The sequence below is a fragment of the Paenibacillus sp. FJAT-26967 genome (assembly GCF_001541095.1).
Classification (GTDB): domain Bacteria; phylum Bacillota; class Bacilli; order Paenibacillales; family NBRC-103111; genus Paenibacillus_F.
In genome coordinates, this window is record NZ_LMXH01000003.1 from 230,686 (window position 1) to 346,028 (window position 115,343).

The following is a 115,343-nucleotide window of genomic DNA, read 5'->3' on the forward strand; positions in this document are numbered from 1 at the left end:
TTGAGAGAGAAAATCGAGATAGATCCCTCCAAACCGCGTTATATTCTGACTCTATGGGGAATCGGCTATAAGCTGGGGGACTTTTGAAATGATAGGAGCAGGAGTCTGGGCGCTTATTGTACTGGCAGCCGTATCGGTCCTATTCAATCTTCTGCAGTTTCAATCGAAAAGGAAGAGGGACGCGGGCCTTGTTTACATCTCCGGGAAGGTAAGAACGATTCTGGATTCGCATTCATCCGAGAAAGTGCTTCACCTGACGGATGATCGTGAACTGAAGCTTTTGCTGGCTGAGCTGAATGCCTTACTGGAGGACAATCATGCAATTCACGCGGAGTATGCGAGATCGGAGAATGCAATGAGAAGAATGCTGTCCAATATCTCTCACGATCTCAAGACACCGCTTACCGTTGTACTCGGTTATATCGAGACCATCCGGCAGAACCCTCAGATGGACGATACCGAGAGAAACCGGCTGCTGGCGAATGTTCACGGCAAGGCGCTGGAAGTCGTAGGACTGATGAACAAGTTCTTTGACCTGGCCCGTCTGGAATCCGGGGACAAAGAGCTGCCCCTCACACGGGTTGATCTGGTCGAAGTTTGTTCGAATGCGATCCTGGCTTTCTATGATGTGATTACGGCTAAAGGCATGGAGGTCCGGATCGAATTGCCACAGACGCCGGTTTATGTGGCCGGCAATGAAGAAGCGCTGACGCGTATTCTGAACAATTTGCTCTCTAATGCGGTCCAGTATGGCAGTGATGGGGGCGTTATCGGCTTGAAAGTCCGGCAGGATGAAGAGCGGGCTTACGCGGAGGTCTGGGACAGAGGCAAAGGAATTACCGAGCTGCACAAAGACCGTGTCTTTGAAAGAATGTATACGCTGGAAGATTCACGCAACGTTCTGTATCAGGGAAGCGGGCTCGGGCTGACGATTACCAAACGGCTGGTGCAGATTATGGGCGGTGAAATTACCTTGTACAGCAAGCCTTATGAGAAGACGGTCTTTACCGTCCGGTTATCAAAATTCACGGTTGTCACAGCTTAAGAATTTCGTAAGAAACGAGTAATAAAAAAGAAAATCGCTCCGTTTACACTTAGAGATAAGAAAGCGAGAAGGAAGGGGCAAGGGCAATGAGCGCGATTCTGACAACGACACGGCTGACCAAAGCTTTTGACGGCCATGAAGTCGTATCTAATGTGAACATGACTATTCAGCAAGGTGAGATCTACGGATTTCTCGGATTGAACGGAGCAGGCAAAACAACGGTCATGAGAATGATGATGAATCTGGTTAAACCGACGGAGGGCGAGATCGAGGTTTTCGGAGAGAAGCTGACGGATCACTCTTATGATGTTTTCAAAAGAATGGGCAGTATTATTGAATACCCGGTCTTCTATGATAAGTTGACGGGGAGAGAAAATTTGGAGCTGCACTGCGAATACATGGGCTATCATAACCTTAAGGCGATTGACGAAGCGCTGGATCTGGTTCAATTGAAAGTGAGTGACTCCAAACCGGTCAAAGAATATTCCCTGGGAATGAAACAGCGGCTGGGAATTGCCAGGGCGATCACAACCAAGCCCGAATTGCTGCTGCTGGATGAGCCTATCAACGGCCTTGATCCGGTCGGGATCAAAGAGCTTAGAAAACTATTCAAGCTGCTGAGCAAGGAATATGGCATGACCTTATTGATCTCTTCTCACATTCTAGGCGAAATTGAGCAGTTTGCCGATACGATTGGTGTCATTAGTGAGGGCAGGCTGATTGAGCAAGTTACGATGGAAGAGGTTCATGGCAGAAGCTCCGATTATCTGGAAGTCGTAACGCCGGACTTAACCAAAGCCGTGATGATTCTGGATAGTAAACTGGGACTGCGTAATTACAAAGTAATCGGGGAGAGGATTGTCCGGATTTATGAGCCTGGTGCTGCCGCTTCCGATATTTCGAGAACGCTCCTCATGAACGGTGTGGACATTGATTCGATCAACAAGAAAACAAGTTCTTTGGAAGATTACTTCCTGGAATCCATTCATGGGGGTGGCGTGAGTGCTTAAACTAATGAAGCTGGAACTCAAGAAGCACAAATTCGGCAGGTATTGGTACCCGGCGGCCATTGCCAATGCGGTGATCCTGGCACTCATCGGCTTTATGCTTGTGGTGCAGCGGACGGAGCAAGATCTGGATTTCATGAAGTCATATTCGGGTGTTTTTGATACCGCAGGAACGATGGTGAAGGCAACTTTCATTATTTTCGCTTCGGTGCTTCTGGCCAGACTCGTCATTGGCGAATACAAGAACAGAACCATTACCCTTATGTACACCTATCCGATTAAAAGGAAAAAGGTCTTAACGGCAAAGCTGCTGACTGTAAGTCTCTGGACATTCATGATGATTATCTTGTCACATGTCGTTGTTATCGGTGTCTTCCTCGCAGCAGATGCAATAATCGGAATTGTAAATGAGCCTTTGTCCGGTGATCTGATCCGGGATTTGGCCGTATCCGTACTGTTCAAAGCCGTGACAGCCAGCGGGATCTGCCTGATTCCCCTTCTGCTGGGCATGAAGAAGCAGTCTACTCCTGCCACGATTATTTCCGCAGTGATTCTCGTTTCGATTACAGATTCCAATAACGGCGGTTATTCCCTGAACGCTTTCATTCTTGCCCCGGTTCTTCTCGCAATCGCCGGGATCGTCACCGCTTACTTCTGTATCCGTAATGTCGAGAAAGCAGATGTTCTGTAAAATATTCCCTGACGCTGCTCTTGTACCTTCTGCGAATATTGGTGTATGATGTCCGAAAAGACGAAGGGTGGCTGCTGAGGATTGTTTAGTCTGCAAAAAGAGAAACCGGCAATAAGAAATACGCTGTATATTTTAATGGCTCTGGTGCTTATTGTTTCTGTGGCGACTGTGCTGTTCTACGGGGACCGCTTCCTGCTGGGGACGTATGCTAAATTGAACAACGATGATGTAGGATATATGTATGCTGCGAAGGTTCTATTGGAGGAAGGCACACTCGTCTACAAAAGCTACCCGGATCCGACTCTGTTCATTATGCCTGGTTTGCCGATCATCCTTGCATTCTTCATGCTGATCTTTGGGGATTATGAGACGACGGCTGCGGCTTTCCGGCTGTTTCAGTGCGTGTTACAGACTGCGATGATTTATTTTCTTTTCGTGATCGGACGACATTTATTCAATTCCAAGGTTGCACTGGCTGCCTGCATAATAGCCGCTATATATTTGCCTAATTACTACACAAGCGGTGTTATTTTATCTGAATCTATCTTTCAGTTCTTATTCTTTCTGATCATTTGTATGACTTTGTGGGCATTGAATAAGCCTTCAACAGGCCGCTATATTGTGATCGGGATTTTGATCGCTCTGGCCTGCTATTTTAAACCCCAGATCGTACTCTTCCCATTAATTATCGGAATTACCTGGTTAACCCGTAAATATTCCTGGAAAAAGATGATCTTGTACACGATCACAATCGTGATGACCGTCTGTGTCGTTATGAGCCCCTGGTGGGTGCGGAACTATGTGGACTTCGGCAAGTTTATTCCCTTTACAACTTCCAGCGGGAATCCGATGCTGATGGGAATACTGCCGGGAGGGATCCCGGCCGAATTTTACAACAAATATCCCGAGTATTCACCTGATGTCTATGATGACTCGACGGAGACAGTGGGCAAAATTATCGGGTTTAATTTCGAAACCAGGCCTTTTGAAAGCTTCAAATGGTATGCTTTCGATAAAGTTCTCCTCTCTTTCGAACATGATTTTTATTGGATGGATTTATGGGGGATCACTCAGGAGCCGGCGCGTGTCGGGCACGTCATCCTGACTTTGCTTGGAGCGGCCGGTCTACTGCTTGTCTGGTTCAGGCGCAAGCACGACTTTACTGTCCTGACTCTTACACTGCTGTATTTTATCGGTGTTCACATCCCGTTCGTCGCATTCTCCCGCTACATGTATCCGATTATGTTTATACTGACATTAACGGGTGCCTACCTGCTTGTGTATCTATTCGAGCTTGGCTCCAATCTGACTTCTTCCAGAAGTAAGAAATCAACAGGAACGGGCATGAAGCTGGGAGGCTGACGGACGAAGGTTGACTGGACGAAGGTTGACGAACGCAGATCGGCATTTGACCCGGTTTGAAGGTGCAGGCGGAACGTGCGGCTGCACAGCAAAAGGACACTTCCTACCCGGTACTTATTGGCGGCAGCCAGTAAGTGCGGTCCAGGAAATGTCCTTTTTGTTGTACGCTGGTTCATCGCAGATGGGATAGAGCAAGTGATTGCGGAGCAGGCGAGTGAACTGCAAGTGTTGAAGCCATGTGACTGCAGCACATAAGCCCAGCAGCACACAAGCTCAGCAGCACGTAAGCCCAGCAGCACGTAAGCCCAGCAGCACACAAGCTCAGCAGCGCACAAGTTCAGCAGCACACAAGCTCAGCAGCGCACAAGTTCAGCAGCACACAAGCTCAGCAGCGCACAAGTTCAGCAGCACGTAAGCCCAGCAGCACACAAGCTCAGCAGCGCACAAGTTCAGCAGCACGTAAGCCCAGCAGCACACAAGCTCAGCAGTCTACAAGCCCGGCATTGCCCATAGGCCGACAGGTATCGAAAGCCGGCCTATGCGCTGCGCGTTCTCCAGCCGGTTTGTGCGGCATATCGCTGCCGATACGGATAGCCGATGACTGCCCACCAGCGGCATTGGTATTGCATGCAGAATCTTACGGCTGCACACCGCTAACTTCCACCGTATAGGCCGGATATCGCTTGTCTCCCTGGGAGATTTCACTCTTGCCCTTATACTTACCGGTTACGAGGATGGTTTTACCAGGCTTCCAGGTATATTTACCAGTCAGCTGGATGAAGTAGCCTTCATACTCGGCAAGTGCTGTGCCGCTGCGGACCTGCGAGATCTGGACGGATAGCCGGACGGCTGTGCCCGGCTGCTGCCGGGAGAGTTCCGCTGCGTCGATCTCCTGGTAAGCTCCGGCGGAGTCCGGCGCCGGTACCTCTTCGCCGCTGTCCGAACTGCCCTGGGAACCGTCTTGACTGCCCCCGGGCTCGCTGCTGCCGTCCGCAGGTTCCTGCGGTTCTTCGGTGTGATCCGTAAGGGAGCCGGCATCCAGGCTGTACTTGCCTTTGCTGTAGAGGTACAGCACTTCCCTGCCGGCCCCTTCACCGCTCGGATTGCTGACGCGAAGGACACCAGGGCTTGCAACCGTGTAGCCGTCCGCTTCCATATCCAGGAGGATATGGAGCTGAGAGCCCTTGGTCTGCTCATAGACGGTGTAGCGGGCTTTACGTGTACTTGACTCGCTCTCAACCTGTACAACAGGAAGCTTATTCATACCCAGCTCATCCGCGATCCGGATGTTCGTCACGGACAAGCCCTCGCCGATGTCCGCTTCTGTCCTGGCAAGCGACTGGTCAGACATTAGACGGACGAAGACCAGCTTGCCGCTTTCAGTCAGACCTACTGCCGCATACTCGGCGCCCCATAGTCCTTTCCCTCCGGCTGTGTGCGTGAATTTGGCATTCTCCACAGCTTTATTCAGGATCAATTCGGGACTCGATGTCATCCATTTGAGTTCAAGCTCGCGGATCTCTTTGCTGGTATCGCGGTATTCGCCGAGTTTCTTATACAAATCGGCCGCTTCCTGAAATTTACCGGATGAAGCAAGCTGTTCCGCACGGGCCGTCTGCTTCCGGATTGATGTCTGGATAAAGGTGTTTACTTTGGATGAAGCTCCGGCGATTTCCTTCGTGCCCTGATACAGTTTGGCATAAGTTATGAACGTTTCGATGTCTCCTGCATTCAGCAGCTTCGTTAGCGCGCTTTGAATGTAGACCTCCAGCTTGGGAAGTACCCAAGCCGCTTCGAGGCTGCGCTCCGTATAGAATTGGCGCAGACGCACGCCTTCCTGGATTACCTCATTGAATGGTTTTTCCTTGAACCAATATTCCAGCCGGGCCGTATCGTATTTCTGGAACAAGGCATTCAATTCTTTTTTCTTCGTCTTCTCGTCTTTGTACGCGGAGGCCGGGAGCTGAAGCAGGTAGGTGATCGCTTCATCGTTATCGAACGATTGGGCGCTCATTGCTTCTTGCAGGTTTTTCACCAGCACTTGTCTGGCCTGTGCCAGTGCGGCTGTAAATTGTTCGTCCAATTTGTAAGCGGCGCTCAGCTCGGCAAATTTTTGCTTGGCGTTCTCGTCCTGAGTACTGATTTCGGATTTCTTGGCCTGATAGGTGGCGTAGGCCTGAATCAGGCGGCCGAAATCCTGACTTCCTCCCGCGGTCTGGGACAAGTCCGAAGACAGGGAGTTCATCAGCCGCTTCAGCTCTGTGACCGGACGGAGGGCGGCAAGCGCGGCATCTATCTCCGTTTCCTTGTAGTCGAAGGAACTTATTCCCTGCGCCCGGGAGTACCAGTCTTCGGCTTCTATATCCCGTCCGGCTGCCTGCTCGGCAGCTGCTTTGCCATAGAAGCTGACCTTTTGCCAGACGGCATAGGATTTGTAGCCGGCGAGAAAAATCATGGCCGCTAGGACGAAGGCGGCCGCATTTCTGTAACGTATGGCGCGGCGATACGTAGAACCTAACATAGCCTATCGTCCTTTCTATATGAAGCCCTGAAATTCAGGGTCAAACTCATATTTACGGCGGGCGGTCTCCTGCGTTTTCTGGTGCAGTTCAGCAGCGCGGTCAGGATGCTCGCCGAGAAGGCGGCACAGCCTCAAAAGGCGTTCCCGGGGCAGATCTTCCACGAAATCATAGAGGAGTGAGGAATATTCGAAGACATACTCCTTTACACGCAGAGCGGCGGCAGCCACAAGTGCAAGGGTGGCGCGCCCTTCAATCATCCCGCCGATCTGGATGCGGTGCTTCATGACGTAATCCAGTGTATCTCGCTTAACCAGCTGCGGGCTGACTTTGCAAATTTCGTTCAAATAGTAAACAAAACTCGGCTCGAATTCGTCAGGAATAAGGGAGCTGAGTTCCAGCTCCATATCGCTTCGCAGAATGAACCGGTTCAGGCAGAATGCTTTCAGCACCCGGATGTGATTGCCCGTGATCAGGAAGCCGATTTCGCGGAGCTTCTCATAAGCCTCCTTGAAATTCTCCGATTCAATATCACTCGCGGCATCCTGCACATCGAGCAGCAGACCTTCCCGGATGCCGAAGCTCTCGCGCTGGAGAAGCTTCCGGAGCGTTACAAGCTGGAGCGTCTGTGAATAACGCCTGCGCAGCAGCACGTACAAGACGATCAGGAGGACGCCGCCGGCAATCGCAGCTGCCATTTGTTCGAAGGAGCGTGCCAGGAAGTAGGCGGCCAGCGACCCGGCGGCCATGAGCAGCAAATCCCGCTGGAGATTGCGCCTGAGAATGCCCCGCACAATATCGTGCACGGACAAGAACTTGCGCTGCGAGCCGCACTCGAGGCAGCTTTCATGCCAGAGAACGGAATACGTTCCGCAACGCGAGCACTGTTTTAATCGTTCATAGGTATGGACGGTCTGAGTTGTGGGCCGAAGCAGTACCGGCATTTTATCGGTCATGGCTTCTCACCGTTGTTAAGGCGGTTCATAAATTCGAGGTCAATGTCACTGGAAGACAGAGCTTTCCGCTTCGCTGCGGCCCAGGAAATCCACTGGGAGGCGACAAAGATGACCAGAAGGGCAAGTGGGATAAAGGTCAGCATAAGAGTCTCCTAAACAATATTGTGCGTTACCCGGAATGGCGCCTGGGGTCCGGTCCCCATATAAAGTGGAATTAACTGACTGAAAAAGTTAGAATGTGAAGTAGATATCCAAATATTCTACCACCTTTTACATTTTACTACAAAGAAGCCGGACGGCGTCCATACACCGGGCTCCGCCGTGCAAACTATAAAGCTTTGGAGGAAGAAAACCGTGATGAACGTTAGAAAAATGACCCTTGGGGCCCTGGCCCTGCTTCTCGTGCTGCTGACGATTCCTGTCGCTGCTATAGCCGCACCGGCAGCTACCGATACGAAGATCGATGCGGTGCTCACGACAGACGTCAGTACTTCTATGAACGAAAGCGACGTCAATAAAGTTAGTTATGAAGCGATGAAAATGTTTGTTGATATGGCATCGGTGCAGGGAGATAAGATCGGTGTCGTGGCTTATACCGACCAGATTCTCAGGGAGAAGGCTCTGCTGAAGATAAGCAGCGCAGAGGACAAACAGAACCTCAAAACCTTCATTGACCAGCTGACCCGGGGGCCTTATACGGATATCGCGGTCGGCCTGGATGAAGCTGTAAAGGTACTGGAGTCAGGCTCCGAGAAGGATCATGTCCCGATGATCGTCCTTCTGACAGACGGCAATAACTCACTGAATCCGTCCAAGACCCAAGATCAGTCGGATAAGGTGCTTAGTGCCGCGATCCAGAAGGCCAAAGACAAGGGTTACCCGGTGTACACCATCGGGCTCAATGCCGACGGCAAGCTCAACAAGGATAAGCTGCAGAAGATTTCCGATGAAACGGGCGGCAAGCTGTTTGTGACCAGTACAGCGGATAAACTGCCCCAGATTCTGAGCGAGATCTACGCCAGTCATTTGAAGCTTAGAGTTGTTCCGCTTAACGGATTTACGGCAAACGGACAGTTTCAGGATGTGAAAGTGAATATCCCCAACGGCAGTGTGCTTGAAGCGAATATTTCGATCATGTCGTCCCAGCCTGTAGAGGTGAAGCTTATTGATCCGGCAAGCAAGGAGCAGAACATTCCATCGGATAAAATCGTCTATACCTCGTCGAGCGCGTATTCGCTCATTAAAATTCTGAATCCGGCTCAGGGCGACTGGACGCTCAAAGTCAAAGGCGTTCCGCAGGAAAAGATTGATATTAATCTGGTTTATAATTATGATTTGCAGGTTGTCATGGACCCTCTCGCGTCCAAAACATATAAGGCCGGTGATGGAGTCTCCATTAAAGCACATCTGGAATCCGGCGGTCAGAAGGCAGCGGACGCAGAGCTGTATAAGGATGCCAAAGCGGCGCTGGTTGTGACCGACACCGATACGAATAAGACGTCGGAGGTTCCTCTTAAGATTTCGGATAAGGGGATCGAAGGGGCCTGGAAGGTTGCGGACGCTCATTCTTACGAACTGAAGGTTAAGGTGGAGAACACAAACTTCTCGCGTGAATCTAGGCCGGTGAAGCTGAATGCCAAAGGCGGAAGTACGGCGGCTCCGGCTCCGGGCGGCGACCAGGGCAAAGAAGGGACGAATTGGGTCAAAACCGGTTCGTGGATAGCCGGATTGCTTGTTCTGGTGATTGGAGCGCTGTTCGCACTTGCCTACTGGAAGAAAGCGAACAAAGGATTTTTCGGGCAAGTGGTCCTGGAAATCAAGGACGAGGAGACGGGAGAGCGCACGAATCCTCAGTACAAGAAGCTGAATGCGTTTAAGGGGAAGGTGCAGCTGCACCAGCTGCTGTCGCTGGCTCCAGAGTTTGCCGAGACCAAAGGCATTGTATTCAAACCGGGTCCCGGTGATACCCTTGTCATGTATAATCAGTCGGGCTGCACGATAGAGAAGGGCGGCCGGGTCTTTGATGCTTCGCAGGGCAAGGAAGTCAAGAAGAACGACCGGATCCGGATTACACTTCAGAACGTGAACAAGTCCATATCATTGGAGTATTTAAAATAAAATTAAAAATATAAGAACCATGGGGGGCTTATTCCATGAAAGCGACAGTCAGGGAACATATTCAACAGCTTGACGTTTCACTCGGAGGCGGCATCATCAGTGACAAAATCCGTGTCGATACCATCGATAACCCGATGCTCGTCATCGGGCTCGGGGGTACCGGAATCGACGCGCTTCTGCGTCTGAAATATCAGATTAACCGCAGATTCAAACTGCCGGAAGACCCTTTTACCAAGAAAAAGAAGGAAAAGCCGAATAATGTAGAATTTCTTGCCCTCGAAACCAATGAACATGACCGCAATAAGAAATACAAGGGGATCGGGCTTGACCCGTTGACTGAATTCGTCCTGTTGTCCAATCCGGAAATCGGCAGCGTTCTTCAGAACCGCAGTATTCTGGAGCCTTACATCAAGGAATGGCTTTCCCCGGAGCTGACGATTACAGACGGTATCAACGGTGCATCGGGTGTCCGCCAAGCGGGCCGTCTGCTGCTGTTCACCAAGATCGTCCAAGTTGTACAAACGATTGAACGCAAAATCAAAACGCTCTCGGTCGGCACGAACAAGAAGCTGATGGTGTTCATACTGACCGGATTGTCCGGCGGTACGGGAAGCGGCTGCTTCCTCGATATTTCGTACATCGTACGAGGTATTATGGAACGTGACTACGGCTCTGCCGGCGTCGATAAAGTCAGCCTGCTCGGCTATCTGTTCACCCCGGACGTGAACTTGGCGAACAAGAGTCTGACGGAGCATTCCCGGGAGTATATCAAGAAGAACGGATATGCCGCGCTGAAGGAACTCGACTACTGGATGAACGTAGACGAGCGTACGGAGCGCTTCAAGCAGCAGTATGCGAATATCCTGACGGTCAATTCGCCTATGCCTCCCTATAATCTGGCCCATCTGATATCGGCCACGAATTTGGAAGGCAAACTGCTAGACAACGCTTATGATTATTGCATGAACGTAACGGCAGAGAACATTACGAACTTCATGGCAAGCGAAGATAAGCAGTCAGGCGAAGAATTCGCAATCCATGACTATATCAGCAACATCCGTACGAATATCAACCAGATGCCTAAGGCGTACGCAGCCAACTATCAGTACAACATTCTGGGCGCTTCGTCTGCGGTGCTGCCCATTGAAGAAATGACGACTTATCTGGCCTATAAGGTTTTCCAGCGGATGGATAAAATGTTCGAAGCCGGTCCTTCCCAGGAAGAAGTCGAGAAGCTGGCGCACAAGCTGGCTATTGATCCCGACTCTCTCCACCGGGAATTCGACAAGCGCGTGCCGGAGCCGCTGCCGGGCTATCAGAACAGCGAACGGCTGAGCTACGCGAATGTAGTCAAGCAGCAGGTTGTGAACATCGATACCGAACTGGAGCAGAGTTTCCTCTCCCGGGCGCGCGAAGAGTACATCAAATCACGCAAGCAGCTGCCGGGTCAGGTGAAAGAAGCATTCTCCGAGCAAGTGACCAAGATTTTCCGGAATCCGGAGCAGGGGCCGTTCTATGTGTCCCGTATTATTTTGCAGGACAAAGGATTCTGCTTGCTGAAGCTGATCTCTTCTTATATTGAAGCGCTCAAGGAAAGCATTTACCGTGTGCCGCGTGATATTCAGTCCGCCGAAGAAAATTCAGAGCAGAAAATGACCGAAGCGCGCAGTGCGTTCATTTCCAAAGACCGCAAAAAAGATGCCTATATCGAAGCCAAAATTCAGGAATATTTGCTGCACGCCGACCGTGAGCGGATGGAGCAGATGGTGGAATTCTACGAGGATTTATATAACCTGATCAATCAGGAGAATTCGCGCATTTATACGGTGTTTACCGAGCTGCTTGGCGAGCTTAACAAGATTTTCGAGAAGAACGGCGACATTCTGACCCGCGGTGACGAAGAGATCGACCACAAAGGGAACCGGACTTATTACTGGAACGTAGTCAGTGTACCGGACATCGCCAAGCTGATCGGACAAGTGACGGAGGAAAGAAATGCCGATGAGCTGATCCGCGATTTCACGAATGAGCTGCTTGCCAAATCGAATCAGTGGATTAAAGAGCAGGAAGTGGATGTCATCGGTTCGGTTTCCGAGTTCCTGACCGATCATTTCGGAGAGCTGATTACGAAGTCGATGGAAGAATACCTCGTTATCAAATACGGACATGAAGACTCCATTGAGAAGCTAGTGGAGGGGCGTATTGCGAATCGCCTGTATGAAGAGGCGAAGCCGGTGTTCCATCTGACGAACAGTTCCGGTCACTTCAACTTTCCTTCTTGGGGCTTCGTGTCCGTACCTGTAGGGGCGCCGAATATTTTCAAGGGAATCCGGAACTTCCAGGATAATGCGATTGCGAACTCCCGTTTTACGATCAAAGAAAGCCAAGTGAAGAACCGGATTTTCTGGCTGAACACACAGAACGGGATTCCGCTTTTCCTGTACACGCCTCTGCGGGTCTACGAGGAAAGCTACGAAAGAACCATTCTGGAGCCGGAAGGCATCGGTCGTCACCTTGTGCAGACAGACCGGGTAAACTGGACGTACCTGCCTTCGCCGATTCCTGAGAAATCATGGGGCGAGACGTATGATAACGGCCGCGTCAAATCGTACAACGCGCAAGTCCGCGGATTGTTCGACCGTGCGGCGTCGTACGGAGCAGTCCGTCTGAAGGGCGAAGACAGCGGAACGATTAACCGCTACGAAAGCATATGGACGAAGCCGTTCGATGTGGAGAAGCATATTGCGTCTTACAATTTGCAGCTGAATACGCAGCGTCCTAACTTCGGAGAACTGCAGCGCTGCGTGAACGAGCTCAGAACGATCGTTCAGAATGGCCTCGAGATCGAGCGCACGAAGGACATATTCGGCAGTGTGAACGAGGAGATGGCGAAGGAGAATCTGATCCGCTCCCCGGAGCTGCTGAAGCAGGTAAGAGACGAGGTACGCAAATACGACAGTATTGTGCGTAAAATCGAGGAATTGGAACTGGCGCTGAGCTCATACAAAGATGAAGAGAAGTTCATTGCCCAGTTCATCGAAGCGATGTATACGTCCACGATTGCCAAGAAAGGCGCCCTGTACGTGTACGACCATGACGGGGATGAAGATCCGTGGGAAGCGTTTGTGAATCTGATGCAGACCAATAAATTCGTCGAGTATGAGATTTACAGCAAAATGCGCGAGCTGGACGCGAAGAAGCAAGCCATGCTGCAGCGCAAAGCTTCGAAACGGAGCCAGCAGATGATTGCTTCCGAAGATATTGAAGCGCTTGTGGAAACACTCCGCTCGATGAGTGTCTCTTACCAGGAGACAAAATCGGCGCTTGACTATGACCGTTCGGAGTATGAGAACGGGGAAGAACTGTACCAGTTCTATAAGCAGGTAGCGGGCAAAGTGAACGATATGGTGAAAAGCCTCCGGTAAGGCGGCATAAGAGAAAAAGATACGGCAGAGGGTGTAGACAGCAGCGGGACGGCTCAGATATATTTGACCGTCTCGCTCTGCCGTATCGTCCTTAGAAAGGAGTATGAAGAATCATGCGGGAGAAGTTGGTGGCGTTCGCAAACGAATATGCCGCGGCAACAGACAGCACGGGACTTATCGGAGATGAACAGCGCAGCATTCACCATCCGCTCGTTTTTCTGTTCCTGGGCGATACGTCGGCGGAAGCCCTTCATGAAATGGTGGAAATCAACCGCCGTAAGTGGGATAACAGCGCGGGTGTGGTTTACCTTCATATAGGATCGAAGCCGGTAGAGAAAGATTTGGGAGACAACGTATACGTCTGGACCCTTCCTGAAGTGCCGGAGAATGCTAGAACGGTAAGACCGGATACTCAGCGCTGTTTCCATAAGGACAAAGAGAAACTGCTGGAGCTTAATGTGCTGCTGCGCAGGATGAACAGCCGGATTTCGGAATACGGCCGGGTGTACTCGAATTTACAGAGGTTGAACGTAGCCGTCGTTACACGGCTGGATGACCCGGGCAGCGTACTGGTGCCGGAGTTAACCGCTTTGATGGAAACGATCTTCGGCGAGCATTTCCGTTCGGTGATCGTGGATCTGTACGGCCTGCTGGAGGAGAAGCAGGTTGGCGAAGAGTTTGCGCTGAGGGCCTCCCTCAGCTTCAGCTTCCTGCGGGAGCTCGATGTTCTCCAGAGCCGGGATTACCACTATTCCGGCCCGCTCCAGGTGACGGGCGAAGGCATTACCTTACCGGCTGAGCACGGACCCGCTCCTTTGTTTGATACCGTTTATCTGCTGAGCGACAAAGATGAACGGGGGATTTTCACCGAAAGCGGGATCCGCAGCAGCTGCGAAACGATCGCTTCACTGAACCTGCTCAAGTACCGGAATGTCCGGGACGAGAAGGATTCCTTGAAGCAGGGCGCCTATAACCATCAGCATTTCAAGCAGAATGTAGCGCCGCCGGGCGAAGAAGGCGGCGGCTACGCATCTGCCGGATATGCGAGGGTCAGCCGGCCGAATCAGGCGATCGCTCTGACCGTGCTGTATCACCTGTACCGCCATGTGCGCGGGCGGATGGAGGAACAGTGCGCGGGCGGGGCGCGCGCACTGCCGGACTTGCTGCGGATGGAGCCGCAACTGTGGGACCGCGCGATAGACGCGGTACTGCCGGAGCGGGAGAAGGCAGCCGATGAGATGTACGGCTTGATGCATGAGCCGGTTTCATACGGCGAGCTGAAGTCGATGACGCTGAAGGAGGCTGAGTCGGCTCTCTACGGCAGCGCAGCGGGCTTGTTCTTTGACATGAACGTCAAGGACAAAGCGGTGCAAGCGTTCGCCGATCAGAATTTCGCGAAGAGGCTGGAGAGGCTTCTGCTGGAGCGCGTAGTAGCCGAGCCGGCGTACGGGTATTGCGCCGTCAGAACGTGGCTGTCTGACGAGAGCAGTTCCGGCCTGCTTGGCGAGCTGCGCCAGCATTTGAGAGATGCGGCAGCGCGTGCCGACGCTGTGCGGGGCGAGCTGGAAAGCTTTTACGGGGAAAGAGTGGACCGTCAGCCCTTCTCCAAAGGCTCTCTCTTCGGATTTAAGTCGGATAAAGCTTCGGTGAAGAACTTTATCCGTTATTTACTCGATGAAGTGTACGGGATGAAGCGGGATCTGCTTTTCCTGGAATTGAAGCAGAAGCTCATGTCGATGTATCTGGATGTTCTGGAAGATATGCGCGAACGCGCCAAGCTGGCCGTCGACAAGATGGACCGTCTGGAGAAGCTGCTGCTGGATACGAGCCGCAGCGGAATCTCGGCTGCCCGTGATTATCTGGGACGTAACATCAACGAATATTATGAGCACGTCGTGAAGCAGATTGCGGGAGAGATGGAAGGGCGCCGGGAGGCGCGGTTTTATTACGACGACCGCTTCCTCGGCAATGTGTCTGTCCAGATCGATGAAGATACCGCGCAATGGCTGGAGAAGCTGATGGGAATGGCGCGCAGGGATGTGCTCGTCCACCCGCTGTTCCATCAATCGTTCGAGGATGAACTGCTGCAGCGGGCTAATGTCGCCGCAAGCTATGACAACCAGGATGTATTGTCGAAGGAAGACCTCTTCCGCGACCTTTACGTTACACTGGAGAATGAAGCGGCGATCCGCACGGATGTGTACCATTCTACCCACCGGAACCGTCACGAAGAGAAATACTTTTTCGGAGATGCGGGGAGTGAATTTATCCAGTACGCGTTCGCTGTGGACGGGGGGAGCCGGACTTACAAACTCGGCTGTGTTCATGAGAACAAGCCCGGAGGGATCGAGAAGCTGCGTTTGATGGGCGGCTTCCGGCTGGATGATCTGATGGTTTACCGCAACGGCCGGCGTTATTATGAGACGTATCTGGAGAACGGTTACTTGTTTCACGGAATGAGCATGCCGGAGAATACCTAAACGGTAAGTAATTTTATAACTATAGAAGAATTGAGTAAAAGGGGGGAGAACGGTGAAACAGAGAAAATGGAGTCCGCTGCTGACGCTGTTCAGTGTAATTGGAGGGTTCGTCGGTTTTTTTGTCGGCGAGTATATGCTGAACCGGTGGGGTGGCAGCCTGCACGAAATCGTGCTGATGGGCTTGTACTTCGGCCAATTCGCCTTGTTCGTCGGCTTGTTCTGCCTGGTGGCCGAGATGATTTCGCCCGAGCTGAACGGAAGAAACTGGCGGCTGCGCTATGCCGGTGACGGCTGGAAATTTCTTGTGCCCGCTACACTGGTCATGCTGTTCGTGGCCGGGGCTTTGTTCCAGCTCTTATACGGGCTGCAGTTTGTCGGCAAGCAGGCTCCGAGAGATTATGTGCTTGTTCTCGATAAGTCTGAAAGCATGGTTCAGAACGACCCCGGCAAGCAGAGCCTGGAGGCTGCCAAATCACTCATCGGGAGGATGAACGGCGGCAACCGGGTGGCATTGTTTACTTTTAATGAGGATACTCAGCTGGTGTCTCCGCTTACCAGCCTCAAGTCATCCGGGGCAAGAGAAGATCTTCAATCCCGGCTGGACAAGTTCGGAGAGCCGGTCGGTATGACGGATATCGGCAAAGCTTTGACTACCGTCATGGATGAGCTCAAGAAAGAAGGCGCCGCGAGCAGCAAAGCTGCCGTCATTCTGATCTCCGACGGCTACAGCGATGTGAACACGGCCCAGGTGCTGGCTCCTTACCTGGAAGCGGGCATTCCGGTGCATACGGTCGGAATCGACGACTCTCAGGTGGAAGGCATCGAGCTGCTCCAGCGTATTGCGGGCGAGACGAATGCGAGCTTCCACGATGTGAAAAGCGCCGACCAGATTACAGGCGCGTTCGAGCAGATTTACGCCAGCGAGCAGCAGTGGAATCTGGTCAGCGAACGGCTGGGTCCGGCAGCGTCAGACAGCTTCCACGGCATCCTCAGGGTTGCGCTGATCCTGCTGATCGGTACTCTTATCGGTTTGTCGCTCGGAATTATTTTCGACAACCGCCATTTGGCGCTCAGCTTTGCCATCGGCGGCACGATCGCCGGTCTTATTGCCGGTCTCGTGCTGGAGCTGAGCTTGCCGGGAACCAGCATTCCGGCATTCTACCGTGCGGTTGCGGCGGTAACGCTGGCCTTCGTGCTGTCTCTGGCTACGCTGATTATCCCCGTCAACAATAACGACTCGAATCCGGGACTGCGTGCCGGTTCACGCCAGAAGGCAAGACCCGGGGCAAGCAGCCGCCTGGGTGACCGCAGCAGCCAATTGCCGGGTAAGCAATTCCGTTAATGGATTGTTCTAACGAAAACGTATGAAATAAACATATGAGGCATCCCATCAAGTGAGGCGATAGATCATGAATTGGAAAGAAATGGGCGAATATTCCCGGATTGAGAAGCTTGCCGCCCAGCCCGTCCGGGACGGAGAATGCGTACTGACCTGGCAGTGGCCCAAAGACATTCATGCCGTGTATGTATACAGCTTCGAGGCAGGAGCAGAGAAGCCTCCGGAGCTTCTCGCTCCGCAGCAGATGAAGCTGTTTACCCGGGAAGAATACAAGGCCAAGTCCGGTTACCGCGAGCGTATCGATTACATCGGAAGCCGGGGCTACCGGATTTTCCCTTGTATGATTAAGGAGGGTGCCGTCACCGCACTGCTGCAGAAGGACGAACACAATGTTGTGCGGGTAAACGGAGGCAAAGCAGGAATCCGGTATTCCGTTCATTACGGGAGAAAGCTGTTCGGTAAATTCAAGACAGCGCGGATTCAGTTGTTCTGTGAAATTCCGGTACCCCAGGAAGCGCTCTGTTATGTGAAAAAAGAAGGCGCTCCCCCGTCCGGCAGACAAGATGGCACGGCCTATCCGTTCCGGCGGGACTTTGACGCAGGCAGCCAGTCGCTGCCCGAGATCGAGATCGGCAGGAACGATTATCTCCGGCTTTTTCTGACTGATCCTTCCCGTTACGGGGAGATTTTCGAATTAATTCAAGAATAGGAGGGGCGCATATGCTAGGGTATCTGAAAAGTCTGTTCGAGAAAAAGCCGCCCGAAAAAGAGCGGCCTCCATTTTATAGCATCGTATGCCCTTACTGCTTCAGTAAGTTTGAGCCTGAGGAGGTTGTTTTCCGGGCGGCTCACGTTAAAGATACGGATGATGATTTCATGCTGCAGGAAGATGCGAAGCTGAACAATTGGCGGCGTAAATTCAACCTGTCCGAGAACGATATGGAGGCGGTTATTAGTCCTTCTTCCATCCCGGATGAACACAAGTCATACATCCAGAATGTGCTGGTTGCCGTGACCGACCGATACGGGGAGACGACAAGGCGCCGCCTGTGCCCGAATTGTCACAATGAGCTGCCGATTTCGGCCGGCAAGGTGCCAAGCAATATTATTTCGATCGTCGGAGCGTCCCAGGTCGGAAAGTCGGTATACATGACATCGCTGATCCATACGCTCCAGCATACGACAGCTTCTAACTTTAATGCCGCCTGTATGCCGCTCAGTGCCGAGATCAGCCGCAAATTCCGGCAGTATTATCACGAACCGATTTTCGAGCGGGGCAGTATGCTCCAGTCGACGAATCCGAATGAGCAGCAGGAGCCGTTTATTTTTCAGTTCGTGTTTAAAGATGAACGGGAAGCGCCGCTGACGATTGTATTCTTCGATGTGGCCGGTGAAGGAATGGTCCAGCGGGAATACCTCGATATTTATGCGTCGCACATTAAAAATTCATCGGGAGTCTTGTTCCTGGTCGATCCGCTGCAGATCCGCAGCATCCGGGACAAAATTCAGATTAATGTAGGCGGAGAACAGGGAGAATTCGCTAACCGCTACGACGAGCCCCGTGAAGTCGTGATTTCCCTGTTTGAGAATTTCATCGCCCATCAGCAGAACAGCAAGACCGATATCCCGACGGCCATCGTCTTGACCAAGAGTGATATGCTTCAATATTTGAAAGAAGAAGACAGCGAATATATTCAGCCTAACAGCAACGTGTTCCGCAACGTCGTTCACCGGGGATTCCTGGATAACACGGAATTCGAGAACATTGACGGCGAGATCGGCCGCTTTATCGACAAGGTGGACCGGCCGTTCAAGGACGCTGTGGATGTTTATTTCTCCAACACGGCTTATTTCGCCGTCTCGGCGCTGGGCACGAATCCTGTGAACAAGCAGGTCAGCGGGGTCATCAATCCGACTCGTGTCGACGAGCCGTTCATTTGGCTGCTGCATAAGCTGGGTTACATAGCGAGGAGAGATGCGACGTGACCGGGAGAAAATTACAGCAGCAGCTGTTTACACGCGACCGGGAAGGCATCTTCCGGACGAGCGAAGGGTTTGATACGGTAGCCAAGTCCCCGGGACTGGACGGTTCTTTTATCAAATCGGCGCTGCATCCTTATTGTGTTTATAAACCGCCGCAGGAGCTGCTGGAGCGGGGAGAAGAGAACAGCAGCCTGTACCCGGAATCGCTGGTGTCCTATCAGGCGGAGAACGGGGATCTGGTCATCGGGCGCAGCGTTTATGTGGCGACGGACTTTACCGGCCAGCGGAGCGCATCGTTTACGCACCAGTTCGTAGTCCCGAAGGAGAGCAAAGAGGCGTTCATCCGGGAGCCGCGGCGTATTTTCGGTATCCAGGCATTCCGGAGCCGTTACGATATCCGGGAAGGCAAGTCGGTGCCGGAGCTGGAATTGGATGAGCTCGCTTATGACGGCACGATTCATGCGAATGGGGAGAAGGAACTGCTGGAAGAGCTGGACATCGGCCGCGAGTTGTTCCGTCAGCTGGTATATGCCGTGCTGTCGGCGGCAGCCGGGAAGAAGAAGGTGTACATAGCCCTGGATACCAGTGTATCCCGCAGCGGGGAGTATGCCGGACGGCTGCTTGAAATCATCTACCGCTGCCTGCCTTATGCGGCTCGCCGTCTGCTTGGCTTCATGACGTTCAACAGCGAACCGGAGGCCAAGCAGAACCTGCATGTGGTCTTCACGGAAAAGGGCAGCATCCGTCTGCCGGACCGCCGCCTGGAGAAGGACTATGTCTTTGATTTTCCGAACGCGCGGTTTATGAATACGGAACTGCCTGCCCAGGAGCTGGCTTATCTGGACTTCGTATGGGAACACCGGAGTGAACCGAGGCAGCTGCAAGGGCTGCTGGACTTCTGCGACGAGGCGCTCGCGGGTATGGATGCGGGCACGTCGCTTAGCCCTGCCGCCTATTCGAAGCTGTGTACGCTGCATGATATCGAGCAGGGGAACGAGAAGAAGTACGAAGGCGAGCGTGCCGCGACGATGAATGCGATCCTGTCGTTCCTCAGCGCGGATACAGTCCCGCTCAAGCCGCGGCTTAATCAGTTGTTCCTGCGTCTGCTGAGCAGGGAAGCATCGGACCGGCACAGCATGCTTGCGGCCGAGTACCTGGAGGCGGTCATCCGTTACGAGAAGATCGCCGACACCTCCGCCAGGACGCTTCTTGTACGCTGCCTGGGGATCTTCATCTCCAGAGCCGCGGCTGCGGTAAGCAGCGGGGGCACGGATGGAAGCGTACCGCTGCTGGATCTGCTGGCGAAGCACCCGGGTGTCTTCAGCGCGGTACTGCGCGAGGTGCTGCAGGGCCAGCCGCAGATCGCGGAGAACTACGTCCGCGTGCGGATGAAGCGGGTCTCATCGGTACAGGATTTCACGGATGAGATCAGCTTCTGGCTTGCGGCCGGCGAGTCTTTGGCGACGGGGGAATTCTTCCTTCAAGAGGCCTATGAGCCTATGAAGCGGATTATGCGCGGAGATGTCCGCAAGAAGATCGGCCAGGCCAAGCTGCTTGCCGGATATTTCGACGGCTTATCCCGCAGCGGGAAGCAGGCCGGATCTGGCGCGGCACCGGGACCTGGAGGAGGGCAGTCCAGACCGGACGCCTCCCGCCAGTCGCCGCTTGCCGCCTTCAGCCGCTGGATGAAGCTGGCGGTGCAGCTGGAGCTGCTGGATGATCTCCAGCCTGCGCAGCTCGGCAGGGAGGATCTGAGCGGCCTCGGCTTCCTGCTGGAGCCGCTGAGTCCGGATCTGCGGCGGCATGCGGGTGCCCGCCAGAACGGCGCGCTTCGCGTCCTGCTGCCGCTCTACAAAGCGCTTGCGCGAAGCGGAGAGGACCAGCGTGAAGCGGAGGAAGAGCTCGGGCATCTGGACACGGTCGATCTCGACCGCGTGCAGGGCCTGCTCCGTAAGCTGCTGCAGACGCAGCTTGCGTCCGCTTCCTTCGGCCACATCGCGACAGCGTTCTACCGCCCCGGTAACGGCACAGGGGGGCAGGATCTCAGCTATCAGCCTGCCTATGACTATGAAGGCATGCTGAATTATATCGCTGATCATACGCAGGGTACCGAGACGCTGTATGATTTCCTGCTCTGGTCGGCGGACGACAGCCGTTTCCTGGCTGCGCAGACGCAGACTGCTGCCGGGGAGCGGGGGATTCATCCGCATTATAAGGCGGCCGTCAGCCGTACGTTCGATGTCCATGCGCCGCAGGCTTTCAAGAATAAAGTGCTGGCCCGCAGGCTGCTTGCCGTGAATAACGGCACGTTCCGCACTTTATTCGAGACCATTAAGCTGCGGCAATCGGGCAAGCTCGCCCGGATCTGGGCGAAGAACAAACGCAGAAACATTCTGCGCGGATCGATTCTGCTGGTTCTGCTCGTTGCGGTAACGGCGCTCATCTGGAAGCCGGTCGCCGCATGGCTGACGCCGCCTCCTGTCCTTGTCATCGAAGCGCCGGAGAAAGCCGGGCAACAGACCGTCTCCGTTAAGATGAGTCTGCAGGAGCCGGATGAAGAAACGAAATTATACGTGAATGATAAAGAAGTGGGCAAAGGAACGGCGCAAGCCGAGGTTCCGCTGAGCGAAGGCCCGAATGAAGTGGTATTCAAGGCGGTGAACGCCGGCGGCAAAGAGTCCGGGATCGTCCGCAAGACGATTACGCTTGTTGCGGCTCCTCTCCTTAAAGTGGAGCCGCTGCCCGCTTCTGTGCGCACAAGCTCAGTCGTTGTTGCGGTCAAGGCGGAAGATTCTACCGACCCGAGTCCGGAAATTCTGATCAACGGGCAGTCAGTCGGCTTTGGCAGCGTATCGAGAACGGTCGAGCTTAATCCCGGCGAGAACGAGATTGAGATTACCGCCAAAAACAAATACGGCCGCATAAGTGAGCCGATGCTCTATAAAGTGAAAGCACCCGGCAGCGGAAGTAAAAAAGCTGACAGTAATGCTGCGGGCACATCAGGTAGTACAGCGGGTACAGCTGGTAATGCTGGGAACGCAGCCGGTAATGGGGCAGGCAACGTAAACTCAAATTCAGAGTTGAATACCCGGTAAAACGGGCGCAATAAGGATAGATTACAAAGATGACCATGCTGGAATGCGCATAATCTAAAGGGGTGATACCAGGATTATACAGATAAATGGAAAAAATCGTTCATTCAACTTATCTGGCATGTCTAAAAGAATCTTCAAACGGCGTTTACAAGTCCGGTGGACATGCGGAGTGAGAACGGCCAGAAAATGAACAAGAAGCGGATGCTGATGCCGGAGGACGACCCGGCAGCTTGCATCCGCTTTTTTTACATGAAGTGATGATCCAGGGAGGCATGAACGTGATTCTTTAAACGATTACAATACCCTGCAAACTCTTGATACGCTGTTGTACTCTATATGCGTCTGCACGTTCACTTCTGTCTGTGAATGGCTAAACCTTCTGGGGCGCCCGCTGACCAACGTTCATCTTGTCACCTTCCAGTCTCCAGATCCCCTCATGTTACAGGTCATACCCGTCCGTCCGCAGCTTCCGCTCCTTCCTGACTTCCTCAAGCGGTATCGCATTAGGATCGACCATCCCCGTAAACTGATCCTCGCAAGTTAAATCCACAAGTGCCGTTTTTCGCTGTCCATCCTTGTAGTAAACCAGCTCCACAGTTTCTTTACTTCCTGCACAGCGGCAAAGCGCTTTTACAAACTCCGAGTAGGTGGGAACAGGCATCTTTCCCAGATGAGTCACAATGATCCCGTCTGGGAGGCCGGCTCTATGTGCAGGCCCGCCGGGATATACCTTCTTGATGTAATTGCCGCCCAAGCCGGCAGCGGTCAAATTCTGCTCTTTCAGCTGCCCGCAAGACGCCGTATAGTTCAGCACACCGAGCCGGGGATAGCCGAAAATCGAATTCCGGAGATCCAGCCCGAGTTCGATCGTATTTTGCAGATGAAAAAGCGACTGTCTCCAGCCAAGCTCCGTACATTCCTTCACCCACTGCATCATCTCATCCTCCGTAAATCCGTCGACCGTAACTGTCACTTTGGTTAAGCCATTGAAGTGCTCAAACGAAAAAGCAGTATTCAGCTTATACTCCCAGAGGGTTCCATCCGGAAAAATAGAAGAATACTGCTCCTCAAAAGTAATCAGCCGCAGCCGGATGCATGCGGTGCACACTGCCCGATTCGTCAATTCCCCGATCACAAGAGTCATTTCATCGCCTTCCGAGATTTCCGGCGAGGTCCCTGAATAAGTTGCGATATCGCTCAGGAAATGGTTCCAGCCTTCCGCAGTTGCTATGTACCACCAAGCCTTCTCGACAGGGCCATCGATGTAAACTGAGTTTACTGTTCGTCCGAGTTCGGAGCTTCCCACCTGAAATCCCCCTTTGCAGGTTCTGCCTTTGTTCTTAGCATAGGGAGTTTTGCGAACAAATGATCGTGTTTTTGTGTCCGGTTTGAAGATGGAAAAGCCGAGCGCCTGCCGCAGCCGTCAGTCTATAATGCTCTAAACAGACGGACTTTAGTGTCTACTACACTGTTCAGAGGTGATTGCTATTACGGAAATAAGTGTGATTCTGCCTGTTCACAACCAGGCTTATCCGTTATCCCTGACACTCGGCGGCTTTGCAAGGCAGACGATTTCCTCTGTATCCTTCCGTCTTATTATTGTCGATGACGGATCGGAGGAGCCGGTCGGAGCGGTTGCGGAGGCCTACAACGGACAGCTCCGCATCACGTATATCCGGATTCCGAAGAGCGGGAGAGCTGCCGCAAGAAATGCAGGTGTGGAGCTGGTCGATGAGGGACTTGTTATTTTCTGCGATGCGGACCGGATACCAAGACCGGGATTCATCGAAGGGCATGTGAAGGCTCATGGACAGGCTCATGGACAGACTGGTGGACAGACTCATGGGCAACAAGGAGAGCGTCTGAGCGTAGGGCAGGTCCGTGAGCTGTACATACCAGATCCGCAGCACAAAAGAGACCTGGTTCTGCAGCGCTTCGAACAGGGGAAATACGACCGCATCCCTCAATTCTGCCGGCTTGTGTACCGACTGTTCCGTGATGACGGCTTAACAGATTCGGCCGTAGCCTGGATTGCGGCACTGAGCGGCAACATGGCGATTCCTGCACGGTTATTCCGGCGGCTTGGCGGCTTCGATGAGCAGTTCCGGGAATGGGGATTCGAGCATCTGGAATTTGGTTACCGGGCTCATCTGGCCGGAGTTCCATTTGTATATGCCAAAGAGGCGGTTAACGTGCATGTGGCTCATCCGCGCAGAGGCGCATCCTATGCCGAGTATATCCGGCAGAGTCATGCGTATTTTTACCGCAAACATCCTCATCCAGTCATTGGCCACTTCCAGTCCTTCATGATGGGCCGGATCAGCAGGCTTCAGCTGGAGGCCGCAGCCGCAACCGGCATTGCGGGAGAAGCCGGGATTGACCATCCGGATGATTATGTGCGGATTCTGAATTTCAAGCCATGAGAACGGACTGCCATTACAGAGGACGAAATGGAGGGAATAATAGAATGTGTGAACGTTCACGGGCCGAGGTTCGTCATTTCATGCACGAGACGAATCATGAGCTGCAGGGACTGCATACCAACATGATGGACTCTCTCTGGCATGTCATTACGACGGGAGAAATCCGGCATCTGCACGAGAATGAACGATTTGAGCAAGCCTATCAAGAAGCGCTCGCTTCCCCCGCCCTCGGGAGGGAAGTGCAGGCAGGGCTCGGGGAGATGGAAGATGACCGCATCCTCCGGCGCCAGTTCCAGATGCTGAGGAGTGAAATGCTGGAGTACCAGGCTGAGCCGGAGGAGCGCAGGGAAATCACCTCGCTCTGGAACGAGCTTCACTATATGCACAGTACTTTCAGAGCCAGGGTCGATGGAGCGCTGATGTCGGGGAATACGGTTCTCGTGCTGCTCCGAAGGCTCGAAGACGAGAGGCAGCGCAAGAAGATCTGGCAGGCTTCCATGGAGGTGGGCGGGCTAGCTGCACCTAAGCTGATCCGGCTGGTCAAGCTGCGCAACCAAATCGCGAGAGATCACGGATACCCTCATTATTTTGCGATGAAGCTGGAGACGCAAGGCATCAGTCCAGAGATGCTGAGCGGTGTGATCAGGCAGCTGCGCAGCGGGCTTGAGGCGGCTTACTGGCAGGTGAAGAGGGAGATGGATGAGGAGACCGCAGCGCGCTTTCGAATTCATAGAAGCGAGCTTCGCTCCTGGCACTATGCCCATCCTTTTGTCCAATCCGCCCAGAGGCGGGAGCCTTGGGGCCAAGTGGATGTAAACGGACTGCTCCCTCAGCTTACGAAGTGGTTCGATGAACGCGGCCTTGATATTACGCCTATTCTGGGCCGGGCGGATCTGGCCGAACGGCCGGGCAAGGGTCAGGCCAACTGCTGCCTGAATATCGACAGGGGCGGGGATATACGGGTGTCCTGCAACCTTACGCAGGATACGAAAGGGCTGTCCATCCTCCTGCATGAGCTTGGACATGCAATATTTGAGCAGGGCATCGACCCGGAGCTGCCATTCGTGCTGCGCCAGCCGGCCCACCCTTTCATAAGCGAAGGGATAGCACTCATGCTGGAGAGACTGGCGCTGGAGCCGAGCTGGCAGCGTCAGCTGCAGCTCAGACGATCAAATGCGCGAAGCCGGAATAAAAGAAACCCGCAGCTGCGCAAGGAACTGCTCATCAAGCTGTACTGGACCCTGACGGTAATTGAATTCGAGAGAGAATTGTATACGGACCCGTCCAGGCCGCTTAACCGGTTGTGGTGGGACATCGTCGAAGACGTGCAGGGAATCCAGAGGCCGTGCGACTGGGATTATCCATACTGGGCCGCCAAGTCCCACCTCTCCACACTTCCCGTGTATTACTACAATTATTTGTATGGGGAAATGGCGGCTTCGCAGTTCCAATTCTCGCTGCAGAAAGAGTTCGGGCAGTGGCATAGCAGAGAAGCCCTGCAGTATATGACCCGCCAAGTGTTCAAACCGGGCGCTTCCAGTACATGGAACGAGATTATCGCGTCCTGCACATCTTGTGACCTGAGTCCCATTTTTCTGATCCAACAGCTTCGCAATTAAAAAGGAGGTATTTTCTGCATGGCAACTATCCATATTCAGAAGAGAACTATTGTTACCCGGGCGGAGAATAACACGGAGGTACCGAACCCGGCTAACAGTGAAGTGAAGACCTATTTGCTGAGCCCGGAGGAACTTGCTTATTACAGGAATTTACCGATGTCGGAGGCGGATAAAGCATTTAAACCGAGTCTGAAGGTGGTGGCTATGGAAAAGAGGGAGGCGGACAGCAGACCAGCTCCTGATCCTGCATCTTGACCGTCTGGGATGCTGAAATTAGGGACTTTTACACGGATAAACTGGGAGGGAATTGAGGAATTGCTCCGATTGAAGCATGCAAATATAGAACATAACGAATAATATTTTGGCATAAATTGTTTTAATAAGCAAAATAATCCGATTATTCTGCAAAATAAACTGATCTTTCTTATAGAGCATTTTGATACCATGACGGCACCGGAAACAAATCGTATTAGGAGGAATGGTGCCAGTGGACGTGCTTCTGATCATCAGCCATCAGCTCAAAGAGGATGAGTTTCAACGGGTACAAGGTATGTTTTCCAATATGTCCATTATTGCCGAATCGGACTTTAAAGCTGCAGCGGAAAGAATTCATGAGGAAAAGAGCGCCTATAAATTGTTCGTTTTCCTGTCGTTCGAAGAGTCGCTGCCTGAAGACTGGAAAATTGAAGAGCTGCATCTGGAAAGTCCGGTCATGGTGCTTCTAAATGTCAGCAAGCGCGATTTGTTCGTGTTCTATTCTTTCCTGGATTCTGTGGGCCTGCTTGCCCAATCCCCGGCCGTTTCGGACAAGCGGGAAATTTCACCGCTCCTGCATCAGTCACTTGAATATATCGAGCAAAATTTGTGCGAAAATGATCTGTCGCTGGAGAAGGTCGCATCAAGCATATTCGTAAGCCGCTGCCATTACTCCCGGGTATTCAAGGAGTATTTCGGCTTCGGGTTCAAAGAATACATTATGAACAAACGCATTCAAAAAGCGAAAGTCATGCTTCAGAACGGTGTTCCGGTTACGGATGTTTGCTATGCAGTCGGTTATGGGGATTTGACGCATTTCGGCAGGGTGTTTAAAAAGCTGGTGGGAACGAACCCTTCGGTTTACCGTGGACACAGGCGTGAGAAGCCGTCCTGCGGATAACGATGAACAGATCGGAGAGACACGCTATGGATGCATCCACAATCCGGACGAGGTACTTTAATCGACTGACCTTTAGCCGGGACCGCCGGACCGTCTGCAAAACAAGCAGCTGTGACCGCAAGCTTAAAGATGAGATCAGCTGGTATCTGGGGCTGCCGGGAGAGCTTAAGGGCTATACGCCTGAAGTGATAAGTTACTCGATGGAAGAGGAAGTCCAGCTGACGATGGAGTATATTAATTCGCCGACCTTAGCTGAAATGTATGTTCAAGACTCGATGAGGGAGGATGAATGGGTTTCAGTTTTTGCCCAAATTACGCAGCTTCTGGCCCAATTTACTCGCTACAGAGCGGAAGTTCATCCGGATGCTCTCTATGACATGTATCTTTCCAAAACGAAAGCGCGCATAACGGCTTTTCTGGCTCGTAATGAGTTGGCGGGGAAGTTCTACAGAAGAGGGTTTTACCGCTTGAATGACCGTACAGTCGCGTGCCCGTTCCGTATTTTTGAAAGTCATCTGGACGATTTCCTCCAGTTGCTCGACAAGCCGGATATGTCACTTATTCATGGCGATCTGTGTTTTTCTAATATCCTTTATGACGCGAAGACCCCCGCCATTAAACTGATTGATCCCCGGGGACGCTTCGGGGAACAGGGGATCTATGGCGACGGGAGGTATGATATGGCCAAACTCAGACACAGCTTAAGCGGGTACGAGCATATCGTTCAGAACTCCTACACGCTGGATATCCGGGATAGCGGGCTTCACCTGCACATTCCGTTTACACCAGGGCAACAGCAGCTTCGCGAAAGCTGGGATGCTATTCTGGGAGATAAACTCGGTGATATAGCCAAAATTGAAGCGCTGCTTTTCCTGTCGCTGCTCCCGCTGCACAGGGAAGATCCGAATCGCCAACTGGCCTTGTATGGCCTGGCTACCCGTCTGATGTACGATATTTTCGCAGAATAGATGCTCTATGGAAAGCCGAGAGGGAATGAGTGGATTTACTTATACTGAAAGAGTAAGCCAATCATCCACTAGGAGAGTGAAGAAAAATGAAACAAACAGCTTCGAAATTTATGATTGCCACCGCAATACTCGCCTCACCGGTTGCGGGAACTGCACTGGAAGCAAGCGCGCAATCCATCCCGGTCCAGAGCCAGCCGGCCGCACCCGCAGGCGTCTCGCAAACAGCTGCAGCCGTGTCGTCCCAAGCCGCTCAGGCGCAAGCCCAGCTTGAGAGCAGTCCGGTCCGCTCCGCTCCTAAGGACAACATCGGGGAATACAAGGGTCCGTCTCTTACCATCTCACCGTTCATGTTAAAATGCTAAGCGTGTAGCGTGCAGTAAATGAAGCACAACGCATCGAGGTTTATGATTGCTGCCGCAATACTTGCCTCACCGGTTGCGGGAACCGCATTGGAAACAAGCGCGTACTCCATCCCGGTCCGGAGTCAGCCAGGCACACCTGTGGAGATCTCTCAAACAGCCACAGCCGTTGGCACACAGGCGGAAGCCCTGCTTGAAAGCAGTCGGGTCCGCTTCACTCCTCAGGACAGCTTCCGGCAAATATACGGTCCTTCGGTTACAGCCTTGCCGTTTTGCGTAAAATGCTAATCTGGCTGTTCATGAAAGAGAGACAAGCGGGATACCGCTTGTCTCTCTTTTTGTAAGCAAGAGTGCGGCAGATATGTATAAGTAATCCCAATAGAATGACGTTGAAAGCCGAGAGAAGATATGAACAATTTCCTATACTGGAAAGGTAAGGCTCATACCAGATGGAAGGAGGTGAAACTCATAAAGCAATCGGGAATGAAGTTGGTTGTTACCGCTGCAATTCTGGCTGCCCCTGCGGCCGTAACGGCCGTGGAGGCAAGCGCGCAGACCGTACACGTCCAGAACGGGCCTACAGCCCCCGCACAGAGCGGATCTGTTGTCCGAGCTTCCACCGACGCCACCGCTCAGCTAGAGTCTGCTGATGTGTATGCGCCTGCTTCGCAAAACGGCCGTATACAGGAATTCACCTTTGGCGGTCCGACCTTTACGATTAACGGCCCCGCTACCAAAACGTTCACTTAAACCAAACGATGGATCTTCCTGTTCGGGGAAGACGAAAAGGAGAGTGTAAAAGCGATGAATGAAAAAGTCTCCAAGTTTATGATCGCCACAGCGATCCTGATTGCTCCGGCGGCAGGCACGGCTCTAGAGGCGAGTGCCCAGGTCGCTGCCGTCAACAGCCAGTCAGTTGCACATACGGAAAGTGAAAGAGCTGCAACTGCTGCGGTCGAAGATACTGCCAATCTGGACACAACCGTGAGGGCTTCTGCGCTTCCGGGCACGATTCAGGAATTAACTTACGCGAGTCCCGGATTCAGCACGAACGTTATGGCCAAGACTCCTTTGTAAAACACCCAGAAGAAGCGGTACGAATTTAGTCCGACCGACAGGCGGAGGAGATAAATATCTGATCCTTGCCTCCAACAGGACGAATCATTTTCTATGATTAAGAAGAGATAAGCGGGATTAATGCTTATCTCTTTCTCTCATCTTCCCTACAGATATGGAGTGAATGAATGAATACTCAACCGTTTATTTGTCTGGACATGACGTCCTGTCTGAATAATTGCGGCACGACGGACAGCAGCAGCTATCAGCACGGATATTTGAGTTCTTCCGGCGTTTCACTTCCGAGAGAAAACATCCTTTTCCATACTCCATTCGAGTTCAATGACATTCCCTTTGTCCTATACAGGCAAAACTACCGGGACAACATGGTGACGGAAGGTCAAGCCATTCAGTTTCCCGAAGCCCGCATCTCCAAGATCCATGTACTCGGTGCCTCCAGCGACGTGAATATGTCGGATTATATGTATCTGAAGCAACATGATACCGTCCTCTCCAGAGAGAAAATGATGCTGTCGCATTTCGCTTCGGAGGCTCCTTTTTCAAGAAATGCCTGTATCCTCGAAACCGCCGGTCTGAATACGTTAGACGGCCCCTTGCCGCACAGAACCGGCCGGATCTGGCTTGATACCCTCCATCTTACAGAACCTCTGGAGATTAACCAGCTTACATTCGAAGATAATCCGTGCATGCATATTTTCGGTATTACTTTGGAGCGATAGGCAGAAGGCTGCCGGATAAGAGGCAAGAGAGATCCATACTATTTTACAGGCGGGGAGGAACCAATGACGTTTACCTTGTACAAAGAAGCCCGATTGAATTGCCTGTATGTCAATATTGCAGCCGCCCTGCTGAGACTTCCGGTTCTTAAAGAGTCTTTACCGTTCTTGTTTAACCAGGCAGGTTTGTATTATCAGGATACGCAGGATGAAGACGAGTTCGTCATCAGTCCTTATTACAGGGAGCTTGATGATTTTATCGGGGAGTTGTTCGGGGCTCATGTATGCCGGAAAGGATATGCAGGGGGAGAAGCGTATCTCGCCGCACTGAAGAACGCGCTGGGGACGGGCAGGAGCGCGATTATTGAAGCGGACATCTTTTATTTGCCTCACAGCGGATTCTATAACCGGTCTCATTTTCCCCATGCGCTTGAGGTTATCGGATATAAGGACGGCGTTTTTGAAATCTGCGATCATTATTATGTGTATCACGGTACTCTGACGGATGTGGAATTCCGTTTTATTTTTGAGTCGTCGCTGCAGAGTCCTTTCTATAAACTTCTGAATCTTTGGAACCTGGAGCGGCATGACAAAAAAGGGACTGAAGTGCCGGATGCCGCTTTCCACTATGGAGTCATCCGCGACAATTACCGCAATATGTCCGGTCAAGTCCTCTATGATTGTCCTGCGGGGAGCCGGGCGGGACTGGAGGCATTCGAATCTATTTGCAGGCAAATAACCCGGCTCAAAACGATGGACCGGGATGCCTCCAAGTTCAAGGCAGCCAGTTATTTGTATGAAGGGTTCAGAGAGCTTGCCAATTCCCGGTTCCAACACCATAACTTTCTGAAAGCGATCGGTGAAAATGAATTGGCGGAAGCTTATCTGGAAGCCGACCAGGGCTGGATGGTGGCAGCCAATCTGCTGATGAGGGCGGCGACGGCTAACCAGTTTCAGCATTTTGAGGAAAGAATTCTGAATAGGATGCAGCGGGTTCGCGAGAAGGAAGCGGGCAATCTGGAACTGCTGAGACAATGGCTTGAGCGGGCTCGGCCAGAGGGCGGCGGAAAGAGCTTCATGACGCAATATTCTCCTAGAAGCGGGCAATAGAATCTGATTCTTGACGGACAGACTTTGGTACCATAACAGCAGGAAATCATGATCGGAGGAGATAGCATGCGTGTTGTAATCGATCTTGACGGAACCATCTGTACGTTCAAGGGAGAAGGCCAGACCTATGCCGATGTAACGCCGATTCCGGGTGCACTCGATGCCCTGCGACGGATGAAGGATGAGGGGCATTACCTTATCATTCATACAGCCCGGCATATGAAGACCTGCGGAGGGAATGTCGGGGAGGTGGTGGCGAAGGTCGGGGCTATAACGCTGGACTGGCTGCGGATTCACGCAGTGCCGTACGATGAAATCGTATTCGGCAAGCCGCAGGGAGACTTGTATGTGGATGATCTGGCGCTGGCTTACCGCAACTGGGACGAGGTCCTGCAGACCTTGGATATCCGATGAGGAATCGTACGCAGATCGTCATTCCCATGGCGGGCAGGGGGCAGCGGTTCCGCAATGCCGGCTTCCATGGGCCCAAGATGCTGCTGGAAGCCGCCGGGAAGCCTATGCTCTGCTGGGCGCTGGACAGCCTGAAACCTCATTTTCCGATGGAAAAGGTGATCTTCATCTGTCTTCAAGAGCACTTGGAGCAAACCCGGCTGAAGTCGGTCATATCCGCCTACTGCAGGAATCCTGTTATAGTGCCGATTCTGTCGGTGACGGGAGGACAGGCAGAGACTGTACGGAAGGCGCAGACGTTCATCGATCCGGACGAGCCTCTCTTGATCTACAACTGCGATACCTACATGGAATCTTCAATCGGGACTACGATTGCGGATCAAGGCGGCAAGGCGGATGGAATCATCTCTGTTTTTCCATCGTGTGACCCGGCATACAGCTACGCACAAATTGATGGGCAGAACCGGGTGGTGCGGGTGAAGGAAAAAGAAGTGATCTCGTCCATGGCGACAACGGGTCTGTATTATTTCCGCCGTTCCCGGCTGTTCACCAGTGTTGCGGAAGAAGCGGCCGCAAGGGGAAGCGGAGAAGGCGAGCTGTATGTCGCCCCGCTGTATAACCGTCTAATTGCCCAGGGATACACATGCCTCGCCGATGCGGCACATTACTGCTGTCCGTTAGGTACGCCGGAAGAAATCAGGCATTTCGAGCACGAGCAAGCCGGGAGGGGAGTGCAGGGTGACTAAACGTATTTTTTTCGGTTTAAGCGGCGGTCTTGGCCCTGTGCTGCGCAGCATGCCGGTCGCGGAGATGTTCCGCCGTGCGGGAGAGGACGTTTCTTTCAGCGTCTATGGTACGGGAAGCGCTTCTTTTATCCAGAGCAGAGGATATAGACATCTTCCTGACGATGATCCGACTGTGCCTAGCGAAGACCTTGTCGTCCGGCCCGGCAACGTCTTCTACAACCTGGATCATTACTACGCCAGTGCAGGGCTGCTCGACGAATCGTTCGTACACGCGTGGATTCAGCACCGCATCCGTATGCTGGAGAAGTGGAATGCCGATCTTGCGGTTGCCGATATGAGTCCCCAGACAGTTATCGCAGCCAATTATTTGGGGATTCCGGTCGTTTCCATTACACAGTCTTGCTTTTACCCGGACGGTGATGGCCTGTATTTCTGGGGACAGCCGCCCCGTAATTTGCCTAAAGTAACACCTGTGGTCAATAAGGTACTGAAGCGGCTGGGTCTGCCGGTTGTCAGCAGGATGGAGCAGTTGAACGTGGGAAGGCTTAACTTCATTCCCGGTATCCCCGAACTAGATCCGGTCCACAACAACAGTGTCCGCTATGTAGGCCCGATTGAGTACCCGGCTGTGGGAGGCAGCGGACATTCGTTGCCGGGAGAGCCGTATATTCTCGTGTATCCGGGCAGGCTGGAGGATACTTCGGGGCCATCCGGCCTGCAGCTGCTGGAGTCCGTTGTGCAGGCATACCGGAACAAGAAGGATAGAGTCGTCATTGCCTGCAGCCAGACGCTTCCGGCCGGACTGAGAGCCAGGATGAGCGGCAATATGACGGTCATCCCGCATTTCGGCTCGGCTTCGTTATCCCACAGCCGTTTGTTCATTCATCACGGCGGACACGGAAGCTGCATGTCGGCACTGAGGCGCGGAGTGCCGTCGCTGATCATTCCGACCCATACGGAGCGGGAATTCAATGCCCGCAAGGTGCATGGTCTGGGAGCAGGGGAATACCTGCTCCCCGGGACGCTTACGGCGGCTCAATTGTATCAGTTGGGCGAGTATGTCATGCAAGACAGATACAGGGAGCAGGCTGAGGAAATCGCAGCTCTCATCCACAACCGGAATTACGGTGGCGCCGGGGAGATCTATACCTGCAGCAGCACACTGATGAAGCGTCTGACATTGTCCCGGGAGGAGCTGTGACGAAGGATGATTTATGGCATCGGGATAGATATCCAGGAAATCGCCCAGTTTGAGGAAATTATGCATCGGCAGCAGGACCGGTTTCTGCGCAGAATCTTTACGGACCAAGAGCTGTCTTACTGCAGCCGTTACAACAGTCCGGCCCAGCATCTGGCTGCCAGATGGGCCGTGAAGGAGGCTTTCCTGAAAGCGGCGGGTACCGGGCTAAGGGGCGGCTACCGGCTGGCGGATCTGGAAGTGTCGAATCTTCCATCAGGCAAGCCGGAACTGATTCTGCACGGGCAGGTCCGGGAAGACATAGAACGGGCCGGTGTGAATGTGTACATAAGCCTGTCCCATTCCGGTGATTATGCGGCAGGTCAGGTTGTCCTTTGGACAGCCCCATCTGTTTCCTGTTCGTGCACCGGTTGAAGGTGCAGAGCTGGTTGATGCGGTAACAGGTTATCCGGTCATAGTCCGGATGGCCTTTTTTTGCGTCTGCCGATGGAACGTGCGGGGGATCAGGTGTGAGACTGAACAGTCTTGACGTGTCATCCATATGGGGATACGATAAAACGGCGTACATTTTCTGGAATATAATTCCTTATTTTGATGAAGGAGCTGATCTCTTGACTCAAGGTTTGTTAACCGGTATTGATCATGTCCAACTGCCTGCTGCTGATCTGGAGGAATCGATTGCGTGGTACTGCAGAGTGTTCGGCTTTTCCCTCTTGGAGAATTACGGAGAATTCGCAATGCTTACATTAAATGATCGTTCACCGAATCTGATGTTGTGGCAGTCGAAGAATTATTCTTCCGCTCATTTTGAAAAAGACGGGGAGACCTTGCCGGTACTGTTTTTCAGGAGTTCCGAAATCGACAAGCTGGCCACGAAACTGCAAGAAGAAAATGCGAGAATCGTAAGCTTCGATGACGGGGGTTTTGCTAAGTTCCTGAAATTTTACGATCTCAATAACAATTTTATAGGTGTGATGCAGCTGATGGAAGGCTGACGAAGATTCATGAGAAAACCGGTGCCCGGTGAGGCGCCGGTTTTTTTTGGTTCCTATGAAGCTTTCTGCCTGCTTTAGCAGGCAGGATGCCGCATGGAACGCCGAGAGCGGGCGCTGCCGGAAGCCTACAATGGACGTATGCAGGAATTAATCAATGTGATGAAAGGTGCAGGTACATGACCGTATATTTCGGACGCTCCCCCGTCTCCTGCCAGCTGACGCCATGGGGAAGAGAGTATGGGCGGGGCCTCGGAGAACTGGCAGCCCTGGATGTCCGCTTCGTGGAAATCGGCAGCCGGCTGCTGCTGCCCTATGAAGGACGGATAACCGAATGGAAAGAGAAGCTGGAGCAAGAATACCAGGCCGTATCGGGCGTATTTGAATTCGGCCATTTTGCGAACTGGGCCAGACGCAGAGAAATTTATTTGCACCACGACCGGCTGGCCAGATTGCTCCTTGCAGCCGGTATCGACATGGTCATTCTGGGCCCGGGTATCCGGTTAAGCCGGAGCTATGGCATCGAAGACCAGAGGAATATGCTGGCGATGATTGCCGAAATCCACAAGCGTTACAGCTTCCATGGCATCCGGGCGGGTATTCATCCTCACCGCTCGCACTGTATCTACACCGGTGAAGAAATAGAATACGTCATGGAGCGGACACCCCCGGATCTCGGATTAGTACCGGATACCGGTCATCTTGCGGAAGCGGGTGTAGACTTCAGAGAGCTGATGGGACGGTATGTTGCGCGTACCCTTGCCGTACATCTCAAGGATGTCAGGGGAGTCCGGGAGGATGAAGAAAGCGGGGCCTTTCCCGGCCGAAGGATGCGTTATGCAGAGCTCGGAGGCGGGGAACTGCCGCTTTCCTCCATTCTGCGGACTCTCCGGGAATACAAGTACGCGGGTTATATGACGCTGGAAATGGACGAGACACTCCTGCCTCCGGCAGAAGCGGTAAAAGTTTCTCTGTCCGTGCTGCACAAAGTATAACTTAAAAAAATCAAGTGAAGAAAGGAAGAAAGCAACCGGATATGTGGACCAAGATACCGATTCTCCCGTATTTTCGCCTGGTCGGCCCTTATTTAAAGCAGCATAAGAGAGACCTCGTTCTGCTGGTTCTGCTGCTGATCCTCGGCATCGGAGTCCAGATCGCCATTCCATGGCTGCTGAAAACTTATTTCGATTCCCCGTCAGATGCTTCACTGCGGTCGCTGCTGCTTCTGATCGGGATGATGATGGGGCTGGGCACCGTTTATCAGCTTCTGGTGCTGATGTCCGATTATATCGGCGAGCATGTGGGCTGGTCGGCGGCCAACCGCCTCCGCAGCCGCTTAATGCGGCACTGTCTGAGCCAGGACATCTCGTTCTTCCACCGCTACAATCCCGGTGAGCTTCTGGACCGGGTCGATGGGGCGGTTAACGGGCTGGCTGAATTTTTTTACAAATTTGTCGTAAGGTTTACGAACAACGTGGTTCTTCTGCTGGTTACGCTGGGACTTCTGTATACGATTCATTGGAGTATCGGAGCCGTCATGACCGCTTTTATAGTATTGGCTGCCCTTGTCTATTACAGGCTCCGCGACTATGCCCTTCCTTACTGGGTCCGGGTGGGGGAAATGTCGTCCGCTTTTTTCGGTTTTATCGGAGAGCAGTTAACCAACACGGAGGATACGCGCTCAAGCGGGGCTTCCGGTTATGTCATGGGGCGTTTCAAAACGCTAATGAGAAATTGGTTTCCGCTGCATATGGAGGCGGGTTACGCTTTCTCAGTCATGTGGATGCAGTCTATGATGCTGCTTGGCCTGAGCACCATTCTGACTTTTGCTGTAAGCGCTTGGCTCTGGCATACCGGGACGGTATCCGCCGGCACTATTTATATGCTGATGCTGTATGCCGTTATGCTGGTCGGGCCCATAGATACGATTCGGATCGAGCTGGGCGCTCTTCAGCGTGCTTCCGCCAACATAGAGCGAATCCGCCAGCTGTTTGACATCCGTCCGGCGATCGAAGAGGAGGCGGGGAAAGAGGTACTGAAGGAAGGTCCGCTGTCCGCCGAGTTCCGGGAAGTTACGTTCGGTTATAGTCCGCATGAACCGGTTCTTCACGGAATCCGACTCAGGCTGGAAGCCGGGCAATCGCTGGGCATTGTCGGCCGCACCGGGAGCGGCAAAAGCTCGATCGCCCGCCTGCTGCTGCGATTGTATGATCCGCAGCAGGGAAGTGTTCTGCTGGAGGAGACGGACATCCGCCGGGTCAAGCTCACTCAGTTGAGACAGCGGGTGGGGATCGTGACGCAGGATGTGCAGATTTTCAAAGGCAGCGTGAGGGACAACCTCACTTTCTTCAATCCGGCCGTTCCGGATGACAAGATAGAAGCTGTGCTGGAAGACCTCGGGCTGGCGTCCTGGTACGCAGAGCTGCCGGAGAAGCTGGATACGCAGCTTGAAGCCGGGGGAGGAGGACTGTCTGCCGGAGAAGCGCAGCTGCTGGCGTTTGCCCGGGTATTCCTGAAAGAACCGGGCCTTGTTATTCTCGACGAGGCCTCATCACGGCTTGACCCTGTGACCGAGGAGAAGCTGGAGCAGGCAGTGAGGAAGCTGCTTAGCGGGAGAACGGCGATTGTAATTGCCCACCGTCTCCAGACCCTGCGGCATGTGGACCGTATTCTTGTAGTGGAAGACGGCCGGATCATCGAGCACGACAGTCAGGCGGCTCTTCTGGAGAATCCGGATTCGCGCTACTCTCAGCTTCTGCGCCAGAGCTTCAGAAACTCCAGCCGATGAGCACACTCGGGTTCCTGCGCAGGATGGCCGCTCTGCATCCCGGGCTGTTCTGGAAAGGGGTGCTTCTCTGGCTGCCGTTTAATTTGTCACCGGTTACAGCCGGGCTGCTCATGAAGCAGATCTTTGACAACCTGGCGGGTACCGCGGAAGAGGGCAGCGGGACCGGTATCGGCCCGGGAATGCTCTGTATGCTGCTTGCAGCCAATATATTGGCTGCTGCCGGCTCCATTCTGTGGGGAGGCCGGGTCGAGACGGAACTCAATTTCCGTATTAAAGGAATCATCCGGCACAATATGCTTGAGTCTATCCTGAAGCAGCCTGGTGCCCGGGCTCTGCCGTGTGCGCCGGGGGAAGCGATTTCCACGTTCCGCGAGGATGTGGAACAGCTCGCCGACATGCTCCGCTTCTATAACCTTCTCCCGGTTAAAGTAACGTTCACGGCTGCTGCGGCCGCGATCCTATGGGCGGTTTCCCCGGAGATTACGCTTCTCGTGTTCGTGCCGCTGACGGTGATTCTTATATCCGGCCAGGTTGCAGGGACGAGGCTGCAAAAACTCCGGGAAGCGTCGCGTAAAGCCGAAAGCGGGATCGCCGGTTTTATCGGAGAAATGTGCAATTCTGCGCAGGCAGTCAAATTATTTAATGCGGAGGAAGCGGTGAGCGCCCGGTTCCGGAGTCTGGGAGATATGCGGATGAGTACCGTGCTGAAGGAAAGACTGCTCGATCAGAGCATTAGCGCCTTCGTCAGCCATACCCTGCAAATCGGAACGGGCCTTATTCTTCTGGCTGCCGCTATTTTTATGAAGCAGGGGCAGTTCACGATCGGCAATTTTGCTCTCTTCGTCACCTATATCGGGGTAGTGACCTCTTTTATTCAATATTGCGGTTTCTTTCTGACCAAATACAGGCAGACCGGCGTTGCGGTGCAAAGATTGCGGCAGCTGCTGCCGGACGCTCCGGAGAATGCAGCGCTTGAATATAGGCAGATATACATCCGGGAGGACTTCCCGCCTTTGGTCGAGCCGCTGTCTGCCCCGCAGCGGGACAGACTCAGAGTGCTGGAGACCCGGGGGCTGACCTGTCTTCACGGGCACACGGACCAAGGGGTCCGGGATATCAGCCTGCACATAGCCGGAGGTTCTTTTGTCGCCATTACCGGACGGATGGGTTCCGGCAAAACGACACTGCTCCGCGCAATTCTCGGGCTGCTCCCGGCCTCATCCGGAACCATCTGCTGGAACGGTCGAAAGGTGGAGAATCCGGATAGCTTCTTTATCCCGCCCCGGGCAGCTTATACGGCTCAGGCAGCGAATCTGTACAATCTGACGCTGAGAGAAAATATCCTGCTCGGTCTGCCGGAGAACCGTCTGGAGAAGGCCGTGTACTCGGCGGTGCTGGAAGAAGATATCCAGTGGCTGGAGGATGGGGCGGACACCATGATCGGAGTTAAGGGGGTCAAGCTGTCGGGAGGACAGCTCCAGCGGACGGCAATCGCCCGGATGTTCGCGCGCCAAAGTGAGCTGATGGTGCTTGACGATGTGTCCAGCGCACTTGACGCACAGACGGAGAGCCGCCTATGGGAGCGGCTTCAGAGTTCGAAGGATAAGACCTTCCTAGTCGTGTCCCACAGAAAATCGGTACTGGAGCGGGCGGATCATATCGTCTTGCTCAAAGATGGCAGGCTCGAAGCGCAGGGAACGCTGGCGGAACTGCTTCAGTCTTCGGAAGAAATGCGCTTTCTGTGGGCGCAGACATGAGAAATATTTAGCCTGACAGGAGGAAATGAAATTCAATGTCTTCTTTGTCTTTCTCCCGTGTTCCGGTTTACCGGTACTATTTGCTGCTTAGAGCCTACCTGAGTGATCTGTTGAAACAGATCCTGTTTCTGGCTGTCCTGGTAGCGCTGAATATTGCCCTTCAACTCGTCAATCCGCAGATATTACGCTTTTTTATCGATTCGGCCACAGACCCGCATTCTTCAGCCCTCTTGTTCTCCGCTCTGTTGTTTGTAGGGCTTGCCGCAGCACAGCTGCTTCTCTCCGTCACAGCGGACTATAGCGGCGAGAAAATCGGATGGACGGCTGCGAACCGGCTGCGGGCGCATCTTCTCCGCCATTGCCTCTCTCTGGATCTTGCTTTTTTCAAAACCCGTTCCGGAGGAGAACTGATTGATCGCATAGACGGTGATGTAAAAGGACTGGCCGGCTTTTTTTCTACCCTGACGGTCTCCCTGCTCGGCAATATCGGTCTTATACTCGGTGTGATTGCCGTTGTGTTCTATGAGAATTCGGTCATGGGCGCCTTTATGTCAGTTTATGTAGGACTAGCCCTGGCTGTATTCAACAAAATGAGAGCATACAGCGTTCCGCTCTGGGTAAGATTCGGAGACGCCAGAGCTGATTTTTTCGCTTTTGTAGGAGAACAGCTTGCCGCTACGGAGGATGTGCGCTCAAGCGGGGCCGTCCCATACTCGCTCTATCGGTTCCGCAAGCTTATGCGAAGCTGGTTTCCCCTGCATATGAAGGCCGGCTTCGGTTTTTCTTTCATGTGGGCCAGCTCTACTGTGCTTGTGGGCGTCGGTACGCTCCTTATCCTTGTTCCCGGCTTCTACTTGCGTGAGCAGGGGCTTGTGACGACAGGCACCCTTTATATGATGATTTTTTATATGGGTCTTCTTGCCGGGCCTTTGGATGCCATCCGTGAACTTATTGAAAATTTACAGCGGGCCGAAGCGAATATCAAGCGGGTCGGTCAGCTTCTTGATCTAACTCCCGACATCCGGGAAAGTTCTGATGCAGCTGAACTGGCAGACGGGCCGGTTTCCGTTCAATGCAGAAGCTTGACGTTTGGTTACAGCAAGGAAGAAACGGTGCTCCGGGAGATTCAATTCCGTTTGGAAGCAGGTGAGTCCCTTGGTATCGTCGGCAGAAGCGGGAGCGGGAAAACGTCGCTGGTTCGGCTCCTGGTCCGTTTGTATGACCCACTGGAGGGAGATGTTCTGCTAGGGGGAATGGATATCCGGAGAATACAACTGAGGCATCTGCGGGACCGGGTCGGACTCATTACGCAGGATGTGCAGATTTTTAACGGAACGGTGCGTGAGAATCTGACGCTTTTCAAGCCTGATATACCGGATGACAAAATAATGCCGCTTCTCGAGGAAACGGGGCTGGGAGCCTGGTTCAGCACGCTCCCTGACGGACTGGATACGGTTCTTCCGTCAGGAGGAGGAGGGCTGTCAGCCGGGGAGGCCCAACTGCTGGCTTATGTCCGGGTGTTTCTCAAAGACCCTGGTCTGGTCATTCTGGACGAAGCTTCCTCACGGCTTGATCCGGTTACGGAGAAACGTTTGGAACGGACGGCCCGCAAGCTGCTGCAAGGCCGGACATCGATCCTCATCAGCCACCGCCCCGGCATGCTGAGGCATGCCGACCGTATTCTGGTGATGGACAGCGGCCGGATCGCCGAACAGGGCAGCCGGGAACAGCTCCTTAAGCGGACGGATTCACGCTTTTCACAGCTTATACGACAAGGTACAGGAAAGGAGAGTCTATGAGTAGGAGACCGTTTTTGTGGAAGATGGCCGCGTATCATCCCCGTTTGTTCTGGACAGGAGTCCTGCAATGGCTCCCGTTTAATTTGTCGCCGATCTTCATCGGGCTGCTGATGAAATTATTTTTTGACAACCTTACCGGTGACACGGATACTCCCTTGAGCCCGTGGGTTATCGTGGTGCTGTTTGCGGTTAACGTGCTGGTAACGCTCGTGTCGATCCGTCTGGCCTCCCGGACGGAAACGGAGCTGAATTTCCGCGTGAAGGGACTCATCCGGCAGAATCTGCTCGCACATATTTTGCGGCAGCCGGGGGCACGGGCTGTACCCGGCTCTCCGGGGGAGGCCGTGAGCCAGTTCCGGGACGATGTGGAGCAGCTTGCGGATACGATGCGCAATTTCAATCTGCTGATCGTCAAGACGATTTCTTTTATCTCAGCCGCAGCGGTTTTATTCTATATGAACACGCGGATGACGCTGGGGGTTATACTGCCGCTCACGATCATTTTTTACCTGATCCAGTACAGCGTGGTCCGCATGCATTCCAGGATCAGGCCCAGAGGGAACGGGCGCCGGGAACTGTCCGGCTTTATGAGCGAGGTATTCCAGTCTGTTCTGGCCGTTAAGGCCGCAGGTGCCGAGGACAGCGTGGTCGGGGAATTCGCCCGGCTCTCGGACGATCGCAGGAGGCAGGTGGTGCGGGAAAGAATGATGAGCCAGCTTATGTATGCGCTTCTGCCTAATCTGGTGCAGATCGGATCGGGTCTCCTGCTGCTGGCAGGCGCCGTTTATTTGCAGCCTGGATCGTTCTCGATGGGGGACTTCGCGCTGTTCGTCCATCTGCTGCTTCACATGAGCAAATATATTGAATACAGCGGTACGGCAGTAACGCAGATCCGGCAGGTGAAGGGGTATCTGAAGCGGCTTAATTGGCTGCTGCAGGGACCTGCGAACGGCAGTGAGATCGACTTCAAGCCTTTGGATATGTCTCAGGAATCCTCTTTAACGGAGGTGCCGGCTGTGTCAGAGAAGAGGCAGTTCAAACAGCTTGAAGCAAAGAATTTGAGTTATCTCTACCCGGGGAGCACCAAAGGAGTCCGGCATATCAATCTCCGGATTGAAAGAGGCTCATTTGTCGTCATCGCGGGAAGGATCGGCTCGGGCAAAACAACGCTGCTGCAGGTTATTCTGGGTCTGCTGCCCTCTCTGGGCGGTGAAGTCCGCTGGAATAACCGCCGTATCGGCAATCCGGATGAATTTTTTGTTCCCCCGCGTACGGCCTATATTCCCCAGGTCCCCAATCTTTATAACGGGACGCTGAAAGAGAATATTTTGCTGGGGCTGCCGGAGGAAGGATTGGAGGAGGCGGTCTACAGTGCTGTACTCGAAGACGACATTAATGCGCTCCCCGACGGGCTTGATACGATGGTCGGCGTCAAGGGAGTCAAGCTCTCCAATGGACAGATTCAGCGGGCTGCGGCTGCCCGGATGTTCATACGCCGCAGCGAGCTGCTGGTGTTCGACGATATGTCGAGCTCACTCGACGTCGAGACAGAGAGCAAACTGTGGGAACGGCTTACGGGCCTCAGAGAAGCGACCTGTCTTGTGGTTACGCACCGGATGGCGGCACTGCGGCGGGCGGATCACATCCTTGTTCTGAAGGATGGGGAGATCGAATCCCAGGGTTCGTTCGAGGAACTGATGGAGTCTTCGGAGGAATTCAGAAGTCTGATGAATGAGAATGCTGGAGTACGGCCCGGTTAATCTGAGCGCCCGAGGGCACGGGACTCTTAACAAGGCAACCGGCTGTGCCAATCGGGGGATTTGTCGTACCAAAAGCCGAGTCCGGCGCACCTGGTCTTCTTTACACTGGAAATAGAGCCGAAGGAGTCCTTATTTCCTGAACAAGAATGAATGGGACACTTGGCCGGGAAGAAGGTGAGCGTATGAATTCGGATCGGTTCAAGAAAATACTCGGGAAACTGCAGAGGAGCCCGGGTGCGAAGGTTGTCGTAATGGGAGATGTCATCCTGGATGAATATGCGCAGTGCGAACAGGATTATTCACCTAACGAAGATTGCACGGTGCTTCGCAGACAGAACAGCCAGTTGTTTCCGGGCAATGCGCTGAATGTTTGCCTTAATATCGATGCCATGGAGGGAAAAGCGGCTGTTCTCGGCACACTTGGCAGAGACAGGGAGGCCGAAGAGCTCCGCCGGTTGACCGGAGGCAGGGTGAATCTGGACGGCTTACTCTCAGACAGCGGGCGGATCACCACGGTCAAATCCCGTCTGTGTCTTGCGGATGGCAGCCTTATCCGTGTGGACCGGGAAGATAACACACCCGTGTCGCCGCAGACGGCAGCCGGTCTGCTTGCACAGGCGGATGGTTGCGGGGATGCACGCTGCGCCGTTGTATCCGATCTGGGGAAGGGCCTGTTCTCCGACTCCTGCATCGGCAACTTCATCGGGTGGGCCCGCAGCAAAGGAATCCCGGCGCTCGTTGACCCGGCAGGAAGTAAGCTCGAACGCTATGCGGGAGCGTCGGTTCTTTTTCCGAATCTGCTGGAGTTCAACCGGCTTACATCTTCTGCATTCCAGCATCCGGTGGAGGCTGTGCAGAAGGCCAGGGAGCAGATGCGCAAATATGACATCGGAGCTATCGTCCTCAAAGCGGGCGAAAATGGAAGCTGCTGGATCACGAACCGGGAGGCGCTGCATCTGCCCGCTTTGGGGAAGCAGCCCCTCTGCGAAGTCGGGGCCGGCGATTCGTGCATCGCTGCCTTCGCTGTCGGAACCGGGTGCGGGCTCTCCGGGGAGGAATGCTTCCTGCTCGGGGGTGCCGCAGCCGCCGTTTCTATCTCGAAGGCGTATACATCAGCCGTGAGCCTCAGCGAACTGATCCGTTTCAGTACAACGATGGAACCGGTATCCGTCTACCGCCTGTGACGGGAATGTGGGGCGCAGATGGAACACATAAGTACAGCGACACGCATAAGTGAGAGGGGGAGCTGGCGTTCGATCCTATATTTCTGGAAAAGGTGAGAAAAAGAAGAAGTTACCGAAGCAGTCCGCGAACTACATTTCTTGTTCTAGCTGCGAAAGGGATGGAAAAAGCTGTTAGCGGCATGCTCCTGGAGCGGACGGAAATCCTGGCTGCTGTAAAAGTCTGTGCGGATGAACTTCCAGTCTTTGAGGAAAAAGGCTTCCGGATTATTTCCATTGTGAATGCTTTGGAGATGGGATTGGTTACAAAAATTCTGGATGAAGCAGAGGCGGTAAATCCACCGGCAATGCAGGAAGCAAGAAGACCCGAAGCGGCAGCGGTGTCCGGGGAAGCCGTGAAAACCGGAGCTGTGGAAACCCTGACAATACCGGAAATCCTGGAGACCACGAAAATCCGCGAAATAAGGGCAAACAAAGCTGCCGTAGATACCAAAGCTGACTCGGAATTACTGGAAACACGAGAAACACTGGAAACACTGGAAACACCGGAAACACCGGAAACACCGGAAACACCGGAAACCTCTGTAACCCCGGATACCCGGTATGGATTTACACGTTCACGCTCTGGCAATGAAGCGGTGATGACAGGGTTTGTGCTTCAGATGTCTTCCGGAGATGCTGCGGACTTTAGCAGCCTTATCAGCGAATTGCCGCACGGCTATGAGCCGTGCGAGGTTTTTTTCGGTGCAGGGGAAATCTGCATCCCGCTTTTCTGCACGCATGCCGAGAAGTTGGATCTGCGTCCTGCACCGAAACCCAAAGCCGTACTTACCGACGAGCTGCACGGCTTTGGGGACGCGGTGCTGCTTTTTCCGGTGATGCAGCAGTTTATCGACAAAGAAGCGCGTCTGGGTCATGAGGTTCACCTGATTACAAAGAGGAAACTGGTTCCGTTGTTCCGGACGTTTCTCAAACGCTGCCGCATACTGGAAGGTGCTCAAACACACGTGATGTATGAAGCGGTTATGCATTCTTCCGTCTACGGAAAAGTCTTTCTTCTTCCGGTATCCGTATCTGCTCCGCCCCTGCATCATATCCGCGATTTGTTTGCGAAGGCGCTGGGATTCAAGCAGCCTCCCGGACAGCCTGATCGTAAGAAGATGGATTTCCCGCAGCTTCCGGCAGTATTGGAGCAAGAGATGGCTTCACTGAGAGAGACCGGAGCTCCCGTGGTAGGCGTCCAGTTTCATACGGGCGATCCTAAGCGTTCCTGGCCGCAGCCTTATGCACAGCAGTTTGCCCGGCTCTGTAAGGAGCGGAACATTCATCTCATCAACCTTTCACCGCTCCCCTATGATCTTCACCCGGAGGGCTGCAGAGATTGGAGCGGACTTGCCGTTGCCGAGCTGTTCGGCGCTCTTAAAGGAATGGACGCAGTGGTCGGAATCGACAGTGTATGCGGGCATATCGCAGGCTTCCTGGGAGTGCCGAATCTGACTCTGTGGGGCAGAAGCTTCCCTGCTCTGCAGTTTCCCGGCAGCCGGGATGAGTCTCATGTAAGCTTCCGCACGCTGAGCGCGAATTACAGCCTCGTACCCCGAAGCGCGGATATTCGGGACATCGGTCCCGAGCTGGTTTTTGCAAGGCTGGAGGAACTTCTTGACGGACGTATTCGCCTTTCCGCGGAAGTGATTACAGCCCATGACACGTTGAACGAAATAGGAATCGAATGGGTGGAGGGAGCATGAGCCGGATTTTGTATTTTGCTGTAAGAACTTCCCGTTGTTCTCCCAATCTGGAAGAGATGCTGGAAAGCACCTGCAAGAGCTTCCAGTCGCTCGGCTATTCGGCCTCCTCGTCCGGATCGGATGAGAACAAGGCGGACTTCCTGCTCCTGTCGGAAGCCGAGATGACACCTGGAAACCGGGAGAACAAAGGGGTGGTCATCGTCACCGATGACGAGAGTGTGCTTGCCGACACGAACAGTTTCCGCAGTGCGGCGGAATGCTGGGAGATGCCTTATGACATAGGAGCGGTCGTTCTGCTGGGAGAACGGAAGCTTTTTTCTTCCAGATTTACGGGATTCGCTTTCTCCCCTTTATGTCTGGTACACACCGAATCACATTCTTCGTCCTATAGACGCCTGGCTTCCTATTGGATACATAAATCAGGCAGAAAGGGCTGAACGACCAGTATGAAAGACAAACAGTCGAATATTCAAGAATTGGCCGGTTTCCTTGAGCGGAAGCGGACTTCGAACTCGAAGATTGTGCTTGCCGGGGGCTGCTTCGATATATTTCATATCGGTCATCTGGATTATTTGGAGGCAGCCCGCAAACTGGGTGATGTTCTGATTGTAGGGGTTAATTCGGATGAATCTATAGCCAGAATTAAAGCGCGTCCACCGGTTTTTCAAGCAAAAGCGCGTACAGCCGTATTGGCCGCCCTGACCGTCGTCGACTATGTGTTCGTGTTTGGCGAGGACACGCTGTCGGAGCAGCTAGTGAGGCTACGGCCTCATATTTTTGCCAAGGGCTCCGATTACCGGGACCGGTGGTTTCCTGAGATGGAAGCCGCCCGGGAAATCGGCTGTGAAATCCGGATTGCGGGAGAGGCCAAAATTTCCTCGTCCTCGCAGCTGCGGCAGCTGCTGGCGCCCGAAAGGAGGAAGCAATGAACATACTTGGAATAGGCGGCTCCATTCATGACTTCTCGGCCTGTCTCGTTCGCCGGGGAGAGGTCCGCTATGCAGTAGAAGAGGAACGTTTGAACCGGGTAAAGCACTGTCTCGGGATGGGAGGTAAACTATTCCGGTGCAAGGCCGCGGAATACTGCCTCGAAGCGGAGGGGCTGCACGCCCGGTCCCTCGATCTGATTGTCGGCAACGACTTGATTGAGCCCGTCTACTTTATGAAATACGGTAAAGAGATCAAGCTGATCAATCATCACCTCGCTCATGCGTCAAGCGCATTCTATCCTTCGCCATACAAGCAGGCTGCAGTTCTCGTGGCCGATGGAAGAGGCAGTTTTACCGGCTCTGCACCCCGCCGGCGGGAAACGGTTACTTACTATTGGGCGGATTCTGAGGAGATTCGGGAGATTAAGAAGCTGACTGGAGAAGACCTGCTTGATTTCACTGTCGACCATGAATCCGAGAAAGAGCTGACCGATGCGGATATGTCTCATTCGATCGGAGGCTTCTATGAGCGGGTGACGTTTGAGCTTGGTTTCGGATTACTTCAGGAAGGGAAGACGATGGGGCTTTCCGCATATGGAACTCCGCGTTACATTGAAGCATTCTATGGCTTCTATTCCATGGACGGGGAGGGGAATTTCAGTCAGACACTGGGGCAGCTGAGCGCGCTCAGAAATTATATCCGGCAAGGATTAAGTCCGATCAAGGATGCCGGGCAGCTTCTGCAGACCAAGGCTGATTTGGCCTATGCCGCGCAGTATCATATCGAACGCATCCTGATTATGGCCTGCCGGTATCTTCATGAAGTTACCGGAAGCCGTAATTTGTGCCTCGCGGGAGGTGTGTTTCTGAACAGTGTGGCGAATTACAGAATCCTGCGGGAAACCCCATTTGAGAATGTGTTCATACAGCCCGCTGCCGGGGATGCGGGAACGGCGGTCGGCAGTGCGCTGTACGGTGCGCACATGTTGGGCGGCGAAGCTCGGAAGGTGACGAACATCCCTTTCTCCCCGTATCTGGGCAAATCATACGGAGAGAAGGAGTGCCTGGAAGCGGCCCTTGCTTGTCAGGATGAGCTTGAGAGAGTGGAGACGGACGACGTGTACCGTACGGCGGCCGGACTACTCAGCGAAGGCTGCATCATCGGCTGGTTCCAGGGCCGCTCGGAGATCGGTCCCCGCGCCCTCGGAAACCGCAGCATTATCGCCGATCCCCGCCACTCCGGCATGAAGGACACCATCAACGATAGAATCAAGCACCGTGAAGCTTTTCGTCCGTTTGCTCCGGCTGTATTAAGGGATCGGCAGGGAGACTATTTTGAGTTGAAGCATGCGTCGCCCTACATGCTGATGGTGTCGCCTTTCCTGGAAGGAAAAGGAGCGGAAGCGGGGGCAGTCTGCCATGAGGACGGGACAGGCCGTGTTCAGACCGTCACCGAGGAGATGAATGCCCCGTTGTACCGGCTTATCTCGGCATTCGACGAAATAACAGGCGTCCCTGTTCTGCTCAATACTTCCTTCAATGATAACGGAGAGCCGATAGTGGAAACACCCTCCGATGCGATCTCTTGTTTTCTGCGGATAGATCTGGATTATCTGGTGATGAATCAGATGATTTTCAAAAAACGGAGCAGGGGTGTTGGCAACTCATGGTGAGCAAACGTGTCCGCTGTAGTATGCACGACCGGCTGCTCTCGCATCAACACTTGCAGGGCTGCGAAACGGTGCTTGCAGAAGCTTTCGAACTGCTTGCGAACTGCTTTGAAAGCGGAGGGAAGCTGCTCATATGCGGCAACGGCGGAAGCGCCTCCGATGCGGAGCATATGGTGGGGGAGCTGATGAAGGGGTTCCGTCTGAAACGGCCCCTGCGGGAATCACAGTGGAATCGGCTCGGACGGCGGCTTCCCCCGCTGCCTGGATCAAGAGGCTTCGGTATGCTGCAGAGCGCCCTTCCGGCGATTTCGCTCGTCAGCCAGACCTCGCTCATCTCTGCGATTATGAATGATATATCCGCCGAAGCGGTGTACGCCCAGCAAGTTCTCGGCTACGGCGCGGAGGGGGATGTGCTGATCGGGATCAGTACATCGGGCAGCGCCGAGAATGTGTGCTTCGCGATGGAGCTCGGCCAAGCGATGGGCCTTAGAACCATTGCGCTGACCGGCGCGGCGCAGGGACGTATCCGGTTGTTCAGCGATGTCGTGATTGCCTCCCCGTCAGTCATTACGGATGAGATTCAGGAGGATCATGTCAGGTTGTACCACACCTTGTGCATGATGCTGGAAGAAGAATTTTTCGGACAAGAGATGGAAACGGAGGGATAGCATGCGGGACGGCTACTATTTGTCCGCTTATTTGCATATAGATCCGCTGGATCACATGCTTGGCACCATTATCCGGCACGATCAGAACGCGTCGCTGTTTCACAAATCCGGCAGTGAAGTGCGGCTGGTCCGCATGTGGGAGCTGGAGAGAGTGACCGGCATCAAAGAGCATTATGTATCGTTTTACAGTGTAGAGCAGGCGCAAGAGGTCCTGAACAAGCTTCTGGGGGCTCTGGGGCTTTCGCTTGACGACATGGTTGAAATATGGGGAACGCCCGGCCTGCAGACGACGGATGACTATCACTGCGCCGAGCTCTACAGTTCCTTGTCTTATCACAGTATTTCTCATTTATTCTCGGCTATGATGACGGATTCTGAGGTGTTCTATAACGGCAATATTCTGGGACTGGCCGTGGACGGGGGACCGGACGGGATCGTGGACCGGAGGGAACGAACGGAGAAATGCTTCTTTGCGGGCGGCTACGCCAGACAGGGGAAGCTGGATCTATTTGCCGTAGAGTCTCCGGGAATGCTGTGGGGATGGGCCAAGTTTTATTTCAAAATGCGTGAGGGCACGCTGATGGCGCTTGCTTCGGCAAGCACCAGTACGATCCTGTGGGAAGCCGAGGGGACGCTGCCTGTGCTGGACGGACGTCACGATATTTGGGAATCCGCGTATATCCGGGACCTCGTCGATCAGGTGAACAACTTGACGGACAAAGATGCAGGGACATTATTCAGCGGTTTTGATCCCCGGTTTACCGAGCGGGAGAACAAGATCAGCATGATTATGAAGCAGGTCCAGCAGGCATCCATGAAAATCATGGATACCAACATCGAACGTATTCTTCATGACTATAAGATTGATCCCGGGGAAACTTGTCTGGCCATGGCCGGAGGATATACTTTGAACTGCCCGACGAATAGCCATCTCATGAGAAAATACGGATTCTGGGGCTTTATGGCTCCGCCGTGCGTTGGCGATTCAGGTCTTTCTCTGGGTATGGGGCTCTACGCTTTCCATAAAAAGCTGCAGGGCAGAGCGTTCCGTTTTGCCCTCCCGCATGCTTATTTCGGCGAACCCGACACCACTCTGCACAGTATCCTCGCAGGAGGAGAATATGCTTCCTTTATACAGAGCACGGCCCCGCTCGACTGCTCGCAAGCGGCTCGTGACATTCAAGAAGGGCCTATCGTCTGGTTCGATGGCGAAGCGGAGATCGGACCGCGCGCACTGGGTCACCGGTCGCTGATTGCCGATCCGCGTCATGAGGGCTCCAAGAAGCTGATCAATGAAATAAAGGAGCGGCAGTGGTGGAGACCTGTTGCGCCGATCATTCTGGAGGAAGAGACGGGCTTGTGGTTCGATACCTGTTATCCGTCCCGCTTTATGCTCCATACCTTCCAGGCCCGGGCGGAGAAGGCGCATCTGATCCCGTCCGTGCTTCATCTGGACGGGAGCGCGCGGGTCCAGAGCCTCGGGCGGGAGGAGAATCCCGTTTTATACCGTATCCTGTCTGAATTTTACGAGCAGACCGGCGTCCCGATTGTGGGCAATACCTCTTTGAATGACCGGGGAGAACCGATCATCCATACGGTTCACGAGGCATTCAACTTCGCTTTGCGCAAAAAATTACGAATTCTCTATGTGAATGGGATAAGAATTGAGCTTCACAATCATCAGGAGTACGCCGTAACCGCGCCGCATCCCAGGAGTATTTCGATGCAGACGCTGGATGAGGAAGCCCGGCTGGAGGCCTGGAACAGACTGAACCCCTGCGGCATTCCTCAAGATGTGCTCTATCATTACCGGGACCCTAACGAAAGTGAGCCGGCCGGGCCATTCGATCTGACGAACCCGCAGGATGCGGAGCGGCTCTGCAGAGAAGTCCGCGCAGTCCAGCGGCATAAGAAGCTGTTCAGAACCATCTAAACGGGAATAAAAAGGTGTGGTGGAGATTGTTCATATTAGGCTTGGGAGGTTCCATTCATGATTTCTCCGCCTGCCTCCTCCATGAGGGGAAGATAGTCTGCGCGATTGAGGAGGAACGCTTGTCCCGCCAAAAGCAGGCATTCGTCGATGCTTCGACGTTCCGCTGCAAAGCGGCCCGTTACTGTCTGGAGACAGCGGGAATCGCGGAGAAAGATGTGGGCCTGATTATCGGAGGAGACAATATCGAAAGCCGCTACTATGCCAGATTCGGGCCGCGAATCCGCTTGATGAATCATCACTTGGCTCATGCCGCAAGTTCTTTTTATCCTTCCCCTTTTACAGAGGCGGCCGTCCTGGTTGCGGATGGCAGAGGGAGCTATTTGGACAAGCCCGGCAAGATTGTGGAAACGGTCACTTATTACACGGCACAAGGCACGTCCATCAGGGAAATACAGAAACGCCAAGGCCTGGAAAGTGCGGATTTTCGCAACGTTTCCAATTCAATCGGCCTTTTCTATCTGGCGGTGACGGAAGAGTTAGGTTTCGGGCCGATGTATGATGACAAAACTATGGCGCTGGCTGCTTACGGGACAGACCGTTACGTCGAGGCTTTCCGCGCGTTCTATTCCATGGATGACGGGGGGGAATTCAGCCAGACACTCGGGCATCTGGAGCAGCAGAGGGAATTTATCCGCGCCGAGCTGAACCAGGCAGTGCGCGAAGCCGCAGACTCAAGCGGGGGTTGTGCTGCTAAAGCCGATCTGGCTTATGCTGCGCAATATCATCTGGAGGAAGTTCTTATCCGGGCCTGCCGATATTTGTATGCGGCAAGCGGCTGCGAGAATCTGTGTCTCGCCGGAGGAGTTTTCTCAAACCGTAAGGCTGTCAGCAGGCTGCTTAAGGAAATTCCATTCAAGCGGATGTATATTCCGCCTGCTCCGGGCGATGCCGGGACAGCCATCGGCAGCGCCTTGTACGCACACTATGTACTCGGCGGGCATCCTCGCCGTGTACCGCCAGTACCGCCTGCAGCATCCGAACCGCCCGCACCGTTCGCACCAACCGAACCGCCTGTACCATCCGAACTGCCCGCACCGCTCGCACCAACCGTTTCGCCTGCACCAACCGAACCGCCTGCACTATCTGTACCGCCCAAACCACCCGTATCGCCGTCCCTCGATTCGCCGTATTTGGGCAGGGACTACGGGGAAGAAGATTACGCAAAGGCGGTCCGTACCTGCCGGGACCAACTGGAAGAGATTCCTGCCGCCGGTAACCTGAACCGTGCGGTGGCCCAGCTGCTGATCCAAGGGGGCGTCGTGGGCCTGTTCCGCGGCCGCTCCGAATTCGGATCGCAGTCGCTCGGCAACCGCAGCATTGTGGCTGATGCCCGCAGCGTCCGGATGAAAGAGCGGCTTGATGCGGCCAAGGGGCGAGAAGCTTTCCGCCCTCTCAGCTCTGCAGCGCTGGAGGGGGACCCTTTGCTGTCCGCAGATCCGGGAACGGCTGTCCCATATGGCTGCCGGATTCCCCGGCCGGCAAAGGCAGAGCGTGTCAGCTGTGTCCCGGCGATTCTCCAGGCGGACGGGACCGCCGATGTCCAGGCTGTGACGGCCGGCCTCAGCACGGAGCTGACCGCGCTGCTGGAGGCATACAGGGGTCTCGCGGATTCGTCTCTGCTGGTGAATACGTCCTTCAATGCGGACGGTGAGCCGATGGTGGAAACGCCCGAAGAAGCGATCCGGTGCTTTTTGAAGCTCGGACTGGATTATCTTGTGCTGGATAACCGGCTGTTTACAAAACGCTGAGGAGGAACCGTTATGAGATACCTGGATGAAGAGAGGCTGCGTGAGTTTCGCCGATTTTACGGAGAGCTGGAAGAGCGGGAGAACGTATTTTATTTATTTTTCACAACAGGTTTACTGCACTGGGTGTGTAAATCGCTCCAGTTTGTGCCCGCCACCGTTCCGGTTGTGCTGATCGGCTCCGGGCTTTCGGGGGAGGAAAGGGAGTGGGTGCACGAAAATCTCGGCCGTCCTTTCTTCTGCTTTCCCGAAACCGTAGATGAGGGAATTGTGTGGGACTACCTTTTTGCGGTCAACACGTCTGATTTCGGCTGGCTAGATATCGATTGCTTTGTACTGAATCCCAAAATTTTCGATGAAATGACGGAGATCCGCAAATCCGACTCGATGAACTGCATCTGGTCTTATGATTACGGATTGCGAACGGAACCCCGCTCACGATTCTCTTTTCCGGTCGTCCGGACATTTTTCCTATTCGTGAACCAGAATGTGATTCAGCGGTTGAACCGTACACGGCAGTCCTGGTCTCCGCGTCCGTTTCTATGGGAAGAAGCCCCGTCCTCCTCTTCCTTCAAAAGGTACTCGACCTTCCACCTTCTGCCGGAAGTCCACAAAGAAAATCTGGCCCGGATTCTGCCTATGGACTCTTGCGGAAATGCCATTTTCCCGGTCCAGGAAATCAAGAAAGACGGTGTGGTGACCCGCCATCTCGATACGATGGTGCTCTACCAGCTGCTGGCTCATGAAGCCGGGTACCGCCTCCGCCAGGTAAGGCGGCTGGATGAGGACGGGACGGCAATGACCGATGAAGTCATTCATGTCGGCTCCATCTCCTACTACCGTTCCTTCGGGAATCCGGATTACGAGACCGTGAACGAAGAGGAGCGCAGCAAATACCGGGAAATCTATGAAAGGGTTCTTCTTCTCGATTATTTGATTGCCGGTCAATTTCATCAAGAGCTGCCTAAGTACTATTCCGTTTATAAAAGAATGCTGGAAAGAGAGATCAGGCAGTTGGGCAAGCCGCTGGAAGGGGTGCTTGAGGAGGCGGTGTCGAGGATGACCGATGAGGGATTAAGCCGGGAATCGGCTCTGCGAATATGCAGCGGTGGCCGGCCATGACCAATCCCCTTCGTACCGTTCTCGTTACGGGAGCGGGAGGCTATATCGGAAGTGTACTGGTGCCGGAGCTGATCAACCGCGGATATGAGGTCCGGGCGCTGGATAAGTATACCCGTTCCAGCGGAGCTGCTTATGTCCATCCGAATCTTATCCGGATTTATGCGGATACCCGCACCTGGGGAGGCGAAGGACTGGAGGGCGCCGATGCGGTCATAGACTTGGCGGCTATCTCGCATGACCGAAGAGGAGAGATTACTCCGCACGAGACGCTGGATATCAACCAGTTTGCACGCCACCGTACGGCCGTCAAGGCTAAAGAATCGGGCGTCCGGCGTTATCTTCTGATCTCCACTTGCGGCGTATACGGGTTCCAGGATTCAAGTTGCATGGCGAGCGAAGAATCCGATATAGCGCCCGTGACGACTTACGCCAGAGCCGCAGGCCAGTCAGAGCGCGATATCTTGCGGATGAATAGCGCCTCATTCGAGGTGACAGCGGCCCGTCCGGCAATTCTGTACGGGTATTCTCCACGGATGCGCTTCGATCTGGCGGTGAACGCCATGGTACTCGCCGCCTGGCGGGAAGGTATCATCCGGGTTGCGGGATCGGGCGGACAATGGAGGCCATTTGTCCACATTAGGGACGCCGTCGAAGCCTTCTGCCGGCTGCTGGATGCGCCCGCCGACCAGGTGGCGGGCGAGATTTACAACATCGGCTCCGATGAGGGGAATATTCTAATCCGCTCTCTGGCCGAGCTTATTGCGGATACTCTTCCTGTTCCGGTGCAAATCATCACAGATGGCGATGAAGATAACCGTTCTTACCGGATTGACTTCACAAAGTCCAAAGACCGGCTCGGGTGGAAGGCCGTGCACGGGCTCAGGCAAGGTATTGCCGAAATATACGGACAACTGGAAAGAGGCGTGATTCTGCCGGATGCTAAATAAGATAGCCGGAGTTAGGATTTGTTATTAATCCTTCCCGGAGCCTCCGGTGGAGTGAACGATCACGAGGCTTGACAAAGAAGCTTTGCCGCAGGCAAACGCAGAAAGACCTTCAGCAGCACCCTGACGGGTAGGGCTGAAGGTCTTTTCTATGTGCCGGCCCGGCACACAGAATCCGGCACAGTGCAGCCCGGGAATCGCGCACCTGCGGCTTCGGTCCCTACAACCTGCTGTAAGCCAGCGGGTTATAGGGACTTGCCGCCTTCTCCCCGATCTGCTGACCGCCGAAATACTGGCTTAGGTGAGCCGACGGGTCCGTCCCGAACGGATTGATGATGGAAGCTCCATCCTCGTAATACATGATGGTCATGGCCTCCCGCGTCTCGGCGGTCTCGTTCGCGGGTGCATCATGAAGCGTCCAGCCGGCGTGCAGTGTGATATCGCCGAGCGCCACCCCGCCGTAGGTGTGCTCCTTGAGCGCCAGCCTGTAAGCCGTTTTAAGATTCTGCTTGGCGGTTTTGCCCCGGTTATCTATCAAGTGGGAACCGGACAAAAAGCGGAGCGAACCGGTTGCAGCCGTTACATCCTGGAGAGGAATCCAGGCCGTAATCGAATTATCCCGGTCAAGCAGCATGTAGTTGTTGTCCTGATGCATGGGTGTGGCTGCTGCTCCGGGCTGCTTGAAGAAAGCGGAGTCCCGGTAAATACGGACTCCGCTGACGCCCATCAGGTCAGCCGAAATCTTAGCCAGGCGGCGGGACATTACGAAAGCGCCGACCTTGGCGTGCCGCTGACGCAGGTTAACCGTGCCGTAATCGTCCGGACCGGAAGAAGGAATGTGATGGGTCCGGAAATCGCGGACAGCCTCCAGAATGAAGGGGCGGTAAGCAAGCACCTCTTCGGGACGGAATACATCTTTGAGATAGATGTGGCCGTTTTCTTGAAAGAAGCTGATCTGCTCGCGGGTCAAGACATATTCCGAAGACAGATCCGGCAGTACATGGTTATCGAGTTCCAATTCGAGGCCCCCTTGTAGGACAGACTTTTTTCTATTATAAGACTGCGGTTTCCCGGCGCCTCTTGTTTTCTTGTCTGCTTTGGGAGAGCCGTATTATCTGCTAAAGAAAACCCGATTAATCCGCAAGAAGCTCAGATTGTCGGCCGGAGGGCGTTGATAGAATGAAAGTAAGCTCAAGTAGAGGGGGGAGAACATGCAGGACGGGTACTACCTTTCAACTTATTTGCACATCGGAACTCTCGATTATTTGTACGAAACCTGCATCCGTCATGACCCGAATATGGCTTTGTTCCACAAAATGGGCAGCCGTATTAAGCTCGTCAGGTATTGGGAATTAGAGCGGTTTACGGGGATGAAGCAGCACAGGCAGTCTTTCTTCAACCGGGATCATGCGGTGAATGTGATCAATGAACTGCTCCGGCCGCTGGGATTGACCATGGATGATATGGAGGAGATCTGGGGAACGCCGGGCCTGTCGACATGTGAGGATTATCATTCTCTTTCCGATTATCCCGGACTTGCTTATCACAGTATTTCCCATTTGTTTTCTGCCGTTATGAGCGACAGCAGGCTGTTCTACGGCGAGAACATCATTGGACTGGCCGTGGACGGGATACCGGACGATGTTATCGACCGGGAGGTAGGCAAGAAAAGTTTTTTTGCGGGCTGTGTGGTGAGACGAGGTGAGCTTGAGCTGTTTCCTGTAGAGTCTCCGGGGCCGTTATGGGACTGGGCCAGCTCCCGCTTTAAGCTGAGGGAAGGTACGCTGATGGCGCTGGCTTCCGCATGCGAGAGCGAGGCTCCCGATCAGAATTTGCATCTGCCGCCGATAACGGACGGTTCTTTTAACATTTGGGAGCAAGAATACTTGCGTCCTCTTCTTGAAAGCGTCCATACCCTTATGGAGCAAGAAAGCGAAGGGAATTCCGCCGCTTTAGATCCACGCTTCACCCGGCAGGAGAATGAAATCTCGATGGTGATGAAGCAGGTTCAGGCCGAGTCGATCTCAATCATGGAGAAGAATGTTGAGGCAGTACTCGGCCGTTATGGGCTTTCGCCCGGCGACACTTACCTGGCTTTGGCAGGCGGTTATGCGCTGAACTGCCCGACGAACAGCCATCTGATGGACAAATACGGCTTTAAAGGTTTTATCGCACCGCCCTGTGTGAATGATTCAGGCCTTTCGCTCGGTATGGGCTTGTATGCGTTCTACCGCAAAATGTCCCCGCAGCGGTTCCGGTTTCAGCTCGGTCACGCTTATCACGGCAGCAGCGGGAAGACGCTGGAAGAGGTGCTCGGGGCCGGCACTTTCGAGGGCTGTATCGGCAAAGTCAGCCCGATCAGGTACCGGCGTGCCGTAGAGGACCTGATCCGCAGCCCGCTGATCTGGTATGACGGAGCCGCTGAGATCGGCCCCCGGGCTCTGGGCCACCGCTCCCTGCTCGGAGATCCCAGGCGGCAGAAGACCAAGGATATCCTCAACGACATTAAAAGCAGGGAGTGGTGGCGCCCGGTCGCGCCGATCATTCTGGAAGAGCAGACGCAGCGGTGGTTCGGGCAGGATCAGGCCTCTCCGTATATGCTGCATACCTACACCGTTCAGGATGGCATGCGGGAGCTTGTGCCCGCCGCTCTTCATCTGGACGGAACAGCCAGAGTGCAGACCGTCTCCGGAAGAGGGCCGGCGAAACGGCTGTATAAGCTTCTCCGGCAGTTTCAGGAGACAACCGGCGTGCCGATGCTCTGCAACACTTCCCTGAACGATAAGGGCGAACCGATCATCCAGGATGTGGAGGAAGCGCTCCATTTTGCGCTGGTGAAAGGGATTCCGGTCGCCTATATCGACGGATTACGTGTGGAACTGCTCAATCACGACCGCTACAAGTCCCGCTGGGGGAATCGTCCCTACACCCGTTCCATTTCATTTGAATTATTCAACCTGCGGGAGAGGCAGGAAATTACCAGGCTTCACAATCCATGCGGAATCCCGGACGATGTGCTTAAGTTCTACAAGGAAAGAATCGAGCGCAGCGGGATTACCCGTTATGACATCTCGAATCCGGCGGATGCAAGGCGTCTGACCCGTGAAGTTAATTACATCAGGCAAAGCCGAGGAACACGGAATCGTCTGAAGTACAATAATTCCGACTAAAGGAAAGAGGAGGCAATTATGACCTTGTATACACTCAGCGGGCAGGAGAAGAAGTTTTTTGAAGAGGAAGGGTACGTGGTCTTGAAAGGGGTGTATTCCCTAGAGGAAGTCAGAGCGCTGAAGGACGAGTATCATAACATCTGGCTGGACTCGGTCGCCGGTAAAACCATTGTCCAAGACCCCGGCAAACCATTAACGAGCCTGTTCCCGCGAATGAAAGATCTCCACAAGGAGAATGAAGGAGTCCGGAGATTTGTCTGGCAAAAGACTGCGGCCTCCTGCCTGGAGCAGCTGATCGGCGAGCAAGCCCTGCTTGTATCGACCAACTATTATTTCAAGCCGCCGGGCGCCAAGGGGATGCCCTATCACCAGGATAATTACGGAATCGGTGTGCTGCCCGGCACTTGTTATGCAATCTGGGCCAGCCTGGATAAGGCCGGCGTTCATAACGGCGGCATGCGCCTGATCCGGCATACGCATACTTCCGAACTGCAGGAGCCGAGGAAGGTCTACACGGCGTCCGAGGATACGTTCGCGGGCTATGTGCAGACGCTGGAAGTTCCCGAAGGACATCAAGTGATCGAACTGGAAACGGAGCCCGGGGATATTGTCATCTATCATGGCAATCTCATCCACGATTCGGCAGACAACAACAGCGAGGTGCATTTCCGTCATTCGATTATTAGTCATTTTGCGGCAGAGAGTGCGGAGAAAACGACCCTTAATTTTAATTACCTGATGGACAAAGAGGGGCGCCGCGTCCGCAAGCGCATGAATGCCGGTACTAATATCTTGAGAAGAGGGGAGTGATCTTATGACTGAACAAGTACTGCCAGCTTCAGAATTGGAAAATTTTAACGAGCTGGGCTATCTGGTCGTCAAAGACCTGTATGACAGCCGGGAGGTAGACGAGCTTATCCGGCAGTTCGATCTTCACTGGGTTAAGCTGGCGGCCGGGGGAGAAATTATCCAGAACGGGGAGCGGCCGCTGGAAAGCCTGTATCCCCGGCTGAGGGATTACCACCGGAAAAATGAAATCATCAAAGGGCTGTCCCTGAAGCCGGCTTTGTTCGCCTATCTGGAGCAATTGATCGGCGAGGAGGCGCTGATTATCTCGACGAGCTATTATTTTAAGTCGCCGACGACAAGGGGCCTGCCTTTGCATCAGGACAATTACGCTTTCGGTGTATCGCCGGGAACTACCTACGCGGCCTGGATCTCCCTTGATCCCTCGGATGAGGACAACGGCGGCATGCAGTTCGTGCCGGGTACGCATTCGCTTGACCTGCAAGTGCCCGAAGGGGATAAGTCGAATGTGCAGTCTTATTTTTCGGATGAGGGGCAGTGGCTGAAGGAATACGAGTCCGGAGAAATCAGAGAAGTGGCGACCGAGCCGGGGGACGTGATTTTTTTCAACGGAAATATTGTGCACGGTTCTTCGGATAATGTATCGAGGCACCGGTTCCGCCGTTCTCTGCTCATTCATTTTACGGGAGTGAGTGTGGAGAAGCTCGCGCTGAATTTTAATCAGCTTATGGACAAAACCGGAGCCAGAGTGCGAAGAAGACTCAATACGGATACGAAGATTGCGGAAGGCCAGGCATCTGTATTCTCTATTCAGGAGGCGGATTATTTTGCCGGATGGAGGTAAGCCTGGCGATGCAGGGAAGGCCGGTGAGCGTATGAGGATACAGGTGCCGATGGATAAAGTGAAGCGGGCGGGTGATCTCTCTCAGCTTGCGGAGAAAGTCTACTACCTGTCTGTGGACATTAAGCATGTCAGCTGGGACGCCGGCGGGATGAACATAGAATACACCGGCGCAGACGGGGAAGAGCTGCTGCTGAGACTTGATGCTCTCTGCGATGCACTGGCCGCCGGACGCAAGCTTCCGTACAAGAGGCTGAGGGACAACCGCAGTCCTCGCCGGCCAAAGCTGCGGGAAGAGTCTGCGGAGCCTCTGTACGCAGGCAGTCCTGTGCTTCAAGGAGCACAGGTGCTGCTGGAGCAGGCCGTCGTCCGCCTGCTCAGAACGAGGGCGGATGCCGCCGGAGCGGTCCTGCGCAAGTATCCCGCGCTGATGCCGGAGGAGGTCATCCGCAAAAGCGGTTACCTGCGCAACTTCCCGCAGAATGTGTATGCCGTGTCCGAATTCCGGCATCAATTCGACACGCTGGAGGGTGTCCGCTCCAGTCTGTCCGCAGGTGAGCCGCTGGGCAGTCTAATGCAGCCCAGCGGTGCCTACATGCAGCCCTGCGTCTGCTATCACGTGTATGAAGAGTGCAGCCGGGACGGCCTTGCTCAGACGTATCTGGACAGTGAGGCGGGGGCAGCCGGCTGCGAATCTGAAGCTGCGGGCAACAGCGGCCGGGAAACGGATGAGCGGATGCCGGGGCTGGAGCCGGACCTGGAACGGGAGTCGGTGTCCGAACCGTACCCATTCCGGTTGTTCTCGGCGTACGGAACGTGCTACCGGCATGAGCATGACAGCAGGATCAGCGAGTCCCGCCTGAGGGAATTCGGGATGTTCGAGCTGGTGTATATCGGGGCAGCGGAGGCTGTGAAACAGATGCGTGCCGATCTGCTGGAAGATACCTGGGCACTGTTTGGGGCGCTTGGTCTGCAAGGCTATGTCGAATCCGCCTCGGATCCGTTCTTCCTGCCGGAAGACGGCGACCGGCGCATGTACCAGCTGGCCGCTGAGTCGAAGTTCGAGCTGCGCTGCTCGACAGCAGGCGGAGACGATTTTGCCGTCACGTCCTTCAATGTGTGCGGAGATGTCCTGTGCCGGGCGTTCGGCATTGCGGGCAACAGTTCGTATCCGCACTCGGGATGCACAGCTTTCGGTGTGGACCGGTGGGTGCAGGCGATCCTGGATGCGTGGGGGCCTGATCCCGCCGGCTGGCCGGCGCTGATCAGGGGGCATCTATGAACAGGGGCAGGATGAATCGCCTGCCCGTTGTAGAAGCACCGGGATTTGAGACCGAATGCTACCACAATATCCGGCTTAGCATCGTTCAGGCCCACCGGGAACTGATGCCCTGGTATTATAGTCATTTTATGAATTTGACTTTGAAGACTGCGGGTGAGGATCTCTTCCCGGTCATCCGGTTCGAGGAGCACCTGGAAGTATACTCGGACATCATCGAAGAGACGCCGCTGCCGGACTGTGAGGACTGGGTAGAGCAGGTCTGCGATTGTATAGATAAGGGACGGTATCTCGTCGTTTACTTTAACTGGCGGCATATTCCGACTTCCCGTTACTTCAAGAAACAGGATATATATCACGAAGCGCTTGTGTATGGTTATGACGATTCCAGGCAGACTCTGCAATTTGTGGCTTTCGATGTAGAGGACAAAGGCTATGGAAGCTCGGAAGTGCCATATTCTCTGTTCAACGACGAAATGAAGAGACTGGTGGCGGAGGACATGCACTCGCAGCGCTGGTTTGCTTTTTACGGTTTTCCCGCCTCGGTTATTTCCCTCAGAGATTCGCAGCGGACCCGTCCGGATACCCGCAGCATGTATTTTGCTTTGGACCGGGGACGTGTACGGGCGAGCCGTACGGAGAAGGATACGTTTGCAGCCGGCTACTATGTTAACGAATATTTGGCGGGTTATTTCCGCCAGCTGGCGGAGGGCAGACCTCTGCAAGTGAGGGAGTTCGTCTATTGGAATATTATCGTACACAAAATGATTCTCCATAAAAGTCTGATGCTGCAAAGGATCGATTACATGCAGGGCTCAGCGGGCTCTAAACAGCTGGAGCTTCTCAAAGCTTTGTATGTGAAGGTTAAAACGGAGATGGACCGTGTCAAGTGGACAAGCATCAAATACCAGCGGACGAAAGCGTCCGTATATCTGCATCAGCTGGCGGATCATTTCCATACCCTTTATGAACTGGAGAAGAGGGCCGCCGCCATGATGATGGAGTTTCTTACCTTGTCTCATCTGAATCTAAATCTGGGTCACTGAGGTGCGAGAATGAATACTTCGGAAATGGAAGCCATTATTATCGACAATGTTAAACAGATTCTGCCCGAGAAGTTTGAAATTGAACCTGGGACTAAGCTGCTGGAGACGGGAATTGATTCCATGAGCTTTATACGCCTAGTGGTTCTGTTGGAAGAATCCTTTGATATTGTGATTGAAGACGAGGAAATTCTTCTGGAAAATTTCGCGAATGTAGGGACGATCCGCTCTTTGATTGAACGCTGCCTTCCGAATAAAAGTTAGACAAGCGTACACGGGATGCCAACAGAAGACGAAGAGTTCGTGGTCAAAAGCAGAGTATTAGGGCTCAGGGATATGAGATAGTAAAAGTACCCCGGGGAAACAAATAACAAGCCAACTCTAGGAGGAATGACCATGAAAACCGAACTTTCCAAGAACGCGAAGAATGCAAAGAAAGTGACCATGACGCTTGAAAACTCCAACAGCAAAACTTACTTGGAGATGCTGGACGGACGCTCCGAAGAGCTCCACTTTGCTCAAGTAGCACCGACGCAGTTCACGGTTGACGATTCCGAATTCAGCCTGAAGTCAGGCATCAACGTCGAACTGGGAATCCTCAACGTAGACCTGGTGGCCACTTCCAGCGTGATCTGGCCCGGACAAACCATCCGCGTACGTGGAGGCCTGCAAGGGCAGGGCGCTGCGATGAAGGCTCAGGCGACCATTCCTTTCAACAAGAAGATGGCGGACGGCGTCCAAGGCGAGTCTTGGCTGTACTGGGTTATCGAGACACCGGAAGGCGAGCTTCACAATAAACAGCCGATTCACATGAAAGGCGTCCTGAAGGGGCTTCCTCCGAAAAATGCAACCTTCTATTCGGACAGCGTAACTCCGCTGTTCGACCGTGAAAACAACCAAGCGGGTACGGTTTACGGCTGCCTGCAATCCAACTAATCGTAAAGCACACGGAGGGGTCATTTCTATGGACCCCTCTTTCCATACGTTAGAAGTCTGTATACGACAGGAGAATGCGATGTATGACGTCATTATCGTAGGCGCAAGGTGCGCGGGTGCTGCTCTTGCCGCTTTTCTGGGAAGCAGGGGACACCGTATATTGCTGGTGGATCAATATCCGTTCCCAAGCGGAACCAACTCGACTCACATTCTGGGTGAGAGCGGGGTCTATGAGCGTCTTGGAATTCTTCAGAAGATGGAGACTGCGGGGGCGCCCGCATTAACACGGATGAGGATTGATCTGCTGGGCACCGTGTTCGAATCTGACATCACTGTAACCCGAAGGGCGCTCGGACTGCGCAGAGAGATTCTGGACCCGCTGCTTCTGCAGAGTGCGGCCCGCAGCGGCCGGGTAGATATTCAGCTGAATACCAGGGTTACGAAGGTTCTGATGAGAAGAGGACAAGCAGCAGGAATCCAGTGCAGCCGCAAAGACGGAACGAACGTCCGCTTCTATGGCAGGAGCATAGTGGGGGCGGACGGACGGAATTCCGTGGTGGCCCGTCAAGTTCAGGCACCTGTGACAGCGGAATCGCAGCAGCCTCTGCATGGCGTAACCTACGCATATTTCTCCAGGGTCGAACCTCTGCCTATTCCGGCAGTCGAATGGTACTGGCACGGCTCTTCTATCGTCATCAACAGCCCGATTGACGGACTTATGCACTGTATCGCCTACATGTACCCTCCGGCAGAGCGTCAGGCGATGGCGGGAATCAGCCCGGGCAGCTTTCTTGAGAAACTTAGAGCCATCCGGACGCTGGAGCCGAGGCTTGGGAGAAGTGAAGTCGAGGGTGTAATTAGAGGAATACCGCCTCTTAAAAGCAGCATCCGCAAAGCATGGGGTCCCGGCTGGGCGTTAGCGGGCGATGCGGGAGCCTTTCTTCATCCTGCTGCAGGTGTGGGAATCGATAATGCAGTCTGTACGGCAGAATGTCTGGCGGAAGAACTGCATGCTTTTCTGCAAGGGCACAAGTCCTGGGAATACGCTATGGAAACCTATGAAAAGCAGCGCAATAATCGGATATTCCCCCAATATGAGCATTCACTTGCTACTTTGGATTTCTCCTTGCGGCCTGTCCCCGAAGCTTCACTGGACACGCTCGCAATGCTCGCCACTTTCCCCAGTCTTGTTAAGAAAGTCGGCCTTCAGGCCGCAGAGATTCTTTCAATAATTTCTGGAGGCAAAAATCATGAATGATGCTCACGCAGATTCTTCACTGAATGTTATCTATCTGGAATCCTCTCTAGAGAAGGTGTGGTGGTCGGTTGCCACGGTTGAAGGAACCAATACTTATCTCACCTACGCGTCTTCAACCACCGGAATACCCGGGGAGCCGGCGGTCGGAGATATCTACCTGTTAAATTACGGGGATATCGAGAACCGCTCGCGGGTTACAGAATGCCAGCCCTGCCGCCGGTTTGCGCTATCTGATGTTTACAACTCTTTGGCTCCGGACGGAGACAGGGAGGCGTTCTGCGTCAGTACTTCTTTTACGCTGGAAGAAGCGGGACCGTTCGTTAAGCTGAGTCTGGCGGTGCGGGGCTTCTCCGGGGACACAAGCGGGCAGTGGCTGCGCGAGTGTCTTGAAATGGGCTGGCGCCGGTCGCTTATGAACCTGAAATCCGTGCTGGAACTGGGTCTTGACTTGCGTACCGAGCTGTTCAGTTATCCGAGGCTAGGCGTTACCAACTGCACGGTAAACACGGAGCAAAGTCTGGAAACGGGTGTTCAGGCGGGTGGAGGGAATTATTTGCTTGAAGTCTTCCCTGGCAGTCCCGCAGGGCAGGCCGGTCTAAGGGCAGGAGATGTCGTAACTGCGCTGGGCGGGTTGGAGACGGGGACTTACAGCGACTTCGTCCGGGTGATTTCGTCCTTTTACGGCACCCAAGGACTTGTATCCGTCACATTCGTACGGGAGGGCAGAGAGCAGGCAGCCGAAGTCCGGCTGTCGGTGGAGGAGCAGTTTACGGGGCTGAACAAGGACAGCCTGACATTGGATCAGATTCAATCCAGGCGTGAGCAAATGGCCAGGAGCCGCTCCGCTTCGGGGGCGCTCTGGTCGGAAGCGCGGCCGCTCGCGCAAGAAGAATAACCTTATTCGTCAGGAAAGGAGTCATAAGATGAGTGAGAATGAGGAAACCCTGCTGCCCGGTCTTGAAGAAGAATACAGCCTGACGAGCCGGCAGATCCAGAAGTATCAGGCGGACGGACATATCTACCTCAAGGGTGTCTGTTCGGCCGCAGAAACGGCACTTTACCGGAAAGCGATCACGGAGATATACCCTGCGTTCACACCAGAATCTTATCCGCCCGGTGAACGGGAGTTTTACGGTGTGGAACGGGCTTTTCCGACGGTGATGAATATGTGGGAAAAAAGCCGGAAGGTAAGGAGGTTTTCTTTGGCTAGACGATTCGCCAAAATCGCTGCCGATCTGATGGGTGTGGACAGGTTGCGGCTGTACCATGATTCCGCTATCTTTCTTGAAATTGGCGGGGGAGCCATCCCGTGGCACCAGGATAGTCCGTACATGCTCCAGACAGACCCCGATATGACCATGACCATGTGGATGCCGCTCGTCGACTTGCCTGCAGAACTGGGCTCCATGAGGTTTATGTCGGGCTCCCATCTCCTGAAGGCGGATAAACATACGAATCTGCTTCTCCAATCTTACCGGAAAGGGCTGTCTGAGGTACATTACGGAGCTATGCCCGCAGGAGATGCCACTTTTCATTCCGGCCTTACGCTTCATTATGCGGCGGCAAATACCACGAATATCGTGAGGGAAGTCGCCACGATCATCTATATTGCCGACAACCTGAAGATTGTGGAGCCGGATACGGAGGCTAGAGCCTACCATTTAAGGCGGATATTCCCCGGTATGAAAGCCGGTGATCCTGCGGTCAGCCCATGGACACCTCTTGTATTCGACAGGTATGCGGAGCTACAGGCCCGCCCGGACGCCCAGCCGGAAAGGAAGGAGGATTAGGATGGAGAATCAGACCGTTTTCCACACGCTTGAACGTGAACGTGTCATGAGCCCGGAAGAACTCGGACAATTCCAGAGAGATGGCCGTCTGATGCTCCGGCAGCTCGCCAAGGCAGAGGATATCGCCCGAATCCGCCCGGCACTCCTGAAGGAAGTCGGAAAGCTGGATGAAGGCCTCCGGTTACAGGTGATGAATGTATGGAGAAAATCACCTGTTGTGCAGGCTTTTGTGTTCGCCCATCAGTTTTCCCAGATAGCTGCCGACCTGCTCGGAGTCGACGGTGTCCGGCTTTATTTTGATCAGATCTTCGTCAAAAAACCAGGTGCCGGCGCAATGCCTTTGCATCAGGCGAATCAGTTTATGCTCCCGCTTGACCCCGGCAAGGTCATTTCGATGTGGATGCCTCTGACGGACATACCGGATGAATCCGGGCCGTTGTCATATGTGCCGCAGTCCCATCTGCATGAGAAGCTGCGCGGCGCGAAGAATCCGCTCCTTGCGGCGATGCGGCTGGGTCTGGCAGAAGAGGCCTGCGGTCCGATGATGGCCGGAGACGCTGCGTTTCATACGGGCTGGACGCTGCACGGGGCTTACGCGAACAACACCGGTACAGCGCGGGAAATGCTGATCATTACCTGGTTTGCGGATGAAGCCAGAGCGGTAGACCCTCATGATACAGAGAATAAGAATCCGCAGCTGAAGAGCCTGTTTGAGGGTCTGGAGCCCGGTGATCCCGTGAAGGGGCGTAATTTCCCTTTGCTGTTCTACCGCCATTACAGGGACATCATGCGGATCGTACATGAGCGGGGGGAGGATCAACGATGAGCAGTCCGTATCCCGGCGCCATGCCTGATCTGGCAGACAGTTATTATCTGGATGACAGCCTTCTGGAGCAGTACAGGACCAAGGGCCATATCTGTCTAAAGCAAGCCGCCTATGTGGATGAAATTAGCGCTTACCGGCCTCACATCATCCACGCTGTCCAGAACTATATCGGAGACCGGAGTGTCCGCCCGCACAGGCAACTTTATATGAATATATGGGAGGAGAATGAGCAGGTACGCCAGTTTGTATTTGCGCGCCGCTTTGCCAAAATGGCTGCCGAGCTGATGGGGGTGAGCGGTGTGAGGCTTTATCTGGATCAGGCCAGTTTCATCGAACCGGGAGCAAGCATTACACCGTGGCACAGGGCCGATGCTTATATGCTGGAGCTGGAGCCGGACCGGATCATCACGATGTGGATGCCTCTGGTTGATATTCCTGAACCGGACGGCCCCGTCTCTTATATTTCAGGCTCCCATCTGCTCGAGCATTCTCCTTCCAAGAACAGTTTACTGGAGGCAAAACGTGCGGGCCTGCAGGAGGAAAGCTGCGGCCCGCTGAGACTGGGAGATGCGGTTTTTCATTCCGGCCGCATTCTACACGGCGCACCGGGCAATAACGGTGTCATGATGCGGGAAATGATGACGATCACCTATTTTGCGGAAGACGCCTGCATTATAGACCCGGAGGATAAGTCCGGGCGGGCGCCTCATCTGCGGAGACTCTTCTCGGGAATAGGGCCGGGACAGTCGGCGGCAGGTCCTCTGACCCCTCTGCTGTACAGCAATAAGGCTTGAATACATGGGAGGTAGACGGAAATGGATACCGGAATTTTCTCATCCGATCTGGAGAAGGAAATGATTCTGCTGCCGCAGCAGATCGAAGAATATCGCAGCCAAGGTCACCTTTATGTCGGACAGGCGGCATCCAGGGAAGATATCGCAGCCGTCCGGCCTTATATTACGGAATTGGTGCAGGCTTGCAGCAGGGATGTCCGGCCGCTTGCGGAGCGGGATGATTTCGGCAAGGCTTTTCTACAGATCATTAACCTCTGGCAAAAAAATGAACAGGTGAAGAAATTCGTGTATGCCCGCAAATTCGCCCGTATGGCAGCGGACCTGATGGAAGTAGATGGGGTCCGGCTGTACCTGGACCAGGTATTTTTTAAAGAGCCGGGGGGAGGACCCACCCCTTGGCATCAGGATGGCACCTATATGCTCCGATTTCGGCCGGACAAGCTGATTACTCTGTGGATGCCGCTCGTCGACATCCCGGATGAGATAGGCTCCCTGCGGTTTCTGTCACGGGCTCATGGCATTGAAGCGATGAAAGGATCGGGCAATGTGCTGCTGGACGCCCTCCGCAGAGGACTGCCTGAGGCAGGATACGGCGGCATGAACGCAGGCTGCGCAACCTTTCATGCCGGATGGACGCCTCACAGTGCTCTAAGCAACCCTACTTCTTCTATGAGAGAAGCGCTGACCATTACGTATATCCCGGACGAAGCTGTCGTGGCCGACCCGGGCGGTAATCCGGCACGAGAGAACCACTTGAGGACATATTTCCCCGGTGTTCTGCCCGGCGCAGTGGCGGCAAGCCCGCTGAATCCGGTGCTGTATCGCAGATAGAGTACCTATGCAGGAACGATGGTGTGGCTCAACAAAGGAAGAATGAACGGCAAGCGAAGCAGAGAGAAGGAAAGGGGAGCCCTATACAATGAAGATAAACGCACGGGATTGGAAGGTGAAGGACAGTGTCTGTTAAAAAGCAAGTCTGCGTGTTATTGAGCGATCAGGGCTGCGGCGTTCTGCCGGTGGATGAGATCGGGGAGGACATGGGACTTTTCGAGATAGGTTTTGACTCTCTCCGTTATATGGAGTTTATCGTTCTGCTGGAAGAGCATTACGGCATCCAGTGGCCCGATGATGCGCTGGAAATCAGCAGTGCAACGAAAGTTAAGGACATGGTCGGTGTGCTGGAAGGCTGTTTATGAGTCAGGCTCGCGATTGGTCCGCTCTCTTGACCATGCTCCCCCACCAGTATCCGCTGCGCCTTATTGACGAGGTCAGAGACTACAGTCCGGGGGAGTTTCTTACAGCTTCTTTCAGTCCTGCCAAGCTGCGTCCTTATTGTGGAGACAAGGATGAAATTCCTCCCGCGATTCTGATTGAAGGGCTGGCACAGACCTGCGTGATCATGACCCAGCTGGAAACGGAGCCGCTTGCGGATGGAGAAATGCCTCTGCTGGGTGCCGTGAAGGCACGGATTGCCTGTCCCGTATATTGGGATCAGCTTCTTTTATACAAGGTGAACCCTGTACGGATCTGGGCCAAAAAGGCGATATTCAGCGGAGTTTTGTACAGCCCGGACGGGAAGATTGCCGTGACAGCGGATCTGAGTGTGGCGGTAACGAATGAAGCAACTATCAAATAGGCGGGGGATCATCGTATGTCAGCAGATGTTTATTTGCTTTATCCGAAGCCCTGGATCATGGTGGACCGGATCATTGACCGCAGCGCTGCCCGGATTACAACGGTGAAACTTATTTCGGCCAGCGATTTCTACCTCCAGGGGCATTTCCCGTCCTATAGCGTCTATCCCGGTATGCTGATGGTCGAGTGCATTCTGCAGTCGGCGGAGCTGCTATTGGGGCAGCGTCAGGGCGGTGGATGCGCCGGCCCCTCCTACATAGTGAGTGAAATCGCTTCCCGCTTTCTAAGTCCGGTCACGCCGGGGGATACCGTCGTTTTCGAGACGGGTTTGAGCGTCTCGGGGCTGGAAGTCACCGCTGTAGGCAGGGCCGGAGGCCGAACGGTTATCCATGCCAGAATGAAGCTGGCGAAGGGGGAGGAATATGCTTGAGAATGAAGAGTTCGTGGACTTGTACGACCAGGGAAAACTAGCGGGAATCCTGCATCTTCCGCCCAAGCATCTTAGACCGTGCCCGGTTGTGATCTACTGCCCCGGCAAGAACGGGGAGAGGTATGAGGTGCACCGGCTGGCAGTGAAATTCGCGCGGAGGCTCGCGGAGCGCGGAATTGCCTTTCTCCGGTTCGATTATTACGGAATCGGGCTCAGCGACGGCAATTATTATGATATGACAACCTCAGGTAAAGTTTCCAATGTTGAGAAGGCGTATGAATTCGTGTCCCGGCATCCCGAACTGGATGCGTCACGCACGGTGCTTCTAGGCTTCAGTGACGGAGCGCGCATCGCCCTGATGTCCGCTTTGCGGACCCGGGTCAGACGGACGATTCTCTGGAGCCCGCTTTTCTATGAATTCGGGGGGAACTATCCGGGCGGCAGACATCCCCGGTTTACGAGGCACCGGAATGAGCCGGGGAAGCTGGTCATGCCATGGGCGGGACTGTGGGTCGGCATGGAATTTTACCGGGATTTACAGAGTCTCGATACGGAAACGGCGCTTAAATCCTATGCAGGCAACTCTCTTCTGATCTACGGGGATAACGATCCGCTCATTCAGGAGGAGATGAGTCTGTCGTATACAGATCAATATGCCATCTACAGCGGGACAGACAAAAACCGGGTGGTCGAGGTTCCGGAAGCAGGCCATCTGTTTACTTCACGGCCGCTGGAAGAAACGCTGATGGAACAGACCGAAGCTTGGCTGAGATCCGAGCAGCTTGTTCAGGGAGGGTAGAGCATGTGGAAGCAAAGGCGGTTCGGCAAAGGCGGGGAGATTTGCGGTATCGCAGTTGAACCCCGCAGGGCGTCTTCAAGTCTCGTAATCACTTTGCCTGGATTAGGTCAGGCGATGAGCGAGAAAAATTACATGTTCTCCGGGCTGAGAAAGATTCTGGCGGGCCATGGACAACGGGTCGCGCAGTTTGATTACCGGGGCCACGGGGACAGCATCGGCGAGTTAGGGGATGCTACGGTCACCACGATGAAGCGGGATGCTCTAGAGGTCTTGTCGGAAGTTACGGAGGAACACCCCGCAGAGCGGATTTACCTGATCGGCCATGCCCTCGGTGCCGTCATTGCCCTGCTCGTGGCTGACGAGTGGAAAAGAGAGTACGGCACTCCATGCGTTCCGGTCCTGCTGGCCCCTCCTCTAGCCGCATTTCCGCCCAAGGAAACACTGTTTCCTGCGGAAATTCTGGGCAAGCTGGAACAAGAAGGCTTGCTGGATTCCCAGCAGCTGGTTCCGGGGTTCGATTACTATACGCTAAGCGACTTCGACCGCCGGCAGTATGACTATTTCAGCGCTTGGGGCGCTCATATGCTGTATCTGCACGGTCAGTGCCTTTCGGCGGGCATGATCCATGAACTGGATGGACTCCGGCCCGCGAAGCTTATACAAGAATACGGCGGAAGCGTTCGTATCATCTGCAGTACCGAAGATGCGCAGACCCAGGCAGCGGTCCATGGATTGCGGCATGTATTCCTGCATCCGGTGGAAGGTTACCGGTATTTTTACCAGCATCCCGAAACGATGGACAGGTGGATCGAAGCAGCGGCCGGGATTGTGTTAAACCGCGAACAGGGAGAGTGAGAGGGATTTCATGGAACCAAGCCACAAGACGATAGCCCAAACGATTCTGTCCCGGAATACGGACTGGCGTTTCCCGGACGAAGAAGGCTTGTCACAACGGACACTGGATTGCAGGCAGCTCTGTATGATGGAGGTGCTGAAATGGAAGGGTGTCTCCCGGTTGACGCCCATCTTTCTGAACGCGTTCGATTGCGAGTCATCCGGCATGCTTTTGAGGAGGCAAGAACCGCAGCTTAATCTCGGCTGGAAGCTGACGCGGTATTCCCCCTTGAATCCGGAAGGATTATTTCCGCTGATTCAGTCGATTTTGGATCATGAAGGCTACGTTCTTCTTTTCTATAAAGCTCATGAGGCGCCCTTCTCCGGCTATTACGAGAAGCACGATATCGTTCACTGGTCCCTGCTGACCGGTTGTGACGAGCAGGGTGTCGATCTCGTGGACGATGAAGGGGCTCCGGCTTATTTTAACGGGTATATCGGAAGAGTTCCCCGGGAGGTTCTGCTGGACACTCTTGGCGCTTCGGGCTTCGGGGGTGCCGCCATTATCAAAGAAGATCCGGCATACACGCGCAGCTGGGAAGAAGACTTCAGGTCGCTTGTGCAGATGTCCGTCGACAACATGATTAACCGGGAGGGGCTTAAGAATCTGGAAAGTTTCGTTCAGGCTGTGGAAACCGCCCCGCTGGAAGAACTTATCGGCAATCTGGAACGGCTGGAGTTCGATATCCATTATTACCGCAGACTGAGGGAGTTGTGGAAGACGGCGGTGGAGAAGCAGGTTGTTCCTGAAGAATGTGTCGCCCCCGGATGGGTGGAGGAGCTTCTGTATGTATGCAAATCCTGGTCTCTCGTAATGGGAGTGCTGGCGAAATGGAAAAGGCAGCCTCAGCGGGATTACCGGCTCAAATTGACCGATTACCTGAATCAGACGCTGGAAAGTGAGCGAGGATTTTTCAGAGAACTGAAACGGATACTGTGAGGTGGGAAATGGAGAACCGGTATGAACAATTGGCGGATAGGGTTGTCGCGCATTCCCTCGGACTGAGGCCCGGGCATAAGGTCGTGCTCAAAGTACGCGGACAAGCGGACGGATTGGCCGAATGTCTGATTTCGCGAATCTACGAGGCCGGAGCTGTTCCTTTTCTGCAGCAAACCGGAACTGAGGAGCTGAAGTGGCTGTTGAGCGGAGCTTCGGAAGAGCAGATCCGGCTGTGGGCGAAGCATGATCTGGAGCTTATCGGGGAAATGGATGCGTATATCGGTATTCATGCGGAAGAAAATATTTATGAGATGGAAGACGTGGACAGCGAGAAGTACAGCCTCTACGTTAAGCATTATTTGCAGCCCCTTACGATGGCCATGGCTTCTAAGGAAAAGTGGATTCTTCTGCGTTATCCGACCCGGGGAATGGCCCAGCAGGCGGCACTGGGATCGGATAAGCTTCAGAAGCTTTATTTTCAGAGCTGTACGATGGATTACAGCCGGTTGAAGGAGCGGGCCGAACCTTTGGTCAGGCTGCTGGAGAGGACCGAAGCGGTCCGGATCGTATCGCCGGGCACCGATCTGAGCTTCTCCGTTAAGAACATTCCCGTATTCCTGTGCGACGGCCGTTACAATCTGCCGGACGGGGAACTGTTCACGGCGCCGGCGGCCGGTTCGGTGGAAGGGCGGATCCGGTTCAATGTGCCGACCAGCTATATGGGACGGCAGTTTCATTCCGTCTCACTGGAGTTCCGTGAAGGCAGGCTCGTCGATGCCGCATGCAGCGATACGGAAGGGTTGTCGGAGATTCTGAATACCGATCCGGGAGCGTCCAGGCTGGGGGAATTCGGAATCGGCTTTAATCCGCATCTTACCGTGCCCATCAACAACTTATTGTTCGATGAGAAGATGGCCGGAAGCATCCATTTGGCGTTCGGGCAGGCCTATGAGATGGCGGACAACGGGAATACATCCGTCATTCATCTGGATTTGGTGCTCTGCCAGCTGGAAGCTTATGGCGGGGGGGAACTTTATTTTGACGGGGTGCTGGTAAGAAAGGATGGCATGTTCGTGCTGCCGGAGCTGGCGCCTTTGAATCCATAGCGGGGAGAGATGCGGATGGCCAAGGTTTATATAGCCGTGCAGCGGGTGCTGGGACACGTCTATCCGGCACTTGGCATCGGGCAGCAGCTGCAGAAGAGGGGGCACCGGGTAACCGTTCTGACCCACTCTTCGAACGAGATGCTGGTCCGCAGAGCCGGTCTGGATTTCCTGCCGGCCCAGTGGGGCAAATTTCCGGAGAAATTTGTATACGAGCAGACGATGGAAATCCATGCGTACGCTGCGGGCGGATCACCCGATCTGCTGATCTGCGATTCTTCCCAGGCGGCTCCGGCTTATGCTGCCGAGATGCTGGGGATGCCATGGATCAGTCTGCAGACGACGGTCCCTTACCCCGACTTCCTGCTGCCGGGAAGCAGAACCGTGCAGGAGCGCATGCGCAAAGTATACGAGGCGGAGCTCAATAATGTCCGGCAGAGGCTGGGGCTGGCTCCTCTCTCCGATCCGCTGCGTACGCGGGGGGATCTGGCCGGACTGTCCCCCGGGCTGCATTTGGTTAATGCAGTTTCCCTGCTGTTTCCCGGCGTGGAGAGTCTGCCGGCACAAACGAAGTTTGTCGGGAACTGCGTGCCGGACAACGGGGAGCAGCGGGGGGCAGCCCCGCTTCTGGAACCGGCGCGCGATAAGCCGGTTGTGCTCGTCTGCGCCTCCTCTACCGGGCGGCATGACTCCAGGGAGATCATGAACCGGTACATCTGGGCGGCCGCCGGGCTTGCGGGGGAAGGCGCGTTCGAGCTTATTGTATCGGATCATCAGCCTTATCAAGGCCGGCAGCCCCTGCCCGCGAACGTCCATTGGATCAGCGAGTATCCGAATCATGACCGTCTGATGCCAATGGCCGATGCCGTTCTTACCCACGGGGGCTGCGGCACGCTGCAGACGGTCATGAAGTATGGGCTCCCGATGCTGATCGTGCCGCTGGCATCCGATCAGGAGCTGCTTGCTTCGCGCTGCGCGCAGCTCGGCTTTGCCCGGGTCATGGGAGCGGAAGAAATCTCCAGGGAGCGGATTCTCGCCGAACTGGAGACCCTTCTGCTCCCGGGCAGCCCGCTCAGGCACAGGGCGAAGCAAACCGCTGAGCTGGCAGAGCTGCGAAGCCCGGGTGAGGCGGCGGCAGATGAGATCGAAAGCTTTTTGACAAATACGGTGTAGAGGGTGAAGCGAATGTTAACGGGCGAAGCGGCATTAGAGGTGATCGGTAAAATCGGCGGACTGGACTCTGTTGAACTGGATACTCATTTGCTGGAACAAGGAATAGACTCGGTCAAAGTTGTCGAAATTCTGATTGAATTTGAAATGATGTTCAATATTGATGTTCTCGATGATCAGTTAAATCTGGATGAGCTGACCACACCCGGACGCATTCAAGCCTATATTAACGGCATACTCGCCAAGTAAGGCAGAGCCGTGACGAAAGCCGAGTCAAGCAGCAAGGTTCCTCTTATGCTTAAAGAAGACCAAAGCTCACGAGCAGGACATGATCTATGTTAGATAGGGAAAGCGGGACTCGTCAGGAGAGGAGGGATCATGAATGACGAAACAATGGATTTCACCGGAGCAGCTCCTTCAGTACAAGCAGCAGGGATACGCTGTTATTCCGGGAATGTTTGCGGAGCATGAGGTTGCCCGGCTGAAGCAGGGACTGAGGGAAGTGTGGACAGAGGGCATCCGGAGACGGACGATCTTCCAGAGCATGCTGTTTCCTGTGGAAAGTCTTTTTCCGCCTTTGCGCAACGTCCACCAGGGACATAAGGACCTTCTGAAGTGGGCGCTGGACAGCAGAACATTCGGTACAGCTTCGGAGCTTCTGGGCGAAGGGGCTCTGCTCGTAGGATCGACAGGCTTCTATAAATGTCCGGGAGCCAAGCAGCTTCCGCTGCACCAGGACAATTATGACATCGGTGCCGATCCTTCGGCAGGTTGTGCCTTCTGGATCTCCCTGGATGGGGCGGATCCCGGCAACGGCGGGTTGAAGATGGTGCCACGCAGCCATCGTCTCGGCCTGCTCAAGCCGAGAATGCCGGGAAGCCGCTCCACGTACGGGCAGTCGGTTCCGGTCCCCGAGCATCACGAGGCGGTGGATGTCGTTACCGCCCCCGGTGACGTTGTCGTGTTCCACGGCTTTACGGTGCACGGCTCCCATGCGAACCGGACGCGCTATGATTTTCGCAATTCGCTGGTCCTGCATTTTGTAGGGGAAAGCGTTAAAAGTCTCTTTGTCCAGAACAGGGAACTGTTAAACTCGGCAGGGGATAAAATATTCAGGCCCGTCAACAAATCACACAGTGTTAAAAGGTTGTTTCTGACCTCCGATTCCAACTGAAACGGGAGGGAAGGCTATGGATAGCAGGCAGTTTTTTTCCGAATTATACAAGCATGAAGGAGTATGCACAACAGGCGGGCTCGGGGGCTTCATGACGTACAAGCAGCTGCGGGAACGGATAGAGCAGAACACGCAGATCCTCATCAGGCTGGGTTTCGGCAAGGGCCAGGGGAGGGGCCAGCAGCTGCTGGCGGTTGACGTCTCGCTGGGCTCCAGGGTGGTGCCGGTTTACTTGGCTGCGCTGCTCCTTAACATCACTCTTATACCTGTGGACCCGGTCAAAAATCCCGCCTTGTCGAACAAAATTCTCCAGTGGACGAAGGCGGAGCTTTATATCACGGACAGCAGCCTGGACGGTCTGGGCAGGATCCTGCCGGAAAGTCTTCCGGGGATAATGCCCTCGCACAGGGAGGAGCTGAGCGAAGTTGCCGTTGTTCTGTACACATCGGGAACGACGGGGCGCCCCAAAGGCGTGATGTTGACCTACGGCAACATTTGGTCGAATCTCCGCAGTATTCTCGATTATTTTACGCTAACCCCCAGGGACAGGCTGTACTTGTTCCGTCCTCTGACTTACGCCTCGGCCTTCACCGGTGAACTGCTGCCTGCCTTATACGGAGGAGCAGCCGTTTATTTCAAGCCGGGGGATATCAACCCGATCGGCACGATGAAGAGTCTGGCCCGGGACGGGATTACGGCCCTTGGCGTCACCCCGACCGTGGCTGCCGCTTTTGCCCGTTTCCGCCGCCGTTATGATTTCTCGGGGCTGCGCTATCTGGTTCTGAGCGGAGAATGCCTGAGCGCCGCACAAGCCGAGCGAATAACGGCAGCCTTTCCCGCTGCCCGGATTTGGAACGCATACGGATTGACAGAGGCTTCTCCGAGAATAAGCTGTCTGACGGAGCCGGGTGCGGTGATACGCAGGAAAGGCTGCGTAGGCAGACCGCTGGCCGGTGTGCAGGTGAAGGTGACAGATCCTCAGGGGCGCCCTGTACCGGAGGGGCAGGAAGGCATCCTTTATGCTGCCGGCCCCAATATCATGAAGGGCTATTATGGGGATCCGCAAGCGACCGCCCGCAAAATAAAGGATGGATGGCTGTGCACCGGCGACCGGGCGGTGATCCGGGACGGCGAAATTTATGTGCTGGGAAGAAGTGACTTTCTCATGATCCGGGGCGGAATCAATATGGATCCGAGTGAAATCGAAAGCGAGCTGACCCGAATTCCCCAGATCCGCGAAGCATTGGTATTCGGAGAAACCAGCGAAGGAAGAACGCGGGTTCATGCCTGGATCACTTGCGCCGGCGGAGCGGAGATTCCACAGATCCGTTCGACCATCATACGGACGATCAGGGACTCCAGACTTTGGCCCGATGTAATCGAAATCAAGCAGGAGCTTCCCAAGACCGCAAGCGGCAAATTGATTCGTCCTATCAATCCTTAGAGGTGAGAATATGCATACAAGCTATCCGGTCATTCACCCGTTCACGTGGATGCCGCCGAGCGGGTCGCTGACCCCGGAAGCATGGTACGGGCAATATATGTGTCTGGAAAGGGGGGAAGGGTCGTGGGTGTACGATACACAAGGTAAAGCCTATCTGTATGCGACAACAGCTGTGCCCGCAGTAGGCCTCGGACATTGGCAGGTAATCCGGGCGATGAAGGAGCAGATGGAGCAGCTTAGCTTTGCTTCAACCTGTGCCCAGACGCATAATCTTGTTCAGGTTCTGGCGGAAAAATTGATCTCGCTGTGCAGCCGCCGATATTCCAAGGTATTCTTCGCCAACGATGGATCGGGAGCCGTGGAAACCGCCATGCGGATGGTCCGTCAGCACTTCATTACCCGGGGGGAAGCCAGGCGGGAAATGTTTATTTCCCTGGATGGAAGCTATCATGGAACCACATACGGATCAGGCTCCGTGACCCATCTGGGCATCCGGGAAATGTTCGGCAAGGGTCTGGAAGGCTGCTTATGCGCGCCGACCCCCAATCTGTACCGGCCCCCGGCCGGCACAGATTCCCCGGAAAGCGCCGCAGCCTTCTGTTTGAAAGAACTGGAGCGGATAATCGTGGAGGCCGGACCGGAGAATATCGCAGCCGTGCTCATCGAGCCTATTCAAGCGGTCAACGGAATTGTTCTCATGCCGGAATCGTTTTTTAAGCAGCTCAGGGCTCTGACACGGCAGTACGGTATTCTGGTCATCGCCGACGAAGTAACGACCGGGCTCGGCAGAGCGGGATATTGGTCCCTTAGCGAGCATTACGGACTGGAGCCGGATGTGCTGGCCGTATCCAAGGGTTTGACCGGCGGTTACTTTCCTATGGGAGCGGCTCTGATATCGGATGCTCTGGACAGCAGCCTGTTCGGCGAGGGAGGCATCCTGCTTCATGGCTCGACCCAGTGCGGCCATCCCGTGGGGTGTGCGGCCGCTCTTGCGGTACTGGACATCATCGAGCAAGAGAGGCTGCCGGACAATGCGCTCCTTCGCGGCAAAGACCTCATCGACGGTTTCAGGGAATCGCTTGACGATCATCCTTGCGTAGGTGACATACGGGGTCAAGGACTAATGGTTGCCCTGGAGTTCGTGAAGGACAAGCACACGAAGGAACCGGTGGATTACGAATGGGGCAAGAAGCTGACCAAGTTACTGCACGGGGAAGGTGTTCTGGGCAACTACTTTAACGGAATCCTGCTCATGTATCCTCCATTGAACATAAATGAAGAAGAATGTGATTTTCTTATCCATGGCGTATCAAGAGCGCTGAGAAGAATGAGGTGAGTCTATTGGCAGACAGAGAGCATTGGCATGACTTTTTCGGTGAAGATTATCTGCTTTTCTCCGAAGTGATATTGCATGGGGAGCGGACCGCCTTCGAAGTGGACCAGCTCCTGCAGCTGCTCCGGCTCCCGCAGGGTGCGCGCATACTGGATTTGGGCTGCGGGCAGGGACGGATCAGCGTGCCGCTGGCGCAGAGAGGCTACAAGGTGACAGGGGTGGATGCATCCGGGGCGCTGCTGGCAGCAGCGAGAGAAAGGGCGGAGTCCGCTGGAGCCGCCGAAGCCGCCGGAACCAAAGGAACCAACGGAACCGCCGGAACCGCCGGGAATGTGTCATTTATAGAGCTTGATATGCGGGAGCTGGAGGCTGTGGAGGAGTTCGATGCTGTCATCAATCTGGGGACGGCCTTCGGTTATCTCCAGAGCGAGGAAGAAGACAAGGACATTGTCCGGCGGATTGTCCGCAGTCTGAAGCCGGGTGGACAGTTCATCCAGGAAACGGAGAACAGGGAGTTTAAGCTCATGCACAGCGCGAAGAAAACGTGGGACATGATGAATGGCCAGCCTGTCTGGTCCCAGCGCGAGTTCGACAGCGTGAGCGGCAGATGGAATGAAGTGATGAACTGGCTGGAAGCCGGCAGTCTCAAGACATCGCGCCTGAATCTCAGGCTGTATGCGGCTACCGAACTGCTCGGCATGCATACCGGGGCAGGTCTGATTTGTGAAGGGGTATATGGCGGTTTCGACTTCTCCCCCCTTACCACGAACAGTCCCCGGCTTCTGATTCATATGAAGAAAAAGCAGGATGCATAACTTGCACAAAGGCAGTTTAAGAGAGGGAAAATATCCGATGGGCAGGGGGAGAACGAGTGGATAACGTCAATAAGCACAAGCTGATCAAATGGGATGAAATGAAGTGGGAGCCCGGGATTTATGAGAATACGGAGATGAGTTATCTGTACGAAGATGAGCAGGGCCGGCTCTGTTTTCTGGTGAAGCTGCATCCGGGCAGTTTTATTCCGATGCACGATCACCCGCGCCGGGAATTCGCCTACTTGATTAAGGGAGATTTGATTCTCAATGAGGATGAAGTGATGAAAGAAGGAGATTTTCTGACAGCGGGGCTGGCCGAATCCCATGACGTGCGTACAGAGAACGGGGCTCTTCTATACGTCTTTATTGACTACCATGTAATCCGGCAGCAAATCGTTGAAATCGAAGCTACTTCGTAGGCCGAGGAGGAAATGGAAGTGACCGGTGTTGCAACAGTCAAGACTGCTCTGTTCAATGAAGCCTATCATGCATCCTATGATTATGTGTCTGATTATACGGCCTATACCATTCTGAAGATTTTGAAGGGGGAGGGCTTGCTCTCATCCGGTCCTGCCGGGGAGAAAGAAATCATCTTCCGGCTAGGCAGCACGGATGCCAACATCTCTTTGGTCCAGTGGGCTCTGTTATTTCTGGAGCAGCAATTGTTTATCCGGAAGACGGATCGGGGCAATTGGGAAATGACGGACAAAGGAGAACACTGGAGGGATTGCGGCAATCCGTTCCCGGCCGTGCATGTCGCTCCTTCCCTGGATCTGATCCGGTATGCCGGCACGTTCTGGCTGAAGGCGCTGCAGGATGAAGTGGAGCCCCGGCAAGTTCTTTTTAACCGGAGCGGAGCCGGTTTGTGGGAACATTATTTTCATAACGCCCATGATTTGTATGCGGTTCACAACCAATGGGCGGCTGAGGAATTGGCGGACCTGATGAGCGGCCCTTGCGAAGTCATGGAGCTGGGTACCGGCTTCGGATCGGCAACCAGGGCTCTTCTGACGGAGATGAGGCTCCGGGCTAAGAAGCTAATCCGCTACACGGTTACGGATGCCAGTACGCTGCTGGCCGTCAAAGCCAGAAGATCCCTGGAAACGGAGCTTGAACCCGACAAGCTGATCCACAAGAAGCTGGATCTTAACGATGTACCGGCCGGAGAAGGAGAGCATGATTTTATCTTCGCCGTGAATGTGATGCACTGCGCGGATCAGCCGGTCCGTGCTCTAAGCAGACTGCGCGAGCATCTGAAGCCCGGCGGCTCTATTCTCCTATCCGAATGCGTCCGGAGGGATTACAGGAGCAAGCTGCAGCAGGAATTTATCTTCTCCATGCTGCCGGACTTCAGGGAGATAAGTACCGGAAGTGGCGACCTCACCTGCTTCGGCTTGTTAAGGCCGGAAGACTGGTGGGAAATTATGCAGGCTGCCGGTTTCGGACAAGTTCAGGTCAAAGTCAACGAGGGGCCTGTTCGTGGCGCCATAATCACAGGAACCAGGGAGAAGTAGGGGGCCTGCCGATGATTATTGTTGTAGAGCTCCTTGTTCACTGTCTGGCCTCGATTCAGATTCATGTGATCTCCAGAACTGTATTTACCAGCCGGACAGTGAGGAGTGAAGACGGTACGGATCTACCATGATTACAGCCTATTTATTCTGTAAATAACGCAGGACCAGGGAGAATCCCGTCCCTTCCTGATTCAAGCGAGAGGGGTGCTTTATGAAAAAAAGATGGCAGTTCTTCCTTGCTTTGCTGATTACAGCGGGCCTGTTGACAGGAGTTTACTTGCACTGGAATAAACCTTATAAGCTTCCCCCTGTCTCGGATGAGATGAAGCTGGCTGAGTTCAACCTGGTCTTTGATCAGGAGAGAAGCGTGCAGATTGCAGGGGATGCTGCGGTCGACGAGCTGAAAAGGCTCGTAACGGGCGATCCCGATAATCTGGCTTACAGCAATGAGCTTCGTTTGAAAATGGGAAAAAGCGAGCAGACGGAGGCTTTTATTTCTTTTATGACAGAAATGAATAACCCGCCGGCGAGGGCAAAGCTTCAACTGGCATTGGGGTATATCGACAGGATGCAGAACCAGTCTCTGGGGACCGCTTCGCTCGGGCAGATTTCCGTACACTCCATCAACCAGTTGAATGAAATTCTGGAGAAGGATCCCTATGACTGGCTGGCACATTACGCCAGGGGTATCAACAATCTCTACTGGCCGGTCGGGCTGCAGCGGATCGACAAATCCATCCAGGATTTATCGTTCTGTCTGGCTGTTACCAAGAAATTCGAGCAAGAAACCCCTTTTTATATGTGGGCGATGGCTTACACGGCTCTTGGAGATGCACTGGTTAAAAAAGGGGAAGTCGGCGATGGAATGGACATCTGGAAACAGGGATACGAGTCGCATCCGGGTGACGCCGGTTTGAAAGAAAGAGCAGCCGCTTCCAGGGAGCAGGCGCTGGAGATCGTCATCCGTGACAGAGGAATGGATCAGTTCCAGCGGCCCGCTCCGGACATCGGAGATTTAAGCCCCATCTGGAAGTCTTCCAAAGAAGGGCAAAGTCAATGAAGTCGGGGAGTGCAGGGATTGCCGGCAATACAAGTGCGGGGGAAAGGGGACTGATCATGAAGACATCCGGCAGACAAGCAGTTGTAACCGGTCTGGGAGTCGTTACTTCTATCGGCAGCGGAGAAGAAACGTTCTTTCAGCACCTGCTGGAGGGTTCTACGGGGCTGAAGCCGGTCACGGTATTCGATACGAGCGGGCATACGAATAAGCTGGCCTGCCAGATTGATGAGATTCCGCTTTCGCTGTACAACCGGGAAGAGATCCGCGCTTCAGGGAGAGCGACCCGGATTCTGGTTCCGGCAATCGAGCAGGCACTGAGAAATGCGGGTCTGGAACATGAAGCGTCCGCAGGCTGCCGGATCGGTCTCTGCGTCGGCACCACGATGGGGGACATCGATCCGCTGGAGAACGCTTTGCACGGGCAGAGCAGCCGGGCGTTCGGCGGTCCTCACGAAATTACGGGGCAGATCCAGAGGATGATGCGCCTGCAAGGGCCCGCCTGGACGTTCACGAATGCCTGTGCCGCCGGTAACTTTGCCATTGCCAGAGCCGTGGACGAGATTGCGGCAGGCCGGGCCGACATCATGATCGCCTGCGGAGTCGATTCGCTCTCCTGGGTCGCATTCACGGGCTTCAGCACCCTGCGGGCCATGGCGCCCGACAAGTGCCGTCCCTTTGATGCGGCCCGCAAAGGGCTCATACTCGGCGAAGGCGCCGGCGTGCTTGTGATCGAATCGCTGGAGCATGCGATATTAAGAAAGGTCCGGCCCCGCGCCCGGCTGCTCGGATACGGGATGAGCTGCGACGCTCATCACATTACCCAGCCGGACCCGGAAGGCCGGGGCGCCGCCCGTGCCATGGAGGCTGCGCTGCGGATGGCGGGTCTGGCCCCTTGCGCTGTAGATTACGTGAGCCTGCACGGAACGGGCACGATGGCTAACGACAGGATGGAGGCCAGGGCGCAGGAGGCGGTATTCAGCGAAGGAAGCCTTCCGCCCGCCAGCTCCATCAAAGGTCATCTCGGCCATACCCTGGGGGCGGCCAGTGCGATTGAAGCCGTGATGAGCGTCAAGTGTCTGGAGACAGGGATAGCTCCGATGACGCTCAATCTGGAGCAGGTGGACCCCGAATGCTCCATTCCTGTTATTAGGGGACAGTCTAAGCCCGGAAAGTACCGGACTATTCTTTCCAATTCGTATGCTTTCGGGGGCGTGAATTCCTCTATCCTGCTGGGCGCTTGTACTTCCGGCTGAAGCCCGCCCGGCCTATGACTGGCAGCGGTACATTCACGGCAGTGAGCGGCCCACATCAAGCGAGTAAGGAGAGATTGGCATGGAACCGGTGTATATAACGGGGGCAGGATGTCTAACAGCCCCTGGCTTCAGAAGTCTAGCAGAGATGCTTGGGGGAGGCTTATCTCCTGAGCGCGAGAACAAATCACTGAGGATTGAAGACGTTCCGGAAGCTCCGCCGACCCTCAAAAGATTTAAAAGGCAGTCCAGAGCGGTACAGCTGGCCACTCTCGTGACAGGCGAGGCGCTGAGGGAGGCGGGGATACCTTTTCCCTGTACGGACGGGGATAAGATCGCCATGGTGGTGGGAACTGACGACGCAAATCTGGACGCCATATACAGGCTTAATCAGGAAGCGGAGGCCTATGGGGTCAACAACACGAGTCCGGGCTTGTTCCCGGATACCGTCTTGAACGTAACCGCCGGACAAACCGCCATTTATTATGGCCTGAGCGGTCCCAATGTGACGATTTCGAGTGGCGGCGCAACGTCTGTCCGATCCTTGCAGTATGCTGTGGATCTGCTGGCTTCGGAGAATGTTTCTCATGTGGTCGTATGTGCCGTTCATCTCGCTGTACCTGAAATCTTCCGGGAAAATCTCCGGCATCAGGCGCATATAGAAACTGTCGCGAGCCTGCTACTCTCTAAGCAGCCTCTTAGCGGAACTTGCATCCGACTGAGCATGAAAACCAGAGTAAATGAGAGCAGGGCAGATATAATCGAGATAGAAGATGAAGAACTCATCGCCTTTGCGGCTCTTCTGCTGAAGGAGAATGATGGGGCCCGGCCTTGCCGGTTTAAGATCGGATCGGTGGCCGACCGCCAGTATACGGTAGAGCTTGATAACGACATACTGACGGAGGATGCATAGTGGGAAAAGGGGCTTTGGTAACAGGAACAAATATGCTTTGTTCACTGGGAGTGACGAACGAGGAAGTCTGGAAAGCAGCCCTTGCGGGAGCTGAGGGACCCCGGAGGCGTTCATACCGCTTCTCTGACAGTTCCTGTGTGGAATACCCGGTCTACGCCCTCCCTGACTTACGCCCTGCCGAGTGGCTGGGGCGGCAGACGGCTGCCTGGCTGTCTGAGAACCGGCTCCTTGAAGACGCAGATTTCTGTATGCTGCTGGTCTCAATCCGGCAGGCTCTGGAGGATGCCGGATTCAGTCCGGGAGGAACCTCGAGGGTCGGATTGGTTATTGGTCATGAGAATCTGGGCGTTGTACGGCTGACGGACAAATTTGTGCAGCATCAGCCTGAATTAGGGAGAAGAGAGCCGGAAATACCGCTTTTCAGGCAGTACCAGCACGAGTTTTTCAATCTTCAGACATTTCCGTATTTGTTCTACCTGGCCCAGCTGCTTGGCATTAACGGTCCCAGCTATGCGGTTAACAATGCCTGTGCCTCCGGGCTCTATGCCTTGGAGCTGGGCAGGATGATGATCGAGACAGGGAGTGCAGATCTGGTGATCGTCTCGTGCTCTGATTATGCCCATGTATCCGAGTACTTATGGCTGCAAGAGAAGGGATTTGTCTCCGGGCAGAATATCATCCGTCCGTTCGATCTGCACCGGGACGGTTCCATTCTCGGGGACGGAGCGGCTACGATTGTGCTGGAATCGGAAGAGCATGCTGCAAGAAGAGCCGCCTCACCCATAAGCCTGTACAGGGGCGGACGTTTTGTACAGGACCACTGGCATATGACGCTGCCCGACGTATCCAGGCATTCCTATGCGGGTGTCATCAGCGGGGCTGCAGAGCTGGAGCCGGATCGCGAGATTGATCTTCTGGTTCCTCACGGCTCGGGAAGTACGCTCTGGGACCGCTATGAGGCCGCCGAGATTCAGAGGGCCTTTGGCGGCCTGGAGCGTCCGCTTCCGGCAGTCACGGCGTTCAAGGGATATTTCGGCCACCTGCTGGGGGCGAGCGCCATGATTGAAACAGTGCTTATGCTTCACTGTATGAAGCATAATATGCTGCTGCCTGCACTTAATCATGAGTATCCCGATCCGAAAATAAAGATACAGATTCAGACTCAGGCGGTGTCCCGGCCGATCCGCTCAGCAGTAAAATCTGTACCCGCATATGGCGGGTTTCATGCGGCTGTTTTATTCAATAAGCTGGAATAGAGGGATGCATGTGGGAGCAATCACATACGATTTTACCGGACGTACAGTCCTTGTAACCGGGGGTTCGCGGGGGATAGGACGCTCTGTGGTCAAGCAGCTGGCTGCGGCTGGTGCTCAGGTGATTTTTACTTATTCGAAGGACCGGGCGGCTGCCGAGTCACTGCTGGACGAGACGGGTAGAGACGGGTGCTCCGTCTCCTGTATACAGACAGACTTTACCGATCCCGATTCGATCCGTCATCTGCTGGCTGCTGTGTCAGAGAACGGGCCCCTTCACGGGATTGTGAATAATGCCGGAATTATCCGGGATACACCGGTTTACAAAATGTCGGATGAACAGTGGGACAGTGTCATTCAAGTCAACCTGACATCTATGTTCGCGATCATACGGGGGTTGATCCGGCCGCTGGGGCTGAGCCGGGGCAGTATTGTGAATTTATCCTCCGTCTCAGGCATAGCCGGGGCTTCCGGCCAGGCGAATTATGCCGCCTCCAAGGCAGGAGTGATCGGCCTCACCAAGGCGCTGGCCAAAGAGCTGGGTCCGCTGGGTATCCGGGTAAACGCAGTGGCCCCGGGCTATATCGGAACCGAGATGCTGAATGATATGGCAGACCATCGGAAACTTGCTTTAGCGAAGAACATTCCGCTCAAAAGGCTCGGGACTCCCGAAGAGGCGGCGGCCGCTGTATTGTTCCTGCTATCCGGTGAAGCCTCGTATGTGAACGGTTCCGTGCTGGTTGTGGATGGAGGATTACTATGAAAAGGAGGAAGGCTATGAATCCGAAGCAGATTAAGTCGCGCATCATTGAAGTTACCCTAGATCTTATCGATTCTCCGGAAGTGATGGAGGAAGTGGACAAAGAGATCTTCTTAGACACGCCTCTGATGGATATCGGGATTGATTCCCTGGCCGTTCTTGAGCTTGTCGTTACCCTGGAGCGTGAGTATGGCGTACGCCTGTCGGAGGAAGAACTGGTTGAGATCACCTGCCTCCAGGACATCCTGAAGCTCCTGCTGGACAAGCAGGCAGGTTAGGGGCAGAGAGCATTGTCTAAATCAGAAGGATGAGGAGATGAGAACTTCATGCGGCTGCAATCAATTAGCCGAGCGTTCATCGGCGTCACCGCACTGCTTCTGGTCACCGCTGGCTGCGGTAACCATGCCGTCCGGTCGGATTACGGTTTTACTTTGAAGGAAGCGACAGATGCCACCGGCATCACATTTACTCATACGAAACCGACTTTTGATGCCAAACTGACCAATATCATGCCATGGATGGCTTCTACGGGAGCCGGTGTTTTTACAGCGGATTATGATCAAGACGGGTTTATGGATCTGTACTTCGTCAATTCCGCCAAAGGATCCAAGAATGCACTCTACCATAACAACGGGGATGGCACCTACACGGAGACAGCCGGGAAGCTCGGCCTGGCGGATGTGAATACGGAGGGCATCTCGGAAGCGGCCGTCTGGTTTGATTACAACAACAGCGGATACCCCAGTCTGTTCGTCGGGTCATGGGGCAAAAGCCGCCTGTTTCATAACAATGGAGACGGGACGTTCAAAGAGATTACGGATCAGGCAGGAGTCGGGTACCGAGGATATGTGAATAAGGCGATCGTGCTGGATTACAACCGGGACGGGAACCTGGATTTGTATTTGTCGTGTTACTTTCATGAGAAGAACGACCTCTGGAATCTCACCACCACGAAAATCATGCACAATGATTTTGAAAGGGCGAGAAACGGTGGGCGCAACGTCCTCTACAAGAACAACGGGGACGGAACCTTCACTGATGTAACCCAAGAACTTGGGGTTGGCGATACAGGCTGGACCCTTGCTTCGGGCACCTGGGACGTAAATAATGACGGCTGGCCCGATATTTACAATGCCAATGATTTCGGACCGGATACGCTCTATTTGAATGAGGAAGGAAAGAAATTCAAAGCTGTCGTTCAGCCCCGCGGAGTCGGCGATGATACCTTCAAGGGCATGAATGTCGATTTTGCGGATGTGTTCCATGACGGGAATCCCGCCATGTATATCAGCAACGTAAGCAAATCGCAATACATTCTGGAAGGAAATCAATTATGGCACGAGAAAGACGGGCAGTTTGTAGACAGAGGCGAGGAAATGGGCGTTAATATCGCCGGCTTTTCCTGGGGAGCCAGGTTCGCGGATCTCGATAACAGCGGGAATCCGAGCTTAGTGGTGCAGACAGGCTTCGTCTCCGCGAGCAAGAAGCGGGATTACTGGTTTGATCTGGGCACACTGGCCACGACACCCGGCAATGTAGTGGAAGACGCGAAGAACTGGCCGGCTTTTGCGGATAAGAGTCTCTCCGGGTATGAGAAGAAATTTCTGTTCTTCCGGGAGGGCGACAAATTCAAGAATATCGCCGAGCAGGCCGGCCTTGATTTCGTAGAGGACGGACGCGGAATTGCGGCTGTCGACATCGACAATAAAGGGACGCTCGATCTGGTCTTTGCCAACCAGGGCGGGCCGGCGAAAGTGTATAAGAATGTGATCTCAAGCGGCAACAATTGGATCAAACTCGACTTGACCGGAAGCGCGCCGAGCAGCCGGGATGCCGTCGGAGCGAGAGTCACTTTTGAAGTGAATGGCGTGAAGACGGTTATGGAAAAGGACGGGGCGAACAGTTTCGGCGGGCAGAGCGATCCGCGTCTGCATGTTGGACTGGGTCAGGCGGAGAAAGTCGATAAGATCACCATCCGCTGGCCGAGCGGACGAGTGGAAGAGCTCACGGATGTTCCGGGGAATGGGATCGTAAAGCTTGTGGAGAAAGCGGATTAGATGCTCAAAGATCCGCGGATATATATCCTTGTTTTTCTGCTGTCTTTTGTAGCTGCCGGGCAGATCTTCCTCGGTTTTTTTCAGAAGTGGGATGCTTTCTTTATTTCCGTAGGCACAGCCGCAGGACTGGAGTTTCTTATCGTAGGTATACGGAAGAAACAGTGGGTGTTTCCCCTCAGCGCCCTGATTACCGGGATCGGCATCAGTCTGCTGCTAAGTTCTTATGCGGTATGGCCCTACGCGCTGACGGCCGCACTGGCTATATGCATCAAGCAGTTCGTGCGGCTTGGAGGCAGTCATGTTTTCAATCCCAACAATGTTGCCATGGTCATTATGCTGATCGGGCTGCCTGCTTATGCCGTCAGTACGCCGAAGCAGTGGACCAATGGAATCGAAGTGATGATTCTCATTATGGCGCTCGGACTCTTGGCGGCCTACAAGGCCAAGCGTCTGGACTCCGTACTGGCTTTTATCGGAGGCTTCGCGGTGTTCGCATGGCTGCGGGTGGAGTGGTTCGGCGAGCCTGTGTTCTATTCATTCGGCCCTATGATGGGGGCATCATTCCAATTGTTTACCTTCTTCATGATCACAGATCCCAAGACGACCCCGCCTACGAGGCGGGCGAGAATCTTGTTCGCCTTCCTGATCGCATTTGCGGATGCCTGGCTTCGGATTCTCCATATTACGAACTCGCAGTTCTATGCCTCTTTCCTTATTACGCTGATGGTGGGAATCCCCTACAGGTTGAGGTACGGCAAGCAGATGAGGGAGTCCGGATGATGCAAAAGCCCGGCAGTACGGCTGAATGAACACATTTCAGCCGCCTGCCGGGCTTTTGCCGGGCGTATAGCAGTTCTCTTTCGATCACTGCGCATAACGCTTATAAGCACCCATGTGCCTGGCGATACAGGACGGGCTGCAGAACCATTCCTGATCGAAATCCCAGTTCTTCTCGCCTTCGTAAATCGGATTCCTGCACCTGTCGTAGGTGCATTCGGCAATTTGGGCCGGATCGTCGGCCTGCGGGTCACGCGGTCCCGTTTCAAATCGGTCCAGCGATGGCAAAGTTAGCTCCTCCATTCGTCTGTTATGCAACCAGCATACGACGTTCTGAGAGGAGCCGACTCTTCTTTTGTTGCTGCCGATCCTGCAGGTTGTGACAGGATCGGCTGCGTTTTCTTTTCGTAGGGACTTTATTCCGCGTCCCTTAGCACACTGACTACTCTGCCGAGAATACTCACATTATTTACCGGAAGGAGCGGCTGAAAAGCATCGTTGGCAGGCTGCAGCCGTATATGATCCGCTTCTTTGTAGAACGTCTTTACGGTCGCTTCTTCGCCGTCGATCAGAGCTACGACCACATCGCCGTTATCTGCCGAGGACTGCTGGCGCACCAGAACGAGATCCCCGTTCTCGATTCCTTTATTCACCATGCTCTCTCCCAGAATCCGCAGAATAAAATATTTACCCGCCCCCACGAGGCTTTTAGGGACGCTAAAATATTCTTCGATGTTCTCCGCGGCGAGAATCGGACTGCCCGCCGTTACCTTGCCTAAGAGGGGCAGACGGACATAGTACTCGGCGGAAAGTGAAGCTTCGCGTATATGGCTGTTTTCTGCCGGAATAGAGGTCTGCCTGATTCTTCCTGTTCTATATGGATCACCGGTTGCGGCTTCTGTGTTCTTGCGGGCCAGGTGGTCGGCTAGTGTCTGAAGCATGAGCAGGTCATCTTCCATCAGCCGCCCGGCTAAAACTTGTAACGCTTCCATATAAGGACTGTACGGAGCTTTGGATTTGGCTTGGGCATTTGTATGAGTGTCCGGTTCCGAACCGGTCATGAGCCAATCAAGGGACACATTGAATTGTTTGGAAATGGAAATTAGAGCTTTTGCGGTGGGGGTTGATTTTTTCTTTCCATTTTCCCAGTCACTGATATTACCAGGAGAGACTCCGATCATAGCGGCCAGTTTGGCCATCGTTAATTTGTGTTTTAGCCGAAGCTCTTTGATGCGAATGTTAATTTCATTCATTTGTTAGCCCCCAATCGGCATATTCCCGTCCAATTCAAACACTATAAGCAACAAACATACGTTCTAATAGTATAACAAACATTAGTTCTAGATCATAGTCGTTTCCATTCGAAAAATAACGCATATGCGTTTTGTTATTTGAATTTATACGCATATGCGTTTATAATGATGATACTAGATTTATCCATATATGTAATCAAGTATTTTTTTCCGAGGGTAAGCGCAATGACAAAAAAATATGAATAAGTGACAAGGTCAGCAGATCGAATATATATCTCCACGGTTACAATCAATAATAAGGATATTTATTTATCAATTTAATATAAATATACTTTTTGTAATTTTTTGTTTGTTATCTAATTTAAAAAGGGGATGAAGAAATGATGAATTTGCTTGTTTTCGTCCACAAGGCTGACAAATGTAAGGACTATATTACCGAATTGCTGCTGCTTTCCAAAAAGGTCAAGCTAATCGAGTTCGTGGATTTGAGTGCGGCTATTCGCATCGTCAAACAAACCCATTACAAACTGGTTGTCTTCCTTACTTTTGAACAGACGTTTCCGGAAAATTGGAATGTCCATAAGCTTAAGTTCAGCAGTCCTCTCATAGCACTGGCCGGAGCAGACCGGATCAGCTTCACCTCCTTGATCTCGCTCATCGATATGGTCGCCCAGAATCAGGAGCCATCCTGTGATAACCGCCTGTTTGCAGAATCCCTCGCCTTTATTGATGAAAATCTTTGTGAAAACGATCTGAATCTGGAAAAAGTAGCTTCAACCATTTTTGTGAGCCGGTGTCATTATTCCCGGATGTTCCAGAAGTATGTCGGTACAGGATTCAAAGAATATGTGATGAACAAACGTATCCAGAAAGCCAAGCTGCTGCTGCAAAAGGGAGAACCGGTTACGGATGTCTGCTTCTCTGTCGGTTATAACGATTTGACCCATTTCGGCCGGGTGTTCAAAAGAAAGGTGGGGGTAAATCCATCGGTATATCGCCTGAACAGAGCTGCTTCTCAATAAAACAGAAAAACGGGGGCCTAATGTGACATAAGCTGCCAATCGGCAAATTGAACTTATAAGCAGGAGCATTCCTGCCACGAAAGCTGAGGGTTAAAGATCATGATAACGAGTATAACGGCAGCCGGACTTATTGCTGGTACAGCTTTAATCTTTCCGTTTCTCTACCTTGGATTATTCAGGCAGAATATCTCCAAGACAATTAAAAGATTCAGCTTTTCGCAAAATCAAGAGTTTAACCGGAAGTTTCATCAGGTTCTGAAAGCGTTTTTAACGGGAAGCAACGGCGTCTTAAAACCGGTATTGAGAATGGCGCATGTAAGAGAGGAGCTGGCTCATCAATTCCCGCCTTTTTACAGAGGTTTTGCCTATGAAGGAGTGGGTCTGGGGCTCGGCGTGAGGGCTTCCTTGTCACTTGGCAAGGGCAGGCGGTTCGAATCGTATCTGCACGAATTGTCATCGGGTCATCTTTATCAATATTATGTGGGCCTGGGCTGGTATCTCAGTATCCGGTACCGGTTTGATTATGAGGCAGCTGCAGGCTGGTTAAGGCAGCTTGATTCCAGATATGCGCCCATCGTGTTTGACGGAGTCGGATTCAAAACCGCTTTATATCATTATCGGCAAAATAAACAGATTATTCAGAAATTCAGCATCTTCCCGCACCCGTACCAGCGCGTTTGTTACCAGGGACTTGGACGCTCTTTATGGTTCCTGCACGAATTTGACCTTAAGGAAGTCAGTGCCGAGATCGAGACTCTGCCCACAGCCTTCCGTAAAGACACTTACAGCGGGGTGGGTATTGCGGTTGCTTACAGCATGTTCGATCAGGTAGCGCATACGGCAGAGGCAGACATTCAAATTCCGCTGGCTTACCAGGCTTCCTTCCGTCAGGGACTGGCCTTCGGCTGGGAGGCTCGTAAGCTGCAGGACCCGGCATATTGGCAGCGCCAAATGCAGAGTTGTTCCTCTTCTGTCAGCGCCAAAGTGAATCATTACGTAGATTGTGTGCACCAAGCCGAACAACGTATAGAGGCGGATGCAGCCGAATCTTACTATTTTAGATGGATAGAAGAGGCGCGCCGTATCCTGCAAGAGGAAGCAAGCGTGAAGGAGAAGCGATAGTTGCGTCACAGGAGCAAGAAAGCATGAAAACGCAGCTATTTTCCACCGGGTAAGAAATCCGGATGTCAGGTTACGATAAGGTTGAAGAAATCCTGAATCGGAGGAGGGATACGATGCCTGCCAAATTAGTAGTGAGCACCCGGGCTATTTCGCATAAAGAATGGTTGTCCTGGCGCCGGAAAGGAGTCGGGGGGAGCGATGCGGCAGCGATATGTGGAGTGGACCGATGGAAGACTGCGATGGAGGTATACCTCGACAAAATCGGGGAACTGCCGGAGACGGAAGTGACAGAGTCTGCCCGTTTTGGAGGCAAGCTTAAGGATTTTATTGCCCGGGAGTTCTCGGAAGCGACCGGATTTAAAGTGATGCGCAGGAACTGGATCTTGCAGCACCGGGAGCATCCCTTTATGCTGGCCACCATTGACCGGTGGATTATCGGCAGCAGCGCCGGCCTGCTGTGCAAAACGACAGGCGAGTTTTTGAAGGACGAATGGAAGGACGGCCGGGTGCCGGATCGGGTGGCCTTCCAGTGTCAGCATTATATGGCGGTCACCGGCGCGGACCACTGGTGGGTGGCTGTTCTCATCGGCGGCAACAAATTCCGTACCGTACGGCTGGAGCGGGACGATAACCGGATCGAGCAGCTCATCAAGACGGAGTCCAGCTTCTGGAACGAGCATGTGCTGCCGAGAACGCCGCCGTCCTTCGACGGGACGGAAGCGTCTGCGAGCCTGTTGAAGCGGATGTACCCTGCCGGAGATTCTCCGGGAACTCCTTTGAAGCTGCCGGGAAGCGCAGAGGAATGGATCCGCCAATACCTGGAGGGAACCCGGGATGAGAAGGAAGCCTTAGCGCGCAAGAAAGAGGCGGAGAACGTGCTCAAAGGCCTCTTGGGAACTAGCGAGCAGGGGATTCTGGGCAGCTATAAAGTGGAATGGAAGAGCATTCACCGCAAATCGGGCCGCCATGCTTCCTACAGACGATTTGATGTCGTAACCATGTCCAATTGACGGAGGGGTTTCATGCGTAATGAAATAAGAACCGATCTGAGGCCAGTCGTTTCCTGGCGGGATTACCGCCTCGATCCCAGGTATTTTATTCTTCTGTTTCTGGGCAGCTTCGCGATTGCCGGACAAGTATATCTCGGTTTTTTTCAGAAATGGGACGCTATACTTGTATCGGTTGCCTGCACCATGATCACCGAGCTTATTTTGTGTCGTTGTACAGCTAAAACCTGGCGTTTTCCGCTCAGCGCAGTGATAACCGGGATTGGTATTTCCCTGCTTCTCAGCTCCAACCTGCTCTGGCCTTATGCGCTTGCCTCATTTTTGGCTATTTCTCTTAAGTACATGATCCGTTTTAAAGGCGGTCATGTGTTTAATCCCAACAACGTGGCGATGGTTCTTATGCTGTTCTTTCTCCCTCAGTATGCGGTCAGCACACCCAAGCAGTGGACGAACGGGATCGGTATTATGCTCGTTATTCTCTGTTTGGGGATTCTCGTCTGTTACATGGCGAACCGGTTGGATTCAGTGTTAGCCTTCCTGGGGAGTTTTACCTTGTTCGCACTGGTCAGGCACTTCCTGTTCGGGGCTCCACTCTTGGCGGCACTGGGACCCCTGATGGGAGCTTCGCTGCAGCTGTTTGCCTTTTTTATGATCACCGACCCCAAATCTACCCCTTCGACCCGGAAGGCCCGTATCCTGTTTGCCTTTCTGGTAGCTCTGCTGGATGCTGTCTTCCGGATTAACCGGATTGCGAATCCGCAGTTCTACGCGTTGTTCCTGGTTTGTCTTGTCCTGGTAATTCCTTACCGGATATGGGCTTCCCGTCAAATCTCACTTGCACAGTAACGCGTCCCTTCATCCAGCTGGAAATAGAGGTGAATTATTTTGTGTAAGAATGGAAATTGCAACGGTTTTGTGCCGGACGGCACAGAAAGAATGAAGGGAGACTCGTGTCAGCCGTCTGTGAGGAATTCATGCGCCGGACGGGCTTCTGCCGGTCAATCGTGCGCTGAGCAGTCATGTGCTAAGCAATCAAATACCAAACGGTTGTGTGCCGGCAGCGGCCGGCATAAGTCTCCTGATGCAGACAACAGGTCCAAGGAAGTGGAGCAGGCGACGGATAAGTTGCCGCCGGATCACCTGCAGATGCGTTATTTTCTGCGTACTCCTTACTCGAAGTATTGGGATTTTTGGGATCATTTCAACTAATACATTCATCCGGGAGTAAAAGAACGGCCGGGAGAGCCGGCCGGAATACACGCTGAAACCGCAAAAACATAGCTGCCCGCACGGAAGCAGGTGCTTCTGTGCGGGCAGCTATGTTTTCTTATTGGATATAGGCAGATTCCGTTCCCGCCCAAGGTGCCAATTACTTGACTTCAATCCCTTTGGTCCAGGTATTCACTTTATCTGCGTTAGCTTCGACCCATTCCTTGGCGGCATCTTCGGGAGATTTGCCTTCCTGGATGGCTACCATGACCTGTGCCATGTCCTCTGCTGTCCATTCGAACTGGTCGAGGAATTGATGAGCGGCAGGCTGGTCTTCTTTGAGTTCTTTACGTACCATCGTATGGATTTGTTCGGCACCGCCGTATACGTTCTTCGGATCTTCAAGATATTTCAGATCCATCTTGGCGAATTTCCAGTGAGGTGTCCACCCGGTTACGACGATCGGTTTCTTCTGATCATAGGCTTTTTGAAGCTCTTGGGCCATGGCGGCCGATGAGCTCTCTACGAGCTTGTATTCGGACAGCGCATAATCTTTGACGGCTTGTTCCGTTGCCATCATAATACCTGCGCCGGGTTCAATCCCGATCAGCTGGTTGTTCAAAGATTTGGCAACCTCAGGTTTTTTCAAATCCTCGATGGACTTGATATCCATATAAGCCGGCACGGCTAATCCTGTCTTGGTTCCGTCCAGATTCGGGCCGAGGTCTTCCATGCTGCCCTTGTATTTCTCTACATAAGAGGCGTGTGTGCTCGGCAGCCAGGCGGCTACCATGGCATCCGCACTGCCGTCGGCAACACCGGCCCACATCGGCCCTGCGTCAACCTGAAGCATCTCCACTTTGTAGTTCATTTTAGTTTCCAGGACGTGCTTAACCACATTCGTACTCGCAATTTCAGAGTCCCAGGCAACGTAAGCAAGCTTAATCGTCTTTTGCTTCTCTCCGCTCCCTGTACCATTCGAACAGCCTGCCACGAGGAATACCGCTAACACGACGGACAACCATACACTCCACTTTTTAAAAGTAATCTTAAACACCCCTGTATGTTTAGTTGGTTTTATTCTTGAAAATATTTTGCGTCAAACGGTCGAGCAGGATGGCCATAATGACAATGGCGATCCCGGCTTCAAAGCCTATGCCGGTCTTGGCTTGCGTGACTGCCCGGTATACATGGGCGCCGACACCTTGAGCGCCGATCATGGAAGAGATCACGACCATGGACAGCGAGAGCATGATGGTCTGGTTCACACCGGCCATAATGGTAGGCATCGCTATCGGCAGCTGGAGCTTAAACAGCTTCTGCGCCGGTGTGGAGCCGAATGCGTCGGCAGCTTCCACAAGCTCTTCCGGCACTTGCCGGATGCCGAGATTGGTCAGGCGGATGGTCGGCGGAATCGCGAAAATAACAGATGCGATTACACCGGGTACAACGCCGAGCGAGAAGAAAGAGACAGCCGGCAGCAAGTAAACGAATGCCGGCATCGTCTGCATGAAATCAAGCACGGGCGTGATGATATTCTGCATCAAAGTGTTGCGCGAACATAGAATTCCGATCGGCACGCCTATTACGATGGAGAGAATGGAGGCGGTGAGCACAAGCGCCAGCGATTGCATCGAGAGCTCCCAGAAGCCCAGGTTATCGATGAGCAGAAGTCCGATAAGCGCAAATAACGCGATTCTCCATCTGCCGATCCAGTAGGCCAGTGCGGTGATGATCAGAATGAGCACGAGAGCAGGAAGAGCCGTTAGCGCGGATTCAATGGTTCCGACCATGAATCCGATGACGGCTTTGATCGCATCAAATAATGGAGCGAAATTCGTAGTAAGCCAGTCCTCCAGCGCTTCGACCCAGCTGCCGAGCGGCAGTTTAGGGAAATTCATGATCCGTCACCTGCTCCCGGATCGGCATTGCCGGCCAGAGCGGATAGAACGGCGCCTTTAATGACAATTCCTTTTAATTTTTCATTCTCATCCACTACCGCAACCGGAAGCTTGGCTTCCCCCATCATTTCGAACAATTCGTTGAGGTGGGTGTCCGGCTTTGCTTTGGGAATGGTGCGCTGCATAACAGCTTCCAGTGTCTGATTATCTTTAATGGCCTGGGATGCATCCTCTGCCGTAACGACGCCGAGAAGTTTCATCCCTTTATCGGTTATGTACAAGCTGGATACCCCGCTGTCGCGCATCAGCTGCAGGGCTACACGAGGTCCGCGCTCTAAGGCGATTGTCTCCGGCTTCTTCATGACATGAGAAGCGGTGAGTACCTTGGACAAATCCACGTCCTCCACAAACCGTTCCACATATCTGTTCGCGGGCTGAATCAAGATTTCTTCGGGCGTACCAATTTGTACGATCGCGCCATCTTTCATCAGTGCGATCCGGTCACCGATTCGCAGTGCTTCGTCCAGATCGTGCGTAATGAACACGATGGTCTTCTTCAGGCGTGCCTGGAGCTCCAATAATTCGACCTGCATATCTCTGCGGATAAGCGGGTCCAGAGCGCTGAATGCTTCATCCATGAGCAGAATCTCGGGATCATTGGCCAGCACACGTGCCAGACCTACGCGCTGCTGCATCCCTCCGCTTAGCTGATCGGGCTTGCTGTTCTCCCAGCCTTCCAGGCCGACTGATTTGAGTGCGGTCCGGGCCAGCTCCGTTCTTTTTTTCGATGCTATGCCTTGGATTTCCAAGCCGTATTCGGCATTCTCCAGGACGGTCCGATGGGGAAATAACCCGAATTTCTGAAATACCATACCGATATTCTTTCTTCTGAACTGGCGCAGCTGCTCTTGATTCATTTTCAGAACATCGGTCCCGTTAAACAGAATCTGACCCCCGGTCGGTTCGATCAATCGGTTCAACAAGCGAACCAGTGTAGACTTGCCACTTCCCGAGAGTCCCATAATGACAAAGATTTCTCCTTGTTCAATCGCAAACTCCGCCTTGTTCACTCCGACTGTCAGCTTATGTTCTTTCAGAATTTTCTCTTTAGACCAGCCGTCCTTCAGCAATGGCAAAGCTCGTTTGGGATCTTGCCCGAAAACTTTGGTAAGCTCTTTTACCTCAATAATAGGCATGTGGACCTCCTTTCATGGGTCTATTGAACTTGTTTACTAACTTCTCACAAGTGTATAGGGTTCACTTTTTAAACGTCAAACTTCATATACGCTTATAAATGTACGTACAGTTTTAACTTTACATACTATACGTATGGTATGCTCTGTATTCCTTGGAATCCCTTCCGGGCTTCTTCTTTACTTCTAAAGGGTAGTTTGATTACAATACAGAATAGAGGTTTGCAGGCTTAGACCTAATCCTCGGGAGGGAACCCCATGAACGATCTTAATGGCTTTACAGCAGAGCAAATTCAAAGAATTCAAAAAAACCGCGAGCGGGTAATCGACTCCATCGGCAAAAATATGGACCTATATGGAATTACCTTGTCCATCGGACATTTATACGGGTATATGTACTTTAACAACGGGCCGGTAACATTAGATGAACTGAGTCAATCGATGGGGATGAGCAAGACATCCATGAGCACGGGCGTGCGGACCTTGATGGATTTGAAAATGATCGATAAAGTATGGGGCAAAGGAACACGGAAAGACCTTTACGAAGTTGAACCGGACTGGTACCAGAACTTTAGTGATTATTTCTCGATTAAATGGCGCAAGGCCATTGAGGGGAATATGAATGTGTTAAATAAATCATTGCGCGAAATTGAGGAGATGAAGAAGGAGAACGAAGCGAATGAACCGCTTCTTGGCGTGCTGCAGGAGGATGAGCTCAAAATCACTCAGGCGCTTGATTATTATAAGTGGCTGATCCGGCTGATTGAGACGCTGGAGACAGGCAGGATCTTCGATTTCATCCCCAAAGAGCAGCGAAGCGATGGCGTCAAGGAAGAGTAATCCCGGCTGTCGTGTACATATATAAATCGGACACAAAGACTGGCGTAAGCGTAGAGCTTACCCAGTCTTTTTAATTCGGGCGAATCTATAGGAACATGCCGTAGTTTCTGTGTCCAAGCGGCGAGTTTGCCGGTAAGCGGATTGAATAGATACGGGAACCTGAATTTTTTGTCGAAAAATAAACTTTTTATCCGTGCGCGATCAGGTTTTCACCCTATCCAAAATGGATTAAAATAATGGAAAAAGGTCTATTTTCCCGGGGTAGGAGTAGGTGCGTATGTTGACTAATGAAAGACTTGCAGATTATGTCGTGCTTATGAACGAGGCCAGAGAGCTCTCCAACAAGGCGAACAGCAAAGCGTACGCACTCCGGCAGGATGCTATTCGTCTTGGATTCGAAGCAACCGCTGCAGCGGATCATGCGGTATTAATAGCGGATATCGTGCAAGAAAATAAAGATCCGTCGAGCATGCCTAAACTGATTCATGCCAGCCGGGACGCCGCCGCGAAAGCCGCTGAAGCCACTTTGAAGGCTCTCGAAGCGATTAAGAAGGCCAATGAGGCGGACCATGAATCGACCGAAGCTTTTGAACGTACACGTATCGCTGCCGAGAATTTAACGGAAGCTTTGAATAGGGAAGGCTATTGACAGCAGACGCGGATGCAGACACCCCTATGGGGTGTTTTTTTGTGGGCTGCTTTTAATTTTCCCTCAGACGTGTATTTCTGCGGTATTCGCTCGGTGTTTTGCCGGTCCATTTCTTGAACATCCGGTTGAACGAAGTAATATTGCGGTAACCGATCTGCTGGCCGACATCGATAATATTCAGCTCTGTACCGGACAGCAGCTCCTGAGCCTTGTTGATCCGGATCACGTTCAGATGGTCGCTGAAATTATTACCGGTTTTCTCTTTAATATAGACGGACAAGTAAGCACTCGACATATGAAGCCGGTCCGCCAAATTCTCCAGAGAAAGATCCTCTCCGTATCTGGTGTGAAGTGAATTCATGACGAACGTGATGATTGGATCATGTTCGTCTTTTTTCTCATGAATAAGAATTGCGGCCGTATACAAAAGCTCCTGGAACGCATGGGTATATTCATCGAGTGTACAGCTTTCCCGCAGCCGCTGCATCAGCGGTTTAAGCGACCAGGAGGCGCCTTGATCAATTTTATAAATCTCCATAAACTTCCATACTTTGGTACAGACTGATTCTGCAAAATGCCGGAATTGGTGGATGCTCGCTTCCTTGACCATCATTTCATCAAGCTGACGGCGGACCAATTCCATGGCGCCTCCATCATCGCCAGCCTGCAGGCAAGCGTTCAGCTCCTGATCTTGGGCAGGGTTCAGGGCGAACGTAGCATGAATCGGGCGGCTTCCGAGCATGATCTGGGTCTCGTCTTCCAGCTTGGCTTGACTTGCGAAGTCCAGTACCTGGCGATAGGCATGGCTGAACTGGGAAGAGTGCTCGAACCAGGAGCTGACCGCGACTGTAGCGAGGCAATACTCTTTGTTATGTTCGAAAATGGAACGGATTTCCTTTATACATTCATTTAGCGTTTCTTTATCACATGGGCCGTTAATGACGGTCAGGATCTGATTTTTCTCCATTTGAAACGTATGAGAAGCCGGGATGCGCTCCGTCACAATCATATCCAGGTGATTCCGGTAATAGGAGGCCAGCCGGTCGTTAGACAAAGGGGCTTCTCCAGCCGGGTGGTTACGGAACCGAAGTTCATAGAGAATGACCATGAAGTTCTCATCACGGGCCAGAAATTCTTTCCATTCGTTAATGTCCGTATGTATGCTCTTCAATTTGTTGATGTAATTATACTGGGTCAGAATCGACTGTTTGCTCGCCAGCTCGCTGCGCACTTCATTCTTCTCGACATTAAGATCACGGATTTTCTGCTGAATGACCGCAAATTCATGGAAAGCGCTCGGAGCTCCGGCGTTTTCTTCCTGCTCAATGGAGGAGATGAGCTGTTTGACCGGACGGCTGATCTTGCGGCTGCTGTAGAAAGACACGGCTAGCGCAATCCCGACCGAAATAAGAAAAATCACCAGCAAGGTGAAATTTAACTTGCGCAGCTGAGCAGCCATGCTGGCATCGGGAACCGCGGTGATGTAAGTTAGGCCTTCCTCGTCTTTCTGGCTGAAATAATAGATCCCTTCCTTCAGCATGACACCGGAACTGGCCAGATTCTGAGGTAGCTTATCCGCGTTTGAATCATAGGCAGACTGAATTAGAACGCTTCCATCTGTGTCCAGCACAAAAAAACGCAGCGATTCATCGGTCTCGCCCATAAAAGCCTGCTGGGTTTTCCCGATATCCATAAACGCAGTGATCAAATATCTGCTTCCGGGAAGTCTTAAGGAAACAGGAAGCAGCCGTTTATGATCGGGCTGGCTAGGCTCATGCTGGAAGACGGATGCAGGCAGAATCGTGAAAGTCTTCATTTCGGTCAGCAGTTCTTCCCAGTAAGCGGCGGGATAGTCCCGGCTTGTGTAAAGAAGATCGAATTGTTCCTTGGCTGTGCTGCTTCCTTCTTTATCCAGGACGAGGGAGCCGGAGCCGAAATGGATCATGATATTATCCAGGAACAGCTGCGGATTCGTTACGTCGGAGCGAAGGGCGGGAATTATCGTTTTGGCCTGCAGGTAATTGATTTCGGACTCCGTTTTGGTCGTTAACTGCCGGTTAAAGCCCACCACATCCGAATGGTTATAATAATTGAAGAGAACGGTTTTGATCCGGGAGAAATGGGTGCTGTATCGTTCGGCCGTGTTTTTGAGCACCAATTGGTTATTCGTAATGAGCTCACTTTGATACTTGGATTTGAAGAAAGCAAAGGCGGTCAGCGCAAACGTGACAAACAATAAAATGATGACCAGAAAACTGAGCAGAGTGGTGAAGAAAAAAGAAGATCGTCTGGACTTTGTCAGATTCATGCCTCGTACTCCTTAAATTGTGTTAAGTCTATTGTACAGGGTGAATGTTAACCGAGTGTATGATCACATTTTTTGATCCTTGCCCTTTTTTTAGAAACGTACGTAAAGCCGCATAAATAAAGATAAGTGAATAGGCAGAGCACCTTCCCCCAGGTAAGATCGGAGTACGGAACGCAGGTTCTAACCCCATTACAGGAAGGAAGGTGAAACTCATTGGGTATCGTACTCAGACGTATCCGGAAAAACGCGGATCTGTATCTTTTGTTTCTGCCTGTGGTTGTTTATTTCCTCGTTTTTGAATACGGGCCCATGTACGGAGTCCAAATCGCATTCAAGAACTTTGTAGCGACCAAAGGAATCTGGGGGAGTGAATGGGTAGGGCTCAAACATTTCCAGCGATTCTTTGACAGTTATTATTTCTGGAGACTGATTAAAAATACGCTCGGCATCGGACTCTACCAATTAGCCGTCGGTTTTCCGATTCCGATTCTTCTTGCCCTCATGATCAATGAGGTCCGTTCCTCCGGTTACAGACGATTTGTTCAAACGGTCACCTACGCGCCGCATTTTCTATCGACTGTCGTTGTAGCGGGTATGATCACCATGTTCCTTTCACCGCAGAGCGGTCTGGTCAATCTGCTGATTCAGGCATTCGGCGGCGAGCCGGTCTCATTCATGACGGAACCCGGATGGTTTAAATCCATTTATGTCTGGTCCGGTGTCTGGCAGCATATGGGCTGGAGCTCCATTATTTACTTGGCGGCCCTGGCCGGAATCGATCCGCAGCTACATGAAGCTGCCAGAGTTGACGGAGCCAGCCGGCTGCGGCGGATCTGGCACATTAATTTACCGGGTATTATGCCGACTGTGGTGGTTCTGCTCATTCTGGAGGTAGGCACGGTACTCGGCGTCGGTTTTGAGAAAGTGTTTCTCCTGCAGAACTCGCTTAATACGGCATCCTCCGAGGTTATCTCTACGCATGTTTATAAAAGCGGGATACTGGGGGCCCAGTACAGCTTCTCGGCAGCCGTCGGTTTGTTTAATTCCGTTATTAATTTCATCCTGCTGATTCTCGTTAACCGGATCGCCCGTAGGGTTAATCAGACCAGCTTGTGGTAGAAAGGGGACTTTGCTATGCTCGAAACCCGTTCGGACAAATGGTTAACGGGCGTGATTGCCGTACTGCTGGCCTTCGTTTCCCTGCTCGTCCTGTATCCGCTAGTATATGTGTTCTCGGCATCGCTGAGCAACCCGGCAGCGGTATTTCAAGGGCAGATGTGGCTGTGGCCGGTCGATCTAACCTTAACCGGATATAAGCGGCTCTTCCAGAACTCCGAGATCTTGATCGGGTACAGGAATACGCTTCTCTACACGGTAGCAGGGACGGCCATTAATCTCGTCATGACGATTGCAGCCGCCTATCCGTTATCCCGGAGAGACTTCTACGGCCGGAACTTCTTCACCATGATGATCGTGTTTACGATGTTTTTCAGCGGCGGAATGATTCCGACCTATTTGCTGGTCAAGAACCTGGGGCTGCTGAACACCTTCTGGGCCATGGTGCTTCCTTCCGCTTTATCGGTATGGAACATCCTGATCATGCGGACGTTTTTCCAGAACAGCATTCCGCATGAGATCGAGGAGGCCGCTTCGATGGATGGGTCTTCCAACCTTCAGACGCTTTGGCGGATTGTGCTCCCGTTATCGGTACCCATTCTTGCCGTCATGGTACTCTTCTATAGTGTCGGGCACTGGAATTCGTATTTCAGCGCTCTGGTCTATTTATCGGACCGGGACAAATATCCGCTGCAGCTTATTCTGCGCGAGATCCTGCTCCAGGGGGAGATGCAGGAAATGGTGGACGTCCGGGAAGGGACGCTGTCCAACAGTCTGCTTGATGCGGAAGCGATCAAATATGCGTCTGTGATCGTGGCTAATCTGCCCATGCTCATTCTTTACCCCTTTCTACAAAAGTATTTCGTGAAAGGCGTCATGATTGGAGCCATCAAAGGTTAAAGGAGGCCTCACGGCCGGATAGAAATGAACATCCGATTATTTTACATTTGGGGAGGAAAAAAAGATGTGGATGCGTACCAAAGGAATGGCACTCGTATTGACGCTGACCTTCACAGGTAGTTTGCTTGCCGGATGCAGCGGGAGCAGTGACGGGGAACAGGGAGTAAACTCGGCGAATGCCTCTAATGTAAACGAGACTGGTATGCCGATCGTCAAGGAACCGGTTAATTTGACTTTCTTTACCGGGAAATCACCCACCAACGGCAATAAATTTGAAGATGTGATGGTCTGGAAAGAATATGCCAAGATGACGAATGTAAACGTGAAGTTTGAGCTGGTTCCTTTTGAAAGTCTGGCGGAGAAGAAGAACTTGCTGCTGGCCGGCGGCGATTATCCCGATGGATTCTATTCGGCCCGGTTATCGGCAACTGAACTCGCCAAGTACGGGAAGGAAGGCGTGTTCATCAAGCTCAATGATCTGATCGATCAGCATGCTCCGAATTTCAAGAAACTGCTGGAGAAATACCCGGATCTGAAGAAGGGCCTCACCATGCCGGACGGCAATATTTACTCTTTCCCGTCTTTCTACGATCCGTCCTTCCTGTCCATGCTCATTGGTACGCCGCTGTGGGTTAACAAGGATTGGCTGGCCAAACTGAATATGAAAGAGCCTGCAACGACCGAGGAATATTATCAATATCTCAAAGCAGTTAAAGAAACCGATCTGAACGGAAACGGCCAGAAGGATGAAATCCCGTACGGAGGCACGGGGATCGGGAATCTGATGAACCAGCTCAAAGGGGCGTGGGGACTCGGGAACCGGGGTCTGGGACACCCGTATGTGGACATCGATCCGGGCACCCAAAAGCTTCGCTTTATTAAGACCGATCCGAAGTTCAAGGAACTTCTCCAGTATATGAACAAGCTGCATGCAGAAGGGCTTTTTGATAAGGAAATCTTTACGATTAAGGATAGTGCCCTTTATGCTAGGGGACAGCAGGGACTGTACGGTTCCACCGTCATTCCGAATCCGGCCACTTTGATGAATCAGAAGAACTACATCGGTCTTGGCGCTCTTCAAGGTCCGGGCGGCGAACAGATGTATTCCCATATCAAAACGCCCATGGTTCACACCGGAGCTTTTGCGATCACGAATAAAAACAAGAATCCGGAAGCGACCGTCCGCTGGATGGACTATTTCTTCAGTGAAGAAGGGGCCAAGTTCTACTTCCTGGGGCAGAAGGACGTTACCTATAAGGAAACGGACGGCAAGATCGAATACGTGCCGGACATTACGCAGAACCCTCAAGGCCTAACCCAGGATCAGGCTCTTGCCAAATATTTCACTTGGCTGGGCGGAAGCTATCCGGGCTACGTGCGCGGAGAATATTTCAAAGGCTCCGAAACCCTCCCTGAAGCTATGGCGACAGCGAAGAAAGCCGAGCCGCACGCGATTAAAGAGATCTGGAGCAGTTTTAGTTTCACGGAAGAGGAAACCGAGATCATGTCTTCCTTGGGCAAAGACATCACCACCTATATAACAGAGATGGAAGCGAAGTTTATTAACGGAACCGTTCCTTTTAGCGAGTGGGATAAGTATGTGGCTACTATTCAGAAAATGGGTCTCGATTCCTATATGAAGACCTACCAGTCCGCTTACGACCGTTACAGCACAAAGTAAAATAAAAAGAGCAAACGGAGCTAACACGCTTTGTTTGCTCTTTTTTATGCCCTTATGTCGTTTCTTGTATTTTTAACTATTTCCAAAATTTACAAGATAGTTTATACTAGGATTTGAGACTTACCCCTCCAGCAATATTCCGCAATATCTTTCGCAGTTCATGCTTCTCCATTTTTATCGCCTTCTTATTTTCCCATCCTTACAAGCCATTCTTAGTACCCCTCTCTGTCAGAAAATCGTTTTCTCATTTCAAAAACAACCGTGGAAGGAGTTGTCGCCAGGTTTATTTGGATTTCCGTAAAACAATAATTTTATGAACATTCCATTCCAGTAAGGAGAACTCTACATATGAAAAAACGGATTTTAAGTACAATTATCACCGGACTTATTTGCGGGGGAGCGATTGCATTCGGATTAGAGGCAGGTCCGGCACCCCATGTAACGAATGCGGCGAGCAGCCATTCATCTACAAAAGCCTCATTCAGCGATATATCCAGTGATTACTGGGCAGCGGCTGAGATTAAGAAAGCCAGGGAACAGGGCTATATTGACGGCTATGCTGACGGAACTTTCCTGCCAGGCCGGAACGTATCGCGTGCTGAATTTGTCAAAATGGCTGTGGCCGCGCTTGGGATTGATGCGGGTCAAGCTGATGGTGCGCAGTGGTATGCGCCTGCTATGGATGCTGCGGCTGCGGCGGGTATATACCGGGACGGAGACTTCGCGGATGACGACCTCAATGCTCCCATGAGCCGTCAGGAAATGGCGAAAGTCGCCGTGCGGGCTATCGGACAGGATACTCCCATTGAGGAGAAGTGGATGTACCTGGCAACCAAGGCAGGATTGATTCAGGGGATGGATCACGCCGGAAAGCTTGGCCTCGAGGAGAATACGAATCGGGCACAATCCGTCACCGTTATCAGCCGTATTCAAACCGTACGAAGCGGAGGCACCCTGCCGGCGGATAAGTACGCGATATCGAGCGCAGAGATTGCTTGGCATAAGACGAATATTGTGACGATGCTTCCGCGGTATTTTAGTGCGGCACAGTCATACTCGGATATCGACTACAAAAATCTAAAAGTTTCGGGCGGGGACGGTAACTTTACTTGTGAAGTGGAGAAGTTCGTAGTGATAGATATGGAGGATCCTAATGATCCGAACCGTCATTTGCTGCCGGACGGGACTAAGTGGTTTGATGCAATAGATCGGAAAACTTATCCAATTCCTAACGAATCATTTGTTGTTTTGTCATTGAATAAGTTGGTGGTTAAAGATAACCCTTATGGGATTACTAGAGCTAGAGCATGTACATTGGCGCTCCGTAACCAGACTCTAAAGGATCCTAGCCTAACTCCAAAAGCTGGAGTACTCTATCAACTAACGGCATTAAATATTAAAGATACCTACGGTTATGACACTGGATCTTCTGGGGTAGTAACTATAAATGGGGTAGGAGTTTATGAATATGTAAATGGTCATATACTCCCAAAAGGAAACTTGGTTAGCTCTGAAATAAATCCGATTACTTTCTATAGATTAGCGGATTTTGGTATATCTCCAATCAAAGTTTACGGATCTAAAATTGATGAAAGTATTTAAATATAAGATTTGGAAACAGTATTTAAGTTTATCGATTATAATATTGTCACTTTTCAATATTATAATTACTCCTGCGCAAGCAAATACCACGCCAACTGAAAAGATATTAGGAGACTTTTGGTTTGATACTTCAACTTCTATTGCAAATGAAGGAAGCGCACAGACAAAAGATTTAATTTACTACTTTTCAATAAATAAAATGGATTACGGATTACAAAAAGTAGAGACCCCCTTCGGGAAAATATTAAAGAGGGTTGTTCTAAGAAATAAATTTGATAAGCAAGAAATTAGAGATTTAACAATAACATCTCCGAATACATATCATTTGAAGGTCGGGGGAGAAGTATTTGATCTTAAAGAAGTGGAAGAAAGTGAACTAGGATATTTCGAGTGGTTTCGTGCACCTCAGCGAAAGCGTTTATGGCAATATGATTATGATGGGATCCGATTTTATCACTGGAATAAAGATATCAATGATACTCCGCAACCCGAAGCATTAATACATTCGGTACCTTTTTTAGGTGCTAATCCTCCTAGATATCCTACTGATAATGAATTAAACAACGGACTTTCTTCAACGGAAGGTCATATTGCTTGGGATATAAGAAAAATCAATATTCATATTAACTCACTCTTGTTTGCTGATAGTTCAAAAAATCAAAACATCCAATTTCCGATAGATAAGGTCGCAGCCTTAACAGCGGATGTTGAATATTTTGATCCACTTCAGGGTGGATCTCTACGTTCAATAGATATTCTTGATATTCCCGAAGATAGAAAGAAATTTGATCTTCAAAACAAATTATTCAACTTTTCCTATAAAGCTCAGTATGTTATTCCACCAGAACAACCGCCTAGAAAGAGTCCTGATGGCGATTTAGTTATTAGATACTATAACCAGTGGAACATCACCTACAAAGCCAAAGCCTACGGCTATCCGCAGATGGAACTGGTCGCCTACTTTGATGATGACGGTGGCGGTACTCCGCCGACTACAACCGATTGCGATATCAGAATAGGCGTACCTGTCAAAGGAACCGTTAACTCGGGAGGTGTAATGGACCCGGCCGCTTCGGCTGTACTGCTTGCAGACCGGCGCGGAGCAGAAGCGTTTAATATCCGGCAGGGAATTCCCACTTCGGAGAGCCTTTACGCGAATGTCTTTGGGATAAGCTATTTGTTTCAGAACAAGTTCGCCAATATGACGGGCGAAGTGACTTATAAGGTCAACGTCCGGCAAACGTATGTCATTTTCGTTCCTCCAGCCCCTGGCGGTCCCGCCCCTCCTCCGATCCGAATTCCAGTTGAACGCATGATGACAGTTAAAAGGCCGTATTCCTATTGGCAGATTGACAACCTCGAAGTCTATCGGCTTCAGCAGGCCACTCTCCGAAATTACGCATTGGGCGGCTATGGAGGCGCAGTCACTTTACAACCTAACGGTTACGATGTTCCTACTCTGCAAACTGACAACAAAGACAGTGTGGAGCAGCATGTCAGGGCCGCTCCCTGCCAAAATATTAATTTGCCGGATGCATCGGGACCTGTGCCCAATCATGTGGAGCAGATTTTTCAATCCGCTGCCGAATCCGTTGTAGGCGCGAACCAAGTAAACAATGACCTCGTTATTTTCAACAAAACGACGATTATGGACAACAAGCCCCAGAATGCGGCTGCTCCGGCGCCGATATCCATACCCAATCCGAACGCCATTTCCCCGGATACTCTATATGGAAGCGGCTATATCGTCAACAAATCCCTCGTGAATCAAGCCAATCAGCCCACAACCGGGCAAATCAACTACAACCTGCTCCCGGGAAATATCAAAGGCGGCGCCGATAAGGAATTCGGCATCTCCGGCATCAACCCCGTTACTGTTCATACGCCAGTCGTAATGTATGCATCCGTATCGGATGACCGCGAGCACAATCAGAAAACCGCGCCAGCCTATGATCGTTCTGCTCTCATACTGGATCGCCCTTTCACCGTAACGCTTCCGACTACAGGACAGCACCGGGATTTTCCCGGCTACGGAAATCGTGACTATGCGAAATATACCCGGCTTAAGCAGGTTTGGTTCCCATTCGACGTTTATGATGCTGCTATGAAGTTTATCCCCAAACAGACTTGGGTGGACATTCCGTCGGGCCAGCTGACAACAACCTTTTATATGCCGGTTTGGGTAGAGGAAGGATTCTATGAGGTTATGTTCAGATCCATTGCGGAGAATGCCCCCGGATCATTCACAACAGAGCGTGATGCGAATCTCACCTTACTGAATCATGTAGCGGCCGATATCATCCCGGTAGATGTAATCGGACGTGTGTATGATTTCAAGATTACGGACATCGCAGATTATAATTGGGAAACCGTATTCCGTAAGGGAACAAGGAGTGCCGTACCGACCGGCACGAAATATTGGGTAGGTAATCAGAGGATTGACGGTCAGCCGCGCTCTACCGGGTATCCCTTTACCCTGCCGATCCATCCCGGCAGCCATACGGAGAAGGGCTACCAGAATATTGTGATCAAAACCGGCTACCATTTCAAGTTTGACTTGAAAACAAAAGGCAATATGTTTGATCTTCGGGACGGCATCCGTATAACACCGACTTTTACCTTTGTGAACAAAGACGGCTCCCGGCGCCAGCCGATTGATCTCTACTATCATGCCCAAGAGCGGCCATTCATCCGGATTGGCTCTCCGGAGGATCAAGAGAAACGGTTTGTCATTCTGAATGAACGGCTGCGCAATGTGACGAAGCAGGAGATAGAGCAGACAGCAGGTTATATTTACGATCAAGACTCTTCTGCTCAAACGGGAGGTCTTAGCCGTGCCGGCTTCATCGCCGATTACCTCAAGAAAGCGGGTCAGCCGGTCCGAGTGGGTAAGTATGACTGGATGATGCTTCCTTACACCTTGCGGACGCTGATTGGCAGCACACAGAATATCCCGCAGGAGGTTAATAAAGCACGCGTGCTTGCCTCGGATCAAAAGTGGTACGGAGAATACAGTCTGCCTTCAGCCGTGTATGCAGTGCCGAAGGGGACCAATCTCGCCGAGTACGGCCGGAAGCATACGCTCGACGACCAGTCGTCAATTTTTTTGCGGAACGGATATATCATCGTGAACTTCAATATAGAGACAATCCGTAACGCTGATGTCAATCAGCCACATTTGCAGTACATCAACGGACCGCTCAACAACCAATGGCGGATGGAAGGCTTCCAGTCCAGGATTCAAGACAGCCAAGGGAACCTGTTCCAATTGATGGATGGTGATGTTGTTTTTTACCACGGAGATCGGTCCAGTTATGATGATTTCAGTTCAAATGGAACCCACTGATGTAGCAAAAAGAGAAAAATCGTCTGAGGTAAGTGCGGCACTTGCAGAGGAGGAACGTAAAGATGTCCTGGCTCAGGTTCTGCCTGCCATCCACAGAGGCGGGTGCGACAGAGGTGTAACCTCCAGTGACACCGAAAAAAGCATCTCCTCATACAAAACCGATGGAAGGGCAAAATGGAAGGAGAAGGAAGCTTTCTTACATTTGCCCAACTGAACAAAAGTTGATAATTCCTTGAGAAAGGCATGCTACGATGGCTCCAGCCAGCATTTTATTTAGTCAGCATAGAAAGGGGAGCATAAAGTGCAGCATAAGATACTCATTGTGGATGACGAACAAGGAATTCTGACCTTGCTGAAAGATTACTTTGAGATCAACGGATATACGGTGTACACAGCGGCAAGTGGAGCGGAAGCATTAGAGAAAGCGGCTTTGAATCCGGATCTTATCCTTCTGGATATCAATATGCCGGATCTGGATGGGGTCGAGGTTTGCGCGCGGATCAGGAATCACGTGTCCTGTCCGATTCTTTTCCTGACGGCCAAAGTGGAAGACACCGATAAAATAAACGGTTTTCGCGTAGGAGGAGATGATTATATTGTAAAGCCGTTCAGTATAGACGAGCTCGGAGCCAGAGTCGCGGCCCATTTGAGGCGCGAGCAGAGAAGTGTTACCCGGACGACGGCGAAGTTTGCGGACGAGCTTGTGATCGAATATGCCCAGCGCAGCTTATTTTATAAGAATCATCCGGTACTGCTTGCGAGAAAAGAGTTTGACATTGTGGAACTCCTCTCCATGAATGCGGGACAGATTTTTGATAAAGAGAGAATTTACGAGAAGATTTGGGGCTATGACGGAAACGGGGACAGCACTGTGGTCGCGGAGCATATCCGCAGAATTCGGGCCAAACTAGCGCAGCATACGAGCCGTGTTTGGATTGAAACCGTCTGGGGTGTAGGGTACAAATGGCTCCGTTAAAGAAGATGTCGCTTAAAAATGCCTTCTTTCTATTGACGTTTATTTGTCTGATTACTGCTGCTTTGCTCACAGTGCTGTCTAATTGGGGATTGCAAATGATAAGAACTGAAATCCTGGACAAGTATTTGATTCATACGCCAATAACCGATGATCATATGATCCGCATAGGCAAATATGCACCGATTTCGCCAAGAGACCAGGGGTTCCTGAATCTGATCTCCGTTCTAAACGTTCTCCTGCCACTTGTTTTTTTTGGAGGTTCGATTCTTAGTGCGGTCACGATTTTTTACCGGAGCAGGCTGAAGCAGCCCATCGAGCTGCTGATGGCAGGGGCCGACAAAATTTCGGCCCATGATTTGGATTTTAGAATCAACTATGAACCAAACGATGAGATGGGGCGTTTGTGCGATTCTTTCGAGCGGATGAGAACAGAGCTTGATGCAGGCAACCGGAAGATGTGGAGAATGATGGAGGAGCGGAAAAGGCTGAATGCGGCCTTTGCCCATGACCTGCGTACCCCCCTGACGGTGCTGAAGGGATATACGGATTTTCTGATCCGGTACGTCCCAAGCGGTAAAATAAGCCCGGAGAAGCTGCTCGCTACGGTATCTTTTATGTCGGATTATGTCCAGAGGCTGGAGATGTATGTGGACACGATGACGACGATACAAAATCTCGAAGATACGTTTGTCACGCCTTCCAAACGGAGTACCGACGATTTGATAAGACAACTCAAGAGTTCAATGGAAATCTTGTCCGAACGGTACGGTAAATCGTCCGGTCTTAACAGTACGATTACGGCACCCGTCCTTTATACCGATGACACTATCGTGTTTCGTGTGGTTGAGAATATGCTTGCGAATGCGTTCCGTTATGCCGCTAATCAGGTGACTGCCTACTGCCGCGTCCAGCATCAAGCGCTTGTCATTGAGGTTACGGACGATGGCCCGGGATTTAGCCCGGAGGCTTTACAGTTGGCCGCAGAGCCATTCTACCGGGGGAGCGGCAGGGCAGACGGAAGTCATCATCTCGGACTCGGTCTGCACATCTGCCGGATCCTGTGCGAGAAGCACGGTGGCCTGCTTCGTGTGGAGAACAGGCCGGAGGGCGGTGCAAACGTAACTGCTTCATTCTTTCTCGAAGTTGATAAAAAGTAGAGGTTTGTCCGGTACACTCTCTTTAGACCAAGTCTAAGGAGAGTGTTTGTATATGAGGCAGCGGGCAGAATCTATTTCCGCAAGAACGGAAATCACCATCCGTCAGTTAAATAAATTTTATGGTCAGAAGCAAGCGTTGAGGGAGGTGTCTCTTCAAATCGGCAAGGGGATGTTCGGGCTTCTGGGACGCAATGGCGCAGGGAAAACTACGCTTATGAAAATCCTGTCCTCTCTCAGCGCCAAAAGCAGCGGAGAAATCAGCATCTGCGGTACGCCTGTGGAAAAGGCCGCAGAGATCCGCCGCTTGATCGGGTATCTTCCGCAGGATTTCTCCATGTATCCCCATATGACCGTCTATGAAGCGATGGACTATCTGGGTGTGCTGTCGGGACTGGGCAGAGCGGAGAGAAAGAAGCGGATAGCCGCACTGCTAGAGCGGGTTAATCTAGGCGACTGCCACAAGGTAAAGGTCAAGGCGCTGTCCGGCGGCATGAAGCGCAGGCTCGGGATTGCCCAGGCGATTCTCCACGATCCCAAAGTGCTTATCGTGGATGAGCCGACAGCGGGTCTGGACCCCGAGGAGCGCATCCGGTTCCGGAATCTTCTCTGCGAAATCGCCGAAGACCGGATTGTGATCCTGTCGACACATATCGTCGGGGATGTGGAAGCGACCTGCGAGAACATCGCCATCCTGGATGGCGGGCGGCTGCTCTATCAGGGGACGGCCAAAGCGCTTACGGATACGGCCGCAGGCAAGGTGTATAATTTGAAGGTTTCCAAGCGCGAGCTGGACAGCATTAAAGCGTCCTACATTGTGACGGGCATGCTGACGCTGGGCGATGAGGTCACCGTCCGGATTCTTGCCGATGAGAAGCCCTGCCCGAATGCGGTTCTTTGCGAGCCGAATATTGAGGATGCTTATATGCTGAAGATGGGAGGGAGCAGCAATGTTCATTAGTCTCCTTCTTAAAGAATGCAGGCTAATATCCAAAAGCCTCATTTATTTTGCGTTTGCCGGTATCCTTGTCCTGTTCTATGCCGCCCAGATCGGCACTTCTGTAAGCGGCAGCCTCCAAGATGCGAAGAATCATACAGAGGGAACCCCGAGTTTTAACCCGCTGATCAAGCCTGAACCGGGATGGGACAACTACGGGATGAAGACAGCTGAGGCGCCTCAGGTCATCATGCCTGCGGCCGCGCAGAGTCTGTATACGGAGTATGCGGCCAATCGGTATGCCACTTATCCGATCGGTTTTTACAAAGGTGTGAAGCTGAAGGAAAAGGAACAGGAGCGGATCGGGAGCATTCTTCAAGAACTCACCGGTCTGTCCGCAGACTCTCTCGAACGGAAGCTGCCAGAAGCGACACCTTCTCAGGATACGGTTCAAGGCAGGGTGACTCCTTCTGGAAAGGCATTTCCGATCGTAGTTTCGTATGAGCGCTTCAAGGAATTGATGGGTGAAGTAGAGTCTATGCTGGGAAGCAGCTCCAACTATTCTCTCGACTCAATGATCAGCAGGCACGGTCATGTTCCGATGACCTACGAAGAGAGATTGGCGGAATACAAGCTGCTTGTTGAAAAAGACAAGATCAGCGGCGCCTATGCCAGGGAATTCAGCGATTACATGGGAATCCTGCTTGGATTCCTTCCAGTCTTTGTCGCTGTATTCCAAGGAGGAAGAGACCGGCGTGCTCATATGCAGGAGCTGATTTACAGCCGTAAGGCCTTTTCCTCCACCCTGGTTCTGGCCCGTTATACGGCACTTGTTGTTATGCTGATTGTGCCTGTTCTTCTGTTGTCCTTGCATGCAGTTCTTCAGTTTGCCGCGTACTCGGAGACAAGCGCAGCAGAGATTGATCTGCTGGCTTACGGCAAGTACATTCTGGGATGGCTCTTGCCGACTCTGATGGTATCTACCGCCGTCGGTGTCTGCCTGACAGAGCTGACCGATTCCCCGATTGCAATCGTGGTCCAGGGATTATGGTGGTTCATCGGTCTGAATGCCGGAATGCAGCTGATGAAAGGCGGTTATGGCTCTCTGCTGGTGATTCGGCATAATACGGTGGGCAACCGCCAGATTCTGGAGGAGCATTTCCGTACGCTTGTTCTTAACCGTATCGGCTACTCGCTTCTGGCTCTACTGCTGGTGGCATCTGCTATGGTAATCTACGAGCTCAAAAGGAGGGGGAAGCTGGATGCCGGAAAGTATATGGGTAAAATACGCAGCCGTTTTAAAAGTAAACCTAAGACTCGCGTGGCTTAATCCTGCTCTTATGGCGGCCGGATGGCTGTTCCTGACCCCGCTTATTTTCAGTATCGGCAATCTGGACCAGGCAGGTTCCGCGCTGGTGCTGGAGCAGTTCGTTTCTCTTGCAGGAGTCATGCTGATTACTCCGCTATTCCTGCCGGAGCAAGACAAGGAGATCCGGGAGCTGATCGAATCCAAATACACGGATTCGACCGGGATTTACCTGCTTAGAATTCTGCTGGCTGCACTTACTTTGCTCGTGTATATCTGTGTGTTTGCAGGCACGATGCTGGCTCTGGATAGTGAATTTGAAGGGCTGGCTTATATCGCTGGAACCTTTGCTACGGCGTTTTTTATGGGAAGTTTGGGTCTGTTGGCTTATGCCGTCAGCAACCAGGTCACGATCGGATATCTAATTCCGCTTGGCTGGTACTTATTTAACTTGTTTACAGGCAGTAAATATGTTCAGAAGCTCGATCTGTTCTCACTTGCCAAGGGCAGTTTTGAAGAGAAATACGGGCTGCTGGCGGTAGGCTTCTGCTTTGTTGTGGCTGCGTTACTGGTCAAAAAAATGCAGCGTTCCCGCAGGTAATGCGACCTCAGGAGAAAAGTGCGGATTACAGAAAGCACATGGCGGGCGTTTCAATCAACGCCGCCGGCTCTGGCGTCCAGCCACACCCCGGCCAGCTTGCGGATGCCGGGTCGGCAAAATTCCGGATGGAAGCAAGACGTGTCTGTTCAGGCAGATTCCCGTGAGCGATTTCTTGCTTGATATGTTCATACAACTGGACATAATGGGATGTTTTGCTGTTGAAGTGAAGCTTAGGAATATGAGGCACAGGCGGCCA

At 53.0% G+C, this 115,343-nt stretch carries 106 protein-coding genes (1 of these 106 running past the window's edge); 94 read left to right on the forward strand and 12 right to left on the reverse strand.

The genetic code is table 11. The annotated features are described in order from the left end of the window. The 5 genes from AR333_RS15555 to AR333_RS15575 all read left to right on the forward strand — a co-directional run. A protein-coding gene (locus AR333_RS15555) for a response regulator transcription factor (protein ID WP_068776289.1) crosses the window boundary here: on the forward strand, positions 1-87 show its 3' end. It extends 621 nt beyond the left edge of the window; the window shows 87 of its 708 coding nt (coding positions 622-708); its start codon lies beyond the left edge, outside the window; its stop codon occupies positions 85-87. Position 88: 1 nt separating this feature from the next. Continuing rightward, positions 89-1,045, forward strand: coding sequence for a sensor histidine kinase KdpD (locus AR333_RS15560; RefSeq protein ID WP_068776290.1), 957 nt, complete (start codon positions 89-91; stop codon positions 1,043-1,045). A gap of 86 nt (positions 1,046-1,131) precedes the next feature. Continuing rightward, entirely contained in the window at positions 1,132-2,055 is a 924-nt protein-coding gene (locus tag AR333_RS15565) for an ABC transporter ATP-binding protein (RefSeq protein ID WP_068776291.1), read from the forward strand. Further along, positions 2,048-2,743: an ABC transporter permease gene (locus tag AR333_RS15570; RefSeq protein WP_068776292.1), complete on the forward strand. Its 696-nt coding sequence runs from the start codon at positions 2,048-2,050 to the stop codon at positions 2,741-2,743. Before AR333_RS15565 ends, AR333_RS15570 begins: the two co-directional genes overlap by 8 nt. A gap of 81 nt (positions 2,744-2,824) precedes the next feature. After that, on the forward strand, positions 2,825-4,105 hold the full coding sequence (locus tag AR333_RS15575) for a glycosyltransferase family 39 protein (RefSeq protein ID WP_068776293.1): 1,281 nt from the start codon (positions 2,825-2,827) through the stop codon (positions 4,103-4,105). 637 nt (positions 4,106-4,742) lie between these two features. Here AR333_RS15575 and AR333_RS15580 read toward each other — a convergent pair. Genes AR333_RS15580 through AR333_RS25025 form a run of 3 tightly spaced genes read right to left on the reverse strand, consistent with a single transcriptional unit; the run spans position 4,743 to position 7,723 of the window. After that, positions 4,743-6,626: a hypothetical protein gene (locus AR333_RS15580; protein WP_068776294.1), complete on the reverse strand. Its 1,884-nt coding sequence runs from the start codon at positions 6,624-6,626 to the stop codon at positions 4,743-4,745. Between the two features lie 15 nt (positions 6,627-6,641). Continuing rightward, the gene (locus tag AR333_RS15585) at positions 6,642-7,580 is read right to left on the reverse strand and encodes a hypothetical protein (protein ID WP_068776295.1); all 939 of its coding nucleotides are present in this window, start codon (positions 7,578-7,580) and stop codon (positions 6,642-6,644) included. Then, the gene (locus AR333_RS25025; RefSeq protein ID WP_166541826.1) at positions 7,577-7,723 is read right to left on the reverse strand and encodes a hypothetical protein; all 147 of its coding nucleotides are present in this window, start codon (positions 7,721-7,723) and stop codon (positions 7,577-7,579) included. The genes AR333_RS15585 and AR333_RS25025 overlap by 4 nt, the downstream gene beginning before the upstream one ends. A 214-nt stretch (positions 7,724-7,937) precedes the next feature. Between AR333_RS25025 and AR333_RS15590 the strand changes: the two genes are divergently transcribed. The 7 genes from AR333_RS15590 to AR333_RS15620 all read left to right on the forward strand — a co-directional run bounded on the left by AR333_RS15590 (position 7,938) and on the right by AR333_RS15620 (position 22,020). Continuing rightward, positions 7,938-9,698, forward strand: a complete 1,761-nt coding sequence (locus AR333_RS15590; RefSeq protein ID WP_172798877.1) for a VWA domain-containing protein — start codon at positions 7,938-7,940, stop codon at positions 9,696-9,698. Positions 9,699-9,733: 35 nt separating this feature from the next. Next, positions 9,734-13,123, forward strand: a complete 3,390-nt coding sequence (locus AR333_RS15595) for a tubulin-like doman-containing protein (protein WP_068776297.1) — start codon at positions 9,734-9,736, stop codon at positions 13,121-13,123. A 113-nt stretch (positions 13,124-13,236) separates the two neighbouring features. Next, positions 13,237-15,603 carry a hypothetical protein gene (locus AR333_RS15600; RefSeq protein ID WP_068776298.1) on the forward strand — a complete coding sequence of 789 codons (2,367 nt, stop codon included), beginning with the start codon at positions 13,237-13,239 and terminating at the stop codon, positions 15,601-15,603. 52 nt (positions 15,604-15,655) lie between these two features. Continuing rightward, a complete protein-coding gene (locus AR333_RS15605; protein ID WP_068776299.1) occupies positions 15,656-16,945 on the forward strand; it encodes a VWA domain-containing protein in 1,290 nt (429 codons plus the stop codon). Between the two features lie 67 nt (positions 16,946-17,012). Next, the gene (locus AR333_RS15610) at positions 17,013-17,651 is read left to right on the forward strand and encodes a hypothetical protein (protein ID WP_068776300.1); all 639 of its coding nucleotides are present in this window, start codon (positions 17,013-17,015) and stop codon (positions 17,649-17,651) included. 11 nt (positions 17,652-17,662) lie between these two features. Beyond that, positions 17,663-18,928 carry a hypothetical protein gene (locus AR333_RS15615; RefSeq protein ID WP_068776301.1) on the forward strand — a complete coding sequence of 422 codons (1,266 nt, stop codon included), beginning with the start codon at positions 17,663-17,665 and terminating at the stop codon, positions 18,926-18,928. Then, positions 18,925-22,020 carry a cadherin-like beta sandwich domain-containing protein gene (locus AR333_RS15620; RefSeq protein WP_216638982.1) on the forward strand — a complete coding sequence of 1,032 codons (3,096 nt, stop codon included), beginning with the start codon at positions 18,925-18,927 and terminating at the stop codon, positions 22,018-22,020. The genes AR333_RS15615 and AR333_RS15620 overlap by 4 nt, the downstream gene beginning before the upstream one ends. Before the next feature lie 439 nt (positions 22,021-22,459). On the opposite strand, the gene AR333_RS15625 is transcribed toward AR333_RS15620, so the two are convergent. Next, entirely contained in the window at positions 22,460-23,326 is an 867-nt protein-coding gene (locus AR333_RS15625) for a PDZ domain-containing protein (protein WP_068776302.1), read from the reverse strand. 196 nt (positions 23,327-23,522) lie between these two features. Here AR333_RS15625 and AR333_RS15630 point away from each other — a divergent pair, with 196 nt between their 5' ends. The 30 genes from AR333_RS15630 (at position 23,523) to AR333_RS15775 (ending at position 54,902) form a co-directional block, all read left to right on the forward strand. Next, a complete protein-coding gene (locus AR333_RS15630) occupies positions 23,523-24,443 on the forward strand; it encodes a glycosyltransferase family 2 protein (protein ID WP_253735869.1) in 921 nt (306 codons plus the stop codon). Between the two features lie 44 nt (positions 24,444-24,487). After that, on the forward strand, positions 24,488-26,062 hold the full coding sequence (locus AR333_RS15635) for a M2 family metallopeptidase (protein ID WP_068776303.1): 1,575 nt from the start codon (positions 24,488-24,490) through the stop codon (positions 26,060-26,062). A gap of 18 nt (positions 26,063-26,080) precedes the next feature. Next, positions 26,081-26,317 carry a hypothetical protein gene (locus AR333_RS15640; RefSeq protein WP_068776304.1) on the forward strand — a complete coding sequence of 79 codons (237 nt, stop codon included), beginning with the start codon at positions 26,081-26,083 and terminating at the stop codon, positions 26,315-26,317. Positions 26,318-26,540: 223 nt separating this feature from the next. Beyond that, positions 26,541-27,218, forward strand: coding sequence for a helix-turn-helix transcriptional regulator (locus tag AR333_RS15645; RefSeq protein ID WP_253735870.1), 678 nt, complete (start codon positions 26,541-26,543; stop codon positions 27,216-27,218). A 26-nt stretch (positions 27,219-27,244) separates the two neighbouring features. Continuing rightward, positions 27,245-28,186 carry a hypothetical protein gene (locus AR333_RS15650; protein WP_068776305.1) on the forward strand — a complete coding sequence of 314 codons (942 nt, stop codon included), beginning with the start codon at positions 27,245-27,247 and terminating at the stop codon, positions 28,184-28,186. 86 nt (positions 28,187-28,272) lie between these two features. Next, entirely contained in the window at positions 28,273-28,548 is a 276-nt protein-coding gene (locus tag AR333_RS15655) for a hypothetical protein (RefSeq protein WP_068776306.1), read from the forward strand. 456 nt (positions 28,549-29,004) lie between these two features. Further along, positions 29,005-29,295: a hypothetical protein gene (locus AR333_RS15660; RefSeq protein WP_172798878.1), complete on the forward strand. Its 291-nt coding sequence runs from the start codon at positions 29,005-29,007 to the stop codon at positions 29,293-29,295. A 54-nt stretch (positions 29,296-29,349) separates the two neighbouring features. After that, positions 29,350-29,622 carry a hypothetical protein gene (locus AR333_RS15665; protein ID WP_068776308.1) on the forward strand — a complete coding sequence of 91 codons (273 nt, stop codon included), beginning with the start codon at positions 29,350-29,352 and terminating at the stop codon, positions 29,620-29,622. A gap of 167 nt (positions 29,623-29,789) precedes the next feature. Further along, positions 29,790-30,341, forward strand: a complete 552-nt coding sequence (locus tag AR333_RS15670; RefSeq protein ID WP_068776309.1) for a hypothetical protein — start codon at positions 29,790-29,792, stop codon at positions 30,339-30,341. A 63-nt stretch (positions 30,342-30,404) separates the two neighbouring features. Then, a complete protein-coding gene (locus AR333_RS15675) occupies positions 30,405-31,448 on the forward strand; it encodes a BtrH N-terminal domain-containing protein (RefSeq protein ID WP_084783730.1) in 1,044 nt (347 codons plus the stop codon). A gap of 66 nt (positions 31,449-31,514) precedes the next feature. Beyond that, complete coding sequence (locus AR333_RS15680; protein WP_068776310.1) at positions 31,515-31,862, forward strand: HAD hydrolase family protein; 348 nt, start codon at positions 31,515-31,517, stop codon at positions 31,860-31,862. Beyond that, a complete protein-coding gene (locus tag AR333_RS15685; RefSeq protein ID WP_068776311.1) occupies positions 31,859-32,605 on the forward strand; it encodes a glycosyltransferase family 2 protein in 747 nt (248 codons plus the stop codon). The genes AR333_RS15680 and AR333_RS15685 overlap by 4 nt, the downstream gene beginning before the upstream one ends. Then, on the forward strand, positions 32,598-33,806 hold the full coding sequence (locus tag AR333_RS15690; protein ID WP_068776312.1) for a glycosyltransferase: 1,209 nt from the start codon (positions 32,598-32,600) through the stop codon (positions 33,804-33,806). Before AR333_RS15685 ends, AR333_RS15690 begins: the two co-directional genes overlap by 8 nt. 6 nt (positions 33,807-33,812) lie before the next feature. Beyond that, positions 33,813-34,217: a holo-ACP synthase gene (acpS, locus tag AR333_RS15695; protein ID WP_068776313.1), complete on the forward strand. Its 405-nt coding sequence runs from the start codon at positions 33,813-33,815 to the stop codon at positions 34,215-34,217. 95 nt (positions 34,218-34,312) lie between these two features. Then, on the forward strand, positions 34,313-34,798 hold the full coding sequence (locus AR333_RS15700) for a VOC family protein (RefSeq protein WP_253735871.1): 486 nt from the start codon (positions 34,313-34,315) through the stop codon (positions 34,796-34,798). A 176-nt stretch (positions 34,799-34,974) separates the two neighbouring features. Then, entirely contained in the window at positions 34,975-35,790 is an 816-nt protein-coding gene (locus AR333_RS15705; protein ID WP_253735872.1) for a sugar phosphate isomerase/epimerase, read from the forward strand. Between the two features lie 41 nt (positions 35,791-35,831). Then, positions 35,832-37,583, forward strand: coding sequence for an ABC transporter ATP-binding protein (locus AR333_RS15710; protein WP_068776314.1), 1,752 nt, complete (start codon positions 35,832-35,834; stop codon positions 37,581-37,583). Continuing rightward, positions 37,580-39,340, forward strand: coding sequence for an ABC transporter ATP-binding protein (locus tag AR333_RS15715; protein ID WP_068776315.1), 1,761 nt, complete (start codon positions 37,580-37,582; stop codon positions 39,338-39,340). The genes AR333_RS15710 and AR333_RS15715 overlap by 4 nt, the downstream gene beginning before the upstream one ends. 35 nt (positions 39,341-39,375) lie before the next feature. Next, entirely contained in the window at positions 39,376-41,139 is a 1,764-nt protein-coding gene (locus AR333_RS15720; RefSeq protein WP_068776316.1) for an ABC transporter ATP-binding protein, read from the forward strand. Further along, complete coding sequence (locus tag AR333_RS15725; protein ID WP_068776317.1) at positions 41,136-42,899, forward strand: ABC transporter ATP-binding protein; 1,764 nt, start codon at positions 41,136-41,138, stop codon at positions 42,897-42,899. Before AR333_RS15720 ends, AR333_RS15725 begins: the two co-directional genes overlap by 4 nt. Positions 42,900-43,081: 182 nt before the next feature. Then, positions 43,082-44,083 (forward strand): bifunctional heptose 7-phosphate kinase/heptose 1-phosphate adenyltransferase, encoded by a 1,002-nt coding sequence (locus AR333_RS15730; protein ID WP_068776456.1) that lies wholly within the window; start codon positions 43,082-43,084, stop codon positions 44,081-44,083. A 158-nt stretch (positions 44,084-44,241) separates the two neighbouring features. Further along, complete coding sequence (locus AR333_RS15735; protein ID WP_172798879.1) at positions 44,242-45,828, forward strand: glycosyltransferase family 9 protein; 1,587 nt, start codon at positions 44,242-44,244, stop codon at positions 45,826-45,828. After that, on the forward strand, positions 45,825-46,265 hold the full coding sequence (locus tag AR333_RS15740; protein WP_084783732.1) for a hypothetical protein: 441 nt from the start codon (positions 45,825-45,827) through the stop codon (positions 46,263-46,265). The genes AR333_RS15735 and AR333_RS15740 overlap by 4 nt, the downstream gene beginning before the upstream one ends. A gap of 9 nt (positions 46,266-46,274) precedes the next feature. After that, the gene (locus tag AR333_RS15745) at positions 46,275-46,757 is read left to right on the forward strand and encodes an HldE family cytidylyltransferase (RefSeq protein WP_068776320.1); all 483 of its coding nucleotides are present in this window, start codon (positions 46,275-46,277) and stop codon (positions 46,755-46,757) included. Continuing rightward, entirely contained in the window at positions 46,754-48,430 is a 1,677-nt protein-coding gene (locus AR333_RS15750; RefSeq protein ID WP_068776321.1) for a carbamoyltransferase C-terminal domain-containing protein, read from the forward strand. The genes AR333_RS15745 and AR333_RS15750 overlap by 4 nt, the downstream gene beginning before the upstream one ends. Further along, complete coding sequence (locus AR333_RS15755; protein ID WP_253735873.1) at positions 48,424-49,095, forward strand: SIS domain-containing protein; 672 nt, start codon at positions 48,424-48,426, stop codon at positions 49,093-49,095. Before AR333_RS15750 ends, AR333_RS15755 begins: the two co-directional genes overlap by 7 nt. Before the next feature lies 1 nt (position 49,096). Then, complete coding sequence (locus AR333_RS15760) at positions 49,097-51,028, forward strand: carbamoyltransferase C-terminal domain-containing protein (RefSeq protein ID WP_068776322.1); 1,932 nt, start codon at positions 49,097-49,099, stop codon at positions 51,026-51,028. A gap of 119 nt (positions 51,029-51,147) precedes the next feature. Then, the gene (locus tag AR333_RS25030) at positions 51,148-52,836 is read left to right on the forward strand and encodes a carbamoyltransferase C-terminal domain-containing protein (protein WP_253735874.1); all 1,689 of its coding nucleotides are present in this window, start codon (positions 51,148-51,150) and stop codon (positions 52,834-52,836) included. Between the two features lie 12 nt (positions 52,837-52,848). Further along, a complete protein-coding gene (locus tag AR333_RS15770) occupies positions 52,849-53,955 on the forward strand; it encodes a hypothetical protein (RefSeq protein WP_068776324.1) in 1,107 nt (368 codons plus the stop codon). Then, entirely contained in the window at positions 53,952-54,902 is a 951-nt protein-coding gene (locus AR333_RS15775; RefSeq protein ID WP_068776325.1) for an NAD(P)-dependent oxidoreductase, read from the forward strand. The genes AR333_RS15770 and AR333_RS15775 overlap by 4 nt, the downstream gene beginning before the upstream one ends. Positions 54,903-55,119: 217 nt before the next feature. On the opposite strand, the gene AR333_RS15780 is transcribed toward AR333_RS15775, so the two are convergent. Further along, positions 55,120-55,917: a phytanoyl-CoA dioxygenase family protein gene (locus tag AR333_RS15780; protein ID WP_068776326.1), complete on the reverse strand. Its 798-nt coding sequence runs from the start codon at positions 55,915-55,917 to the stop codon at positions 55,120-55,122. Between the two features lie 193 nt (positions 55,918-56,110). Here AR333_RS15780 and AR333_RS15785 point away from each other — a divergent pair, with 193 nt between their 5' ends. From AR333_RS15785 to AR333_RS15960, 36 genes are all read left to right on the forward strand, one after another. After that, a complete protein-coding gene (locus AR333_RS15785) occupies positions 56,111-58,069 on the forward strand; it encodes a carbamoyltransferase C-terminal domain-containing protein (RefSeq protein WP_068776327.1) in 1,959 nt (652 codons plus the stop codon). Between the two features lie 18 nt (positions 58,070-58,087). Next, complete coding sequence (locus AR333_RS15790) at positions 58,088-58,879, forward strand: phytanoyl-CoA dioxygenase family protein (protein WP_068776328.1); 792 nt, start codon at positions 58,088-58,090, stop codon at positions 58,877-58,879. A 4-nt stretch (positions 58,880-58,883) separates the two neighbouring features. Beyond that, complete coding sequence (locus AR333_RS15795; protein WP_068776329.1) at positions 58,884-59,720, forward strand: phytanoyl-CoA dioxygenase family protein; 837 nt, start codon at positions 58,884-58,886, stop codon at positions 59,718-59,720. Next, positions 59,704-60,999, forward strand: a complete 1,296-nt coding sequence (locus AR333_RS15800; protein WP_253735875.1) for an aminoacyl--tRNA ligase-related protein — start codon at positions 59,704-59,706, stop codon at positions 60,997-60,999. The genes AR333_RS15795 and AR333_RS15800 overlap by 17 nt, the downstream gene beginning before the upstream one ends. After that, on the forward strand, positions 60,996-62,042 hold the full coding sequence (locus tag AR333_RS15805; RefSeq protein WP_253735876.1) for a hypothetical protein: 1,047 nt from the start codon (positions 60,996-60,998) through the stop codon (positions 62,040-62,042). The genes AR333_RS15800 and AR333_RS15805 overlap by 4 nt, the downstream gene beginning before the upstream one ends. 9 nt (positions 62,043-62,051) lie before the next feature. Further along, a complete protein-coding gene (locus AR333_RS15810) occupies positions 62,052-62,303 on the forward strand; it encodes an acyl carrier protein (RefSeq protein ID WP_068776330.1) in 252 nt (83 codons plus the stop codon). A gap of 132 nt (positions 62,304-62,435) precedes the next feature. Beyond that, a complete protein-coding gene (locus tag AR333_RS15815; RefSeq protein WP_068776331.1) occupies positions 62,436-62,975 on the forward strand; it encodes a hypothetical protein in 540 nt (179 codons plus the stop codon). A gap of 28 nt (positions 62,976-63,003) precedes the next feature. After that, positions 63,004-64,233, forward strand: a complete 1,230-nt coding sequence (locus AR333_RS15820) for an NAD(P)/FAD-dependent oxidoreductase (RefSeq protein ID WP_253735877.1) — start codon at positions 63,004-63,006, stop codon at positions 64,231-64,233. Beyond that, positions 64,226-65,128 (forward strand): PDZ domain-containing protein, encoded by a 903-nt coding sequence (locus AR333_RS15825; protein ID WP_068776333.1) that lies wholly within the window; start codon positions 64,226-64,228, stop codon positions 65,126-65,128. Before AR333_RS15820 ends, AR333_RS15825 begins: the two co-directional genes overlap by 8 nt. A 28-nt stretch (positions 65,129-65,156) precedes the next feature. Beyond that, positions 65,157-66,023, forward strand: a complete 867-nt coding sequence (locus AR333_RS15830) for a phytanoyl-CoA dioxygenase family protein (protein ID WP_068776334.1) — start codon at positions 65,157-65,159, stop codon at positions 66,021-66,023. A 1-nt stretch (position 66,024) separates the two neighbouring features. Next, the gene (locus AR333_RS15835; protein WP_068776335.1) at positions 66,025-66,849 is read left to right on the forward strand and encodes a phytanoyl-CoA dioxygenase family protein; all 825 of its coding nucleotides are present in this window, start codon (positions 66,025-66,027) and stop codon (positions 66,847-66,849) included. Beyond that, positions 66,846-67,643 (forward strand): phytanoyl-CoA dioxygenase family protein, encoded by a 798-nt coding sequence (locus AR333_RS15840; RefSeq protein WP_068776336.1) that lies wholly within the window; start codon positions 66,846-66,848, stop codon positions 67,641-67,643. Before AR333_RS15835 ends, AR333_RS15840 begins: the two co-directional genes overlap by 4 nt. A 21-nt stretch (positions 67,644-67,664) precedes the next feature. Continuing rightward, positions 67,665-68,474: a phytanoyl-CoA dioxygenase family protein gene (locus AR333_RS15845; protein WP_068776337.1), complete on the forward strand. Its 810-nt coding sequence runs from the start codon at positions 67,665-67,667 to the stop codon at positions 68,472-68,474. A gap of 125 nt (positions 68,475-68,599) precedes the next feature. Next, positions 68,600-68,839: an acyl carrier protein gene (locus tag AR333_RS15850; RefSeq protein ID WP_068776338.1), complete on the forward strand. Its 240-nt coding sequence runs from the start codon at positions 68,600-68,602 to the stop codon at positions 68,837-68,839. After that, positions 68,836-69,279, forward strand: a complete 444-nt coding sequence (locus tag AR333_RS15855) for a 3-hydroxyacyl-ACP dehydratase FabZ family protein (protein ID WP_068776339.1) — start codon at positions 68,836-68,838, stop codon at positions 69,277-69,279. The genes AR333_RS15850 and AR333_RS15855 overlap by 4 nt, the downstream gene beginning before the upstream one ends. A gap of 15 nt (positions 69,280-69,294) precedes the next feature. Beyond that, complete coding sequence (locus AR333_RS15860; protein ID WP_068776340.1) at positions 69,295-69,708, forward strand: 3-hydroxyacyl-ACP dehydratase FabZ family protein; 414 nt, start codon at positions 69,295-69,297, stop codon at positions 69,706-69,708. Beyond that, complete coding sequence (locus AR333_RS15865) at positions 69,701-70,507, forward strand: alpha/beta hydrolase (RefSeq protein ID WP_068776341.1); 807 nt, start codon at positions 69,701-69,703, stop codon at positions 70,505-70,507. Before AR333_RS15860 ends, AR333_RS15865 begins: the two co-directional genes overlap by 8 nt. A 3-nt stretch (positions 70,508-70,510) precedes the next feature. Then, on the forward strand, positions 70,511-71,362 hold the full coding sequence (locus AR333_RS15870; RefSeq protein ID WP_068776342.1) for an alpha/beta hydrolase: 852 nt from the start codon (positions 70,511-70,513) through the stop codon (positions 71,360-71,362). 10 nt (positions 71,363-71,372) lie between these two features. After that, positions 71,373-72,341, forward strand: a complete 969-nt coding sequence (locus AR333_RS15875; RefSeq protein WP_068776343.1) for a hypothetical protein — start codon at positions 71,373-71,375, stop codon at positions 72,339-72,341. Between the two features lie 8 nt (positions 72,342-72,349). Continuing rightward, on the forward strand, positions 72,350-73,447 hold the full coding sequence (locus AR333_RS15880) for an aminopeptidase (RefSeq protein ID WP_068776344.1): 1,098 nt from the start codon (positions 72,350-72,352) through the stop codon (positions 73,445-73,447). A gap of 15 nt (positions 73,448-73,462) precedes the next feature. Continuing rightward, entirely contained in the window at positions 73,463-74,617 is a 1,155-nt protein-coding gene (locus AR333_RS15885) for a glycosyltransferase (protein ID WP_068776345.1), read from the forward strand. 12 nt (positions 74,618-74,629) lie between these two features. Continuing rightward, positions 74,630-74,863: a phosphopantetheine-binding protein gene (locus tag AR333_RS15890; protein ID WP_068776346.1), complete on the forward strand. Its 234-nt coding sequence runs from the start codon at positions 74,630-74,632 to the stop codon at positions 74,861-74,863. A 133-nt stretch (positions 74,864-74,996) separates the two neighbouring features. After that, on the forward strand, positions 74,997-75,788 hold the full coding sequence (locus AR333_RS15895; RefSeq protein WP_084783734.1) for a phytanoyl-CoA dioxygenase family protein: 792 nt from the start codon (positions 74,997-74,999) through the stop codon (positions 75,786-75,788). Positions 75,789-75,804: 16 nt separating this feature from the next. Beyond that, entirely contained in the window at positions 75,805-77,232 is a 1,428-nt protein-coding gene (locus AR333_RS15900; protein ID WP_068776347.1) for a class I adenylate-forming enzyme family protein, read from the forward strand. A 10-nt stretch (positions 77,233-77,242) separates the two neighbouring features. Then, complete coding sequence (locus AR333_RS15905; RefSeq protein ID WP_068776348.1) at positions 77,243-78,568, forward strand: aspartate aminotransferase family protein; 1,326 nt, start codon at positions 77,243-77,245, stop codon at positions 78,566-78,568. Continuing rightward, positions 78,565-79,380, forward strand: coding sequence for a bifunctional 2-polyprenyl-6-hydroxyphenol methylase/3-demethylubiquinol 3-O-methyltransferase UbiG (locus AR333_RS15910; RefSeq protein WP_253735878.1), 816 nt, complete (start codon positions 78,565-78,567; stop codon positions 79,378-79,380). The genes AR333_RS15905 and AR333_RS15910 overlap by 4 nt, the downstream gene beginning before the upstream one ends. A gap of 56 nt (positions 79,381-79,436) precedes the next feature. Continuing rightward, positions 79,437-79,799, forward strand: coding sequence for a cupin domain-containing protein (locus AR333_RS15915; RefSeq protein WP_068776350.1), 363 nt, complete (start codon positions 79,437-79,439; stop codon positions 79,797-79,799). A gap of 18 nt (positions 79,800-79,817) precedes the next feature. Beyond that, complete coding sequence (locus AR333_RS15920) at positions 79,818-80,894, forward strand: class I SAM-dependent methyltransferase (protein ID WP_068776351.1); 1,077 nt, start codon at positions 79,818-79,820, stop codon at positions 80,892-80,894. 211 nt (positions 80,895-81,105) lie between these two features. Next, entirely contained in the window at positions 81,106-81,954 is an 849-nt protein-coding gene (locus tag AR333_RS15925) for a hypothetical protein (RefSeq protein WP_068776352.1), read from the forward strand. Next, a complete protein-coding gene (locus AR333_RS15930) occupies positions 81,951-83,207 on the forward strand; it encodes a beta-ketoacyl synthase (protein WP_253735879.1) in 1,257 nt (418 codons plus the stop codon). The genes AR333_RS15925 and AR333_RS15930 overlap by 4 nt, the downstream gene beginning before the upstream one ends. Before the next feature lie 79 nt (positions 83,208-83,286). Next, positions 83,287-84,117, forward strand: a complete 831-nt coding sequence (locus tag AR333_RS15935) for a beta-ketoacyl synthase N-terminal-like domain-containing protein (protein WP_068776353.1) — start codon at positions 83,287-83,289, stop codon at positions 84,115-84,117. Beyond that, entirely contained in the window at positions 84,117-85,373 is a 1,257-nt protein-coding gene (locus AR333_RS15940) for a beta-ketoacyl synthase N-terminal-like domain-containing protein (protein WP_068776354.1), read from the forward strand. The genes AR333_RS15935 and AR333_RS15940 overlap by 1 nt, the downstream gene beginning before the upstream one ends. Before the next feature lie 4 nt (positions 85,374-85,377). Then, positions 85,378-86,133: an SDR family NAD(P)-dependent oxidoreductase gene (locus tag AR333_RS15945; protein WP_068776355.1), complete on the forward strand. Its 756-nt coding sequence runs from the start codon at positions 85,378-85,380 to the stop codon at positions 86,131-86,133. Positions 86,134-86,147: 14 nt separating this feature from the next. After that, positions 86,148-86,408: an acyl carrier protein gene (locus AR333_RS15950; protein ID WP_068776356.1), complete on the forward strand. Its 261-nt coding sequence runs from the start codon at positions 86,148-86,150 to the stop codon at positions 86,406-86,408. A 48-nt stretch (positions 86,409-86,456) separates the two neighbouring features. Then, positions 86,457-88,187, forward strand: coding sequence for a CRTAC1 family protein (locus AR333_RS15955; RefSeq protein WP_068776357.1), 1,731 nt, complete (start codon positions 86,457-86,459; stop codon positions 88,185-88,187). Then, positions 88,188-88,967, forward strand: coding sequence for an RnfABCDGE type electron transport complex subunit D (locus AR333_RS15960; protein WP_068776358.1), 780 nt, complete (start codon positions 88,188-88,190; stop codon positions 88,965-88,967). Positions 88,968-89,051: 84 nt separating this feature from the next. Here the strand turns inward: AR333_RS15960 and AR333_RS15965 are convergent, their stop codons facing one another. Next, a complete protein-coding gene (locus AR333_RS15965; RefSeq protein ID WP_068776359.1) occupies positions 89,052-89,252 on the reverse strand; it encodes a hypothetical protein in 201 nt (66 codons plus the stop codon). Positions 89,253-89,380: 128 nt separating this feature from the next. Further along, positions 89,381-90,217: a transcriptional repressor LexA gene (gene lexA, locus AR333_RS15970; protein WP_068776360.1), complete on the reverse strand. Its 837-nt coding sequence runs from the start codon at positions 90,215-90,217 to the stop codon at positions 89,381-89,383. 380 nt (positions 90,218-90,597) lie between these two features. Here lexA and AR333_RS15975 point away from each other — a divergent pair, with 380 nt between their 5' ends. The 4 genes from AR333_RS15975 (at position 90,598) to AR333_RS15990 (ending at position 94,214) form a co-directional block, all read left to right on the forward strand. After that, positions 90,598-91,239: a helix-turn-helix transcriptional regulator gene (locus AR333_RS15975; RefSeq protein WP_253735880.1), complete on the forward strand. Its 642-nt coding sequence runs from the start codon at positions 90,598-90,600 to the stop codon at positions 91,237-91,239. A 99-nt stretch (positions 91,240-91,338) separates the two neighbouring features. Further along, positions 91,339-92,361 carry a DUF1702 family protein gene (locus tag AR333_RS15980; protein WP_068776361.1) on the forward strand — a complete coding sequence of 341 codons (1,023 nt, stop codon included), beginning with the start codon at positions 91,339-91,341 and terminating at the stop codon, positions 92,359-92,361. A 113-nt stretch (positions 92,362-92,474) separates the two neighbouring features. Continuing rightward, positions 92,475-93,371 carry a YqaJ viral recombinase family protein gene (locus AR333_RS15985; RefSeq protein ID WP_068776362.1) on the forward strand — a complete coding sequence of 299 codons (897 nt, stop codon included), beginning with the start codon at positions 92,475-92,477 and terminating at the stop codon, positions 93,369-93,371. Between the two features lie 12 nt (positions 93,372-93,383). Further along, complete coding sequence (locus AR333_RS15990; protein ID WP_068776363.1) at positions 93,384-94,214, forward strand: RnfABCDGE type electron transport complex subunit D; 831 nt, start codon at positions 93,384-93,386, stop codon at positions 94,212-94,214. A 523-nt stretch (positions 94,215-94,737) separates the two neighbouring features. Here the strand turns inward: AR333_RS15990 and AR333_RS16000 are convergent. The 3 genes from AR333_RS16000 to AR333_RS16010 are packed head-to-tail and all read right to left on the reverse strand — an operon-like array spanning position 94,738 to position 97,674. Then, entirely contained in the window at positions 94,738-95,598 is an 861-nt protein-coding gene (locus tag AR333_RS16000) for a glycine betaine ABC transporter substrate-binding protein (RefSeq protein WP_068776365.1), read from the reverse strand. Between the two features lie 46 nt (positions 95,599-95,644). After that, complete coding sequence (locus AR333_RS16005; RefSeq protein WP_068776366.1) at positions 95,645-96,478, reverse strand: proline/glycine betaine ABC transporter permease; 834 nt, start codon at positions 96,476-96,478, stop codon at positions 95,645-95,647. Next, the gene (locus AR333_RS16010) at positions 96,475-97,674 is read right to left on the reverse strand and encodes a glycine betaine/L-proline ABC transporter ATP-binding protein (protein ID WP_068776367.1); all 1,200 of its coding nucleotides are present in this window, start codon (positions 97,672-97,674) and stop codon (positions 96,475-96,477) included. Before AR333_RS16010 ends, AR333_RS16005 begins: the two co-directional genes overlap by 4 nt. Positions 97,675-97,929: 255 nt before the next feature. Between AR333_RS16010 and AR333_RS16015 the strand changes: the two genes are divergently transcribed. Both AR333_RS16015 and AR333_RS16020 read left to right on the forward strand, forming a co-directional pair. Beyond that, positions 97,930-98,511 (forward strand): GbsR/MarR family transcriptional regulator, encoded by a 582-nt coding sequence (locus AR333_RS16015; protein ID WP_068776368.1) that lies wholly within the window; start codon positions 97,930-97,932, stop codon positions 98,509-98,511. Between the two features lie 277 nt (positions 98,512-98,788). Next, a complete protein-coding gene (locus AR333_RS16020) occupies positions 98,789-99,160 on the forward strand; it encodes a hypothetical protein (protein WP_068776369.1) in 372 nt (123 codons plus the stop codon). 52 nt (positions 99,161-99,212) lie between these two features. On the opposite strand, the gene AR333_RS16025 is transcribed toward AR333_RS16020, so the two are convergent. After that, the gene (locus AR333_RS16025; RefSeq protein ID WP_068776370.1) at positions 99,213-101,468 is read right to left on the reverse strand and encodes an AraC family transcriptional regulator; all 2,256 of its coding nucleotides are present in this window, start codon (positions 101,466-101,468) and stop codon (positions 99,213-99,215) included. Positions 101,469-101,681: 213 nt separating this feature from the next. Here AR333_RS16025 and AR333_RS16030 point away from each other — a divergent pair, with 213 nt between their 5' ends. From AR333_RS16030 to AR333_RS16080, 10 genes are all read left to right on the forward strand, one after another. Further along, the gene (locus AR333_RS16030) at positions 101,682-102,587 is read left to right on the forward strand and encodes a sugar ABC transporter permease (RefSeq protein WP_068776371.1); all 906 of its coding nucleotides are present in this window, start codon (positions 101,682-101,684) and stop codon (positions 102,585-102,587) included. Positions 102,588-102,602: 15 nt separating this feature from the next. Then, positions 102,603-103,484, forward strand: a complete 882-nt coding sequence (locus AR333_RS16035) for a carbohydrate ABC transporter permease (RefSeq protein WP_068776372.1) — start codon at positions 102,603-102,605, stop codon at positions 103,482-103,484. A 70-nt stretch (positions 103,485-103,554) separates the two neighbouring features. Continuing rightward, complete coding sequence (locus AR333_RS16040) at positions 103,555-105,165, forward strand: extracellular solute-binding protein (RefSeq protein ID WP_068776463.1); 1,611 nt, start codon at positions 103,555-103,557, stop codon at positions 105,163-105,165. A gap of 348 nt (positions 105,166-105,513) precedes the next feature. Further along, the gene (locus AR333_RS16045; protein ID WP_068776373.1) at positions 105,514-106,767 is read left to right on the forward strand and encodes an S-layer homology domain-containing protein; all 1,254 of its coding nucleotides are present in this window, start codon (positions 105,514-105,516) and stop codon (positions 106,765-106,767) included. 943 nt (positions 106,768-107,710) lie between these two features. Next, positions 107,711-110,113 carry a DUF5704 domain-containing protein gene (locus AR333_RS16050; RefSeq protein WP_156430934.1) on the forward strand — a complete coding sequence of 801 codons (2,403 nt, stop codon included), beginning with the start codon at positions 107,711-107,713 and terminating at the stop codon, positions 110,111-110,113. 301 nt (positions 110,114-110,414) lie between these two features. Beyond that, positions 110,415-111,089, forward strand: coding sequence for a response regulator transcription factor (locus tag AR333_RS16060; RefSeq protein WP_068776376.1), 675 nt, complete (start codon positions 110,415-110,417; stop codon positions 111,087-111,089). A 95-nt stretch (positions 111,090-111,184) separates the two neighbouring features. After that, positions 111,185-112,246, forward strand: coding sequence for a HAMP domain-containing sensor histidine kinase (locus AR333_RS16065; RefSeq protein ID WP_172798880.1), 1,062 nt, complete (start codon positions 111,185-111,187; stop codon positions 112,244-112,246). 52 nt (positions 112,247-112,298) lie between these two features. Next, complete coding sequence (locus AR333_RS16070; RefSeq protein WP_068776378.1) at positions 112,299-113,204, forward strand: ABC transporter ATP-binding protein; 906 nt, start codon at positions 112,299-112,301, stop codon at positions 113,202-113,204. Further along, positions 113,194-114,510 (forward strand): hypothetical protein, encoded by a 1,317-nt coding sequence (locus tag AR333_RS16075; RefSeq protein ID WP_068776379.1) that lies wholly within the window; start codon positions 113,194-113,196, stop codon positions 114,508-114,510. The genes AR333_RS16070 and AR333_RS16075 overlap by 11 nt, the downstream gene beginning before the upstream one ends. Continuing rightward, complete coding sequence (locus tag AR333_RS16080) at positions 114,443-115,087, forward strand: hypothetical protein (protein ID WP_068776380.1); 645 nt, start codon at positions 114,443-114,445, stop codon at positions 115,085-115,087. The genes AR333_RS16075 and AR333_RS16080 overlap by 68 nt, the downstream gene beginning before the upstream one ends. Positions 115,088-115,112: 25 nt before the next feature. Here the strand turns inward: AR333_RS16080 and AR333_RS16085 are convergent, their stop codons facing one another. After that, entirely contained in the window at positions 115,113-115,334 is a 222-nt protein-coding gene (locus tag AR333_RS16085) for a hypothetical protein (RefSeq protein WP_068776381.1), read from the reverse strand. Between the last annotated feature and the right edge of the window lie 9 nt (positions 115,335-115,343).

What these genes read in the sequence shown, in the direction of transcription:
- AR333_RS15885 (WP_068776345.1), top strand. Translation starts at nt 73,463, where the DNA reads ATGGCCAAGGTTTATATAGCCGTGCAGCGGGTGCTGGGACACGTCTAT.
- AR333_RS15845 (WP_068776337.1), top strand. Translation starts at nt 67,665, where the DNA reads ATGGATACCGGAATTTTCTCATCCGATCTGGAGAAGGAAATGATTCTG.
- AR333_RS16015 (WP_068776368.1), top strand. Translation starts at nt 97,930, where the DNA reads ATGAACGATCTTAATGGCTTTACAGCAGAGCAAATTCAAAGAATTCAA.
- AR333_RS15705 (WP_253735872.1), top strand. Translation starts at nt 34,975, where the DNA reads ATGACCGTATATTTCGGACGCTCCCCCGTCTCCTGCCAGCTGACGCCA.
- AR333_RS16080 (WP_068776380.1), top strand. Translation starts at nt 114,443, where the DNA reads ATGCCGGAAAGTATATGGGTAAAATACGCAGCCGTTTTAAAAGTAAAC.
- AR333_RS15585 (WP_068776295.1), bottom strand. Translation starts at nt 7,580, where the DNA reads ATGACCGATAAAATGCCGGTACTGCTTCGGCCCACAACTCAGACCGTC.
- AR333_RS15825 (WP_068776333.1), top strand. Translation starts at nt 64,226, where the DNA reads ATGAATGATGCTCACGCAGATTCTTCACTGAATGTTATCTATCTGGAA.
- AR333_RS15650 (WP_068776305.1), top strand. Translation starts at nt 27,245, where the DNA reads ATGGATGCATCCACAATCCGGACGAGGTACTTTAATCGACTGACCTTT.
- AR333_RS15715 (WP_068776315.1), top strand. Translation starts at nt 37,580, where the DNA reads ATGAGCACACTCGGGTTCCTGCGCAGGATGGCCGCTCTGCATCCCGGG.
- AR333_RS15685 (WP_068776311.1), top strand. Translation starts at nt 31,859, where the DNA reads ATGAGGAATCGTACGCAGATCGTCATTCCCATGGCGGGCAGGGGGCAG.
- AR333_RS15905 (WP_068776348.1), top strand. Translation starts at nt 77,243, where the DNA reads ATGCATACAAGCTATCCGGTCATTCACCCGTTCACGTGGATGCCGCCG.
- AR333_RS15835 (WP_068776335.1), top strand. Translation starts at nt 66,025, where the DNA reads ATGGAGAATCAGACCGTTTTCCACACGCTTGAACGTGAACGTGTCATG.
- AR333_RS15645 (WP_253735870.1), top strand. Translation starts at nt 26,541, where the DNA reads ATGGTGCCAGTGGACGTGCTTCTGATCATCAGCCATCAGCTCAAAGAG.
- AR333_RS15600 (WP_068776298.1), top strand. Translation starts at nt 13,237, where the DNA reads ATGCGGGAGAAGTTGGTGGCGTTCGCAAACGAATATGCCGCGGCAACA.
- AR333_RS15865 (WP_068776341.1), top strand. Translation starts at nt 69,701, where the DNA reads ATGCTTGAGAATGAAGAGTTCGTGGACTTGTACGACCAGGGAAAACTA.
- AR333_RS15795 (WP_068776329.1), top strand. Translation starts at nt 58,884, where the DNA reads ATGACTGAACAAGTACTGCCAGCTTCAGAATTGGAAAATTTTAACGAG.
- AR333_RS15805 (WP_253735876.1), top strand. Translation starts at nt 60,996, where the DNA reads ATGAACAGGGGCAGGATGAATCGCCTGCCCGTTGTAGAAGCACCGGGA.
- AR333_RS15895 (WP_084783734.1), top strand. Translation starts at nt 74,997, where the DNA reads ATGACGAAACAATGGATTTCACCGGAGCAGCTCCTTCAGTACAAGCAG.
- AR333_RS15875 (WP_068776343.1), top strand. Translation starts at nt 71,373, where the DNA reads ATGGAACCAAGCCACAAGACGATAGCCCAAACGATTCTGTCCCGGAAT.
- AR333_RS16035 (WP_068776372.1), top strand. Translation starts at nt 102,603, where the DNA reads ATGCTCGAAACCCGTTCGGACAAATGGTTAACGGGCGTGATTGCCGTA.
- AR333_RS16065 (WP_172798880.1), top strand. Translation starts at nt 111,185, where the DNA reads ATGATAAGAACTGAAATCCTGGACAAGTATTTGATTCATACGCCAATA.
- AR333_RS15870 (WP_068776342.1), top strand. Translation starts at nt 70,511, where the DNA reads ATGTGGAAGCAAAGGCGGTTCGGCAAAGGCGGGGAGATTTGCGGTATC.
- AR333_RS15860 (WP_068776340.1), top strand. Translation starts at nt 69,295, where the DNA reads ATGTCAGCAGATGTTTATTTGCTTTATCCGAAGCCCTGGATCATGGTG.
- AR333_RS16040 (WP_068776463.1), top strand. Translation starts at nt 103,555, where the DNA reads ATGCGTACCAAAGGAATGGCACTCGTATTGACGCTGACCTTCACAGGT.
- AR333_RS15610 (WP_068776300.1), top strand. Translation starts at nt 17,013, where the DNA reads ATGAATTGGAAAGAAATGGGCGAATATTCCCGGATTGAGAAGCTTGCC.
- AR333_RS16075 (WP_068776379.1), top strand. Translation starts at nt 113,194, where the DNA reads ATGTTCATTAGTCTCCTTCTTAAAGAATGCAGGCTAATATCCAAAAGC.
- AR333_RS15560 (WP_068776290.1), top strand. Translation starts at nt 89, where the DNA reads ATGATAGGAGCAGGAGTCTGGGCGCTTATTGTACTGGCAGCCGTATCG.
- AR333_RS15725 (WP_068776317.1), top strand. Translation starts at nt 41,136, where the DNA reads ATGAGTAGGAGACCGTTTTTGTGGAAGATGGCCGCGTATCATCCCCGT.
- AR333_RS16050 (WP_156430934.1), top strand. Translation starts at nt 107,711, where the DNA reads ATGGAACTGGTCGCCTACTTTGATGATGACGGTGGCGGTACTCCGCCG.
- AR333_RS15590 (WP_172798877.1), top strand. Translation starts at nt 7,938, where the DNA reads ATGAACGTTAGAAAAATGACCCTTGGGGCCCTGGCCCTGCTTCTCGTG.
- AR333_RS15840 (WP_068776336.1), top strand. Translation starts at nt 66,846, where the DNA reads ATGAGCAGTCCGTATCCCGGCGCCATGCCTGATCTGGCAGACAGTTAT.
- AR333_RS15775 (WP_068776325.1), top strand. Translation starts at nt 53,952, where the DNA reads ATGACCAATCCCCTTCGTACCGTTCTCGTTACGGGAGCGGGAGGCTAT.
- AR333_RS15710 (WP_068776314.1), top strand. Translation starts at nt 35,832, where the DNA reads ATGTGGACCAAGATACCGATTCTCCCGTATTTTCGCCTGGTCGGCCCT.
- acpS (WP_068776313.1), top strand. Translation starts at nt 33,813, where the DNA reads ATGATTTATGGCATCGGGATAGATATCCAGGAAATCGCCCAGTTTGAG.
- AR333_RS15615 (WP_068776301.1), top strand. Translation starts at nt 17,663, where the DNA reads ATGCTAGGGTATCTGAAAAGTCTGTTCGAGAAAAAGCCGCCCGAAAAA.
- AR333_RS15730 (WP_068776456.1), top strand. Translation starts at nt 43,082, where the DNA reads ATGAATTCGGATCGGTTCAAGAAAATACTCGGGAAACTGCAGAGGAGC.
- AR333_RS16010 (WP_068776367.1), bottom strand. Translation starts at nt 97,674, where the DNA reads ATGCCTATTATTGAGGTAAAAGAGCTTACCAAAGTTTTCGGGCAAGAT.
- AR333_RS15580 (WP_068776294.1), bottom strand. Translation starts at nt 6,626, where the DNA reads ATGTTAGGTTCTACGTATCGCCGCGCCATACGTTACAGAAATGCGGCC.
- AR333_RS25025 (WP_166541826.1), bottom strand. Translation starts at nt 7,723, where the DNA reads ATGCTGACCTTTATCCCACTTGCCCTTCTGGTCATCTTTGTCGCCTCC.
- AR333_RS15880 (WP_068776344.1), top strand. Translation starts at nt 72,350, where the DNA reads ATGGAGAACCGGTATGAACAATTGGCGGATAGGGTTGTCGCGCATTCC.
- AR333_RS15745 (WP_068776320.1), top strand. Translation starts at nt 46,275, where the DNA reads ATGAAAGACAAACAGTCGAATATTCAAGAATTGGCCGGTTTCCTTGAG.
- AR333_RS15950 (WP_068776356.1), top strand. Translation starts at nt 86,148, where the DNA reads ATGAATCCGAAGCAGATTAAGTCGCGCATCATTGAAGTTACCCTAGAT.
- AR333_RS15665 (WP_068776308.1), top strand. Translation starts at nt 29,350, where the DNA reads ATGAATGAAAAAGTCTCCAAGTTTATGATCGCCACAGCGATCCTGATT.
- AR333_RS15680 (WP_068776310.1), top strand. Translation starts at nt 31,515, where the DNA reads ATGCGTGTTGTAATCGATCTTGACGGAACCATCTGTACGTTCAAGGGA.
- AR333_RS15980 (WP_068776361.1), top strand. Translation starts at nt 91,339, where the DNA reads ATGATAACGAGTATAACGGCAGCCGGACTTATTGCTGGTACAGCTTTA.
- AR333_RS15740 (WP_084783732.1), top strand. Translation starts at nt 45,825, where the DNA reads ATGAGCCGGATTTTGTATTTTGCTGTAAGAACTTCCCGTTGTTCTCCC.
- AR333_RS15735 (WP_172798879.1), top strand. Translation starts at nt 44,242, where the DNA reads ATGGAAAAAGCTGTTAGCGGCATGCTCCTGGAGCGGACGGAAATCCTG.
- AR333_RS15985 (WP_068776362.1), top strand. Translation starts at nt 92,475, where the DNA reads ATGCCTGCCAAATTAGTAGTGAGCACCCGGGCTATTTCGCATAAAGAA.
- AR333_RS15675 (WP_084783730.1), top strand. Translation starts at nt 30,405, where the DNA reads ATGACGTTTACCTTGTACAAAGAAGCCCGATTGAATTGCCTGTATGTC.
- AR333_RS15760 (WP_068776322.1), top strand. Translation starts at nt 49,097, where the DNA reads ATGCGGGACGGCTACTATTTGTCCGCTTATTTGCATATAGATCCGCTG.
- AR333_RS16070 (WP_068776378.1), top strand. Translation starts at nt 112,299, where the DNA reads ATGAGGCAGCGGGCAGAATCTATTTCCGCAAGAACGGAAATCACCATC.
- AR333_RS15960 (WP_068776358.1), top strand. Translation starts at nt 88,188, where the DNA reads ATGCTCAAAGATCCGCGGATATATATCCTTGTTTTTCTGCTGTCTTTT.
- lexA (WP_068776360.1), bottom strand. Translation starts at nt 90,217, where the DNA reads ATGAATGAAATTAACATTCGCATCAAAGAGCTTCGGCTAAAACACAAA.
- AR333_RS15670 (WP_068776309.1), top strand. Translation starts at nt 29,790, where the DNA reads ATGAATACTCAACCGTTTATTTGTCTGGACATGACGTCCTGTCTGAAT.
- AR333_RS15820 (WP_253735877.1), top strand. Translation starts at nt 63,004, where the DNA reads ATGGACCCCTCTTTCCATACGTTAGAAGTCTGTATACGACAGGAGAAT.
- AR333_RS15640 (WP_068776304.1), top strand. Translation starts at nt 26,081, where the DNA reads ATGGCAACTATCCATATTCAGAAGAGAACTATTGTTACCCGGGCGGAG.
- AR333_RS15785 (WP_068776327.1), top strand. Translation starts at nt 56,111, where the DNA reads ATGCAGGACGGGTACTACCTTTCAACTTATTTGCACATCGGAACTCTC.
- AR333_RS15635 (WP_068776303.1), top strand. Translation starts at nt 24,488, where the DNA reads ATGTGTGAACGTTCACGGGCCGAGGTTCGTCATTTCATGCACGAGACG.
- AR333_RS16005 (WP_068776366.1), bottom strand. Translation starts at nt 96,478, where the DNA reads ATGAATTTCCCTAAACTGCCGCTCGGCAGCTGGGTCGAAGCGCTGGAG.
- AR333_RS15925 (WP_068776352.1), top strand. Translation starts at nt 81,106, where the DNA reads ATGAAAAAAAGATGGCAGTTCTTCCTTGCTTTGCTGATTACAGCGGGC.
- AR333_RS15655 (WP_068776306.1), top strand. Translation starts at nt 28,273, where the DNA reads ATGAAACAAACAGCTTCGAAATTTATGATTGCCACCGCAATACTCGCC.
- AR333_RS15890 (WP_068776346.1), top strand. Translation starts at nt 74,630, where the DNA reads ATGTTAACGGGCGAAGCGGCATTAGAGGTGATCGGTAAAATCGGCGGA.
- AR333_RS15990 (WP_068776363.1), top strand. Translation starts at nt 93,384, where the DNA reads ATGCGTAATGAAATAAGAACCGATCTGAGGCCAGTCGTTTCCTGGCGG.
- AR333_RS15790 (WP_068776328.1), top strand. Translation starts at nt 58,088, where the DNA reads ATGACCTTGTATACACTCAGCGGGCAGGAGAAGAAGTTTTTTGAAGAG.
- AR333_RS15900 (WP_068776347.1), top strand. Translation starts at nt 75,805, where the DNA reads ATGGATAGCAGGCAGTTTTTTTCCGAATTATACAAGCATGAAGGAGTA.
- AR333_RS15565 (WP_068776291.1), top strand. Translation starts at nt 1,132, where the DNA reads ATGAGCGCGATTCTGACAACGACACGGCTGACCAAAGCTTTTGACGGC.
- AR333_RS16025 (WP_068776370.1), bottom strand. Translation starts at nt 101,468, where the DNA reads ATGAATCTGACAAAGTCCAGACGATCTTCTTTTTTCTTCACCACTCTG.
- AR333_RS15855 (WP_068776339.1), top strand. Translation starts at nt 68,836, where the DNA reads ATGAGTCAGGCTCGCGATTGGTCCGCTCTCTTGACCATGCTCCCCCAC.
- AR333_RS15720 (WP_068776316.1), top strand. Translation starts at nt 39,376, where the DNA reads ATGTCTTCTTTGTCTTTCTCCCGTGTTCCGGTTTACCGGTACTATTTG.
- AR333_RS15930 (WP_253735879.1), top strand. Translation starts at nt 81,951, where the DNA reads ATGAAGTCGGGGAGTGCAGGGATTGCCGGCAATACAAGTGCGGGGGAA.
- AR333_RS15750 (WP_068776321.1), top strand. Translation starts at nt 46,754, where the DNA reads ATGAACATACTTGGAATAGGCGGCTCCATTCATGACTTCTCGGCCTGT.
- AR333_RS15955 (WP_068776357.1), top strand. Translation starts at nt 86,457, where the DNA reads ATGCGGCTGCAATCAATTAGCCGAGCGTTCATCGGCGTCACCGCACTG.
- AR333_RS15770 (WP_068776324.1), top strand. Translation starts at nt 52,849, where the DNA reads ATGAGATACCTGGATGAAGAGAGGCTGCGTGAGTTTCGCCGATTTTAC.
- AR333_RS15810 (WP_068776330.1), top strand. Translation starts at nt 62,052, where the DNA reads ATGAATACTTCGGAAATGGAAGCCATTATTATCGACAATGTTAAACAG.
- AR333_RS15755 (WP_253735873.1), top strand. Translation starts at nt 48,424, where the DNA reads ATGGTGAGCAAACGTGTCCGCTGTAGTATGCACGACCGGCTGCTCTCG.
- AR333_RS15595 (WP_068776297.1), top strand. Translation starts at nt 9,734, where the DNA reads ATGAAAGCGACAGTCAGGGAACATATTCAACAGCTTGACGTTTCACTC.
- AR333_RS15945 (WP_068776355.1), top strand. Translation starts at nt 85,378, where the DNA reads ATGCATGTGGGAGCAATCACATACGATTTTACCGGACGTACAGTCCTT.
- AR333_RS15975 (WP_253735880.1), top strand. Translation starts at nt 90,598, where the DNA reads ATGATGAATTTGCTTGTTTTCGTCCACAAGGCTGACAAATGTAAGGAC.
- AR333_RS16045 (WP_068776373.1), top strand. Translation starts at nt 105,514, where the DNA reads ATGAAAAAACGGATTTTAAGTACAATTATCACCGGACTTATTTGCGGG.
- AR333_RS15935 (WP_068776353.1), top strand. Translation starts at nt 83,287, where the DNA reads ATGGAACCGGTGTATATAACGGGGGCAGGATGTCTAACAGCCCCTGGC.
- AR333_RS15815 (WP_068776331.1), top strand. Translation starts at nt 62,436, where the DNA reads ATGAAAACCGAACTTTCCAAGAACGCGAAGAATGCAAAGAAAGTGACC.
- AR333_RS16020 (WP_068776369.1), top strand. Translation starts at nt 98,789, where the DNA reads ATGTTGACTAATGAAAGACTTGCAGATTATGTCGTGCTTATGAACGAG.
- AR333_RS15830 (WP_068776334.1), top strand. Translation starts at nt 65,157, where the DNA reads ATGAGTGAGAATGAGGAAACCCTGCTGCCCGGTCTTGAAGAAGAATAC.